Consider the following 80,904-nt stretch of genomic DNA (forward strand, 5'->3'; position numbering starts at 1 on the left):
GTCCCGCGTGGCGTCGGACAGACCCGGCTTCCGGTTGAACGCGAGGGACACCGCCCCCTTGGACACCCCGGCGCGCGCGGCGACGTCCCTGATGGTCACGCGTGGGGCCGGCGGAGTGCTCATCGCGCGGGCTCCACACAGAACAGGGCCCGCCGTACGTCCTCCACACCCGGCACGGCTTCCCAGCCCCGCACCCCGATGACGACCCGCTCACCCGGCAGCAACGTCACCAGCCCCGTGTCCGCCCGAGCCGCCGCCCCCAGCCGGTCTGCCTGGAGCAGCAGGTCCCGTACGAGGGTCCGCGCCGTCACGGTCACCGACTCCGCGCCGACCTCGACCTGGAACTCCGGTCGCGGATAAGGCACTTCGCGGTCCGGCGCGGGAAACCACAGCGTCCGCAGCCCGTCAGCGTCGGCCACCAGGAACTCCTTCGCGCCCACGGGCTCCACCTCCCCCGGCACCCGCACCTCGGCGACCGTACGCGCCGCGGCGCGGACACCGACGGTCACCCCGGCGACGACCTCCCCCTCCACGGTCATCCGCCGCAACCGCAGCCCGTCCGGGACCCACTCCTCGGCCGCCTGGTTCACGGCGGCCAGTGCCAACCCGTCATCGCGCCGTTGCAACGTCAGCAACCGGTCCGCGTACAACCGCCGCAGCTCGTGGTACAGCGGCTTCTCCCGGCCGTCCCCGTCGATCGCCGACCAGGAAGTCACCGGCCAGCAGTCGTTGAGCTGCCACACGACCGTGCCCGCGCACACCGGCCAGAGCGAGCGCCAGTACTCGATCCCGGTGGCGACGGCCCGTGCCTGGTTGATCTGCGTCAGATAGTGCCAGCGGTCGAAGTCCCCCTCGGGCAGGGCGAAATGAGGAGCGAGCCCCCGCTCCAGCTTCCCGTTCCCGTCGTCCGCCTTCTGGTGGTGCAGCATGCCGGGGGAGTCGGGAGCCAACTCGTCCTCGCCCAGAGCCCGCCGCAGCGTCGCGTACGCGGGCGGCGCCTGCCACCCGAACTCGGCGACGAACCGGGGCACGTTCGCCCGGTACTCCGCGTAGTCCTCCCGGTTCCACACCTCCCAGGAGTGATGCGTACCGTGCGCCGGATCGTTCGGATGACGCTCCCAGGACCCCGACCACGGACTGCCCGCCGTGTACGGCCGCGTCGGGTCCAACTCGGCGACGACACGCGGCAGGACACCCAGGTAGTACCCCTCACCCCACGACTCCCCGGCGAGCCGCTGCTCCCAGCCCCAGTCGCGGAACCCCCACAGGTTCTCGTTGTTGCCGTTCCACAGCACCAGCGAGGGATGCGGCATCAGCCGTACGACGTTCTCCCGCGCCTCGGCCTCCACCTCGCCGCGCAGCGGCTGTTCCTCCGGATAGGCCGCGCACGCGAAGGGGAAGTCCTGCCAGACCAGCAGCCCCAGCTCGTCGCAGGCGTCGTAGAAGTCCTCGCTCTCGTAGATCCCGCCGCCCCAGACGCGCACGAGGTCCACCCGGGCGTCGGCGGCCTGCCGCAGCCGTTCCCGGTACCGCTCGCGGGTGATCCGGGACGGGAAGACGTCGTCCGGGATCCAGTTCACCCCCCGCGCGAACAGCCGCTCGCCGTTGACGACGAAGGTGAACCCCGTGCCCTGCCCGTCGGCACTCCGGTCGAGCTCCACCGTTCGGAAACCGATCCGCCGCCGCCACCGGTCGAGCGCGCGGCCCTCACCGTGCAAGGTCAACTCCACCTCGTACAGCGGCTGTTCCCCGTACCCGCGCGGCCACCACAGCGCCGCCTCCGGCACCTCCAGCCGCACCGCCCCGCCGGTGCCCTCGACGGCCGTGACCGCGCTGACACCCCCCACCCGGGCCTCCAGCCGCAGCTCCGCCTCGACCGCGGCCCGTTCCACGTCGACGAGCAGTTCCACCTGCCCGGTCGTGCCGTCGACCGTGACCACCGGCCGTACCCGCGCGATCCGGGCCGTGGACCAGCGCTCCAGCCGGACCGGCCGCCAGATGCCGGCGGTCACGAGCGTCGGCCCCCAGTCCCACCCGAACGAGCAGGCCATCTTCCGGATGAACTGGAACGGCTCGGGATACGCGTTCGGCCGGTCGCCGAGCCGCTCGCGCACCGCCTCGGCCTCGGCGTACGCGGAGGCGAAGCGCACGGAGAGCCGGCCGCTCGTCCCGGTGACGTCGAAGCGGTACGAGCGGTGCATGTTCCGCACGGAGCCGAGGAGCCTCCCGTCCAGCCGGATCTCGGCGGCCGTGTCCAGGCCGTCGAAGACCAGGTCGACCTGGTCGTGGCCGTCCGCGCCGACGCCGGGCAGCTCGGTCTCGTACGTCCACTCCCGGCGCCCCACCCACGCCACCTCGGTCTCGTTCCGCCCGAGAAAGGGATCCGGGATCAGCCCAGCCGCCAGCAGATCGGTGTGCACGCACCCGGGCACCGAGGCGGGAAGCGAACCCCCGCCGCCGTCCGGGTGCCGCAGGATCCAGCCCTCGGTGAGCGGTGTGGCGTCCAGCATGCGCACTCCCTAAACCGGTCCAGTTCCGTTCCTCGCCGGTGTGCGAAATCTTTCGACAGCCTTGGCGAAATAGGGACTTTACCGGTTCAGTGAACGGCTGCCAGAGTGCCGAACCAGCCAACCCACCCGTGCTCGTCCGTCCCGAACGGAGCTGGTGCACATGAACCACCGAAGGACGCTCACCGGAACACTGATCGCGGCGGCCCTCCTGGCCGCCGGCTGCACAGGCGGCGGAGCCGGCTCCGAGGGCGCCGACGCCCACGCCGCCGACGACCCGGCACAGGTGTCCGGAACCATCACGGTTCTCACCCACCGCACCGACATCGTGCAGGACGGCACGATGCAGAAGTACGCCGACGCCTTCAACAAGACCTATCCGAAGGTGAAGGTGAAGTTCGACGCGATCACCGACTACGAGGCCGAAGTCAAGATCCGTATGAACACGGAGAACTACGGCGACGTCCTCATGATCCCGGCCGTCATCAAGAAGAACGACTACCCCAGGTTCTTCGCTTCCCTGGGCACCCAGAAGGAGCTCAGCAAGAAGTACCGCTTCACCGACTTCACCACGGTCGACGGCAAGGTCTACGGCCAGAGCCCGATGGGCGCGGCCCCCGGCTTCCTCTACAACAAGCGGATCTGGGCCGAGGCCGGCGTCACCGACTGGCCCGCCACCCCGGCGGAGTTCCTCACCGCCCTGAAGGCCATCAAGTCCAAGACCGACGCCGTCCCGTACTACACCAACTTCGCGGCCCAGTGGCCGCTGACCCAGTGGACGTACATCAACGGCTCGGTCAGTTGTGACACCCAGGCCACCGCGAAGCTCGCCGAGGGCAACCCGTGGGGCGAGGACGGCGAACTGCGCGTCGGCGACCAGTTGCTGTACGACATCGTGCACCAGGACCTGATCGAGAAGGACCCGACGACCACCAACTGGGAGAACTCCAAGCCCCAGTTGGCGAAGGGCGAGATCGCCACGGCCTGGCTCGGCAGCTGGGCGATCACCCAGTTCCGGCAGGCGGCCGAGAAGGCCGGGGCCGACCCGGACGACATCGGATTCATGCCGTTCCCCGCCAGGGTCGACGGCAAGGCGTGCGCGACCGCCAGCCCCGACTACAACCAGGCGGTCAGCATCCACTCCGAGCACAAGGAGGCGGCCCGCGCCTGGATCGACTGGTTCACCGAGAAGTCGGGCTACGCGCAGGACAACCTCTCGATCTCCACGCTCAAGGACGCCCCGCTGCCCGAGGTGCTGAAGCCGTACGAGGAGCAGGGCGTCGAACTCATCGAACTCGACGACGCCAAGGGCGGGGCGGTCAAGGAGATCGACAACGCCTCGGAGGTCGGCATCTACGGACCCGCGTACCGCCAGGACCTCGTGGACCTCGCCCGGGGCGCCAAGGACGGCGACATCGGCGACTTCCTCGACGACCTGGGCAAGCGGTGGACCGAGGCGCAGAAGACCGTGGGGTCCTGATGCCCCCCACGACCGAGAAGGCGGCGCGGCCCCCGGTGGTCGCGCCCCAGCCTCCCCGGACGCGTGCCCCGCGCCGGGCGCGCCTGAGGGGGAGAGCAACCCCCTGGCTCTTCCTGGCCGCCCCGCTGGCCCTGCTGATCACCTTCACCTACGCGCCGGTCGCCAACATGCTGGCGTACAGCTTCACCGACTGGGACGGCGTGAGCCCCGAGCTGACCTACACCGGTACCGACAACTACGTCGAGATCTTCACCCGCCCCGAGCTGTTCCAGGTCTTCTTCGTCAGCGGCTACTACCTGGCGGCCTCGGCGGTCCAGATCGCCGTCGCCCTCTACTTCGCGACGATCCTCAGCTTCAACCTCCGCTTCCGGAACCTCTTCAAGGGCCTGCTCTTCTTCCCGTACCTGATCAACGGCGTCGCGATCGGCTTCGTCTTCCTGTACTTCTTCCAGGACGGCGGCACGCTCGACTCGGTCCTTGCCCTTTTCGGATTCGAGTCCGACCGGGCCTGGTTGGGCACGTCCACCTCGGCGAACATCTCCCTGGCCGGCGTCTCCGTCTGGCGCTACACGGGCCTGAACTTCGTGCTCTTCCTCGGCGCGATCCAGTCGATCCCCGGGGAGCTGTACGAGGCCGCCGAACTCGACGGCGCGAACCGCTGGCACCAGTTCCGGTACATCATCGCGCCCGGTATCCGCCCGGTCCTGAGCCTGAGCGTGATCCTGTCGATCTCCGGCTCGCTGTCGGTCTTCGAGATCCCGTACATCATGACCGGCGGCGCCACCGGCACCGAGACCTTCGTGATCCAGACGGTGAAGCTCGCCTTCCAGTTCAACAAGACGGGCCTCGCCTCCGCCGCCGCGGTCGTCCTGCTGCTGATCATCCTGGCGGTGACATGGCTGCAACGCCGACTGGTCCCCGACGACAGGGTGGACCTCGTATGACGACGCTGACGACCTCAACCTCGGTGACCCGCAGGCGAGTTGCCCGCACGCTCACCTATCTGTCCCTGGTCGGTGCCTCGGTCGTGGTCCTCCTGCCGCTCGTCGTGGTCCTGCTGACCTCGCTCATGACCGAGGAGGAGATGGCGGACGACAGCGGTGCCCTCACCCTGCCGGACAGCCTGCTGAATTTCGACAACTACGTGACGGCCTTCCGCGACGGTGAGATGCTCGCCGCCTTCGGCAACACGGCCTTCATTCTCTTCTTCGCCATCACCGGTACGGTCCTCATCGGCTCGATGGCGGCCTACGCGATCGACCGCTTCACCTTCCGCTTCCGGAAACTGGTCGTCGCCCTCTTCCTCGTCGCCACCCTCGTTCCCGGCGTCACCACCCAGGTCGCGACCTTCCAGATCGTCGACAGCTTCGGCATGTTCGACACCCTCTGGGCCCCGATCGCCCTCTACATGGGCACCGACATCGTCTCGATCTACATCTTCCTGCAGTTCGTGAGATCGATCCCGGTCTCCCTGGACGAGTCCGCCCGCCTGGACGGCGCCAACGCCTTCACGATCTACCGGAAGATCATCTTCCCGCTCCTGAAACCAGCGATCGCCACGGTCGTCATCGTCAAGGGGATCACCGTCTACAACGACTTCTACATCCCCTTCCTCTACCTGCCCTCCGACGACCGCGGCGTCATCTCCACATCCCTCTTCCGCTTCAAGGGCCCCTTCGGCGCCCACTGGGAGACGATCTCGGCAGGAGCGGTCCTGGTGATCCTGCCGACCCTGATCGCCTTCCTGCTGCTCCAGAGGTTCATCTACAACGGCTTCACGAGAGGAGCGACGAAGTAACCACCGGGAACGGCAGGCCGTTTGGGGGCGCGGGTGACTGACCGATCAACCGCGACGAGCCCGCGAGCAACCGCGACGGACCCGCACCCGCCGAGACACAGCGCCCCTCACGGCGCCTAGGCCTTCTTCACCGTCGCCGCGGCGGACAGCGCCCCCACCAGAACCGGCGTCACCAACTCCACCTGCCACGCCCGCGCCCCGTACCCGGCCAACGCCGCGGAGATCGACTCGGCGTCAGCCGTGACCGGCGGCTCCCAGCACAGGCGCCTAACCGTATCGGGGGTGATCAGGTTCTCCTGCGGCATGGTGAGCTGCTCGGCGAGGGCGCTCACCCCGGCCCGGGCGGCCGACAGCCGAGCCGCGGCGGCCGGGTCCTTGTCGGCCCACGCCTTCGGTGGCGGCGGCCCCGTCACCGGCTGGCCGTGCGCCGGCAGCGCGGAGTCAGGAAGGGCCCTGGCCCGATCCACGGCGGCCTGCCACTGTTCCAGCTGCCGCCGCCCCATCCGATGCCCGAACCCGTTCAGCGCGGCCAGCGCGTGCGCGTTGACCGGCAGGGCCAACGCGGCCTCCACGATCGCCCCGTCGCTCAGCACCTTGCCCGGCGACACGTCCCGCCGCTGAGCGATACGGTCCCGGGCCTCCCACATCTCCCGTACGACCGCCATCTGCCGCCGACGCCGTACCTTGTGCATCCCGGAGGTCCGACGCCAGGGGTCCTTGCGCGGCTCGGCGGGCGGCGCGGACGCGATCGCGTCGAACTCCTGCCGGGCCCACTCCAGCTTCCCCTGCCGGTCCAGCTCTTTCTCCAGGGCGTCCCGCAGGTCCACGAGGAGTTCCACATCGAGCGCGGCGTACCTGAGCCACGGCTCGGGCAGCGGACGGGTGGACCAGTCGACCGCGGAGTGGCCCTTCTCCAGGACGTAGCCGAGGACGCCCTCGACCATCGCGCCGAGGCCGACCCGCGGGAACCCGGCGAGGCGGCCGGCCAGCTCGGTGTCGAAGATCCGGGTCGGGACCATGTCTATCTCGCGCAGACAGGGCAGGTCCTGGGTGGCCGCGTGGAGCACCCATTCCACTCCGGAGAGCGCCTCGCCGAGGCCGGAGAGGTCGGGGCAGGCCACGGGGTCGATGAGCGCGGTGCCCGCGCCCTCGCGGCGCAACTGCACCAGATAGGCCCGCTGGCCGTAGCGGTATCCGGACGCGCGTTCGGCATCTACGGCGACGGGGCCGGAGCCGGCGGCGAACGCGGCGATCACAGCGGCGAGCGCGGACTCGTCGGCGATCACGGGCGGAATGCCGTCCCGTGGCTCCAGCAAGGGGATCGGCGCCCCCGCTTCAGAAGATCCGCCGTCGTCCGGAGGGGCGCCTCCGGTGGTTCGCAGGGTCCTGTCTGCTGCGGTCTCTTGGGCGTCGGTCACCTGTCAAGGGTATCCGTGTATGGACATGGCCCGTCGACGGAACGTTCCGTCGACGGGCCATCCAGGGGCGTAAACCAGTCATGCGTCACACGTGTCAGTGAAATGTTTCCGGCGAACCGGGAGGGGCCGGGCATCGATGAACGATCCCGGCCCCTTCCCGCCTCGGCGCCCCGGCGTCAGTGGATGATCCCGGTGCGCAGGGCCACCGCCACCATTCCGGCGCGGTCGCCGGTGCCGAGCTTGCGCGCGATTCGGGCCAAGTGGCTCTTGACCGTGAGTGCGGACAAACCCATGGAGACGCCGATCGCCTTGTTCGACTGCCCCTCCGCGACCAGGCGCAGCACCTCGACCTCGCGGCCCGACAGCTCCCGGTAGCCGCCCGGGTGGCTCGGGGCACCCGGGGGGCGGCGGTGGTGCATACGGGCGGCGGAGCCGAGGGGGGCGGCACCGGGGCGGCTGGGCAGTCCGATGTTGGTACGGGTGCCGGTGACGACGTATCCCTTCACACCGCCCGCGAGGGCGTTGCGTACGGCGCCGATGTCGTCGGCGGCGGAGAGGGCGAGACCGTTGGGCCACCCCGCCGCGCGGGTCTCGGAGAGGAGGGTCAGGCCGGAACCGTCCGGCAGGTGGACGTCCGCGACGCAGATGTCACGGGGGTTGCCGATGCGGGGACGGGCCTCGGCGATGGACGAGGCCTCGATGACATCGCGGACACCGAGGGCCCACAGGTGGCGGGTCACGGTGGACCGGACCCGGGGATCGGCCACCACCACCATCGCGGTCGGTTTGTTCGGACGGTAGGCGACCAGGCTTGCGGGCTGCTCGAGGAGAACGGACACCAGGCCTCCTGGGTGCGGGACGGGGGGCAGGTTCGCCGGGCTCGTGGGGTCGAAGCCGGGACGAACCGTGATTTCAAGGTCACAGAGGTCTTCGGCATCAAACCTCTGCTCCTTTAGAGAATGATCACGATTTGGTGAGTAACAATCCGTGCAATTCGGACACGTCTTCGATCATTCGAAGACCGAACGGTGTCGCTTCGGGTCGATACGCGGCCGAAAGTGGCCGTATCGACAAAGTGATGGTTTTGACCGGCGTGGCGGCACGCACCAAAAAGGACCGTGCGCTGTCCGGCGCACGGTCCTGTTCGGCCAAGGGTCCCGCGAGGGCGTCAGCGGGACTGCGGCCCCCGCCGCTGCGGCAACGTCACGACGGCCGCGTCACCCGGATCCACCGTCGGAGGCAACCCCGCGATCTGGGCCAGCAGATCGCACCACGAGGCCAGATGCGCGGCGGTGTCGGGGACGTCGCCCAGGACCTCCCGGGGGGTCCACGACGCCCGGATCTCGATCTGTGAGGCGGCCGGCCGCGTCGCCAGACCGCCGAAGTAGTGCGAACTCGCCCGCGTCACCGTGCCGCTCGGTTCGCCGTACGACAGCCCGCGGGACTGCAGCGCGCCGGTCAGCCACGACCAGCAGACCTCCGGCAGCAAAGGGTCCGCCGCCATCTCGGGCTCCAACTCCGCCCGGACCAGGGTCACCAGCCGGAAGGCGCCCTGCCAGGCGTCGTGTCCCGCCGGGTCGTACAGCAGGACGAGCCGGCCGTCGGCCAGATCCTCCTCGCCCTCGACGACCGCGGCCTCCAGGGCGTACGCGTGCGGGGCGAGCCGCTGGGGCGGTTTGGTCGGCTCGATCTCGATCTCCGGCCGCAGCCGTGTGGCCCTCAGCGCTTCCACGGCGGAGCGGAACGGCAGCGGTACCGCCTCCATAGCATCGCGCTCCCCCTCCTTCGTGTCGTCCATCCCGCCAGCGCCGTCCGACAGTCGTCCCTGAGCCGCAGCCATGCCGGAACATTAAGGGGAACGGGGCCTCGGCGCAGGGCAAGACACCCGTGCGCTGGGTCACGGTCGGATCGCGCTCAGCGAACGCGCGACGCGCCCACGGCCAGAAGGAGTGGCCGGAAAAGTGCGGGCCGGGGTTGTCCCCGGCCCGGACCACCGCTGTCAAGCGGGCGTGCGAGACTTTGCCTCGTGAGTGCCAACGCCGGCCCCTCGGGCCACCAGCCGACCGCCCCGTACAACTCCGCCTTCCTCAAGGCATGCAGGCGCGAGCCCGTGCCGCACACACCGGTGTGGTTCATGCGGCAGGCCGGGCGCTCGCTGCCGGAGTACCTGAAGGTGCGCGAGGGCATCGGGATGCTGGAGTCGTGCATGCGGCCCGAGCTGGTCAAGGAGATCACCCTCCAGCCCGTCCGCCGGCACCACGTGGACGCGGCGATCTACTTCAGCGACATCGTCGTCCCCCTCAAGGCCATCGGCATCGACCTCGACATCAAGCCCGGCGTCGGCCCGGTCGTCGAGAAGCCGATCCGCAGCCGCGCCGACCTCGCCCAGCTGCGCGACCTGACCCCCGAGGACGTCTCCTACGTCACCGAGGCGATCGGGCTGCTCACCGCCGAGCTCGGTGAGACCCCGCTCATCGGCTTCGCCGGCGCCCCCTTCACCCTCGCCAGCTACCTGGTCGAGGGCGGCCCGTCCCGCACGTACGAGAACGCCAAGGCGATGATGTACGGCGCCCCCGAGCTGTGGGCCGACCTGCTGGACCGCCTCGCCGACATCACGGCCGCGTTCCTCAAGGTCCAGATCGAGGCGGGCGCCTCCGCCGTCCAGCTCTTCGACTCCTGGGCCGGTGCCCTCTCCCCGGCGGACTACCGCCGTTCGGTGCTGCCCGCCTCCGCGAAGGTCTTCGAAGCCGTCGCCGGGTACGGCGTCCCACGCATCCACTTCGGCGTCGGCACCGGCGAGCTGCTGGGCCTCATGGGCGAGGCCGGCGCGGACGTCGTCGGCGTCGACTGGCGTGTCCCGCTCGACGAGGCAGCCCGCCGCGTCGGCCCCGGCAAGGCGCTCCAGGGCAACCTCGACCCGACCGTCCTGTTCGCCGGCACGGAGGCCGTCGAGACCAAGACACGCGAGGTCCTCGACACGGCCACCGGCCTGGAGGGCCACGTCTTCAACCTCGGCCACGGCGTCATGCCCAGTACTGACCCGGACGCCCTGACCCGCCTCGTGGAGTACGTCCACACCCAGACCGCGCGTTAGCGCGTCAGGGAAGCGGGCGGAACCGCCGACGGCGCCCGGGGCGGCCGGTCGCCGTCGGTCCGCACCGGCGGCCTGGACCGGCGTTGCACAGCCGGTCGCGCGGGTCGATCGCGCAGGCCGACCCGCGCGCCAGGGGAGGGTGGTTAGGGCAGCGTGGTCCACTTCTGGTTGTTCTGGCCGTTGCAGGTCCACAGGATGGCCGGGGTCCCGTTGGCGGTTCCTGCCTGTTCGGCGTCCAGGCACAGCCCGGCGTTGACGTTGCGGATCGACCCGTCGGCCTGCCTGGTCCACTTCTGGTTGTTCTGGCCGTTGCAGGGCCAGATGATGACCGGTGTGCCGTTGGTGGTGCCCTGCCCCAAGGCGTCCAGGCACTTGTCGCCGTAGACGCGGATCTCGCCTCCGGCCCAGGTGGTCCACAGCTGGTTGGCGGCGGTGTGGCAGTCCCAGATCAGCGTTTTCGTCCCGGCCTCGGTGGTGGCGCGGTCCACGTCCAGGCAGCGTCCGGATCCGGTACCGCGCAGGCGGGCGGTGGTGGCGGCCAGCGGGCTGCCGCCGGTCATCTTGAACACGGCGACACCGCGCGCGGGGACGCTCGCGGAGATCTGGCCGGACGTGTTCGACGTGCCGCCGGTCCACAGGTCGGTGAGGGTGAAGGAGCCTCCGGTGAGGCCGACTTGCGCCGCCGTGGCGGTGATGGTCGTGGTGCTCGCTCCCCGGTTGAACAGGCCCACGGCGACCGAGCCGTCGGACAGGGGCTTGGCGAACACCTCGGTGTTGCCGTCGTCGCGCACCCTGCGTCCGCCCGCGCCCAGCGAGTCCTGGTTCACCGCCAGCAGGCGGGGGTTGCGCAGGATGGCGCTCACGTCGGCGGACATGGTGCGGATGTCGTTGCCGGCCATGAGGGGGGCCGAGAGCAGCGACCACAGGGCGAAGTGGGAGCGGGACTCGGTCAACGACAGACCGGGACGGCCGACGACCAGCATGTCGGGGTCGTTCCAGTGGCCCGGGCCCGACTGGGCGGCCAGGGGCGCGGTGACGTCCAGGACGTTACCGACGCCCATCGGGTAGCTGTTGGTGTTGTTGTTCTGCCAGATGTCGAGCAGGTCCTCGGTCGTGCGCCACAGGTCGGCGACCTCACCCCAGTCGTACTTGTCGCCGGTGGGGGCGTGGAAGCTGTTGGGGTTGATGCTGTACACGATCGGCCTGCCGGTGGCGCGCAGGGCGTCGCGCATGATGGTGAACTGTGCGATCTGCTCGCCGAGGGTGCCGCTGCCGGAGCACCAGTCGTACTTGAGGTAGTCCACGCCCCAGGAGGCGAACGTGTTGGCGTCCTGGACCTCGTGGCCCTTGCTGCCGGTGCGGCCCGGGTAGGTGCCCACGCCCTGAGCGCACGTGACCTCGTTGGGCGCCTGGTAGATGCCGAACTTCAGGCCCTTGCTGTGGATGTAGTCCCCGAGCGCCTTCATGCCGCTGGGGAACTTGGTCGGGTTGGCCCGCAGGTTGCCGGCGCTGTCGCGCTGCGGGTCGAACCAGCAGTCGTCGACGACGACGTACTGGTAGCCGGCGTCGCGCATGCCCGAGGACACCATCGTGTCGGCGGCCTGGCGCACCTGGGCCTCGGTGATCCCGCACCCGAAGCTGTTCCAGCTGTTCCAGCCCAGTGGAGGGGTGAGCGCGGGGCTGCCCGGGGCGGCCTCGGCGGTCGTGCCGGCGGAGGCGGTGACGCAGGCGCTGAGCGTCAGTGCGGTGGCCGTGAGGAGCCGCAGCAGCCGCCTGTGTATGGGAACCATGTGGGGGAAGTCCTTCCTGGCCCGCAATGCGGCTTCCGCGTTGCGGGCCTTATACGTATGGTCACGAGCTTGTGATCATGTGCGTGGGTCAGCGCTGCAGGGTGAGGAGGCCTGGCCGGTACGGCCACTTCTCGTAGGGAGTGCCTGCCGGCGTGGTGCCCCTGCCCTGGTAGAGGAACTGCAGGTTGCAGGGGTCGATGGTCTTGGTCTGGTCGGGGTTGTTGCGGACCAGGTCACCGTGGCTGATGTCGTTGGTCCAGGTGGCACCGCTGTTGGCCTTGCCCGCGAAGGGGCTGCTCTCGCTGCCGGCCTGCACGGTCCACGGACCGTTCAGGCTGGAGGCGGTGTACGAGCGGAAGTAGCGCCCGTTCGCGCCCCGCGCCTCGACGATCATGAGGTACTGGTTCTGGCCCTGGACCTTGTAGACCTCCGGCGCCTCGAAGATCTTGTCCGCCGTGTCGCTCAGGACCGTCGTGTACGAGGAGCCGAAGCTGCCCGGGAAGTTCCCGATCGGCATGGTCGACTTGTAGATCTTGCCGTTGTCACCGGCGAAGAACAGGTGGATGTTCTGGTCGTCGGCGATCAGGGTCTGGTCGATCGGGCCGGTGGGGGAGTTGTCGGTGCTGGGAAGGCTGCCGGTGAACAGCGGCTGGGGCGAGGACCAGCCGTTGGGGTTGGTGGGGTCGCTGGACGTGCGGAAGATGAAGGGCCACGGACCCCACTGGTACGCGAGCACCCAGATCTTCTTGGGGGCGAAGTAGAGCAGCGTGGGCGCCACCGCTCGCTCGTTCTGGCTGTTCTGGCCGGCCGACGCCATGTCCGACCAGTTCGTGAAGGGACTGAACATCATCGAGCCCCAGTCCGACCCCGTGTAGTTCGTCCCGTAGACCAGGTGCTTGCCGTTGTACGTCACGGTGGTGAAGTCCTTCAACGCGGCCCACCCGTTCGCCGGCTGCGCCAGCGCACCCGTCGACGTCCACCGGTAGGTCGACGGAAGAGCACACGTGCTGCTCGGCGGTGCGGACAGGCCGGTCCACTTCTGGTTGCTGCCGCCGTTGCACGTCGAGATCTCCACCGCCGTGCCGTTGGCCGTACCGGAGCCCGTGGCGGTCAGGCACAGCCCGGACTGCACGCCGACGACCGTGCCGTCGGCGTTCACCCGCCACTGCTGGTTCGCACCACCGTTACAGGCCCAGATCACCGGCCGGGTCCCGGCCGTGGTGGCCTGGCCCGGAACATCCAGGCACTTGTTGCCGTACACGGTCAACTGGTTGTTGTCCGTCAGCGTCCACTGCTGGTTGGTCCCGCCCCAGCAGTCCCAGAGCTGCAGGTTGGTGCCCTCGGTCTGGCTGGCGCCCGGCACATCGAGACACCGGCCGGAACCGACACCGCGCAAGGCGCCGCTGGTGGCCGCCTGAGCCGGGTTGGCGACGAGCGTCGCCGCCGAAGCGACCAGGGCCGCGAGCGCCACAGACAGATGTCTGCGGTGGAGACCACGTCTGCGCATAGGAGCCTCATTCCTTGAGTAAGGATTTCCCGTCGGCCCCGTCAGAGGCTGTCCGGACTGTCGATGGGGGGCACCTCGACGCCCCTGATGTTCGTGATACCGAACGAGGGTCGAGGTGCCGAGCGCACGGGAAGGTGGAGAGCGAGCGACCAGGATCTACATCCGGAGCGGACCTCAGTTCTTCACGATGCGCCATCGGTTGTCGGCGGTGCCGTCGTCCGAGTCCTGGACGGCGAACGCACCGACAGCGGTGGAGTTGTTCGCGATGGCGAGCAGCTTGCCGCTGTTCTCGTTGCGGATCTTGTAGGTCCCGTCTCCCTGGTCGAGCAGCGTCCATCTGTGGTCGGCGGTGCCGTTGTCCGACCACTGCAGGACGGTCGCGTCGTCTGCCGTGGACATGTTCAAGACGCCGAGCACCTTGCCGCTGTGGGCGTTGCGGAAGCGGACCGCGTTTCCGTCGGTGATCATGTACCAGTCGTGGTCGGCGGTGCCGTTGTCCGACCACTGCAGAGCGCGGCCACCGTCGGCCGTGGACATGTTCTGGATGCCCAGCAGGAGACCGCTGGCCGCGTTGACGAGACGGACGCTGCCGCTGGTGTTCCAGTAGACGGTGTAGTTGTGGCCGTGCGCGTCGTGGAACGGGCCCAGGTTGACGGTGGAGCCGTTGGCGGTGGCGGTGAAGGCGAGGGAACTGCTGCTGGTCCGTGTGATCGAGGACGTGTTCAGTGTCGGCGGCGAACTGAGCGATGAGTTGCCGTAGTTGCCGGACAGGACGACCGGGCCGTAGGTGATCGCGGCGACGTTCGCGTTGTCGTTGGCCGCTCGCATGACGACCCGCATGGGCAGGCGGACGGTGACCGTGTCGCCGGAGGTCCACGAGCGGCTCAGGGTGGCGTAGCTGCCGGGGTTGGTGGCGATGTTCTGCCGCGTGCCGTTGACGCTGATGGTGGCCTCGGAGGTCCAGCTCGGGATGCGTATGCGCATCGCCCAGGTTCCGCTGACGTTGCCGGTGACCTGCAGGGTGGTGGTGTCGCTGACGGGATAGGTCGTGGTCTGGGTGACGGTGATCCCGCGCTCGGACCAGTTGAGCACCGAGGGCACGAACATGTTGACGATCAGGGTGTTGTCACTGCGGTAGTAGAGGGAGTCCATCAGCCTGGTGTGCATTTCCAGGCCCGTGCCCTGGCAGCACCAGAAGGTGCCGTAGTCGGTGCTCCAGGTGCCGCCGCCCCACGCCGGGCCCACACCGCGTCGGCCGCCCGGGTTGAGCGAGGTGAAGTAGGTGACGTGGCCGTGGTCGTCGGCCGGGTTCTGCTGGCCGATCATGTGGTTCAGCCATGCCCGCTCGTAGTAGTCGAACAGCGCGGCCCGGTTCGGGTCCAGCGCGAACAACTCCCGGGTGAGAAGGAGCATGTTGAAGGTGTTGCAGCTCTCGCACGTGTCCTTGTTCAGGAAACCGGCGATGGCGTTCGGAGCGCGGAAGTGCTCCGCCTGGCTGTTGCCGCCGATGGCATAGGTGTGCGCGTTGACGGTGAAGTTCCAGGCGTTGGTGGCGATATCCCGGTAGCGGGTGGTTCCGGTGGCCTTGTACTCCCGGGCGGCACCGATCCACTTGGGTACCTGGGTGTTGGCGTGCAGTCCGTTGAGCCGGTCCTGGTTGGCCGCCAGCGGGTCGAACACCGCGGCGTGGTCGAAGCGCCGGGCTACGGTGAGCCACCGCGCGTCGCCGGTCTGCTGGTAGAGATCGGTCAGCACGGTGTTCATGCCGCCGAACTCGGTCTGCAGCATGGTCTGCATCTGCTGGGCCGTCAGCCGGCCGGTGCGCCAGTCGACCCATCCCGCCAGGGCGAGCAGCACGTCACGCGCTTGCGTGCTGCCGATGTGGCGCCACACGTCCAGCAGGCCGACGAGGGTCTTGTGGATGGTGTAGTACGGCACGTTGCCGTTGCTCAGGGTCCGCTGTTCGAGAGCGGTGAAGTCGGCCTCGGGGTAACCGGAGAGGTACCCGGCGTTGAAACCGGCGGCGCTGTTGTTGGCCTGGCACTTGGCCAGCTCCGCGACCATGTGGGTGGCCTTGTCCCGGCAGACGGTGTCCCCGGTCACGGCGTACAGCTGCGCCCATGCCGTGAGGAAGTGCCCCTGGACGTGGGTGCGGAAGGGGAAGTCCGGCGCGTCCCAGCCGCCGGTGGCGGCCGCGCCGTTGGTGGACAGCCGGTGGTTGGCGCGGAAGTTGTACAGCAACCGGTCGACATCGACGAACCGCAGGTAGTTCCGCGTACGGTTCTGGTTGTCCAGCCACCGGCTCGCGGTGAGCCGGACCTGGCCGAACTCGAAGGGGTGCGCGGAGACCCCGATGTCGGCCCTTGCGGGAGGGACGGCCGCCGCGTGGGCGGGAGAGACTCCGATGAAGGACCCGGTGGCAGAGGCGGCGACGGTGGCCCCGGCTATTTGCAGGAGGCGCCGTCTGCTGACGGAGGAGGCCATCTTGCACCTTTCGGTGTGGAGAGCGATAGCTCGGTCGTTGGTCTGTTGGCTCACACGGCCGAAGGGCCATGACAGCCTGAGGTCCGTGGGGGTTTCGGTCCCATCAGTCCGCTCCACTGATACATGGGATGGATTAACGGGTACGAACGTTGCCCCTGTCTAGTCGTGCGACACGAAATACTCGGCCACTTCCCGATGCGTGTCCGGAAGGCGACCTGGCAGCGCGACAGACATCGGATGTACCGAGGTCGGTGTCGGCGTACGCCGGCGACAGCGTGATCAGCAAGTGGCCGGTGTAGCGGCCGCCGTAGTGGCCGGTGTCGTGGCCCTGGAAGTCGCGGATGCCGCGCCGCCGCGTGTGGGTCCGCGACGGCACGGCAGGGTGGGCCGGACAGGTCAGGCCCAGGGGCGTCAGGCCCAGGGGCTGACCACCGTGAAGGAGCTGTCGGCTCGGAAGGTGTCGGTGTTCTGGTAGGGGTCCAGGCGGAGTGCGTAGTTGTAGTGGCGGAGGTAGCGGCCGGGGTAGTTGTACGACTCCAGGCTGACGGAGCCGGATGCGCTGCCCGGGCGGGCGCAGTACGTGGCGTCCTTGTTGAAGACGGCCGTGCCGTTGCTCGCGTCGAAGCGGGCCCGGAAGTCCCAGTGGCGGAGATAGCGGCCGGCGGAGTCACGGAAGGAGTAGCAGTTGGCGTCCGCGAGGCCGGGCACGACGGTGAAGGTCGCGCTCTGCTTGACGGCGGTGCTGCTGGAGGCGCTCACCGGGTCGATGTAGCCGAGGCTGTCGGAGCGCACCACGGCGGACCGTCCGGGGAAGTTGACCGACTGCAGTGACCTGGTGGTGTTGGTGGGCAGGGTGACACCGCCGGAGACCGTCTCCTTCAGCACGGTGGCGTGGCGGATGAAACCGGTCAGTCCGGGCACCTCGGTGGGTGTGGTCCAGGTGGCGAAGTTGTCGTAGCTGTCGCTGTACCAGTACTTCCCGGCGCGGTAGCCGTCGTAGTAGATGCGCCAGCCGCCGTTGTCGAGCTGGACCAGGGCCGGGCCCTCGACCCAGTCGCCGAAGCCGGCCCAGTTGCCCGTCTTCCGCATCGTGTACGGGCCGGTGAGGCTGGAGGCGGTGGCGTACTCGATGTACTTCGTGGTCTCGTTCTTGGTGAACGCGTGGTACGTGGAGCCGATCTTGACGACGAAGGTGTCGATGTAGTTCGGGCCGATGCCGGAGAGCTGGGTGGGCGCCGACCAGGTGGTCAACGCGGAGTTGGTCGCCGTGATCTTCCAGGCGGTGAAGTGGGTGGCGGTGCTCGCCGACGTCAGCGACATGATGACGTTGACGCTGCCGTCGCTGTCGATGAACCACTCCGGCGCCCAGGTGCGGGTCAACCCGCTGATCGGGATCGTGTAGTTGTACAGGAACGTCCAGTTCACCCGGTCGGTGCTCCGGGCGAAACCGATGGTGTTCCCGGTCCAGTTGGTGGTGTAGGTGATGTAGTAGAAGCCGTCGGTGTGCTTGAAGATGCTGGGATCCCGGATGAGACCGGACGGCGGGGTGTAGGCGGGGCCCTTCCGCACGGTGAATCCGGTGGCGTCCGGCGAGTCGTACACGTACATGTTCGACTCGCTGCTGTTGGTGAACGCGGTCATGGTGTACCGCGTCGTCTGTCCCGCCGGCGGGTGGGCGGCTCCGGCCGGGCCGGCGAAGGCGGTGGTGAGCCCGAGCAGGGCGGCCACCGAGGTGAGGAGGGCGAGGACCGCCCTGAGGGTTCTGTTCAACGCTCGTTCCGTTTCTGCGTGCACTGCCCTGAGGCGTGAGCAATATTGTTCGAAATGTCGCACGACGTGCGGAACTTCGAGCAGAAGATAGGTTTGCGTCAGGGTTCCGTCAATGTTTCCGGCGGGTTCGGTTCCGTTGCCGCTCGCGTTGCCGGACAAACCGGGCCGTGGTGGCGTCGCGCATGTTGACTTCCGTACGGGGTGCCTTTTAGATTCGGGCGACCATTCCGTATATCGATCCACGTTCGAAATACTGGACGTGTTGGTGTGAGAGCGGTCCGTGCCGGCGCCACGGTCACCAAGGTCGCCGACACCGACGGCGGCGACGCGCTTTCTCCTGCCCGACCGGCTCCTGAACCACATCGGGCACCGTCTCGGTCAAGGTGTCCCTGGCGAAGCGCTCATCGACCACGCTGTCGTTCTCCAACTCCCCTGGCCGCACCCGGACGTCGAATCCGTCGACGACCCTTGGCCGCCCGGCGCGGGGCGGGCCCAGATGGCCGGACCCGCGGTCGAGCCGCTGCTCGAGAGACCGCCGACACATGTGATGGCTTCTCGCAGATGACCTCTCATAAAGGACGGAATCGTGGACATCACCAGACGACAGCTCGGCAGGCTCGCCGCGGTCGGCACGGGGGCACTCGTGCTGCCGGGTCTGCTGCCGGCGAGCAGGGCGGCGGCGGACTCGTTTCCGGCCACAGCGTGGGGCGACCAGGGCGACGGCACCTACGTCAACCCGATCGTCCCCGCCGACCTCAGTGACTGGGACTGCATCCGGGTCGGCTCCGACTACTACGGCATCACCAGCACGTTCGGGTACTCGCCCGGCATGGCCGTCCTGCACTCCAAGGACCTGGTCAACTGGCGCACGCTCGGTGGCGCGGTCGACGACGTCACCCGTATCGGACCGGAGCTGAACTGGAACCGGATGAACCGCTACGGCCGTGGCGTGTGGGCGGGGGCCATCCGCCACCACGCGGGGCGGTACTGGGTGTACTTCAACACCCCCGACGAGGGCTTCTTCATGACGTCGGCCCCGTCGCCGACCGGGCCGTGGGAGCCCTTGCACGCGATGTGGCGGACCTCCGGCTGGAACGACGTGTGCCCGTTCTGGGACGACGACGGGCAGGGCTACCTGGTCACCACTCACTACTCGGACAGCTACAAGATCCACCTGTTCAAGCTGTCCGAGGACGGGAAGTCGCTGGTCGGCCCGTCCACGGTCATCCACCAGTCGTCGCGCAGCGAGGCCAGCAAGCTCTACAAGATCGATGGTGTCTACTACCACCTGTTCAGCGAGGTGAAGTCCGAGGGCCGGGTGCTCATGATGAACCGCGGCTCCAGCATCTACGGCCCGTTCGAGACCAGGCAGTTGCTGCACGTCAACACTTCGGCGGACCGCGAGCCCAACCAGGGCGGGCTGGTGCAGAGCCCGAACGGCGCATGGTACTTCGTGACCCATCACGGCCACGGTGACTGGGAGGGACGCGTGCTGTCGCTGCTGCCGGTGACCTGGGTGGACGGCTGGCCGATCCTGGGCAAGGTGGGTGCGGACGGCATCGGCACCATGGTCTGGACGGGCCAGGTGCCCGCGGGTGGCACGCCGGGTCTGCCGGTCGACGCGCTGCCCCCCGTGGTGACCAGCGACCTGTTCACCGACACCCGCCTCAAGCCGCAGTGGGAGTGGTACTACCAGCCGCGCGCGGATCACTGGTCGTTGACCGAACGGCCCGGCTACCTGCGGCTGAAGGCGTTCGCACCGTTGGCGGCCGACAACCTGACCAAGGTGGGGAACACCCTCACCCAGCGGGTGCTGCGCACCGCGGGCGGCGCGACGGTGACGGTCCGCCTGGAGCTGACCGGCCTCGCCGACGGTCAGCACGCGGGCCTGTGCCACTACGCGGCGACCTACGCGGGGTTGGGTGTGCGGCGCTCGGGCACCACCACCACGATCGCGCACAACGCCGGCGGCACCCTGACGTACGGTCCGCAGGTCACGCAGAACGCCGTTTGGCTGCGTACCACCTGGGACGTGAACGGCGTCAGCCGGTTCTCCTACAGCCTCGACGGGAGCACGTTCACCGCGGTCGGCGGCACCTACCAGCTCACGTGGGGCGGATACCGCGGGGACCGGGTCGGCCTCTACACCTACAACCCGAACGGCACCGGCCACGTCGACGTGGACTCGGTGCAGTACAGCATCGCGCCCACCCGGGCCTACACGTGCGTCAGTGTGCGCAGCGGCAAGGTCGCCGACGTCTACCGTGCCTCGAGCGCGGACGGCGCCGCCGTGATCCAGTGGCCCGACAACGGCAAACCGAACCAGCACTGGGCCTTCCAGTCCACCGGGGACGGCTACCACACCATCACCTGCGTCGGCAGCGGCAAGGTCCTCGACGTGGCGGGGTCCTCCACGGCGGACGGGGCGGCGGTCGTACAGGCGACCGCCGACGGCCGCACGAGCCAGCAGTGGCAGCTGCGCCCGCAGACCGGCGGCGAGTTCGTCCTGGTCAACCGCAACAGCGGCAAGGTGCTCGACGTCAAGGGAGGCAGCACGGCCGACGGTGTCGCGCTGATCCAGTACCGCGACGCCGGCAGCTCCAACCAGCGATGGACCTTCCACCGCGTCACCGACTAGCGACCCTGAAGGGCCCCTTGCCCACTCGGGCAAGGGGCCCTTCAGCGGTGTCAGGAGACGGTGAACATCTGGTGGTCGGTGCCGTCGAACGGGCGTTGCTCCAGCTGGTCGCCCTGGGCGCCGCCCGCGGTGAGGTAGAGACCGCTGTGGCGGTTGAGGAGCCGGATACGGCCGTTGCCCGCGTTCTCCGCCAGCCATTCGTCGTTGGTGTTCGCGTTGGCTTCGTACGAGTACTGGACGGCCTTCGCGCCCGCGTCGCGGGAGGCCCACCGGATGACGACGTCCTTGCCGCTCTCCTGGTTGACGATCCGCGTGTATCCGTCGCCGAGGGGCATGAACGCGAAGCGCTGGTTGGTGCCGCCGGTGCTGGTCCAGCGGATGATCGCGGCGTCGTTCGCGAGGCTCTTGCTCTTCACGTCGAGTACGTGGCCGCTGCCGGCGATGGTCACCGTGCGGTTCCCGGTCGGGATGGCCGCGACCTTGGTCAGCTTGACCACATGGCCGCCGTTCGCGACCGCCGGGATGCTCAGCGTGTCACCGGCCTGGATGACCTTGCTGGTGCGGGTCAGGCCGTCGGTGCCGTCGGTGGTGATCTCCGCGTGCCAGGTGCCGGAGCCGAGGAACGTGGTCGGGTAGCTGATGGTGGTGGCGCCGCCGCGCCGGAAAGCCCCGACGAACCAACGGTCGCCGTTGCGGCGCGCGATGACCCCTCCGTTGACCGGGTCGCCCGAGACGTACTTCGTCTCGTCCCACGCGGTCGGCAGCATGCGCATCCACCGCTGTGCCTCGGGCCGGGCCTGGTAGTCCGAGATGCGGCTGCCGGGCAGCATGATCCCGCTGTCCAGGAGTACGCCGAGGGCGAGTTCGGCGGCGTCGCTGTTCGGGTTGCGCTGCTGGAAGCTCATCGGCGAGTAGTCGGCCGGGCCCAGCAGGCCGCGAGTGAACGGGAGCGCCGCCACGTGCCCGACGTCCCGGCCGCCGGGGTACTCCTCGCCGCGGACGGCCTCGTTGGTCAGCACGTGCGGCCAGGTGCGGTGGACGCCGACGGACAGGCGCGAGCCGTGCAGGTCGACCATCAGCTTGTAGCGGGCGGTGTCGGCCAGGGCCGCGTCGTACCACTGCTGACGGGCCCGGGTCTCGGAACCCATGAAGTCCATCTTGACGCCGACGGCACCCCACCCGGTGATCTTGGTGAACTCCGCGTCCCGCTCGGCGGCGGTGTCCAGGTCCTGCCAGTGGTACCAGAGCATGATCCGAACGCCGCGCTCCCGGGCGTAGGCCACGAGCTCGGGAATGATCGCCTGGTTGGCCTTCCACCCGTCGTCCACCAGGAGATAGGGCCAGCCCTGCGAGGAGGCGTAGTCGGCCCACTGCTTGAGCTTGGTCAGGTCGCGCTGGGTGGCCCACATGCCGTCCAGCCACGGCCACGCGGCGATACCCGGCTTGATCCACGAGGTGTCGGCGATCTTCGACGCGGGCGCGACGTCGTCGACCAGCGTGGACTCCACGATCGTCGCCGTGCTGCCGATGGAGGCGGTGCGCCACGCCGTGGTGAACGCGCCGGATCGCGCGATCTGCGCGTCGGCCAGCGCGACGGTGAACCGGCCGGTGCCCTGGGTGTGGGTGAACGAGCCACCCGAGTAGCCACCGTCCACACCGGACTCGGCGAGCAGGACCCGCGCGCCGTTGGTCTGCTGGGCCAACATGCCCATGTCGTAGGAGCCCGTCGGGACGTCGGTGACCGCGGAGGTCACATAACCCCTCTCGTGATCAGGACTGAACACCTGCCGGGAAAGCTGGGCGTCGGTGGGCAGTTCGAACGACGTCGCTTCTCGCAGCACCGTCGCGCCCGACGGCAGTTCGTAGCGCAGCGCCATACCGTCCGCGGACGTGCGGACGTGCACCGTCAGCTGCGCGGAGCCCTTCGCGAACACCAGCCTCGTCTCGGTCGCGGACCGCGTTCGGACGCGGGACTTCCCCGCTTTGACCTCGTAGTTGTCCGAGATGGGCGTGTCCGTGCGTCTGACGAACTCCAGCCCGGTGGTGAAGTCGGTCTGGCTGGTCACCAGCCCGATCGGAGCGGGTATCAGGGCCTGGCGGCAGTTCCAGGTCGCACCGAGCGAGAGGGCGCCGTTCGCGTCCAACGCCACGGTGGCGCGTACGCCGTCACAGCCGGTCTGTGCGACACCGGGCTGGACCGAGGTCCAGCTCCCCGGTGTGGCGGCGGATGCGGGCACCGCGGTGAGCGAGCCCACGCCGGCGAGGACGGCCACTGCCGTACCGGCGACTTGAACCCCGCTTCGTTGGAGGAGTTTCATGCGGCCCTTCCGGGTGGTTGCAGGTGGTCCGCCGTGTATCGCTCGCGGATGGAGTCGGAGGGAGATTGCCTTTTCATCCCACCACTGTCAAGGGGATGGGTGCCCTTGCCCGGAAGTTACCCTGTGGTTAGACCTACGACATGGCTTTTAATGGGATGTCTGGCGGTGCATGCATGTCGGATGTATTGACGCGCACTGTTTGCTCCTCTTAACGTCAGCCGACGCTACGAACGCCGTTCGATATATCAACCAAGTCGGCTGATCTGACATCGAGTTGGCTGCAGTGCTTCCCTCTGGCCGCGCAGGGAAGCAAGGCCGACGGGCGCAACAGCGGGCAGCGGCAAGAGGCCGAGACTCGGTCACCTCTCTCCAGCCGCCCCGTTCTTCCCCTCCCCGGCCCCCCTCCCCCGGCGGCACCTGCACGACGACAGGAGATCCCGTGTCCGCGCTCCGAACCCGGCTGACGGTGATGTTGCTCGCCGTATGCCTCCTTTTCACATGCCAGTCCCTGGCCGCACCCCAGCGGGCGGCCGCCGCCGACCCCGGCTACCTGATGGTGCACTTCACCGGCGATTCCGCGACCGGCCAGATGCTGTACCTCGCGCACAGCACGGACGGCCTGCACTGGAACGACCTCAACGGCGGAGCGCCGATCCTGAACTCCAAGATCGGCACGAAGGGGGTGCGCGACCCCGCACTGGTGCGCTCTCCCGACGGCAGCAAGTACTGGATCATCGCGACCGACCTGTGTATCCGCTGCGGCTCGACGTACACCAACGGCAGCCCCAACTTCGTGGTGTGGGAGTCGACCGACCTGGTGACCTGGTCGAAGCCGTGGCTGCTCGGCGCCGCCGGCCTGATCCCCGGCGGAAAGAACGCGTGGGCGCCGGAGGCGAGCTGGAACCCCGAGACCAACGACTACGTCCTGTACTGGGCGACGAACGCCACAGTCAACGGCGTGTTCAAGCACCGCATCTACTACGCCCGCACCAAGGACTTCCGCACCATCACCACCCCGCAGATCTGGATCGACCCCCCCGGCACCACGCCGATCGTCGACACCCAGATGACCGAGGTGCCCGCCGGTGTCGGCCCCTACCGCTACGTACGGGTCTCCGGAGACGGCCAGAACACGGTCGAGGGCAGCAACTCGATCCTGGGGACATGGACCAACCTCGGCAACCTCTCCAGCATCGGCCTCACCGGCAATGTGGTCGAAGGCCCGGTCTGGATGAAGTTCAGAGACCGCAATGAGTGGGCCCTCTACATCGACTACAACAACCCGCAAGGCGTACGCGAGTACCGGCCGATCCTGACCACCAACCCGTTCAGCGTCAGCTCCTACCGGCTTCAGGATTCGACCAGCTACGACATGGGCGGCACCCCGAAGCGCCACGGCGCGATCACGACCCTCACGGCCGCCGAGGAGAGCCGCGTGCTCGCCCGCTGGCCCAACACCCCGGCCCAGCGGCTCCAGTCGTACAACTTCCAGGACCGCTACGTGCGCCACACCAACTTCGACGTGCGCATCGATTCCGACGTCACCCCCGCCGAGGACGCACAGTTCCGGCTGCGGCCCGGCCTGGCGGGCTCCGGCACCGTCTCCTTCGAGTCGGTCAGCATGCCCGGCTACTTCCTGCGGCACGCCAACTACGACTTCCAGCTCGCCCACAACGACGGCAGCAGCCGGTTCGCGGCGGACGCGACCTTCCGGAAGGTCGCCGGCCTCGCCGACTCCACCTGGTCGTCGTTCCAGTCGTACAACTTCCCCGACCGCTACATCCGCCACTACGCCTACCAGCTGCGGCTCGACACGATCAGCACCGCGACAGGCCGCAGTGACGCCACCTTCCGCGTGACGAGCTGACCCGGCGCCGACGGGGATGCCGGTATACCTCCACGGAGAACGCCGGCATCTCCTGGCATTCGCCGCCCAACGCCCTGTCCTCGGCGATCGAGGTGTAGGGGCGGATGTACTTGGCCGAGCAACGGCGGTACGAGCGCCTGTGGCACCACCTCACTGTGGCGCCAGGAAACCAGCCGGCTCGCTACCGCCCCCGGAGCTGATGAGCAGCCCGCCCCGAGTCCGGTGCCGAAGGCGGCCGAAGCCGCATCGGCACGGAGGCGTCAACGCAATCCGCACCGTCCGCGCAGCCGGGCACCGGGGGTTCGTGTGACGCCGCAGCTCCACTCTTCCAGCCGCCGACCGACTCACCGAACGACATTCGACATGTCGGCCAAGGTGGTCTTTCGGTGCGGTCACTTCCCCGGCTTTCCCTACGCCTTGGAGGCACCAGATGAGCACAACCCCCCTCCCCTCGCGCCGGCTGTTCCTCGGCATGACCGCGGCCGTGCCGCTGTCCATGACCGGCGCGCTGACCCTCGGCAGCCAGTCCGCCGCCGCGGCGACGGCCTCCCCGTTCGTCATGGCCTACTTCACCCAGTCACCGAGAAACCTTGGCACGGACTACGGCCTGCACCTCGCGGTCAGCACCGACGGGCTGCAGTGGATGCCGCTGAATCAGAACAACCCCGTCGTGACCCCGACCGGGGGCGACGGCGGTCTGCGCGACCCCTTCATCCTGCCCAAGCAGGACGGCACCTTCGTCGTCCTGGCGACCAACCTGAAGGGCACCGACTGGAGCAAGAAGACCCCGTACATCCACGTCTGGGACTCCGCGGACCTGCGCTCCTTCGACAACTACCGCCTGCTGAAACTGCACGACATGGCCACCCACACCTGGGCGCCCGAAGCCTTCTGGGACCCCTCCCGCGGCCAGTACGCCCTGCTCTACTCGGCCGTCAACAGCAGCGGACACAACGTGATCATGGTGAACTACACCACGGACTTCCAGACGGTGACGGCACCGCAGGTCTTCTTCGACCCCGGCTACGACATCATCGACGGCACCCTCGCGAAGGACGTGAACGGCGTCAACTACCTGTACTACAAAGGCCGCAACAGCCTCACGGGCGCGAAGTCCACCTCCCTCGCCCCCGGCAGCTTCACCCAGTTCACCTCGGGCCTGGCGCCGCAGGGAGGCATCGAGGGCCCGATCCTCGCCCAGGCTTCCGGCACCTGGTACCTGTGGGGCGACGCCAACGCGCTGTTCTACACCTGGCAGACCAACGACCTCTCCACCGGCACCTGGACCGCCACCGACCGGCGCGTCTACACCCAGCCGCTGAACTCCAAGCACGCCGACATCAAGCCGATCCCCCAGACGGTGTACGACAACATGATCGCCAAGTGGGGAAGGCCTGCCTGGAACCGGCTGAAGTCCTACAACTTCCCGGACAGATACTGGCGACAGGTCGATTCCCTCGGCCGCATCGACCCGTACCCGTTCGACCCCTACACCGACTCGCAATGGAAGCTGGTGCCGGGGCTGGCCGACTCCTCCGGCGTCTCCTTCCAGTCCGTCAACCAACCCACCCGCTATCTGCGGCACGCCTACTACCAGCTGCGGCTGGACGTCAACGACGGCACCACGAAGTTCGCCCAGGACGCCACCTTCCACAGGACCGCCGGGCTCGCCGACCCGTCCTGGTCGTCATTCCGCTCCCACAACTACCCGGACCGCTACATCCGGCACTTCAACTACATGCTGCGCATCGACCCGATCTCCACCGCCGTCGCCAGGGCCGACGCCACGTTCTCCCTCTGGTACTGAGGACATGACGAGGTCCCGTGGCCGGTCGGTCCGGCCACGGGACCTCGTCATGTCCTCAGTGCCCATCCACCCACGGAAGGAGCAGCAACAATAAGACCGGTTTGTGGGCGACCCGTCGGCGCACGTCTTCAGCGGATGGAGGCCCGACCCATGTCGTCGTATGCGGCGCGGGTCGGGCCTCCGTCCTCCCTCGCTCCCCCTTGCGTGCTTCTCGCGAACCTTCAGAGGGAAGACACCGCGGCGAAAGGAGATGCCGACGCCCTCCCAGAGGCGTCGGCATCCTTGTCCGGAGTCGGGTCAGTTCGTCACGCGGAAGGTGGCGTCGCCGCGTGCTGTCGCCGTGGTGATGGGGTCGAGGCGGAGTTGGTAGGCGTAGTGCCGGATGTAGCGGTCGGGGTGGTTGTAGGACTGGAAGGAGGACCAGGTGGAGTCGGCGAGTCCGGCGACCTGCTTGAAGGTGGCGTCCGCGGCGAACTGGGCGGTGCCGTCGTTGCGGACCAGCTGGAAGTCGTAGTTGGCGTGGCGCAGGAAGTAGCCGGGGAAGTTCACCGACTCGAAGGAGACGGTGCCGGTGCCTGCCAGGCCGGGGCGCAGCCGGAACTGGGAGTCCGGGCTGGTACTGACGTTCTGGTCGATGCGCACGTCGTAGTTGGCGTGGCGCACGTACCGGTCCTGGAAGTTGTACGACTGGAGCCGCTTGGCCGGGGTGCTGGACCAGCGGGCGAGGACACGGGACTCCTCGGCGGCGGTGAGGGGCAGGATCGAGCCGTGGCGCTTCTTGTTGACGCCCATGTTGTAGCTGCCGGACGCCGGAATCTGGTAGGTGCCGACGGCGGAGGGGTTGGTCGACGTGACGGGCATGTACCCGCCGCGGGAGGCGTACTGGTCGAGGTACAGGGCCCACTCGTTGCGGTCCCGGAACTTCATCCACATCGGACCCTCGACCTTCGTGCCGGTCGTGCCCGCCGTGCCGGTCAGGCCGATGCCGGAGAGGTTGCCGAGGTTCGTCCACGTCCCGAGGATCGAGTTGCTGCCTTCGATGGTGATCTGGCCGTCACCTGAGGCGCGTACGTAGCGGAAGTTACCGACGCCGGCCGGCACCTCGACGATCTGGGTGTCGATGAGTTCCTGGGCGCCGGGGCGGTCGATGTAGATCTGCGGGGTGGTGATGGTGCGGAAGTCGCTGGTGCGGGCGTAGAAGATGCGGTGCTTCGTCTTGCCGTCGAGGGGCACGTTCGTGGCCCAGTACAGGACGTAGTCGTTGGTCTCGGGGTTCCAGATCGCCTCGGGCGCCCAGGCGTTGCGCCCGTCGGGGATGGCTCCGGCGACGTTGAGCAGCCACGGCTGCGACCAGTTGACCAGGTCCGTCGACTCCCACACCACGATGCTGCGGCTGCCGTTGTTGATGGAGCCGTCCACGGTCGACCCGCAGCCCCAGCACAGGTCGGTCGCGATGATCCAGTACTTGCTGCCGTCGGGGGATCTCACCAGTGCGGGGTCACGTACCCCCTTGGTGCCGATCGTGGAGCGCAGGATCGACGCTCCGTCGTTGAGGTCGTTCCAGTGCAGGCCGTCCGTGCTGTGCGCGAGGTACATCTGCTGACCGGTCGACCCCTCCCCGGTGAAGTGCAGCATCAGGTAGCCCGGGTCGGCGGCGGCCGCCCGGTCCGGTGTGAGCAAGGCTTGGGATGTGAAGAGCAGGCACGCGGCGAGCAATATCGCCGACAGTCGGGCGCGAAGCGCGGACATACACATCTCCTGTCATTCTGCGACGGCCACCACCGGGCGAGGAGCGCCCATATCGGGATGGCGGGAAGATCGGTCTCGGTGTTGGCGGGACAGGACCTGCTACCGCGCGACACGGAGGGGGCCGACTGGATGCGGGCAGTGTGTCTCCCGTGTGCGGTGCGCTTCGCCGTGGTGACGGCGGGAGTGGGCACACGATGCCGGTGCGTCCTTGGTGACAGCTTGTAGGTCAGGACACGGTTGTCGTTCGAGCGGGGCGGTAGCGGTGCGAGGCCGACTGGGAGGTTGTCGATCGGAGTGCGCGTGGGCGCGGCCCGGCGAGAGGTCTGTCGCTTCTCTCTGCGCCTGTGAGGCGGCTCTTCGCCTCTGCCGCTCAGGCGTCCCCTCCCGGTGTCCTTCCCACGTCTGTGCGGTATGCCGAACGGTGTTCGTAGGGTCGGGCAGACGTTAAGTGGGGGAAGCGGAGGGCGTCAATACTTCCGGCAACGTTACCCCTGGAAACCGTGAAAGGGCTGGTCGCGGACGGCGAATGGGGCAGGGAACAGCCTGGCGGGGCAGTCGGGGCAGGCCCCGCCGGTGCCGTTCGGACGGCGCGGCCACCCGGGACCGCTGTTCTGTTCGGCGTGGTGGTCGAGCAGTGTCAGCGGTGGTCGAGCAGTGCCGGAAGCACGGTCGGGCGGGACCCACCTGTCACTCCTGGGCTGTCACGCCCCACGGGAGGGCCTGCCGCGAACGCAGGTGCGCTTTCAGCCACAGCTCGGTGTTGCTGACGTGCAGCAGCGCGGCGGCCTCGCTGAGGGAAGCGTCGCGGACGGACAGTGCCCGGAAGATCGCCTCGTGCTCGGCGAGGGTCCGGCCCGAGGCCTGGGTGTCGACCAGACCGCGCCAGATGCGGGCGCGCAGCGTACGCCCGGAGATGCTCTCCAGGAGCGTGAGCAGGGACTCGTTGCCCGTGGCCGAGATGACGGCGCGGTGGAATGCGGCGTCGTGGACGTTGAGCCGCTCCACGTCGTCACGGGCCTCGCGCATGGCCTCCAGATGCCGCTCGACCTCGGCGAGCTGCTCGTCGGAGATCCGGGTGGCGGCCAGCGCGGTGGCGACCGGTTCCATGAGCCGCCGTACCTCCATGAGATCCAGCAGCGCGGCGGAATCACCCTGCAGCAGTTCCACCGCACCGCCGAGCCCCTCCAGGAGCAGGCTCGGTTGCAGGCTGGTCACGTAGGTGCCGTCGCCTCGCCGGACCTCCAGGACCCGGGCGACGGCCAACGCCTTCACAGCCTCCCGGGCGAGGTTGCGGGAGAGGCCGAGCTGGGCGGCCAGCTCCGGTTCCGGCGGGAGCTTCGAGCCCGGCGGCAGCGCTCCGCTGCGGATCAGCTCCCGGATCTGCGCTATCGCCCTGTCCGTCAGAGACACCGCGCGCTCCTTCCGGGCCCGTTCGCCGTGGGCACGTCCGACCTGATGAGCCCCAGGGCGCGCAGGTCGTCCCAGAGGCCTTCGGGGATGTGCTGCCGGTGGAGTTCCACGTTCCGCCCGACCTGTTCCGCGGTCCGCATACCAAGGGTGACGTTGATGATATCGGGATGGCTGTACGGGAAGGCGACCGCTGCCGCGGGCAACGTCGTACCGTGCGCCGCGCAGACCTCGGCGATCGTCCGAGCGCGGGCCACCAGGGCCGGGGGAGCCTCCTGGTAGTCGTACCTCATGCCCTCGGCGGGCCGGTCGCGGGAGAGCAGTCCCGAGTTGAACACGCCGACGGCCACCACGCTCTTGCCGAGTTCCCGCGCGGCGGGCAGGACGTCGTCCAGCGCCGACTGGTCGAGGAGGGTGTAGCGGCCGGCGAGCATCACCACGTCGGCGGCCGTCTCGCGCAGGAAGCGGGCGAGCATGGCGGACTGGTTCATGCCGGCGCCGATCGCGCCGATCACCCCTTGGTCGCGCAGTTCCGCCAGGGCCGGCATGGCTTCCTCGGCCGCCTGCTTCCAGTGGTCGTCGGGATCGTGCAGGTAGACGACGTCCAGGCGGTCCAGCCCCGTACGTTCCAGCGTGTCCTCGATGGACCGCAGGACCCCGTCCCGGCTGAAGTCCCACTGCCGGCGGAGGTCGTCCCGCACGACGAAGCCCTCGTCGTCGGCGCCCCGCGGATGCTCGTTGGGGACGAGCAGACGGCCGACCTTGGAGGAGACGACGTAGCTGTCGCGCGGCCGGTCACGCAGAGCCGCGCCCAGGCGCCGTTCGGAGAGACCGAGGCCGTAGTGCGGTGCGGTGTCGAAGTACCGGATGCCCGCCTCCCAGGCCGCATCGACCGCGGCCTGCGCGTCGTGCGCCGGGGTGACTCGGTAGAGGTTGCCGATGACGGAGGCCCCGAAGCCGAGTTCGGTGAGCTCGACGTGAGTGCTCCCGATCCTCCGGCACCTCATGCTTCGCTGTGTCAACTGATCTCCCTGAAGAAGCGGGCACGGCGTGACCGCCAGATGCCTGTCACCGTCTGACGGCGGCCGAGCCGCCCGCCATGAGTGCCTCCACCTCGGCGAGCGAGGCCATGGACACGTCGCCGGGGGTGGTCATGGTGAGGGCGCCGTGCGCGGTGCCGTAGGCCAGGGCGCGGCTCAGTCCGGCGGTGTCGAGGTCCGCCACGGGCGCGGCACCCCCCGCCGGTCCGCCCTCGTCACCGTTGTCGGTCAGCAGTCCGTAGATCAGGCCGGCCGCGAAGCCGTCACCCGAGCCGATCCGGTCCAGGACGTGCAAGCCGGACATCTCCGGGCCGCGGACGAACCCGGTACGGGCCGACCAGGCGGCCGAGGACCAGTCGTTGACCCCGGCCGAGGGCACTTCCCGCAGGGCCGTCGCGAGAACCTCGGCCCGCGGCAGGAGCCCGGCCACCTCGACGAGGGCGTCCCGTACCTCGTCGGCCTCGACACGTACCGCTCCCGGGTACGGTCCGGCGAGGCCGAGTGCGCCCACCACGACGTCGGCGTGCCGGGCGAGCCGCAGGTCGACCTCGCGCGCCCGGTCCGCGCCGCCCCGGCCGTCCCAGAGACTGGGGCGGTAGTTGGGGTCGTAGGAGACCGTCACGCCGTGCCGCCGCGCGGCCGCCATGGCCTCGTCCGCGACGTCCACGGTGGTGTCCGACAGACCGGCGAAGATGCCGCCGGTGTGGAACCAGCGCGGACCCGAGGAGAAGACCGCGTCCCAGTCGACGTCCCCCTTGCGCAACCGCGAGACGGCCGTGCCCGCGCGGTCGCTGACGCCCAGCGCGCCCCGGATGCCGAAGCCGCGCTCGACGAAGTTGAGGCCGTTGCGCGCGCTGCGGCCCATGCCGTCCGCGGGCACCCAGCGGATCAGCGAGGTGTCGACGCCCCCCTGGAGGATCAGATCCTCGACCAGCCGCCCCACCGCGTTGTCGGCGAGCGCGGTCACTACGGCCGTGCGCAGGCCGAAGCAGCGCCGCAGTGCGCGTACGACGTTGTACTCACCCCCGCCCTCCCAGACCTGGAAGGTGCGGGCGGTGCGGATCCTGCCCTCGCCCGGGTCGAAGCGGAGCATCACCTCGCCGAGGGCCATCACGTCGGTCACGTCGCGCTCCCGTGCACGGCCTCGGCGGTCAGCCTGCGGATCTCCCCGTACTCGCCGTGCTCCAGATGGGCTGCGGTGGCCATCCAGCTGCCGCCGACGGCGAGGACCGCCGGGGCGGCGAGGTAGGCGGGCAGGCGGTGGGCGTCGATGCCACCCGTCGGCACGAACCGTGCCCCGGGGAAGGGTGCCGCGAGGGCGCGCAGCATCGGGATGCCGCCGAGCGGTTCGGCCGGGAAGAGCTTGACGGTGTCGAGGCCGGCCCGCAGGGCGCGCATCAGCTCGGTGGGGGAGGCGATGCCGGGCACCACGGGCACCCCCCGCTCGTGGCACCTGGCGACGACTGCCTCGTCGAAGCCGGGGGAGACGACGAAACGGGCACCGGCCGCCACCGCACGGTCCACCTGCTCGGGCGTGAGGACCGTACCGGCGCCGACGGCCAGGCCGCCGTGGGCGGCCATCGTCCTGAGGACCTGCTCGGCGTCGGGGGTGCGGAAGGTGACCTCGGCGCATCGGGCGCCGCCCGCCGCGAGCGCGTCGGCCAGCGGGCCGGCGGTCGCGGCGGAGGGCACGGTCAGCACCGGCATCACGCGGGCGCCGTCCAGCACCGAGGCCAGGTCGGTGGCGGTCATCGGCCGAGCCATCCGCCGTCGACGGGCAGGACGGCGCCGTGGACGTAGGCGGAGGCGTCCGAGGCGAGGAACACGGTGGCGCCCGCGAGGTCGTCGGCGCTGCCCCAGCGCGCGGCCGGAATACGGTCCAGGATCGCCTTGCTGCGGACGGGGTCGTCCCGCAGGGCCTGGGTGTTGTCGGTGGCGATGTAGCCGGGTGCGAGGGCGTTGACGTTCACTCCGTGCGGAGCCCACTCGTTGGCCAGGGCCTTGGTGAGGCCTGCGATGCCGTGCTTGGCGGCGGTGTAGCCGGGCACGGTGATCCCGCCCTGGAAGCTCAGCAGCGACGCCGTGAAGATGATCTTCCCTCGGCCGCGCGCCACCATCGCCGCGCCCACCGCCCGGCTGAGGGCGAACTGCGCGGTGAGATTGACCTGGAGGACCAGGTCCCAGTCGGTGTCGGTGTGCTCGGCGGCCGGGGCGCGGCGGATGGTGCCCGCGTTGTTGACGAGGATGTCCACCGGCCGCTCGCGCGCGGCGAGGTCCGCGCCCAGAGCGCGGACGGCGTCGGGGTCGGCGAAGTCGGTGCGGATGGCCTCGAAGGCGCGTCCGGCGGCGATGACGTCCTTCTCCACGTCGCTGCCGGTCTCCTCCAGTGAGGCGCTCACCCCGACGACATCCGCTCCGGCCTCGGCGAGTGCGCGGGCCATGGCCCGGCCGATGCCGCGGCGGGCGCCGGTGACGACGGCGAGCCTGCCGGTCAGGTCGAAGGCGTTCACCGGGTGGCTCCCTGGGCGTCGTCGGTGCAGTCCACGAGGATCTTCATCACGTCGCCGCCGCCCTCCAGGGCCTCGAAGGCCGCGGGCGCCTGCGTGAGCGGTACGACCTTGCTGATCAGACGCTCGGCGGGGATGGTGCCGTCGGCCACCAGGGTGACCGCCTTCTCGAAGTCGGCACGGTCGTACAACCGGGCGCCCACGAGGGTGAGTTCGCGCCAGAAGAAGCGGTGCAGGTTCACCTCGCGCGGCCGGGGGTGGATGGCGACCAGGCACAGCCGGCCGCGCACGCCGAGCACCTCGACGGCGGTGTCCACTCCGCCCTGCGCGCCGGAGACCTCGAAGGCGACGTCCGCGCCGACGTCGCCGGTCCACCGCCGGACCAGCTCGGGCATGTCGTCGGAGGCCGGGTCCCAGGTGGTCAGTCCCAGCTCCTCGGCGAGCAGTCGCCGGTGGGCACTGAGCTCGACCACCCGGACGTCGGCCCCGGCGGCCCGGGCGACCAGGGCGATGAGGATGCCGACGGGGCCGCCGCCGACCACGACGGCCTTCTCACCCTCGGTGACCTGGGCCCGGCCGACGTCGTGCACCGCGACCGCGGTGGGCTCCACGAGGGCAGCCCGGTCCAGGGGGAGGGAGCCGGGCAGCCGCACGAGGGTCGTGGCGGGTACGGTCCAGCGCTGCTGCATCGCGCCGGGGGAGTCGATGCCGATGAAGTCCAGGTGCTGGCAGATGTGCTGGTGGCCTGCCCGGCAGGCCGGGCAGGTGTCGTCCCAGCGCAGCGGCATCACGGTGACCGCGTCACCGGGCGACCAGCCCTCCACTCCCGTACCGACCCGCACGATCCGGCCGGACATCTCGTGCCCGAGGACGGCGGGCGCGGCGACCCGGGCGTCCATGTCGCCGTGGAAGATGTGCAGGTCGGTGCCGCAGATACCGACGTAGGCGGGGGCGATCTCCACCTCGCCGGGGCCGGGGGGCGGGCTCTCGGCGGGCGCGGTGTCCAGGGTGCGGGCGGCGAGGTAGCGGACTGCGAGTGTCATCGTGTTCTCAGGGTCCCTTCAGCGCGGACGCCGATGGTGAGGAGCAGGTTGGCGTAGGTGCGGATGTCGGCGGTGACGATGGCGAGGGCCAGGTCGGGGGAGCGGGCGGCGTCGTAGAACTCGAAGCGGCCGAGGGTCTCGACGGGGACGGGCGCCAGCATCGAGCGGTACTCGGCGATGGCCGGCGGCTCCGGCTCACCCTCGGGCGGCACCATCACGTGCGCCGACTCCACGGGCAGTGCGCGCAGCAGGACGTCGAGCACGGTGGTGACGTCCAGCAGGCCCGGCGCCAGGTTGAGATGGACGGTCCTGGCGCGGTCGCCGGTGGCGGTGCTCGCCGGGTAGTGGCCGTCGGCGAGCAGGACCCGGGCTCCGTGCCCGGCGCCCGCCAGGGCTTCGAGGATGCCCGGGTGCAGGAGTTCGGTCAGCAGCATGGAGTGCCCTCCTTTCTTCGTGCGGGATCGAGGCGGTAGAACGTGGTGGCGGTACCGGCGAGGACCGCCTCGGTCTCGGCGGCGGAGCAGCCGGCCAGGAGCTCCTCCACGGTGGCGGCCCAGCGGTTCCAGCCGCCGGCGAGGACACAGACCGGCCAGTCGGAGCCGAACATCAGCCGGTCGGCGCCGAAAGCGTCCAGCAGGACCTCCCACACCGGCCGGATGTCGTCGACGGTCCACTTCTCGTGGTCGGCCTCGGTCACCAGGCCCGACACCTTGCACCGCACGTGGGGATGCGCGGCCAGCCGCCGCACGCCCCGCGCCCAGTCGTCCAGGTCCTGCCGCGCGATGGGTGGCTTGCCGGCGTGGTCGAGGACCAGGGGGAGGCCGGGGAGGCGTTCGGCCAGACGGATCGCCTGGGGGAACTGGTGGCCGCGGATCAGCACGTCGTATCCGAGGCCGCGTTCACCCACCGCCCGCAGACCCCGTTCCACGGACGGCCGTTGCAGCCATGCCGGATCCTCTTCGCCCTGGACGAGATGCCGTAGGGCCCGCAGGTACGTTCCGCCGGGTCCGGCGCGCAGTGCGTCGAGTACGTCACCGATCGCCGGGGACGTGAGGTCCGCCCAGCCGACGACCGCGCCGATGAGCGGGTCGCTGCCGGCGAGGGCGAGGAACTCACGCGTCTCGTCGACCGACGTCACGCACTGGACCAGCACCGTGCACTCCAGCCGCCGACCCGCGACGGTCGCGGTCGCCGCCGTGCGTAGGTCGGCGGCGCCGAACGTACGCCGGATGGGCTCGTGGCCGGGCTCGTCCAGCCAGGACTGCGGCCGGACGTCCAGGTCCCACACATGGTGGTGGGCGTCGACGAGGCCCTGGGCGTCAGACACGGGCCGTCCAGACGGGGCCGTCGGGGTAGACGTACTCCTTGAGCGACGCGGGGTGCATCTGCGCGCTCAGGCCGGGCAGTCCGGGCGCCACGTAGTGGCCGTCGGCGATGCGGACCGGGTCCACGAAGTGCTCGTGCAGGTGGTCGACGTACTCGATGACGCGGTCCTCGGTCGAGCCGGAGACGGCGACGTAGTCGAACATCGACAGGTGCTGCACCATCTCGCACAGGCCCACACCGCCCGCGTGCGGGCAGACCGGCACGCCGAACTTGGCGGCGAGCAGCAGGATCGCGATGTTCTCGTTGACGCCGCCGACCCGCGCGGAGTCGATCTGCACGATGTCCACCGCTTGGGCCTGGAGGAGCTGCTTGAAGACGACCCGGTTGGCGATGTGCTCGCCGGTGGCGACCTTGATGGGGCTGACGGCCTCGCGGACGGCGGCGTGGCCGAGGATGTCGTCGGGGGAGGTCGGCTCCTCGATCCAGTACGGGTCGTAGGGGGCCAGGGCGCGCATCCAGTCGATCGCCTCCTGGACGTCCCACCGCTGGTTGGCGTCCACCGCGACGCGGATGCCGTCGCCGACGGTCTCGCGGGCCGTACGCATCCGCCGTACGTCGTCCTCCAGGTCCGCCCCGACCTTGAGCTTGATCTGGGTGAAGCCGTCGGCGACGGCCTCGCGCGCCAGGCGGGCCAGCTTCTCGTCGGAGTAGCCGAGCCAGCCGGGCGTGGTGGTGTAGGCGGGGTAGCCCCGCTCCAGCAGGTGTGCGATCCGCTCCTCGCGGCCGGGCTCGGCGCGGCGCAGGATCTGCAGGGCGTCCTCGGGGGTGAGGGCGTCGCTGAGCCAGCGGAAGTCGACCTGCGCGACCAGTTCCTCGGGCGTCATCTCGCCGAGGAAGCGCCAGACGGGCTTCCCGGCCCGCTTGGCGGCGAGGTCCCAGGCCGCGTTGACGACGGCTCCGGTGGCCATGTGGATGGCGCCCTTCTCGGGCCCGAGCCAGCGCAGTTGCGGATCGTGCACGAGGGAGCGGGAGAAGGCGCCGAGGTCGGCGCAGACCTCCTCGACGGACAGGCCGACCACGTGCGGGGCGAGGGCCGCGATGGCGGCGGCCTGGACATCGTTGCCGCGGCCGGTGGTGAAGGCCAGGGCGTGGCCCTCCAGTCCGTCACCGGCGTCGGTGCGCAGGACCACGTAGGCGGCCGAGTAGTCGGGTTCGGGGTTCATGGCGTCCGAGCCGTCGAGGTGTTCGGAGGTGGGGAACCGCACGTCCAGGACGTCCAGGGCGATGATGCGGGCGGATGAGGGCACGGTGGAGGACATGGCGGCAACTCCTGTGAGCGGCAAGGGGGAATCGGCCCCCTCGCGAGAGACGTGAACGCGGCGGAGGTCGGGCGGCCGGCGACGGCCGCCCGGGTCACTCCTGGACCTTGCCGCCGGTGATGCGGGAGATGGCGAGGGCGACCAGGATGATCAGGCCGTTGAGGGCGCCGATCCACTGGGCGGGGACGCCCGCCAGCGTGAGCACGTTCTGGATCATGAAGAGCAGCAGGATGCCGCAGAACGCGCCGAACATGGTCCCCTTGCCGCCGTTGAGGCTGATCCCGCCGATGACGGCGGCGGCGAAGACGGTGAAGATGTAGCCGTTGCCCTGCGCGGACGCCACGGAGGCGAGGCGGCCGGAGAGCATCAGCCCGGCGAGCGCGGCGAGCAGGCTGCCGGTGACGATGACGATCCACAGCACCCGGTCCGTGCGGATGCCCGCCGCCTTCGCCGCGTCGACGTTGCCGCCGATGGCGTACAGGGAACGGCCGAAGCTGGTCCAGCCGAGGACGACGATGGCGACCGCGAACAGGGTGAGGCAGAGCCAGATGGAGGCGGGGATCCCGAACCACTGGGCGGTGCCCAGGTAGAGCATCGACTCCGGCAACTGGAAGAAGGTCTGGCCGCCGGAGATACCGGTGAGGACACCGCGCAGCACGATCAGCATGCCGAGGGTGACGATGAAGCCGTTGAGGCCGAACCGGATGATCAGCAGGGCGTTGATCACCCCGACGAGTGCGCCCACGGCGAGGGTGAGGAGGACGGCCCAGGCGCCGGGGAGCAGTCCGAGCCCGTGGCCCGCGCCGGTCGGTACCACCAGCCACGCCGCGACGCCGGGCGCGAGGCCCATGGTGGACTCCAGCGACAGGTCCATCTTCTTGACGATCAGGACCATCGTCTGGGCGAGGACCAGCAGGGCCATCTCGGACATCGTCTGGAGGACGTTGACCAGGTTGTCGGCCTGGAGGAAGACCGGGTTGACGACCTGTCCGACGATCGCGATGACCACGATGGCCGGGACCAGCGCGAGGTCGCGCATCCTGGCCAGGGGGATCCGGCCGCCGAACAGCGCGGTCCGCCGGGGCCCGGGCTCGGTGGCCTTGGGCGTGGCCGGGTCCGCGAGGACGGTTTCAGGCATGGAGGTCCACTCCTTCCATCGCGGCCACGAGTTCGTGGTCGTGCCAGCCGCGGGCGATCTCTGAGGTCACACGGCCCTGGAACATCACCAGGACCCGGTCGCACATACGCAGGTCGTCGAGTTCGTCGGAGGCGATGAGCACCCCCGTGCCGGTTTCCGCGGTCTCCTCGACCTTGCCGAGGAGGAACTCCTTGGAGCGCACGTCCACGCCCGCGGTCGGATTGATCAGCACCAGCAGCTTCGGGTCGTCGGCCAGGGCCCGTGCCATGACGACCTTCTGCTGGTTGCCGCCGGACAGCGCGGAGACCGGCAGCTCGGGGCCCGGAGTCTTGATCGCCAGGTTCTCGATCAGGCCCTCGGCGAGCCGGTCACGGCGGCCGCGGTTCAGGAACCCGCCCTGGCCCAGCCGCTTGGGCACGGACAGGGTGGCGTTGTCCGCGATCGACATGTCCGGCACGAAGCCCTGGTGGTGCCGGTCCTGGGGGACGAACCCGGCGCCGGCGGCGAGCGCTGCGGGCACACTGCCCGGCCGGGGCCGCCTCCCGGCGATCTCCACCTTGCCCGCCGCTGCCGCCCGGAGCCCGACGACGGTCTCGGCGACCTCGGTACGCCCGCTCCCGGCGGCGCCCGCCAGCCCGACGATCTCCCCGGCGCCCACCTGGAAGGTGACGTCACCGTAAGCACCGTCACTGCCCAGCGCCCGCACGGACAACGCGGGTGTGGCGGCCTGGTCGAGGGTGCTCGACCGCGCCTGCAGCCGGTCGATCGCCGCCTCGCCGGTCATCGCGGCGACCAGCTCGGTGCGGGCAAGCTCCGCGACCGGCGCGGTCACGATGTGCCGGGCGTCCCGGAACACCGTCACCATGTCGCAGATCTCATAGACCTCCTGGAGATGGTGGCTGATGAACAGAAAGGTCACGCCCTGGCGCTGCAGCTCGCGGATGCGGTCGAAGAGCCGGTTGATGGCGGCTCCGTCGAGCTGGGCGGTCGGCTCGTCGAGGATGATGAACCGGGCACCGAAGGACAGCGCCCGGGCGATCTCGACGAACTGCCGCTGCTCGACGCTCAGATCACCGGCCGGAGTCTGCGGATCGACCTCCACCGACCAGGTCGACAGCAGTTCCTGCGCCCGGCGGCGCACACCCTGCCAGCTGATGAGCCGGCTGCGGCCATGGTCGTGCCGGTTCAGGAAGAGATTCTCGGCCACGGTCAGCGTGGGGATGATCGTCGACTTCTGGTAGACGCAGGCCACGCGCCGGCGCCAGGCGTCGCGGTCCGCGAGTCGTGGTGCCGGGCCCCCTCCGAAGGTGACCGTTCCCTCGTCGGGGGCCTGCAGGCCGGTGAGGACCGACACGAGCGTCGACTTGCCGGCTCCGTTGCGGCCGACGAGCGCGTGGGTCTCGCCCGGCCTGATGGTGATCCGGGCGCCATTGAGGGCCACCGTCGGACCGAAACGTTTGACTATGCCCGCCGCCTCGACGACGGGCGGGCCCACCCGGGACCGTCCGTCGTCCGCCGGGGCGGGCGCGGGGCTGACTGCTCGCTCCCCGTCGCTCATCACAACCGCCTTGTGTTCGTTAGCCGTTGGGTGCCTGACAGGGCGGGTCAGCCGAGGTTGTTGCCCCACAGCGACGTGTCGTCGCTCTTCAGGCTGGGCACGCCGCCGTAGGTGCCGCCGTCGGCGGTGACGAGCGGGGCGGAGAGCTGGTCCTCCAGCAGACCCTCGCGAACCTGGACGATGGTGCTGTCGTGGTCCGTCTTGCCGGGCTTGAACGTCTTCCCGTCGATCGCGGCCTTGAGGTAGTACAGGGCGTACTTGGCGTAGAGGTCGGCCGGCTGGGAGACCGTGGCGTCGATCTTGCCCTCGGCGATGGACTTCAGCTCCTCGGGGATGCCGTCGTTGGACACGACGAAGACGTGCTTCTTGTCCTTCGGGTCCACCAGCAGACCCTTCTGCTTGAGGACTTGCAGCGTCCCGGAGAGCGCGAAGCTGGACTGCATGTAGACGCCCTTGATGTCCGGGTGCTGGGTCAGCCGGGTCTGGAGCTTCTGCGCGGCGACCGCGCCGTCCCAGTTGGTGGCCTCGCCGAACACCTTGATGTCCGGGTAGTCCTTCTTCATGCACTCGTTGAACGCCTCGGTGCGGTCCCGGCCGTTGATGGAATCGAGGCCGCCCTGGAGCATCACCACCTTGCCCTTGCCGCCCAGCTTCGTGCCGAGGTACTGGCACGCCTTCTGGCCGTACGCACGGTTGTCCGCGCGCACCACCATGAAGACGTTGCCGGTGTCCGGGCGGGTGTCCACGGTGACGACCGGGATCTTCTTCGCCTCCAGCTGCGCCAGGGTCGGGGCGATGGCGGCGGTGTCCTGCGGGGCCATCGCCAGACCCTTGACACCCTGGCTGATGAACGTCTGCGCGTTGGCGGTGAGCTTGGCGACGTCGTTCTGCGAGTTGGTGGTCTTGAGGGAGAGGCCCAGCTCCTTGGCGTACTCCGGCGTGTACTTGATGTACGAGTTCCAGAAGTCGGTGTCGGAGCGCGGGTAGTCGACCCCGACCAGCGGGGTGCCGCTGGACGATTCCGCGGTGGTGGCGGATCCGCCGCAGGCGCTGAGCAGCGCCAGGGCGGACAGAGCGGCGACGGTGGAGCACAGGGCGTTTCTGAGTCTCATCGGTACTTCCTCGCGCTGGTTCCGAAGCGGGGGATTGTTCGGAGATGCGACTGCTGTGTGTCGCCCCCGGAGAGATGGGATGTTTATAGACGCTGATTGGTGGCGCCGTCTAGGGGGAGAACGGGAAGTATCCAGAACAAAGGGGTTAGATGATCTAGTGGCGCCCGCCGAGCGGCCCTTTCGTGGATCTATCCATCCCATCAATGGTGCGCATCTGTGATGCGCTGACGCTTGCGCTCGTACCGGTGTCCCGTATGTCCGCCCCAGCGGTGCGATGTCGGCGACACAGGGCGCCGCCGCCCTGCCGGGCGGCCGGGCCGGAGGGAGCCGGGGGTGCCGGCCGATGGACGTCCCGTACCGGTCGAACCGGGCAAGCGGCAGCGCTTTGGGTGCCGCGCTCCAGCTCTCCGCCAAACATGGCATGTCTACGGCGGAACGAACAGCCACTTAGGCGGGTAAAACCGTATCTTCTGCTTCCCGCCTGAGTGCTTTCATCCGCTTACCTGTTGACACAGGGCGGTCACGTCACCGAACTTCATGCGTGACATCCGGCGCCTTGGAGCCCAGGGGCGAGTCCGCGCCTGAACGTCTGCAGACCGAACGCCCTCGGCTGCCGCCCGCCCGCCTCACCCTCAAACACCACAGCCACCCCAACCGGGAGTACACCCATGTCAGGAAGACTGTCCCGCCGCGCGCTGCTGGGTGCCGCAGGCGCCGCCGCGGCCGCGACCGCGCTGCCCGTGATACCTCCACTGTCGCCCCTGCTGGCGCAGGCGGCTGCCGCGGACCCCCAGACCAACCTGGAAAACCTGGTGAACATGCGGTTCGGCATGTTCAACCACTTCAGCATGGGCACATTCACCAACGAGGAGTGGGCGGCCCCGAACCAGGACCCCGCCAAGTTCGCACCCCCGACCGTGGACTGTGCCCAGTGGGCGGCCGCCGCCGCGGCGGCGAAGATGAGCTACGGCCTCCTGACGACCAAGCACCATGACGGCTTCGCCCTGTGGCCGAGCGCCTACGGCACCCAGAACGTCGCGAACAGCTCCTACAAGCACGACGTGGTGAAGGCGTATTGCGACGCCTTCCGGGCGGAGGGGCTGAAGGTCGGGTTCTACTACTCGATATGGGACCGCACCTACGGCGTCGAGGCGTGGGAGAGCCGGCACAAGAACGTCGGGCTCGAACCCACCGATGCCATCCAGCCCAGCGACATGACCTTCATCCTCGGCCAGATCACCGAGCTGCTCACCAACTACGGCACCATCGACATGTTCGTCACCGACGGTTGGGCGTGGCAGATGGGCCAGCAGGCCGTCTCCTACCAGCGGGTCCGTGAGCTCGTGAAGTCGCTCCAGCCGAACATCGTCATGATCGACCACGGTGCGCTGTCGGTGCCGTTCCTCGGCGACGCGATCTACTTCGAGGCGCCGATGGGCATCACCGCCCCGGCCGGGAACACCTACGCCGCCACTCAGGGGCAGACGATCAGCAGAGGCTGGTTCTGGCATCCGCACACGCCGATCGAGAACCCGATGAGCAAGGAAACGATCCTGGCCAACCTGGCGGACCTGGAACCGAAGTACACCTCGTTCATCCTCAACTGCCCGCCCAACCGCAACGGCAAGCTGGACACCAACATCGTCAACCGGCTCGCCGAAGTCGGGGCGGCATGGAGCCCCGACACCTCCAGGCCGCGCCTGCCGACGCAGATGCCGCGCGCCGAGTACCCCGTGACGCCCGTCAGCGCCTACGCGACCGGATTCCGCGACCGCGAGGGACCGCTCAACGCCATCGAAGGGCTGAGCGACAGGGATTACGAGTTCTGCTGGTCGACATGGGGACTGCCCTCGGCCCTGCCTCACTCGATCACGATCGATCTGGGCGGGGTGTGGAGCAATGTCTCCACCCTTGAGTACCTGCCCAAGCAGTGGGGCCGCAACAACTCGACCGACGGCGACATCACCTCGTACACCATCTCCACCAGTACCGACGGCACGAACTTCACCCAGGTCGCCTCCGGCACCTGGGCCGGCAACCAGACCCTCAAGGTGGCCGAGTGGCCCGCCCGGAACGTCGGCTTCGTGCGGCTCCAGGCGAAAGCGGCCACCGGCGGCTACGCCAACGTGGGCGGCGTCCACATCGGCGGCCGGACGGCCAAGCCGGCCCTGCTGTCCACCACGCTGCCCGGCGACGGCACCGTCTACCGGCTGGTCGCCCGGCACAGCGGCAAGGCCGCCGACGTGGAGCGCGGGGGCACGGCTAACGGCACCAACGTCCTGCAGTGGCCCTGGCTCAACAAGGCGAACCAGAAGTGGACCTTCGCCAAGACCGGCGACGGCTACTACGAGATCAAGGGTGTGGGCAGCGGCAAGCTCCTGGAGGTCGGGGGTCTCTCCCGCGCCGACGGCGGCAACGTGGTCATCTGGGGGGACGCCAACGCCCCCCAGCAGCACTGGGCTGTCACGCCCACCGGTGACGGCCACTACTTCCTCATCAACCGCTTCAGCGGGCTCTGCCTCGCCGTCGACGAGGGCAGCACCGCCGACGGAGCCAACATCGAGCAGCAGCCGTACGCGTCACTGACGCGGCAGCAGTGGCAGATCATCGCCGGCTGACGACCCCGACGACTACTGGCCGGTGGGGGTGCGGACTTGTCCGCACCCCCATACCAAGCGCCTGGGACATCCGTGCACCGCCCAGTCACTCGCTCGCGCCCCTACCCGCCGCGTCAGACTCCAGCTGGCAGAACAGCGCGCTTCTGTGCTCCGCGCTCGCCGATGAGGGAATTCCTCCGGCATCCCTGTCTCCCCGTGAGCCCGTCCGATCAGGGCCAGGACCAGCCCGGCGAGGAGCGTGCGGCGGGCGCCCAGGGCGTCGGAGGGGCGGCCGCCGAGCGGCATCAGCCCGCCGGAGCCCACTCACCAGCTCGGCCGCGCGCGCCGGCCGAACAGCACACCGCGTGGCTCCGGCGGCGGGGGAGTGCCGGGCCGCAGCGGCCAGGCGATCAGCATGCCCGCCACGAAGCCGACGACATGCGCCAGATATGCCACGGTTCCGGCATCGGAGACACCCTCGCCGGAGGAGTGCACGGCTTGGAGCGCGAACCAGGAGCCGAGCACGATCCAGGCCGGCAGTCGCAGCGGCAGGAAGATCAGGAAGGGGACGAGGACCCAGACCCTGGCCCTCGGATACAGCACCAGGTACGCGCCGAGCACCCCGGCGATCGCCCCGGACGCGCCGATCAGCGGGGCGGGCGAGTCGGCGTTCGCAAGCGCGTAGCCGTACGCGGCCGCGTACCCGCACGCCACGTAGAACAGCGCGAAGCGGACGTGGCCCAGCCGGTCCTCTATGTTGTTGCCGAACAACTATGCCCTGGACATATGTGCAGGTCATAGGCATGATATCCGGGCCCAGGTCAGCAATTCGTCAGCAAGGGGTCGATGGGGCCCCTCCTTGCTGACCGGTGGGTGTGACGGCGGGGACCCGGACCGGTGGTGCCCCTGGTCCTCATCGGAAGGCTCGACTCTTGGCTCGACAGCTCGCTCGCGGCATGGGCTCTTTCTTCAAGACGTGCGACTGCGCCAAGCCCACCCGGTGCCCCCATCCCTACACCATTCGGTTCCGGGATGCATTGGGGAAGCAACGTGAGGAGACCGGCCACACCTCACAGGACGCCGCGATTGAACGGCTGACGGCCCTCTATGCGGAACGAAAGAAGACATCCCCGTCCGTGGCTGAAGCTCGACGTGAGTTGGGGCAGCAGACGATCGAGGAGTACGCCAAGACGTGGTTGCCGCGTCAGCGGAAGATGACGGAATACTCAACCGCTCAGCATGTGAGCAGCTCCTTCAAGGTTCACATCAACCCGGCCCTCGGGTCTCGAAAGCTGAACTCCGTGACTCCGAGCGTGGTGGAGAAATTCCTCGATCACCTGGAGGCCGAGGGTGTGGGTCGGGGGAACCAGGCGAACATATACAGGGCCTTGAAGTCCCTCCTCAGGGATGCCTACGAGAAGGGAGCGATGGCCGACAACCCTGTACAGGGGGTTCAGGATCCGGAGTATGTTCCCAAGGTCGTGGTGATCCCAACGACGGACTACATCGCCAAGGTGCTGGTGAAGGCCGACGCTCTCCTCGCCATGGAGATAACGATGATGGTCGGCTGCGGGCTTCGTAACGGAGAGGCCCGGGCAGTCAACATCAACAACGTCGTCGCGAATGATGTGTATCGGGTGACTGAGCAGATTCACTCGGCTCTGCGCAAACCGGCGAAGCTGAAACATCGCAAGCCGGGGGAGTTCAGGGAAGTGCCGTTGCCGCGCACAGTGCGGGAAGCGATGGAGCGTTTCGTGGAGAAGCACGGTGTGACCGATGAGGGCTACCTCCTAAGCGGGCCTGGCGGGTACTACACCGAACCGATGGAGCGGTATCGCGTGGAGAAGCTGTTCCATGTTCTTCCCCCACCGGAGGGCGTCGGGATGTACAGCTTCCGTCACTTCTTCGCGTCGAATGCCCTGGGGAACGGTATACCGATCACTGATGTCGCTGAATGGATGGGGCACAAGTCCATTGAGGAGACCTACCGCACCTATAGGCATTTGCTGCCGGGCAGCATCACCAAGGCAGCTGCGGTCCTCGACGAGGAGTTGAGGCTGGTCGCTTGATTGTGGCGCCGTGCCAGCGCTGGGTGTCTGGCAGGCGCGCTTTCACGGCATCCTCACAACCTCGGAGCCCGCTGCGGAAACAATCCTGGACCCGCCCGACGTTGTGGATCTCCGAGCCGAGGAGGGGTAGGTGTCGGGCCTGAAGTTGTTCTACACGCACGGCGGCGTCACCGAGGTCGCGCCGCGGCTTGCTGACGTCGAGACCGATGTGCAGAACCTCATCGAGGCGCACATGGAGACGATGCTCGGGGTGCGCTTCTTGGCGAGCGAGTACAGCACGGGACCGGTACACGGTGGGCGGATCGACTCGCTGGGCATCGATGAGAACGGTGCCCCCGTGATCGTGGAGTACAAGCGCGGCACCGATGCGGGCGTCATCAACCAGGGGCTCTACTACCTGTCGTGGCTGATGGACCACCGGGCCGAGTTCGGGCATCTGGTCCGTGACCGGCTCGGGGCCTCGGTCGCGGCCCAGGTGCTGTGGAATGCGCCGAGGCTGATCTGTGTGGCCGGCGACTTCACCCGCTACGACGTGCACGCAGTGCGCGAGCATCGGCGCAGCATCGACCTGGTCCGCTACCGCTTCTTCGGCAACGACCACGTCGGCCTTGAGACGGTCGCATCGGTCACCGGCCAGCCGGCGGGCCTCAGGCAAGGCTGGCGTGGCGGTCCGGGCGAGGCGTCGCGTGCAGGCCGGACGGACGGTGCGATGGCGGAGCTGGCTGCCGCAGTCGACGAGGTGCTGCTCGGTCTGGGAGACGACATCACCAAGGTCGAGAACCGGACCTACCGCGCTTATCAGCGGCTGCGGAACTTCGCGTGTGTGTGCCCACCGCAGCAGACCAAGCTGCTCGTCTACCTCAAGGCCGACCCGAAGGCGGTCGACCTCGTCTCCGGTTTCACCCGGGACGTGGCGGGGATCGGTCACCACGGCACGGGCGATTTGGAGGTGCAACTGCGTACGGACAGGGACCTGGAGCGGGCCCAGGACCTGTTCCGTCTCAGCTACGCCAACGCTTAGCGGCGCGACAGTAGCGGGGCAGTGGTCGTAGGGGTGTATGCAGTTGTGGCTGTTGTCGTCGGCTTTCGTCTTTCGAAGTGGCGGGCAGGGACTGGCGGTGGACCACTAATGATGCGGCGGAGCCCCGGTTTCGCTAACCGGGATTCCGCGGCTATGTTGCCGTCCGCGCCGGCTCCCAAGGGGACAGCTTCGCGGCCCGCCCACGTCGGGCGGGTGCGCCGCACGGTGCGTCGGCGTCTCCCCCCCCCCGGCGGCCGTTCACCGCTTGATGGGCAGAGACGTCCGCGACGGCAAGCTCCTGCGACATCACCGACAGGCCCATGCTCGGGTTGTTCAGACCAGCGCCTCCATGCAACGGGGCATTCCATACCTTTCCGTACTCCCTGGGGCGCCAGCGCGTAGCGGAATCTCTCAGTCACGCCTGAAGGGTCCGCACACTTCCGGACAATCACTGAAAGTCGGGCTTTGGCCAAGTGAGGTCGTAGCCGGACCTCCGTCGAGCCGACATCCAGCGGTTTCCCCGAAGTCACCCCACCTCTGGTCACAGGACTCACGTCAGGGCTGTCCTGTTCCGCCCTGTTGAGGATTACGCATTACCGTATGTGGCAAATACTTTCGATTGCCGTGCTCTGCAGCCGCCCCCACTCTGATGTGTCGAATATGCCGACGACCCCTGCCGTCTTGCCTGGCAGGGGAATCGACCATGGGGGACACGTTGGACATCATGCAGGTCGCCGGCGTTGCAGCCGCCGCTCTCATCGCGGAGATGGCCAGGAGCACTTGGGAATCCGCACGCAATGCCGCGGCCCGGCTCTTCCAGCGGGGTGGTGAGGAGAATGCCGAGCAAGAGCTGCGGCTGATCGACACGGCGCGCCAACGGCTGGTCGACACTGCGGAGGACGAGCGGGGAGCGGTCGAGGAGCGGCTGCGCGGTGAGCTGATGATCCAGCTGGCGGCGTTCCTGCAGAAGCATCCGGACGCAGCCGCGGAGCTGCAGGAGCTGGCGGACCGAGTCCAGCGGGCGGACGGAGGCTCCGGCGCACGCATGAGCGCGTCCCACAACACCAACAGCCAGGTCGTCATCGCGGGCGGCGCCATCAATGCCTCCGGCGGCTTCCACTACAGGACGCCGGAGGCAGGCCGGTGAGTGAGGAGATCGTCCCCGGCCACGTCCCACCCGCACGGTCGGCTCCTCCCTTCACTCCGCCGGCTCCTCCCTCCTCCCCACCGGGTCTTGCTGTCACCCCGACGGCGCCCGGGGCCTGGATGAACGCCAGCGGCAACCAGAACTCGAAGATCATCATGGCGGCGGGCCCGGTCACCATGACGAGCAAGCCGCAGCTGCCCGTGGCCGACATCCCCAAGGCGGAACTCGACGTCGTACGCCTGGCCTGGGTGGACCTGGACTGGCGTGACGAGAGAGTGCGGACGGCGGACAAGGCCATCGACCGGCTCAACGGGGACGGACCTCCGCTGGCGGTCGTCGCCGGACCGGCCGGGTACGGCAAGCGCACCGCCGGGATCAGAGCCCTGCGGGAGGTCTCTAGAACGGCGCAGAACGGCCGTGACACGCCGTTGCAGCTCCGGGAGATCCGGCCTGACTGGGAGAGGCCCGGTTCTCCCGACATCTCGGTACTCCCTGATGATCCGGGCACCGGCTACCTGCTGGACGTGGCCGCGGAGATCGGCTCCTGGCAGAACCCCGGCAATGTCGCCGAGCAGTTGGTGAGTTACGCCGAGGAACTGCGTCATCTCGGCTCGTTCCTTGTCGTGATCGCCGACGAGCACGGTTGGCCCGAAGCCGCATCCGGAACCCTGGCCCGGGTCGTCGCCCGCGCGACGACCCGACCGTCTCCACACCTCGTGGCCAAGAGGCACTTGGAGTATGTGCACGGCAAGCCGGACCGGATCCGGTGGCTCAGCACAGCCTCGGCGGAAGCGGAGCGGGTCGGCGACGCCGCCCATCTGCTGACCGACGACAGCCGTCCGGCCGACGCGGCACGTCTGGCAGCCGCGCTCGCCGCCGTCGACGACTCACCGGGAAGTCTGAAGACCGCGCTCGGCACGTTCCAGCAGTGGCAGTCCGACGTCCAGAACGTCTTCAAGGCCACGGAGGACAACCCGGACGACCGAGCCCTGCTCATCTCGGCTCTGTTCCTCAACAACAAGGATGCGCTGACCATTCAGGACGGGGCCCGGGCTCTGCTGGCCGAGCCTCGGGAGACGAGCGTACGCAAGATCCTGACCGGTCCTGATCTGACCACCCGGCTCGAGCGCATGGGAGCGAAGGTGACCGGCCGGACCGTCACCCTCGGTCACAAGCCCGGATACGCCGGTGCGGTGCTGCTCCGCCTGTGGCAGCAGCGCGCCGACATCCATCCGCCGCTGTTGAGCTGGCTCGACACGATCACCTCGCCCAGGGAGCCCGGCGCCGACCGGCTGGCCGCCATCAGCGACCTTCTGGTCGAACTGGCGGTCGCGGAGAGCGACGTCCGCGTCATCAAGCAGATCCATGCCTGGATCGACCACGGGGACAACAGTGCCGCACACCGCAAACTGATCGCCGACGTCCTCACGGTCGCCGCCGAAGCGGACACCCTGGGCGCGCAGGTCCGGACCCTCCTCCTGGACTCGGCGCAGGACGCGTCGGAGGCGGTCGCGACCGTCGTCGCCCTGGTCTGCCAAGGCGAGTTCGCCGAGCACTACCCGCGACAGGCGCTTGTCCGACTTCGTCACATCCTCGACCGCCCCGAGCCGGACGAGGCCGTGCGGACCGCGCAGGAGGCGCTGCGTGACATCGCCGCCCGCGAGGGCCAGTTGCCTCGGGTATGGAGCACGGTCATCAAGTGGGCGACCCAGAAGAAACACCTGGCCGGGCACCGGGCGTTCCTCTCCCTCTTGGACCCGCGCGTCGACCCGTACGTCCTGCAAGTCATGCTGGCAGCGGCCGAGCAGAAGAAAGACATCAAGGAAGCACTCGTAGAGGGCTGGAGCGTTGCTCTGACTGACACGCGAGTCGATGCCGAATGCCGGGAACTGCTGGCCGCCTGGGCACAGGCACGGCAGGCGCAGCAGGTGCCGCACGAACTGGTGACGGAGATCCTCAACCAGGTGGTGGTGGAGCACCTGTACTCCACGCCGATCTCGGCCCTCATCTTCGGCGAACCCGGCGTCGCCAACGACGAGGCCGTCATCGAACTGCGCAAAGACCTCCGACTGCCCGCGGCGTTGTCGTCCTCCGTACGGCTCCGCCACGCGTATGAGACTGCGGAGTCCTGAACAGTGACCTCCACAGGGTGGTCGCGCCGTCGCACGCGCAGAGCCGTACGCCGCGGTTTGTCCCGCTTTGAAGTCCGTCTACGCAGTGCCTGTCCCGGAATCGGTTTCACCGCCCGGATCACCGCCACGGTCCTCACCAAGCCGCCTTACCCGGGGACCGACGAAGAGATTGTGGGTGGCATCCGTACCGCCCTGAGAGGAGCGGCGGCCGAGATCGCCAAGGAGTGCGATCCGGCCGACCTCGCCACGGCGCGGGACGTGTGCGGACAGCACCTCGCCCGGCCACGCCGCCTGCCGACCGACCCGCCCGTCGAGTTCAAGGGTGAGCTGACGCTTGAGCTGCTGCCGGACGACCGGGCGGCCGTGGCCGCGCTGCTCGCCGCGCAGCGCCGGCAGGCCGTGACTGACGCCCTGCGCCGGCAGAAAACCGAAGCATTGGCCGCGGAACTGACGGATCCGGCCGCCGTTCTGGTGCGGTGGACCGAGCAGGACGGTGTCGACTGGGCCAACCTCTCCGGGGTCGTCGAGGATGTGGGCAAGGTCGCGGAGGTGTTCGCCCGCTACCGTCCGGAGGACGAGCGGACCGTCGAGCACGAGGCTGTGGAAGTGCTGCGCGAGTTCCTCGGCAGCTTCCCGGAGCCCTCCCAGAAACGCATGCTCTATACGCTCCTTGCCGCCGGCATGGACAGCGCGCAGCGACCGCAGCACGCCGCGAAGGCGCAGGCTTTGCTCAACGGGCACACCGTGGTGGATCCGGCGGGCGAGTCATGAGGAGCCGAGCGGGCTGTCCCTCGGTCGAGAGCACGGTGGCGAGGTGAGCACCTCCATGCTGCGATGGCTGCTCTCACCGCGGACGAGTTGGCGTGCGTGGCGGCTGGCGCGGGCCAGCCGGGGCAAGCTCTCCTTCGACACGGCCTGGCGGCGTGCCCGACTCGAGCGGCACCCTGACGAGATGCCCTATCGGCAGCACGGTCACCTCCCGGCAAACGGCGGGGTCGAGGGCCCCACTGCGCGCCGGAGGTGAGGCCCGGGAGACCGTGTTGTGTATTGATCGCAGCCTGGTCGGCCACGGGGCAGGCGCTGGCACTCGCCGGATGCCAAGCCGCCGCTGCACAGGTCCCGGAGCTCGGCCCCGAGCCTTGGTCGGTCGTGCATGGGCTGATCACGCTCCGGGCTATCGGCGGTGCATGGTTTCCAGGGCGGCGGCCAGTACGTGGGGGTCGTGGTGGCCCTTGTAGACCGCGGGCGGCCGCTTGTCGAGGTTGAGGAGTTGGGCCACCGCCGTCCAGGCGGTGCGTACGGAGTACTCGATGGTGAAGGCGACGTCGTCGGGGACCTCGGCGAACTGCCCGATGAAAGCCAGGTTGACCGACCCCTCGGGCACGACCTTGGGGCGGTCGTCGCGGCGGCGGGCCAGGAACTGGCTCGTGATGTACGGCATGAGGCAGGGCACGACGGTGGAGGTGTGCAGGACACGGGCTGCCGTCGGCTCGTCGAAGGGCAGGTGGTGCAGGACCTCTTCGAGGATTTCCCGGCCGGAGCACATCGTCATCGGCTTGGGCGTGTGGTTGCCGGCGCGGCCGGGGAACAGGGCGTAGCCCCACCAGACAGAGACGTCCTCGGGCTGCTCGCGGTAGACGGGTTGGCGGCCCGCGACGATGGTGAGCAGCCAGTTGGAGTCGGTGAACGTCATCAACCCGCCCCGGCCGGTCTCCCGGCCGCTGAACTCCGCGAGCGCGTCGAGGAACGCGGGGTCCTTGGCCGTGACGGTGAACGACTCCCAGCGGGACTCCTTGACGTGCTTGTCGAAGACGTCCGGGTTGCCGAAGTCGTCGCGTCCCCTGGACAGCCGGTGCCAGAGCAGCCAGGCGTCCGAATTCCGGGGAGCAGGTGGCGGAGCGGCGAAGTGGGAGCCGAGGCTGGTGGAGTCGGTCATGGAGCCGTTGGTGACCAGGACCAGGTCGTCGGGGGCCACGTCGATCTGTTCGTCACGGCCGTCCCGGGTCAAGTAGATGCGCTTGACCGTCGTGGACCGGTGCCCCGGCGCGAAGGCGAGGTCGGTGACGTGGCAGCGGGTGTGGACGGTGACGCCCCGTTCGCTCAGCCAGGCGGTCAGGGGGCGCACGATGGAGTCGTACTGGTTGTAGCGGGTGCCGTAGGTGCTCGTCATGGAGGCGAACTGGGGGGCGAGGTGGATGAAGCGCCTGAGGTAGCGGCGGAACTCGATGCCGCTGTGCCAGGGCTGGAAGGCGAACGTGGTGCACCACAGGAACCAGAAGGTGGTGGTGAAGAAGTGCTCGGTGAAGCAGTCGGTGATCCGCTTGCCGTCCAGGTGCCCCTCAGGGGCCGCCAGGCAGCGGACCAGATCCAGGCGGTCGCGCTCTGAGAATCCCATCGAGCAGGTGTCGATGATCTTCCCGTCGCCGTCGATGAGGCGTGCGATGTCGTCCCAGGCGAAGTCCGCGTGTCCGGCCAGGATTTCCTGCGTCACCGACACCGAGGGGTCGTCGAGGGTGGGAATACCGGAGAGCAAGTCGTAGGTGCAGCGGTACTCGGCCTCGAACATCCGCCCGCCGCGCATGGTGTAGCCGGCATCCGCCGTGCCGCCCGCGTCCAGGCTGCCGCCGATGTCCCGCTGCTCCTCGAAGAGGTGGATGTCCGCTCCGTCCAAACCGCCGTCGCGGATCAGGAACGTGGCCGCGGCGAGCGCCGCGATACCGCTGCCCACCAGATACACCTTCGCCATCACACAACTCCTCGTTCTCGCCCCGTCGACCGGGAACCGCACACCCTCACGGTTTCCTACGTCTGCAGGCTCCGTCAGTGGGCCGTTGGTCACTGGTTTGGCTCGCATGGCCCGCGAGGTGGACATCTGCGGTGTCCACGTGCAGGCGCGGGGCAGACAAGGCCCGGTCGGTGGGGAGACCGTCACAGACCGGGCCATAACTCACCGCGGGCTCATACCGGGTGAGAGTCCGCCGCCCTGCCGCTGCCTTCGGCAGGACGTGGGATCGGGCTGCCGCCACGCCATGGCGGTGCCGGTGTGTGGTGGCCGTGATGCCCGGGGCGGGCGGCCTTGTCGGTCTGGCGGCGCAGCCGGTCCTGGAGCTGGTCGACGAGCTCCCGGCCGGTGGCCGCCTCGGCGAGGACCACCACCTCGCGCCTGCCGACATGCAGGGCGGCAGTCGCCGACCAGGGACGGTCCGCGTGGTGGGCGGCCGCTCGCGTGATGCGCACCTCGCCGGTGACGGCGGGAAGCCCCGGCCGACCGACGGCGGCGTCGACCTTCGTGCGGGCGTACGCCAGGGTCGCCTCGTCCACCTCGCCGTCCGAACGCAGCAGTACGGTGGGAACGGTGCTTTGGGCGTCCTTGCTGGTCATGCCAGTTCCTTTCCTGGAAGTGCGGTGGGAGGTCCGACGCCGATCAGGCTGCCGGGTCGGGCAGCCACAGGTCGGGTCCGAAGACCTCGTAGCGGATGCGCCGTGCCGGGACCCCGGCGCGCAGCAGCTGTCCGCGTACGTCGCGCATGAACGGCAGCGGGCCGCACAGGAACACCGTGGCTTCGTCGGGCAGTTCGATGCCGTCGAGGTTCATCAGGCCAGCGCAGGCGTCGGGTTCCTCCACGCCCGGCCGCTCGTACCAGAACACGGCGCGGGCTTCTGGCAGTTGCTCGACGAGCTGGCGGGTCTCGGTGCGCAGGGCGTGGTCGGTGGGGGAGCGGTCGGCGTGCAGGACAAGCACCGGGCGGGCCGAACCGATGTCCGCGAGGTGGGCCAGCATGCCCGTCATGGGGGTGCAGCCGATGCCCGCCGAGACCAGCACGACGGGGGTGGTGGCGTCGGTCGGGTCGTCGAGGACGACGTCGCCGAACGGCGCGGAGAGCGTCAGCTCGTCGCCCACGCGCACGTAGCGGTGCAGCAGGTTGGAGACCTCGCCGTCCGGCGTGTCGCCCGTGGCGGCGACCCGTTTGATGGTGATCCGGCGCAGGTCCCCGCCCGGGTCGGAGGACAGGCTGTACTGGCGCAGCTGGTGGACCCCGTCGGGCATGCGCAGGCGGATGCTGACGTACTGGCCGGCCCGTGCGCGCGGCGCGGGTTCGCCGTCGGCGGGGCGGAGCAGGAAGGACACCACGTCCGGGGTCTCGGTACGGCGTTCGACGACCGTCCACTGCCGCCAGATCCTGCCGGGCTCGAGGCCCGCGTCCTGGTAGAGGCGGGCCTCCTGGGCGATGAGGGCGCCGGCCATCAGCCAGTACACCTCGTCCCAGGCGGCCGCGACCTCGGGGGTGACGGCGTCGCCGAGGACCTCGGCTATCGCGCCGAACAGGTACTTGTGCACGATCGTGTACTGGTCCTCGGTGACCCCGACGGCGACGTGCTTGTGCGCGATACGGCTCAGCAGTGCGTCGGGACGGACGTCCGGCTGCTCGAGCAATGCGGTCGCGAACCCGGCGATCGAGCCGGCCAGGGCGCGACGCTGAGCACCACTGGCCTGGTTGCCGCGGTTGAACATCCCGTCGAGCAGTTCCGGCCGGTCGCGGAACATCGCGCCGTAGAAGCGGGTGGTGATCTCGTCGAGCGCTCCGGCCACGGCGGGCAGGGTGGCGCGGACGACGGCGGCGGATTCTGCGGACAGCATGAAGCCTCCCAGGCAGGTGGGGTGAGGTGGGATAGGCGCCGCAACCCAAGGGGCGACCGTCTTCTGTGTAGCAGGCACCGGACCGCGTTTCGGCGGCGCTGGGCGAAGAGGGGCCGAACGGCCCCATCGATTCAGGCACAGCGGCCCCGCGGGTCTCACCCGGGCCGGGGCCGGATGGTGCAGGGACGACCTCCCGCCGGCCCTGTCCAAGCGCCGCAGTCGGACGCGCCCGACAACGACGGCGTCCGCGGGCACTCCACAAGCAGCTGTATCGCCGAGTGTGGGTCCCGGGGCGGTCTACTGGTCGCGGCACCACTTCCGGTACGCGGCTACGGCCGTCGGCAGAGTGGGGAAGATCCGCTCGGTGCCGACGGTGTTTGTGAGGCCGTACGCCGTCAGGTCGTCCAGCAGGTCCTGCTTGACGCGGGCGAGGGCGAAGACGATGCCGCGGTCGGTGAGTTCGCGGCGGAGTGCGTCGACGGCGTCCAGGGCGGTGATGTCGACCTCGACGTTGGCCTCGGTGTTGAGGACGAACCAGCGGACCGGGCCGGTCTGTTCGTCAACCGCGGTCAGCGCCCGGCGTCGGAAGTCCTCCGCGTTGGCGAAGAACAGCGGGGAGTCGTAGCGGTAGACCAGCAGGCCGGGGATCGTGTGGGCCTCGGGATAGTCGTCGATGTCGTGCATACCGGCAACTCCCGGGACCAGCCCCTGGACGGCGTCGTGCGGGCGGGCCACCCGGGTCAGCAGCTCAGCCACCGACAGACCGACCGCGACCAGCACCCCGTACAGGATGTCGAGGGCCAGGACCCCGGCGAGGCAGCCAAGCGCCAGCAGCAGTTCCCTGCGCCGGAAGGATGCCAGCCGCTGGAAGCCCGCCAGGTCGATCATGCGGAGGGCGGCGTAGACGACGAGGGCGCCCAGGACGGCCTTGGGGGTGCTGGACAGCAGCGGGCTGAGGAAGAGCAACACGGCCAGGACGGCCGCGCCGGCGACGAGTGAGTACGCCTGGCTGCGGGCGCCCGCGGAGGAGGCCAGAGCGGTTCGGCTGGCGCTGCTGCTGACCGGGAAGCCGTGCAGTGCGCCCGCGCCGAGGTTGGCCGCGCCCAGGGCGAGGAACTCCTGATTGGCGTCCAGCGCGTTCCTGTCCGTGTCTGTGCGGCGGTCGGCGAAGGCCCGCGCGGTGAGGATGAAGTCGGTGTAGCCGACGAGTACGACGCCCAGCGCGGGCAGCAGCAGGTGCGGCAGTTCGGTCAGGTCCGGCAGGGCGAGCCCCGGCAGACCGGCCGGGACGTCGCCGATCACCTTGAGGTCGTACCGGTTGTCGAGCCCGAAGGCCGCCACCGCCGCCGTGGCGAGCACCACGGCCAGTAGCGGGCCCGGCACGGCGCGGACGTAGCGGGCGACGGCAAAGAGGAAGGACAGCGCGACGGCGGAGAAGGCGACGGTGGGAACATGGGCGTCGGGGAGGTTCCGGACGAGGGACCACAGCTGAGGGAAGAACGCGGAGCCTGTGGTGTCTACGCCGGTGAGCTTGGGCAGTTGGTCCACCATCATGATCAGTGCCACGCCCGCCAGGTAGCCGATGAGCACCGGCCGGGACAGCAGATCCGCGATGAAGCCGAGCCGGGTCGCCCAGGCCACCACGCACAGCAGGCCGACCGTGATCGCGAGCGTGGCCGCCAGCGTCGCGTACCGGGCCGGGTCTCCGGCGGCGAGCGGGGCGACCACCGTCGCCGTCATCAGCGCGGTCGTCGACTCCGGGCCGACCGAGAGCAGCCGGGAGGAGCCGAGCAGGGTGTACAGGGCGAGCGCGGGCAGGATCGCCCACAGTCCTGCGACCGGTGGCAGGCCGGCCACGCCCGCGTAGGCCATCACCTGGGGAACGAGATACGCGGCGACCGTCACTCCGGCCAGCACGTCGCCCTTCAGCCAGGAGCGCCGGTAGCCGACGAGGGTGCCGAGCCCGGGCGTCAGACGGCGCCAGCCGTGCCATCGCGGTGCACGGTCGCCCGAGCTGCGGGACATGATCCTCCTTCTGCCGAGTGGTCTCAAGAATCCACTGAAGAGACGGACACGCGCGAGGTACCGACCAGACTGGATGGGACTGTCGGCCGGTTGGGGGCCACTGATCGAATCCCGGCTGTTAACGGGGCCTGTGAAGAGGGCCGTTGACCCACACCGTGCCGCCGCCTTGCCGCCGCCCGCAGGGTCCACTTGCCCCGGTCGGGGACCTGCGGCCCCTGTCTCACCGGCCCCCGCGCCACGACGCTGGAATCGAATCCCGGACGAGGAGGCAGAACCGTGATCCGCAGTGTTGTCGTAGGTCTCGATGGCTCGGCCGAGAGCCGTGCCGCCGCGGAGTGGGCGGCCCGTGAGGCGAAGCGGCGTGGTCTTTCGCTCAAGCTGGTCCACGCCTTGGAGGCGGTCCCCGAGCCCATGGCTCTGGCGCAGTTCCTCGGCGTCGAGATGCAGCACCAGTGGAGCGAGCGAAGCGAGATGGGGGTACTCCCGGCCGAAGTCCCCCAGCCTTCGGCCGGGGGTGCCCCCAGGGGGAGGATCCCGCGCGAGGTGGTCGAAGGGCTCAAGCTTCGTCACCCTGGACTGGACGTGTCCGTGGAGCAGGTCCCCGGCAGGCCCGCCGAGGTGCTGACTGAGGCGGCGAAGGACGCCGAGCTACTGGTCCTCGGCTCCCGAGGACTGAGCGGCATCGGCGGTTTCCTTGTCGGGTCCGTGGGCCAGGCCGTCGTGGCGCACGCCGAGCTGCCGGTGGTTCTGGTCCGTGACAGGGAGCAGGCCGTCGGCGGGCCCGTCGTCCTCGGGCTGGACACCGACAGCCCCGACGACACGGTGATCGCCTACGCCTTCGAGGCAGCCGCCCGCCGTGTCACGCCTCTGCGGGTCGTCCACGCTTGGAACCTGCCGCCGTACTTCGCGTACGGCCTGCCCGCCGACCCCGAGCTCAACGCCACGCTGGGCAAGCAGGACGCTGCCACGCTGGCCGAGGTGCTGCACCGCTGGAAGGAGAAGTACCCGGCCGTTGAGGTCATCGAGGAGTCCCGTTCCGGCAGTCCCGCCGTCCACCTGGCCGACGCCTCCCGCGCGGCGTCCCTGGTCGTTGTAGGCCGCCGGATCCGCCGCAGCCCGCTCGGCGCCCACATCGGCCCCGTCACGCACGCCGTGCTGCACCACGCCACCGCCCCCGTTGCCGTCGTCGCACACGACTGACGCTCCCGAGTCCATCGAGGAGGAACCTCATGAACGACGCACACCGCACCACCCTGGAACTGCCCCTGGTGGTGGGCGTGGACGGCTCGGAGCCGAGTCTGCGCGCCGTCGACTGGGCGGCGGACGAGGCCGTCCTGCGCGGGGTGCAGCTGCGGCTGGTGCACGCCTCGCTGTGGCAGTGGTACGAGGGTGCCGCGCTTGCCGAGGACCTCGGCAAGCCGTCCGAGCAGGTGCTCGCCGACGGCATCGTCGACGGCGCCGCCCGGAGGGCGCGCACTCGGCAACCGGACCTGAAGGTGGTCACCGAAGTACTGCCCGAGGAGCCGGAGTACGCGCTGGTGCGGGAGGGACGGCAGGCTTCCGCGCTGGTCCTGGGCAGCCGGGGACGCGGCGGCATCGCCGAGCTGCTGCTCGGTTCCGTCAGCCTGACCGTGGCCGCCTACGCCACCTGCCCGGTGATCGTGCTGCGCGGCCGCCGGGACAAGCGGGCACAGCCTGTGACGCACGGGCGCATCCTGCTCGGTGTCGGCGAGGAGGCGCACGGTCAGGCTGCCGTGCGTTTCGCTTTCGAGGAGGCGGAGCGCCGCGGGGCCGTGCTGGAGGCCGTACGGGCCTGGCGGTGCCCCGCGCACGAGACCACCGACCACCCCCTCCTCGCGGGTGAGCCCGCCCGCCTGCACGAACAGCGGGCCGCCGAGACGCTGGAGGCCGCGCTGAACGAGACGGCCGCCAAGCACCCGTCCGTGGAGGTGCACCGGCGCACCGCCGAGGGCCCCGCCCGCAAGGTGCTGCTCGACGCCTCGGCCACCGCCGACCTGCTGGTCGTCGGGGCCCGGCGGCAGAAGCAGACCTTCGGACTCCAGCTCGGCCGCGTCGCCCACACGGTGCTGCACCACTCCGCCTGTCCGGTCGCCGTCGTGCCGCAGCGGAGCTGACACGACGACCGGCTCACAGGCCCGCCGCGTGGTTGGGGACGTACGTCCGCAGATCGCGCGGCGGCCGTTCGTAGCCGGTTGACGACGGGCGCGGCGGCAGGTCGAGAACAGGCGGCTGCACCTCGTGGTAGGGCACGCTGCTCAGCAGATGCGCGATCATGTTGAGCCGGGCACGCCGCTTGTCGTCGCTCTCGACGACGTACCACGGCGCCTCGGCGATGTCGGTGTGCACGAGCATCTCTTCCTTGGCCCGGGAGTACGCCTCCCAGCGGGTGATGGACTCCAGGTCCATCGGCGAGAGCTTCCAGCGCCTCGTGGGATCTGTGAGCCGCCGCCGGAACCGCTCCTCCTGCACGTCGTCACTCACTGAGAACCAGTACTTGCGCAGCAGGATCCCGTCCTCGACCAGCATCCGTTCGAAGATCGGACACTGGTGATGGCGATTCTTGAAGACGGTTCTGTCAGCGATCTCGTGACGGCAGCGAGCCGCTACTGGAACAGATGCCGGTGCGACTCGCTCCATGCCACCTTGCGCTCAAGATCCTGCAGATAGCCCTCGGTTACCCATGTGGCCTGGGGTTGGTGCCCGTCGTCGGCCAGTCGGCGTACCTGATCGATGTTCTCCCGTTGCCCGTCGATGACGGCATCGACGATGCCCTCGGCGGAGGACAAGCCGTAGGCAGAGCAGAACCGCTCCAAGCGGTGAAGGCGGTCGGGTGGTTGCGGGAAGTGCAGCCAGCGGATGCACTCGGCATCGTCCCGGAACGGGGCGATGTACTGCAGTGCGTAGGCCACATCATGCAGACGCGCCGCCGGGCGGGCAAAGTCCCAGTCGATGATTCCCACAGGCCGGTACCCCTGCCACACCACGTTCCACGGACCGAAGTCGCCATGGCAGATCACGTGATCGGCGGCTGGCACTCCCGGACCGATTGCCCAGGCAGCCCCGTCCGGCGGGCGGAAGTCCGCGGTCGCGTCGTGGTAGTCGCGCAGCAGCCGGGCAAAGGCGGTCAAGCCCTTGTCCTCCACGACCCTGGCCCAGCCCGATGGCCCTGAATCGCCGTCGATATAGGTCAGAACTTCGCGGCCCTCCTCGTCAAACCCCAGGACCCTCGGAGCGCAGCGGAAACCCACCGCTTCGAGATGGCGCAGAAGCGCGTGCACCGTCTCAGTCCAGGGCTGAACGGGCCTGCGGACCGTGTCGCCGATCCGCACGACCTGCCGATGAGCGTGGTCCTGCAACACGTCCTCGTTCGCCACCCGCGAGAGGCTACCCACTCCGCTGAGGAAGGGACACGTGGATTACTCGGCGCGCGCGACGCTTTCAGCTTTGTCGCTGATCTCGGTCAGGGCGGTGTGAGGATGCGGGCTCGCAAGAGCGTGAAGGAGGCGCGGCCGTACATGCTCCTCTTCAGGAGCTTGACTCTGCAGACGTGCCCCTCGACGACGCCGGAACTGTAGGAGAGCGTGAGGCCGGCGGTGACGGCGTCGAAGTCCTGGCGGAGGAAGCTTGCGAAGGACCGGATCGAGGCTTGGTCGCATTGTTCGGCCCGCTGGATCCACTCGCCGAGCAGGTGCCCTCGACGGTGTCGGACCAACGCGGTGAGCGAGCGGGCCAGGTCGCAGGCGTAGGTGATGTCCGGGCAGGCTAGCCGGATCCGATCCAGCTCAGCGGCTTGACGAGGCGACAGCTTCTCGCGAGGGCGCATGATCCACCCGCTGATGGTGCGGGGACTCGGGACGGGCGCTGGGGCGGGGACGGCCGTGCCGTCGCGCATGGTGCGCACGTAGCGCGAGAGCGTCGAGTAGGCGCCCTGGAAGCCGCGCTCGCGGATCTGCTCGTACAGCTCAGTGGCGTTGGTGTTGCCGGCGGCGAACTGGGCCTGAGGATAGGGCTTGAACCGGTCCAGAGGCACGTTCCTGCGGTCACGGGCGGAGGCGAGCAGAACGTCGAGGTCGGTGTCGCGGTAACGGCGGACGGTCTTGCGGTCCAGACCGAGGCGGCGGGCGATCTCGCTGATCGGATAGCCCGTATCGACCATGTGGTTGATCTCCTCGTGGCGCTGCCGGACACGGTCCACGATCAGCGTGGGCGGCAGGAGATCCAAGGTGGGTTGCTGCGGCTGGTTGCGCTGCTGGTGTTCGGCGTATTTGCGTAGGCAGGCGCGGTGCTGGTGGCAGACCTGTTCGACGGCGAGCGAGAGATTGCGCAGCAGGTGCCAGCGGTCGGCCACCTCGGTGGCGTTGGGGGCGGCTTCCCTGATCGCGCGGGTGTAGGCGCTGGCCCGGTCCCGGCACACCACTTCGGCACCGGCATGGTCGCGCAGCCATGCGGCGAGTGTCTCGGAGGTTCGGTCCGGCAGGACGTCGACGGGCCGGTGGGTTTCGGCGTCGACCAGGATGGTGCCGTAGCGGCGGCCGCGACGGAAGGCGAACTCGTCTACACCCAAGACTCGCGGAGCCCTGTCCGGAACGGGCGGAGCGTGCAGCTGCCGCAGCAGTCTCATCCGCCCTGCGGGAACGGAGAGTTTCCGGCACAGCCGTGCTCCAGGCCGTCCGCCCAGCTCGGCCGCGACGGCGCGGAGCCAGCTGCGCAGGCCGGAGCTGGCCCGCTGATAAGGCTCCGTCACACCGTCGACCTGCTCAACGAACGTCCGTCGGCGGCAGGTTGGGGTATCGCAGAAGAACTGGCGCACGGTCAGCCGGACCCGCACCGGCCTGTCGGCCACGGGCCGGTCGTCCATCTGACGGTCATAGCGACTGTGCACCCGACGGGACGAGATACCGCAGTCCGGACATGATCTCGATGAGCATGCGCTGGACACCTGGATCAACGCCCCGTCCGCGCACACTTCCAGACGCTCCACCCTCACGCCCGCAGCCTCGGGAAAGAACACTTCCTCGGGCGATAAGCACACATCCCCCATGAGCATGGCATTCCCGGCTACGCAGCTGCTTGACCTCGGCTTTCACGAGATCGCTGACAGAACCAGATTCAAATAGCCCCATCACTGGCGCAGGAACAGTTGGTGCTCCTCTTTCGTGCAGAAGCCCATCACGTGCTCGACCCCGGCCCGGTTGTACCAGCTGCGGTCGAACAGCACGATCTCGCCGGCGGCGGGCAGGTGCTCGACGTAGCGCTGGAAGTACCACTGGGTGCGCTCGCGCTCGGTCGGCTTCGGCAGGGCCACGATTCGGGCCACACGCGGATTGAGGTGCTCGGCGACCCGTTTGATGGTGCCGCCCTTGCCCGCCGCGTCCCGTCCCTCGAAGACCACGACGAGCCGGGCGCCCTCCGCCCGCACCCACTCCTGCAGCTTCACCAACTCTGTCTGCAGGCGCAGCAGTTCCTTCTCATACGTCCTGCGCGGCGGCGTCGCCGCCTTCTCGTCGGCCATGCCGCCTCCATCGCCTGGGACATACGGGGACCCGGACGGCACGCTACTGCAGCGAGCCCGTGCCTACTGCGGACGTCTCACCGCCGCCGTTCGGGAGGGGATCACAACGGCCAGGCGCTCTCGCCGTGAGCCGACGGTACCGTGGTCGACTCGGAGGAACGGTCGTGCTCGGAGAGGTCGAACTCGATGTCCACGACCCCCTCGACGGCCCTGATCAGCCGTGCGGCCACCGGGACCAGGGACGTGTCCCGGATACGGCCGCCGAGCTTCACGACCCCCTCCCGCACGGCCACCCGTACGGCCGACGTCGGCGCGGGGAAGAGGTACGAGACCACCTCCCGGCGGACCTCCTCGGCGATGTCCTCGTCGTCGCGCAGGAACACCTTCAGCAGGTCGGCGCGGCTGACGATGCCCTGCAGCATGCCCAGCTCATCGACGACCGGAAGCCGCTTCACCCTGGCGCGTGCCATCGCTCGAGCGGCCTGCGCCAGCGTCGCGTCCGCACGCACGGTGAGGGCCGGCGCGGTCATCAGCTCCCCGGCGGTCACGGCGCCGGCTTTGGCGAGGTCCGTCAGGCGCTGGAGCTGGGTGTGCCGGTCGGGGTCCTCGTCGCGGAACTCCTCCTTGGGCAGCAGGTCGGCCTCGGACACGACGCCGACGACACGGCCCTCGCCCTCCAGGACGGGCAGGGCGCTGACCTTCCAGTCGTGCATCATCCGCACGATCTCCTTGAAGGCGGCGCCGCGGCCGATGGCGGCCACGGTGTGGGTCATCACGTCGCTGATGATGTGCGGGGTGCCGTGCATCATCCCTCCCTGGTAGCTGTCGTCGTGCTTCGAGTCGTGGGCGCGGTCACAGGAGGCTGCCGCTGCCGTAGGGGGCGTACAGGTCCAGCAGCCGGGTGCGGGCCGAGCGCAGACGGTGGGCCAGGACACCGCCCACCCAGTGGGCGACGCTCGCGCCGAGCGCGGGGTCGTCCTGGCACATCGAGCGGACCGCGGTGGCGTCGAACTCGTAGGCGCGCACCGGGCTGGTCGCCTCGGCGCCCAGGTGCCAGGCGTGCGGGGCGAACAGCCAGGACCAGCCGATGAGTTCGTTGTGGCGGAGGGTCTCGATGACGGCGGCGCGGCGGCCGGGCACACGCATGTCGAGGTCGACCGAGCCGGTGCGGATGATCCAGAACCGGTCGGCGCTGCCCCCTTCCTCGAAGAGACGGGTGCTCTGGGGAAAGGACACCTCCCGGCCAAAGCGCATCAGCCTCTGCCTGTGTTCGGCCGGGAGTGCCTGCAGCATGCCGGCCGTGGCGGGAGCGTTCATGACGTGCCTCCTGTACGGGCGTACGAACCTGCCACGTCCAGCGTGTTCCCGTGTCTCGTATCGGGCGATGGGCCACCCGGCCCCATGACTGGGCCGCCCGGCACCGAGTCCGGGCCCTTCGGCACCCTGCGCCTGGACGGCACCGGAGGTTCGATGGAGACAAGAGCCAATCCGATGGAAGTGAGAGGAGGTGCATGGTGGGTACGTCACTGACCTCGGAGTTCTGGAGGCTGTTCGCCGTTCTCCTGGTGATCTTCACCGCGGCCACCTTTGTGCTCAGCGCCGCGCTCGACGCGCTGGTGCTGCGGGCGCAGCGGCGCCGCATCCATCGTCGGCCGGCCCTCGTGCGGGCGACGGAGCAGCCCTGCCGACCTGATCGGATCGCGGTCCATCGCTGAGCCGGAGAAGCTCGGCGCTGCCGTATCAGGTCAATGGCAGGACACCGGCCGCCAGCGGCGACCCGAACGTCAGGCACGCACTGTCTGCCACGGAGTCGAAGCGCCGGCGGTGCGTCATCCCTCACCCGCCTGACTTCGACCGGGCGCAGAACGAACCGGCTGCACACCATCAAGGCCGTACTCGTGGCCCCCTGGAGGACCCAAAGCCATGCGCATCGTCATCGCTCTCGGCGGCAACGCCCTGCTGCGCCGGGGTGATCGCCCCGACGCGGCTGTGCAGCAGGCGAACATCGACCGGGTGACCACCGCCGTCGCCGCTCTCGCTCTCGAACACGAGGTCGTCCTCACCCACGGCAACGAGCCGCAGATCGGCCTGCTCGCCATGGAGAGCGCGGCCGACCCGGTGCTGACTGCCCCCTATCCGCTGGACCTCCTGGGTGCCCAGACCGAGGGCCTGATCGGCTCGCTGCTGGTTCGGGCCCTGCACGACGTGCTGCCCGGCCACAAGGTGGTCGCGCTCGTCACCCACACCCTGGTACGGGCCGACGACCCGGCCTTCGCGCGGCCCACAAAGCGCGTCGGTCCCGTGTACCCGCGTGACGTCGCCCGCACCCTCGCGCGAAGGCGCGGCTGGCACATCGTCGAGGACGCCACCGGGTGGCGCCAGGTCGTCGCCTCACCCATGCCCGAGGGAATCGTCGAGACGGAGACCATCCACGACCTGCTCACCTGCGGAGCGCTGGTCATCTGTGCCGGCGGCGGAGGTGTGCCCGTCACCGCCGACAGCGACACCGGCGCGCTGCAGGGAGTGGACGCGGTCGTCGACAAGGACCTCACCGCCGCCCTGCTCGCCGAGGAACTCAAGGCCGACTTCCTGCTCATCCTCACCGACGTTCCGTGCGTCTACACCGGCTACGGCACCCCCGACCGGCAGCCCGTCCTCGACGCCACGCCCGACGACCTGCGCCGCGCAGGCTTTGCCGCCGACTCCATGGGCCCCAAGACGGAGGCCGCCGCCCGGTTCGTCGAACGCACCGGGGGACTGGCCGCCATCGGCGCCCTGGACGCGGCGTACGAGATCGTCCACGGGAGGTCGGGGACCCTGGTGCGCCCCGATCTGGCCCTCGGCTGAGATACCGCCGGAATGCCTTGGCCCGGACGGTCCCCTGGCCTGGGAGCGGCACCCGTGCCATGGCACCGCTTCGAGGGCCCGACCCACTTCAAGACGTCCCGGACGACCCGTGGGGTGAACGGACAACCGGTGGTCGGCCCACCCACCAGCTGGACGCCGCGAATCTCAAGCGCGACGAGCGGGCGCTGCGGGGCATCGGCGACCACTGGCCACGCGCGATGTGGAAGGAGGCACCATCATGCTCAGCAGTGTGTTGGTCGCTTATGGGACAACGAACGGATCGACCGCGCAGATCGCCGAAGCCGTCGCCACGGTCCTGCGTAAGGACGGGCTGACAGCCGACGCGCTGCCGGCCCGGTCGGTGACGAGCGTGGCGTCGTACGAAGCCGTCGTGGTCGGCGGCGCCCTGTACGCGGGGCGCTGGCACAAGGACGCCCGCCGCTTCGTCCGTCGCCATCGGCGAGTCCTGGCCGGGCGGCCGCTGTGGTTCTTCAGCAGCGGCCCGCTCGACGCCTCGGCCGCGGAACGTGACATCCCGCCGGTACCGGGCGTGCACAAGGCCATGGTCCGGCTCGGCGTCAGGGAGCACGTCACCTTCGGGGGCCGCCTGCAAGAGGGAGCGAAGGGGTGGGTCGCCCGGATGATCCTGCGCGACGGAAAGGGCGGGGACTTCCGCGACTTCACCGCGATCGAGGAGTGGGCGGCCCGAATCGCGACGGACCTTCGGGCCGAACTGGGCAGGAGGTGAGGCCGCCTGCCGAGGCACGTCAGGGCAGCGGTGGTCGTAGGAGGACTCGGACCGCCCCCGGCCACGACTGTCACATCTGGGGAGCGTATCCGCCCCGGCGTTCATGCGGTCTGGCCGCGCGTTCACAGCCGAGCGTGAATCAGCCGGTCTTGTGGCCCCATTGAGGGCCGACCAGTTCCCATTCCGTGCCCCACTGGTTGATGCGCCGATGGTCGAGCCGCCACCGTGCGACGGCTCCGGCGCCGAAGGCCATGCCCCCGAACGCGAGCGCGGCCCCGGTGGCCAGGAAGCCGGCTTCGACGGCCGCTTCCGTGGGACTCGGCGGCTCGGCGGTGGTCTCACCGAGGCCGTCCGTCCAGACCACGATCCTGGACCCGGCCTTCAGCCCGGCGTCTACCAAGGTCGTGTCGGTGTGGACGGAGCCATCGGGGTCCGTCCAGCGAATCCGCGCCGCGATCTTGTCGCTCGTGCCCCCGGCCTTGCTGCGGGGGACTTCGGTGAGGAGCACCGCGTGCACGGAGTACCGCTCGGTGCGCTGCTGCGCGAACACCTCATCGGCGGCGTGTGCCGTGACCAGGCCGGCGACGGTACCGCCCACGGCGATGACCGCCCACACGGCCGGCACGAGCCAGGCTTCGATGATGTCGTCGCGCCGTCGCAACGGGTTGTTCCGCCATCGCCACAGCCGCTTCCTTGCACGCCTGCTGCCGCCCATCGGTCCGTACCTCCTCCTCGTCAGCAACGTCACGAAGCGTGACAGCCGGCAACGCGGCGCGGCATGGGCCGGCCAGGCAGCATCAGGGGGTCGGCCGGGGGCCAATCCACCGCCGTGTTGGGGCCGTTCAGCCCTTGTCCCCAGGACGGGGAGGGGCCGCGTCGCGGGTCTGCAGGTCCGCAACGTCGCTCACTCAGGCCGGTGTGGCCCGTCCGGACCCCGACGGCGGGACCATCGGCCCCTCACCGGGGGGTGCGGGCCCGCAGTCAGAGCCTCCAGCCGGGCCGCGATGTGCGGCGCGGTGAAGATGTCGATCTCGCCGCCCAGCTCCACGACGGTTGTGTCACCGACGGTGCGTTCCGTGTGGTGAGGCGCGGACCCGGAGTCGATAGCGGACATGGTCCGAGACCACAGAGAAGGACGAGGCATGGATAGGGCCGATGGACCCTACTTCCCGGTTTCGCTGGATATGCCGAGCTGTCTGGCGGCGCGATTCGGTCGACCGGCCCGGCCCGAGTGGCACCCACACGCCCCGGAGAGACCGGACTCGCAGGCCCATCGATCACGGTGTGACACGGGCCGTTCTCCGGTATGGCCGGGACCGATGGCCCCTCATCCCCGGGCCGCATCCGGTTCAGGATGGAAGGACGCAGATCCCTGTACCAGGCGAAAGACGGGCTGGCTGATGTACCCCAACGACGGTTTCCACGAACTCGGGCGGCAGGAGTGCCTACAGCGGCTGGCCAAGATGCCCGTCGGCCGCATCGTCTACACGCGCCAGGCCCTGCCCGCCGTGCTGCCGGTGAACTTCAGCATGGACGGCGACGGCGCGGTCCTGCTGCGTACTTCCGCAACCTCGGAACTGGTCCGCGCGATCGACGGCGCGGTGGTCGCCTTCGAGGTCGACGACGTCGACGCGGTCCGGCACTCCGGCTGGAGCGTCGTCGTCACCGGCGCGGCCACGGTGGTGACCGACCCCGCCGAGATCGAACGCCTGGCCCGCACCGGTCCGGTCTCCTGGGTGCCCTCACCGCAGGAGGTCTTCGTCCGCATCGAGCCCGAACTGGTCACCGGGCGTGAGCTGGTCGGCGGACGCACCCTGTACGGGGTGGACCTCACCGCCTGAACGCCCCTGTCTCTCCCTCTCGTTTCTTCTCGTCCGGCCGGGTCCGGGACCGGTCGGCCCCACGACCCGTGGGCCGTACGGCGGATCGACGGCCTAGTCGGCCTCTGCCCACAGGGGCCATGGACGACGAGCATCTGCGGTGGAGCTGCCGCGGAATGAACGGTATGTCGGCCGACGGCGAGCTTCCCCACCGTCCTCGGTCCCACGAGGGCTGTATATCCCGCACACGGAACAGAAGGGAACAAGGCAATGGCTCTCCGTCATGTGGCCGTCGGCGTAGACGGCTCGCTGGTCGCCGTACGGGCTTTGGACTGGGCCGCCGAAGAAGCGGTGCGCCGCGGCACCGCGTTGCGCGTCGTCTACGCCGTGGCCGACCGCGACGAGGCGGCGCCCATTCTGGCGTCGGCCGCTGCACGGGTCCACGAGCGTCATCCCGGTCTGCCGCTGGAGACCAGGGCCGTGGAGGACGGCGCCGTGCAGGCGCTGGCGCGGGAGAGCGAGAGCGCGGCACTCACCGTCGTGGGCACCCGTGGGTTCGGCGGTGTCTCCGGCCTGTTGGCCGGCTCGGTGAGCTGGCGCCTGACCGCGCACGTGCACGGTCCGCTGGTGGTCGCCCGCGGGGACCACCCCTGCGACGAGGGGCGCGACGTGCTGCTCGGCCTGGAGAGCGACGCTGACGAGGCAGCGGCCGCCTACGCCTTCCAGGATGCGGCACGGCGCGGAGCCCGGCTGCGTGTCCTGCACTCCGCGACACACCGGCACACCACGCCCGAGCTGCCCTCGCTGGTAGCCGCGACGAGCCCCGGCCAGGACCGCCAGGCCCGGACCGACCGGGCGGAGGAAGCCGTGCCGCGGTTCAGCATCGGCCGACTGCGGGAGGAGTACCCCACGGTCGAGGTCGACAGCCGCACGGTCCGCACCGGCCCGGCTCACGCCCTGCTGGCCGATACCCGCGAGGCCGGTGTCGTGGTCATCGGCACGCGCCGGCGCGCGGGCCGGCTCGGTCCACCGCTCGGCCCGGTCGCGCATGTCCTGTTGCACCACTCCCACTGCCCCGTGGTGCTCGTGCCGGCAAGCTGATGACGGGCACCGCGGTCAGCGGATGGCCCGGTCGGCCCCTGTCGGGTAACCGGCGGCTGGGGGAGTGTGGGAAGGCACGGACCCGCATGCACATCCGACCGACCCCGATCCGGAAGGGACCCATGATGTCCGTCGACACGCAGCAGGCGTCCGCCCCGCTCACGGACGCCGAGCTGAGGACGCTGGACGCCCACTGGCGCGCCGCGAACTACCTGTCCGTCGGCCAGATCTACCTCATGGCCAATCCCCTGCTGACCGAACCGCTGCGCCCGGAACACGTCAAGCCGCGCCTCCTGGGCCACTGGGGAACCTCCCCGGGCCTGAACCTGGTCCACACCCACCTCAACCGCGTCATCAAGGCACGTGGCCTTGACGCCCTGTGCATCTGGGGCCCCGGCCACGGCGGGCCCGCCGTCCTCGCCAACTCCTGGCTGGAAGGCTCGTACACCGAGACCTACCCGGACATCACCCGGGACGCCGATGGCATGGCCCGGCTGTTCAAGCAGTTCTCCTTCCCCGGCGGTGTGCCCAGCCACGTAGCCCCGGAGACCCCGGGCTCCATCCACGAGGGCGGTGAACTCGGCTACGCCCTCTCGCACGCCTACGGCGCCGCCTTGGACAACCCCGGCCTGGTCGTCACCTCCGTGATCGGCGACGGCGAGGCGGAGACCGGTCCGCTGGCCGCGTCCTGGCACTCCAACAAGTTCCTCGACCCGGTCCACGACGGCGCTGTCCTGCCGGTCCTGCACCTCAACGGCTACAAGATCGCCAATCCGACGGTGCTCGCCCGGCTCCCCGAGCCCGAGCTCGACGAACTCCTCCGGGGCTACGGCCACGACCCGCTCCATGTCACGGGCGACGACCCGGCGGCCGTCCACCGGGCGATGGCCGAGGCCATGGACACCGCGCTGGACCGCATCGCCGCTTTCCAGCGCGCCGCACGCGAGGACGGCGTGACCGAACGCCCCCGCTGGCCGGTGATCGTCCTGCGCACTCCCAAGGGCTGGACCGGCCCGGCCCAGGTCGACGGTCTGCCGGTGGAAGGCACGTGGCGCGCCCATCAAGTCCCCTTGGCCGCCGTCCGCGACAACGCCGACCACCTGCGGCAGCTGGAGGACTGGCTGCGCTCCTACCGCCCCGAAGAACTGTTCGACGAGCACGGCCGCCCACGCCCCGATGTCCTGGCCTGCGTCCCGGACGGCGCCCGAAGGCTCGGCGCCACCCCCCACGCCAACGGCGGACTCCTGCTGCGCGAACTGCCCCTGCCCCCGCTGGAGCGGTACGCCGTCCCCGTCGACAAGCCCGGCGCCACCCTGCACGAACCCACCCGCGTCCTCGGCGACCTGCTGCAGGACGTCATGCGGGCCACCACCGACCGGCGTGACTTCCGCCTCGTCGGCCCGGACGAGACCGCCTCCAACCGCCTCCAGGCCGTGTACGCGGCCAGCGGCAAGGCGTGGCAGGCAGACACCCTCGATGTCGACGAACACCTCGACCGGCACGGCCGGGTGATGGAGATCCTGTCCGAACACACCTGCCAGGGCTGGCTCGAGGGCTATCTGCTAACCGGCCGGCACGGGTTGTTCTCCTGCTACGAGGCGTTCGTGCACATCGTCGACTCGATGGTCAACCAGCACATCAAGTGGCTGCGCACCACCCGCCGTCTGCCCTGGCGCGCACCCATCGCCTCCCTCAACTACCTGCTGACCTCGCACGTGTGGCGCCAGGACCACAACGGCTTCTCCCACCAGGACCCCGGCTTTGTCGACCACATCCTCAACAAGAGTCCGGAGGCGGTACGGGTCTACCTGCCGCCGGACGCCAACTCCCTGCTGTCGGTGGCGGATCACGCGCTGCGCAGCCGGGACTACGTCAATGTGATCGTGGCCGGCAAGCAGCCCTGCTTCGACTGGCTGACGATGGAGCAGGCCAAGGTCCACTGCGCGCGCGGCGCCGGGATCTGGGACTGGGCGGGCACGGAGAACGGCGGCGAGCCCGACGCCGTCCTGGCCTGCGCCGGTGACGTGCCCACCCAGGAGGTCCTGGCCGCCGCCCAGCTGCTGCGCCGGCACCTGCCCGAGCTGGCCGTCCGGGTGGTGAACGTCGTCGACATCGCCCGGCTGCTGCCTGCGGAGGAACACCCGCACGGCATGGGCGACTTCGAGTACGACGGCCTGTTCACCCCCGACAAGCCGGTCATCTTCGCCTACCACGGCTACCCGTGGCTGATCCACCGCCTCGCCTACCGCCGCACCGGACACAAGAACCTGCATGTGCGCGGCTACAAGGAGATCGGCACCACGACCACGCCCTTCGACATGGTCGTCCGCAACGACATGGATCGCTACCGCCTCGTCATGGACGTCATCGACCGCGTCCCCGGCCTCGCCGTGCGCGCCGCAGCGGTGCGGCAGCGGATGGAGGACGCCCGCCTGCGCCACCACGACTGGATCCGCGTCCACGGCACCGACCTGCCGGAGATCGCCGACTGGTCCTGGGACGGCTGACCGACGCCAACGTGGCCAGGATCGAGGGCCGTTCGGCCCGCTGTCCGGGGCCCTGCAGCCCCTCCGCCGGGCGCCGACGACGCGGGACATTGAAGGTGCAACGAGAGTCGTCCACCACATTCTGCGCGTCGCACCCCTCGAAAGGGATGAGCATCATGGCAGTGCACGGCCACCCCCACCGGCATCTGGGATTCCGTTTCCCGTCCCTGGGCAAGGCTGGGGCGGCTCCCGCCTCCGCCGAGGAGACGACCGCCGCCGCGACGGCGACCCGTGCGTACATGTTCGCCGGGGTCCGTCTCCTGACCGGGTTCGTCTTCCTATGGGCGTTCCTCGACAAGACCTTCGGCCTCGGCTATGCCACCCCGTCCGGCAAGGGCTGGATCGACGGCGGCTCGCCCACCAAGGGCTTCCTCAGCGGCGTCGCGGTCGGACCGATGGAGTCCACCTTCCACGACTGGGCGGGCGCCACCTGGGCCGACTGGCTGTTCATGCTCGGCCTGGGCGGCATCGGCCTCGCCCTGATCGCGGGCATCGGCCTGCGGCTCGCCGCGGTCGCCGGCACCGCGATGATGGCGCTGATGTGGATCGCCGAATGGCCGCCGGCCAAGCACCTGTCCGACGGCTCGGCGAGCATGTCGACCAACCCGTTCGCCGACTACCACCTCGTCTACGCCGTCGTCCTGATCGCCCTGGCGGCCGCGGGCGCCGGCGCCACCTGGGGGCTGGGCAAGGCGTGGGCGCGGCTGCCCTTCGTCAGCCGCAACCGCTGGCTCCTCTGAGGACCGCGCGCTCATCACACCGGGGCACCTCCGCTCGTCGGCGGAGGTGCCCCGGTCGCATGTGCGTCGGCGACCGGGCGATGCCGGGCTCGGCCTGACAGGGACCTATGGCCCGGCACGCGAGGGACGGGTGGCGCGCCCCAGGTGCGCCGAGAGGCCCTCCCCGCAGGCATCGCCGACGACGAGCATCAAAGGAGAAGAAGTTCTACAAGCAGAGTGAGGGAGAGACCGGCGATGACGGCAACGGTGACAGCTGGAGCACGGGCGGCGACCGAGGCATGGCGAGGCTTCGCCGGTACGCACTGGCGGGACCAGGCTGACGTGCGCGACTTCATCCAGGCCAACTACACGCCCTACGAGGGCGATTCGACGTTTCTGGCCGGGCCGACCGAGCGCACGCTCGCCGTCTGGGGCAAGGTCGCTCGGCTGTTCCCCGAGGAGCGGCGCCGGGGCATCCTCGACGTCGACACGGGCCTGCCGTCCACCATCACCTCGCACCGGCCGGGCTTCATCGACCGCGACCGCGAGCTGATCGTCGGCCTGCAGACCGACGCCCCGCTGAGGCGGGCGATCATGCCCAACGGCGGGCTGCGGATGGTCGAGAACGGGCTGAAGGCGTACGGCTACAAGGCCGACCCCTTCGTCACGCGTGTCTTCGGCACGTACCGCAAGACCCACAACGACGGCGTGTTCGACGCCTACACCCCCGAGATGCGCGCCGCTCGCAAGGCCGGCGTCATCACCGGCCTGCCCGACGCCTACGGCCGCGGCCGGATCATCGGCGACTACCGGAGGGTGGCCCTCTACGGCACGGACCGGCTCGCCGCGGCCAAGCGCGCCGAACGCGCCGTCCTGGACGCGCGGCCCTCCAGCCCGGACGTCATCCGCGACCGCGAGGAACTGGCCGAGCAGATCCGGGCGTTGGGCGAGCTGGCGCAGATGGCGGCCTCGTACGGCTGCGACGTCACCCGTCCCGCAGCCACCGCGCACGAGGCGGTGCAGTGGTTGTACCTCGGCTTCCTGGCGGCGGTGAAGGAGCAGAACGGCGCCGCGATGTCGCTCGGCCGCACCTCCACCTTCCTGGACGTCTACATCCAGCGCGACCTGGACGAGGGCGTCCTCGACGAGACCCGTGCCCAGGAGCTGATCGACGACTTTGTGATCAAGCTGCGGATCGTACGGTTCCTGCGCACCCCCGAGTACGACGCGCTGTTCTCCGGCGACCCGACCTGGGTGACGGAGTCCATCGGCGGCATCGGCACCGACGGCCGCCCGCTGGTCACCCGCACCTCCTTCCGCTTCCTCCAGACGCTCTACAACCTCGGCCCGGCGCCCGAGCCCAACCTGACGGTGCTGTGGTCACCGCGGCTGCCCGAGGGCTTCAAGCGGTTCTGCGCCCAGGTCTCGATCGACACCAGCGCGATCCAGTACGAGTCGGACGACCTGATGCGTCCGCGCACCGGCGACGACACGGCGATCGCCTGCTGCGTCTCGGCGATGGCCGTGGGGAAGCAGATGCAGTTCTTCGGGGCGCGCGTCAATCTCGCCAAGGCGCTGCTGTACGCGGTCAACGGCGGCCGGGACGAGATGAGCGGAGAGCAGATCGCCCCGAAGGCGCCCGCGCTGACCGGCGAGTACCTGGACTACGAGGAGTTGTCGGCGGCGTACGACCGCATGCTGGACTGGCTGGCGGCCACCTACGTCAACGCGCTCAACGTCATCCACTACATGCACGACAAGTACGCCTACGAGCGCATCGAGATGGCCCTGCACGACTACCCCGTGCACCGCTTCATGGCGTGCGGAATCGCCGGCCTCTCCGTGGCGGCGGACAGCCTCTCAGCCGTCAAGCACGCGCGCGTGAAGGTCATCCGGGACGAGACCGGGCTGGCCGTCGACTACGAGGTCGAGGGCGAGTACCCGGCGTACGGCAACAACGACGACCGCGCGGACGCCCTCGCCGCCGACCTGGTCGAGTCGTTCATGGCCAAGGTCCGTCGCCACCCCACGTACCGCAATGCCGAGCACACGCAGTCGGTGCTGACCATCACCTCCAACGTGGTGTACGGCAAGCACACCGGCAACACCCCCGACGGCCGCCGCTCGGGTGCCCCGTTCGCGCCCGGGGCCAACCCGATGAACGGCCGTGACCGGCACGGTGTGGCCGCCTCGGCCCTGTCGGTGGCCAAGCTGCCGTACGAGCAGGCCCGGGACGGCATCTCGCTCACGACGACGATCACCCCCGAGGGCCTGGGCCACGACCCGGCCGAGCGCGCCGCGCACCTGGCCGGCATTCTCGACGCGTACATGGCCTCGGGCGGTTTCCACATGAACGTCAACGTCCTGGACCGGGCGACGCTGGAGGACGCCATGGAACACCCGGAGAAGTACCCGGAGCTGACGGTCCGGGTCTCCGGGTACGCGGTCAACTTCGTCCGCCTGACCCGCGAGCAGCAGCTCGACGTGATCAGCCGCACCTTCCACGGAGAGCTGTGAACACCACCGTCGAGCCGATGACGGGCCGAATCCACTCCTGGGACCTGTCCACGGGAGTGGACGGTCCCGGGACCCGGTTCGTGCTCTTCCTCAGCGGCTGCCCACTGCGCTGCCTGTACTGCGCCAACCCCGACACCTGGCACATGCGCGACGGCAAGCAGACCACAGTCGACGAGGTGATGGCCGAGATCGAGAAGTACCGGCCGTTCATCACCACCGCCGGCGGGGGAGTGACACTCACCGGCGGCGAGGCGCTGCTGCAGCCCGCCTTCACGGCCGAAATCTTCCACCGCTGCAAGGAACTCGGCGTGCACACCGCCCTCGACACCTCCGGCTTCCTCGGCGCCCGCGCCACCGACGAGCTGCTCGCCGATACAGACCTGGTCCTGCTGGACATCAAGTCCTTCGACGTCCGTACCTACCGGAAGCTGACTGGCGGCGACCTGGCACCGACGCTCACCTTCGCAACTCGCCTGGACCGGCTCGGCGTCCCGGTGTGGATCCGCTACGTCCTGGTCCCCGGCTGGACCGACGACCCGGCGGCCGTCGACGGGCTCGGCGCGTTCCTCTCCGGGCTGGGCAACGTCGACCGGGTGGACGTCCTGCCGTTCCACAAGCTCGGCGCCCACAAGTACGACGCGCTGGGCATCCCCTTCCCCCTGCGCGACACACCCGCGCCGGACGCGGACCTGACGGAGCGTGTGCGCGAGCAGTTCCGGGAGCACGGCCTGCGGGCGCTCTGAACGAGGACCCCATACGGCGTGAGCGCGGATGTGGTGCCGTTGGTGGTGTCGGCGCGCAGCGAGGGTTCGCTGTCGGGGCAGGCCGGTCGGCTCGCGGCGTTCATCGAAGGCGCCGATGGTGTGTCGCTGGCGGGCGTGGCCGAGGTCTGTCGGCGTGAGGACCTGGCGGAGCTGGTCGCCGGCGACACCCCGCTCGGACCGGAGCAGGCCGCCGCCCGGCTCCGGGTGCGTCGTGCGGACTTCGACTGGATGGTGCGGCTCGGATGGATCCTCGCCTCAGTCGATCGAGGTCCGCTTCGGTACGAGCCGAGCAGGGGCCGTCGATGTCGCGCTCTACACCACGGCGTCCGTCGACGCGGTGGTCGCCGCGCACCCCGAGGTCGACTGGGAGCAGCTGCGCACGGTGGAGAAAGGCCGGCGGTCCCCGCTCGCCGCTCTGCAGCCCGCCCTGGCCTGACCGGTTCCGCCCGACCGATGGCACCTCTTCCCTTCGGCTGCTGCGTGGGGAAGAGGTGTCGTCGTCTCTGGGCGGCTTGCGCACTGGGGCTGACCTGCCGGAATGAACGGTGTCCGGTTTGAGCGGCTCCCACCTCCGGTCCCACCTTCGGTCCCCCGCTGGAGGCAGCCGTCCAGCCACCGCTCACAGGCAGCGAGTTTGAGATCCGAGGGGTCGGTGAGACTCGGCCCTGGCGGCTGGGCGGTGGCCCGGGAGCCAGGGACGGCGGAACACGAAAGGACACAGATGCGTAGCAGGTGGATGCGGCGAGCAGCGGTGGCGGCCAGTGGCACAGTGGTAGCCGGCGCACTGCCCCTTGTAGTCGCAAGTCCGGCGCAGGCGTGGTCGTGGGACTGTCAGGAGTATCTGCGGGATAAGGGATACAACGTGCCCGTCGGCGGCGAAGCCGCGGACGCGTGCTCCATCGCGGAGGACGGTGAAGGGTCGTCGAACTCCCTCTCCATCTGCCTCAGTCGGCTGGAGAGCCTCGATGTCGCGTGGAAGCACGCGAAGACCGCGTGTGTGGAGGGCGCCGCGAGGTAGGCCGCCCCGGCCTGACCGGTTCTGGCCCGACCGATGACACCTCTTGGCGCTGTCACGTTGTTGGGTGGGTGTCTGATGGTGCTTCGTGGCGTGGTGGAGCCCGGTTCCGGGCTGTGCTCAGGCCGTGGTGGAGGGGTAGGCAGCGCCGGTTGCGAAGCGGACGGTCATCTCGGCTCGGTAGTGGTGTGCGGACAGCCGGTGGCGTCGAGGTCGGAAGTGAGGTGAGATGCCGCTGAACGCGGACAGGAACCGCTGGGCTGCGCCGGTGCCGCGGAAGCCTTTCATCGCCCGTTCGCGCTGCCTTGTTGGCTGGTGGCTGTTCTCCGCCCGGTTGTTCAGCCCCTTGTGGGAGCGGTGCTCGACGGAGGGCATGACCTCTCGGTGGGCCGCGCCGTAGGAGCGGAGCTTGTCGGTGACGATCACCCGCGGCACCGTGCGGGTCTTCTTCATCAGCCTGCGCAAGAAGCGCCTGGCCGCGGCCTTGTCCCGGCGGCTCTGTACCAGGATGTCCAGGACGTTGCCGTCCTGGTCGACCGCCCGCCACAGATACTTCTGTTCCCCATTGATCTTGATGAAGACCTCGTCCAAGTGCCATTTGTCACCAGGCCGGGGCCGGCGGCGGCGCAGCGAATCGGCGTACCGCTGCCCGAACTTGGCGCACCAGCGGCGCACCGTCTCGTAGGAGAGGACGATCCCGCGCTCGAGCATCAGTTCCTCGACCTCGCGGAACGACAGGGGGAAGCGGTGATACAGCCACACGCAGTGGGAGATGACCTCGACCGGGTATCGGTGCCCCTTGTACGACGGAGCCACGGCCCCCACGGAACAGCCCCCTCCAACACGATCAACCAGAAGATCATGCCACCCGCTCAGCCAACGTGACAGCGCCGGTACACCCTCAACCTCGAGAAGCCGCTGCGGCACCCGGCGGAAGCCGGCCTCATCGTCCGCAACCTCGTTGAACTCGCTGCCGGCAGCGCGGCTCAGCCGCCGAAGACGGCTTCCGCCTCGGTGACGGTGTCATAGACCCGCAGGAGCTGATCCACCCCGGTCATCTGCAGGATCCGCCGCAACGACTCGGGCACACACGCCAGCACCAGCACAGCCCCGCTCGCATCCGCCTGCCTCCACCCTCCGATCAGCACGTTCAGCCCGGCCGAGTCGCAGAACGAGACGCCGGACAGGTCCAGCACGATGAAGCGGGAACCCCCCGAGAGCAGTTCCTTGAACTGCGCGCGAAACACCGGGTCGGTCACGTAATCCATCGCGCCGCTGACCCTCGCCACCAGGCAGCGGCCGGAGACGATCGTCTCGACCGAGAGGTCAACCACGACACTCTCCCAACCGTCTCGCCAAGAGACATGCGCCGGAATCTCGACAGGAGCCTACCGACCCCCTGACCCGCCCGGGACGTCCTGCTCAGCCCTTCACCCCATGGAGGCCCCTCCGTGGTTCTTGCTCCTGATCTCGACGGATTCGTCGACGGCGCTGCACTGGGCGTTCGTGCTGCCTTCGTCCAGGGTCAGGGCGTTGGTGTTGCCGCAGGCGTTGTTCTGCCGGCCCTCCTGGGCGATGTTCTGCTGCATCAGCTCGGCGGCGCTGTTGCCGCCGGTGGCTCTCGCGCCGCCGCCGCGGGTGACGGTTTTCTTGCTCACCGAGCCGTCACGCGTCGTGCAGTGTGCTCTCGCCTGCCCGGAGATGGAACCGACGTTGGTGTTGCCGCAGGCGTTGTTCTGGCGGCCCTCCTGGGCGATGTTCTGTTGCGTCGAGGACAGTTGGCTGTTGCCGCCGGTGGCTTTCGCGCCGCCGCCGCGGGTGACGGTTTTCTTGCTCACCGAGCTGTCATGCGCCGCGCAGCCGGCGTCGGCGGCGCCGGGGATCCCAGCGTTGTTCATGTTGCCGCAGGCATTGTTCTGGCGGCCCTGCTGGGCAGTGTTCTGCTGGGACGCGCCCAGGGTGCTGGTGGCGCCAGTGGCTTTCGCGCCGCCGCCGCGGGTGACGGTTTTCTTGCTCACCGAGCTGTCGTGCGCCGCGCAGCCGGCGTCGGTAGTGCTGGTGAGGGTGGCGTTGTCGAGGTTGCCGCAGGCGTTGTTCTGCCGGCCTTGCTGGGCGGTGTTCTGCTGGTACAGGCTTCCCTCGCCGCCGGTTGCCTGCGCGGCGCCCGCGTGGGTGACGGTTGTCTTGCTGACGGAGTGGTCGCGTGCTGTGCAGTCCGTGTCCGTGGCGCCGTCGTACAGGCCGCTTTCGATCGTGTTGCCGCAGGCGTTGTTCTGTCGGCCGCGCTCGGCGGTGTTCTGCTGCAGGGGCACGCCGTCGCCTGCGGTGGCCTGGGCGCCGTCGCTGGTGGTCAGGGCGTCGCTGCTGTGCGAGCGCGCGAACGTCGTGCAGTGCGTGGTGAGCTGGCCGCTGCCATCGAGGATCCCGGAGCCGGTCAGCCGCTGGGAGTCGCCGCAGGCGTTGTTCTGGCGGCCGTCCAGGGCGGTGTTCTGGTCCAGGAGGCCGGCTGCTCCGGAGCCACCGCTGGCCTTGGCACCACCGTCCGGCAGGGGCGCACTCATGCTCGTACCCGTGGACACCAGCCCGGCGAGCACCATGGCCGCGAGTGCGGACCTCCCGGTCAGGCGCCGTACTGCAACCATCATCGTGCAATCCCCTTGGCTGAACGCTCACAGGCGGGTACTCATCGCTTCCTGTGTCTGCGAACGCATGGTGTGCCTGCGGGGACACGTGGACGATCACAGCTTCGCCCGATTGCCCGGCATCTTCCGGCACCGAGTGGGCCGCCCGAGTGGCGGGCCGTCCAGGTCCGTGACCCCGCGGCTTGCAGCCGGTTGAGCAGAACCGTGGTCTGGTGACCTGGCTTCCCCGGACGGCGGAGGGAAACGATGAGGCTGATCGGCAAGGCGGCGCTGCTGGCCGTGGCCGCAAGTACTGTGCTGGGCGCGAATGGTGCGGCGGCGCACGCCAACGGCGGGCCGTTCACCACCAGCCAGGACGGCGAGCAGAACCTGGACTGTGGCAACAGCCGAGAGCTGGTCACCGTCAATGTCGCGCGGACCGTCAGGCGTGAGCAGACCTGCACGGATCCCGGCAGCCGTGACGCTGACGCCTCAGCGGTCGGCGGCGTGGTTGCCGGTCCGCAGTTCACCACCGCGCAGTCCGGCAAGCAGAACCTGAACTGCGGAAACTCCGCCGACGTTGTGACCGTCAACGCGCTCAGCACGGTGGAGGAGGAGACCACCTGCCAGGTGGTGGACAGCTCGCAGGACCTCCGTGGCCGAGCCGGCGGCCGTCATGCCCGTGTGGCGGAGAAACCAGGGCCTGGCGGCGCGTCTGCAGTTGGCGGTACGGCCCTTGGGCCGCAGTTCACCACGGCACAGAGCGGCAAGCAGAACCTGAACTGCGGCAACTCCGCCGACGTGTTCACCTTCAATGCCCTGAGCACGGTCAGCAGGAGCACCACCTGTGAGGCTGTGGACCGCTCCAGCGGGCACGCTCTCCCCGGCGCTCACGGCCAGGGCCAGGCCACGGCAGTCAACGGCATTGCAGCAGGACCGCAGTCCACCACGGCACAGAACGGCAAGCACAACCTCCACTGCGGCTCCAACAGCGACCTTATTGGTCTCAGTGTTCCCGAACCCCACGCCCCCGGAGCGGTCGGGCTCGGCAAGAGCGCCGACTGCCGTGCGGTCGACCGCTCAACGACCTGGCACTGAACCAGGACGGCGGCATGAGCCGGGGCAGTGCATCCGACGAAAGGTGAACAGGGCTTGCCGCGCTGATGCCGTCGCGAGCGATGACCAATCAGTGCATGGGCCCGGTGTCCCATCCGCTGCCGTGCCGCGGCATGAGCCGCCTGCTGCGCTGCCAGGCCGCGTGCGCCTCGAGGGGGCTTTGTCCGAGGGAGCCGTCGGCGTATCGGGGCTCCAGGAGGCCTTCGGCCACGCTGCTCTGGCGCAACGCTCGTCGGGGTGGGTGTGGCGCCCGATCAGATGCCGGGGGCCGGGAGCCGGGTATAAGTGAGGGCGTTGCTGGTGCCGCCGGGGGTGGTCACGGTGACTGCTGCGGTACCGGCCGCATGAGCCGGGGACACGGCGGTGATCTGGGTCGGGGAGACCACGGTGAACGGCACGGGGGTGGCGTCGAAGCGGACGTCGGTCGTGGCGGCGAGGTTGGTGCCGGCCAGGGTGATGACCGTACCGGCGTGCGTCGGTCCTTGGTCGGGGGCCAGGGAGAGCAGCGTGGGCGGTGCGAGGTAGACATAGGTGACGGGGTTGCTGATGCCACCGGGGGCAGTCACGGTCACGGCTGCGGCGCCGGCCGCATGCGGTGGCGTTATCGCGGTGATCTGCGTGGCCGAGTTGACGGTGAACGACGCCGCGGCCACCTGGTCGAAGCGCACCGCCGTCGCACCGAGCAGGTCAGCGCCGGTCAGGGTCACCGTCGTGCCGCCCGCGGTGGTCCCGGAAGCAGGGGCCACAGCGGCCAGCGAGGGGGATCCGGCGTAGAAGAAGTATGCCTGGGGGTCATCGGGACTGCTGGTGCCGCCAGGGGTGGTCACGGTCACGGCCGCGGCACCGGCCGCATGCGGTGGCGTTATCGCGGTGATCTGCGTGGCCGAGTTGACGGTGAACGACGCTGCGGCCACCTGGTCGAAGCGCACCGCCGTCGCACCGGAGAGATTCGAGCCCGTCAGCGTCACCGTAGTGCCTCCGGAGACCGGCCCTTGGTTCGGCGAGACGCCGGTGACCGCGGGCGCCGCGAGATAGGTGTAGACGAGGGAATTGCTGGTGCCGCCGGGGGTGGTCACGGTCACGGCCGCGGCGCCAGCGGCATGAGCCGGGGCGACGGCGGTGATCTGCGTAGCGGAGTTGACGGTGAACGACGTCGCGGCCACCTGGTCGAAGCGCACCGCCGTCGCACCGGAGAGATTCGAGCCCGTCAGCGTCACCGTAGTGCCTCCGGAGACCGGCCCTTGGTTCGG

Annotated in this window: 63 protein-coding genes and 3 pseudogenes (1 of these 66 cut by a window edge); 27 read left to right on the forward strand and 39 right to left on the reverse strand. The window is 69.5% G+C overall.

The genetic code is table 11. The annotated features are described in order from the left end of the window. Nucleotides 1–123, reverse strand: partial view of a substrate-binding domain-containing protein gene (locus ACFY9I_RS22685; RefSeq protein WP_391004344.1) — the 5' portion only. The gene continues 909 nt to the left of window position 1, outside the view; 123 of the gene's 1,032 nt are visible here — the first part of the coding sequence; the start codon lies at nucleotides 121–123; the stop codon falls past the left edge of the window. Next, nucleotides 120–2,510, reverse strand: a complete 2,391-nt coding sequence (locus ACFY9I_RS22690) for a glycoside hydrolase family 2 protein (RefSeq protein WP_391004346.1) — start codon at nucleotides 2,508–2,510, stop codon at nucleotides 120–122. Before ACFY9I_RS22690 ends, ACFY9I_RS22685 begins: the two co-directional genes overlap by 4 nt. Before the next feature lie 160 nt (nucleotides 2,511–2,670). On the opposite strand from ACFY9I_RS22690, the gene ACFY9I_RS22695 reads away from it, so the two are divergent. Genes ACFY9I_RS22695 through ACFY9I_RS22705 form a run of 3 tightly spaced genes read left to right on the forward strand, consistent with a single transcriptional unit; the run spans nucleotide 2,671 to nucleotide 5,785 of the window. Further along, on the forward strand, nucleotides 2,671–3,987 hold the full coding sequence (locus tag ACFY9I_RS22695) for an extracellular solute-binding protein (RefSeq protein ID WP_391004348.1): 1,317 nt from the start codon (nucleotides 2,671–2,673) through the stop codon (nucleotides 3,985–3,987). Beyond that, the gene (locus ACFY9I_RS22700; protein ID WP_391004350.1) at nucleotides 3,987–4,931 is read left to right on the forward strand and encodes an ABC transporter permease subunit; all 945 of its coding nucleotides are present in this window, start codon (nucleotides 3,987–3,989) and stop codon (nucleotides 4,929–4,931) included. The genes ACFY9I_RS22695 and ACFY9I_RS22700 overlap by 1 nt, the downstream gene beginning before the upstream one ends. Nucleotides 4,932–4,954: 23 nt before the next feature. Further along, on the forward strand, nucleotides 4,955–5,785 hold the full coding sequence (locus tag ACFY9I_RS22705; RefSeq protein WP_391004760.1) for an ABC transporter permease subunit: 831 nt from the start codon (nucleotides 4,955–4,957) through the stop codon (nucleotides 5,783–5,785). Nucleotides 5,786–5,901: 116 nt separating this feature from the next. Here ACFY9I_RS22705 and ACFY9I_RS22710 read toward each other — a convergent pair whose 3' ends face one another. From ACFY9I_RS22710 to ACFY9I_RS22720, 3 genes are all read right to left on the reverse strand, one after another. Continuing rightward, nucleotides 5,902–7,203, reverse strand: coding sequence for an HRDC domain-containing protein (locus ACFY9I_RS22710; RefSeq protein WP_391004352.1), 1,302 nt, complete (start codon nucleotides 7,201–7,203; stop codon nucleotides 5,902–5,904). Between the two features lie 176 nt (nucleotides 7,204–7,379). Then, a complete protein-coding gene (locus ACFY9I_RS22715; protein WP_391004354.1) occupies nucleotides 7,380–8,042 on the reverse strand; it encodes a LuxR C-terminal-related transcriptional regulator in 663 nt (220 codons plus the stop codon). A 329-nt stretch (nucleotides 8,043–8,371) separates the two neighbouring features. Beyond that, nucleotides 8,372–9,001 carry a DUF3000 family protein gene (locus ACFY9I_RS22720; RefSeq protein WP_391004762.1) on the reverse strand — a complete coding sequence of 210 codons (630 nt, stop codon included), beginning with the start codon at nucleotides 8,999–9,001 and terminating at the stop codon, nucleotides 8,372–8,374. A 228-nt stretch (nucleotides 9,002–9,229) separates the two neighbouring features. Between ACFY9I_RS22720 and hemE the strand changes: the two genes are divergently transcribed. Next, nucleotides 9,230–10,297: a uroporphyrinogen decarboxylase gene (hemE, locus tag ACFY9I_RS22725; protein ID WP_391004356.1), complete on the forward strand. Its 1,068-nt coding sequence runs from the start codon at nucleotides 9,230–9,232 to the stop codon at nucleotides 10,295–10,297. Between the two features lie 143 nt (nucleotides 10,298–10,440). Here the strand turns inward: hemE and ACFY9I_RS22730 are convergent, their stop codons facing one another. The 4 genes from ACFY9I_RS22730 to ACFY9I_RS22745 all read right to left on the reverse strand — a co-directional run bounded on the left by ACFY9I_RS22730 (nucleotide 10,441) and on the right by ACFY9I_RS22745 (nucleotide 17,848). Beyond that, nucleotides 10,441–12,087, reverse strand: coding sequence for a ricin-type beta-trefoil lectin domain protein (locus ACFY9I_RS22730; RefSeq protein ID WP_391004358.1), 1,647 nt, complete (start codon nucleotides 12,085–12,087; stop codon nucleotides 10,441–10,443). 88 nt (nucleotides 12,088–12,175) lie between these two features. Continuing rightward, on the reverse strand, nucleotides 12,176–13,594 hold the full coding sequence (locus ACFY9I_RS22735; RefSeq protein WP_391004360.1) for a non-reducing end alpha-L-arabinofuranosidase family hydrolase: 1,419 nt from the start codon (nucleotides 13,592–13,594) through the stop codon (nucleotides 12,176–12,178). A gap of 174 nt (nucleotides 13,595–13,768) precedes the next feature. After that, nucleotides 13,769–16,078 (reverse strand): beta-L-arabinofuranosidase domain-containing protein, encoded by a 2,310-nt coding sequence (locus tag ACFY9I_RS22740; RefSeq protein WP_391004367.1) that lies wholly within the window; start codon nucleotides 16,076–16,078, stop codon nucleotides 13,769–13,771. Nucleotides 16,079–16,489: 411 nt separating this feature from the next. Beyond that, on the reverse strand, nucleotides 16,490–17,848 hold the full coding sequence (locus ACFY9I_RS22745; protein ID WP_391004369.1) for an AbfB domain-containing protein: 1,359 nt from the start codon (nucleotides 17,846–17,848) through the stop codon (nucleotides 16,490–16,492). A 586-nt stretch (nucleotides 17,849–18,434) separates the two neighbouring features. Between ACFY9I_RS22745 and ACFY9I_RS22750 the strand changes: the two genes are divergently transcribed. After that, the gene (locus tag ACFY9I_RS22750) at nucleotides 18,435–20,486 is read left to right on the forward strand and encodes a family 43 glycosylhydrolase (RefSeq protein ID WP_391004371.1); all 2,052 of its coding nucleotides are present in this window, start codon (nucleotides 18,435–18,437) and stop codon (nucleotides 20,484–20,486) included. A gap of 50 nt (nucleotides 20,487–20,536) precedes the next feature. On the opposite strand, the gene ACFY9I_RS22755 is transcribed toward ACFY9I_RS22750, so the two are convergent. Continuing rightward, nucleotides 20,537–22,804, reverse strand: coding sequence for a glycoside hydrolase family 97 catalytic domain-containing protein (locus tag ACFY9I_RS22755; RefSeq protein WP_391004373.1), 2,268 nt, complete (start codon nucleotides 22,802–22,804; stop codon nucleotides 20,537–20,539). Nucleotides 22,805–23,243: 439 nt separating this feature from the next. On the opposite strand from ACFY9I_RS22755, the gene ACFY9I_RS22760 reads away from it, so the two are divergent. Together ACFY9I_RS22760 and ACFY9I_RS22765 are read left to right on the forward strand one after the other, a co-directional pair. After that, nucleotides 23,244–24,671, forward strand: coding sequence for an AbfB domain-containing protein (locus tag ACFY9I_RS22760; RefSeq protein ID WP_391004375.1), 1,428 nt, complete (start codon nucleotides 23,244–23,246; stop codon nucleotides 24,669–24,671). A gap of 430 nt (nucleotides 24,672–25,101) precedes the next feature. Further along, complete coding sequence (locus ACFY9I_RS22765; protein WP_391004377.1) at nucleotides 25,102–26,478, forward strand: AbfB domain-containing protein; 1,377 nt, start codon at nucleotides 25,102–25,104, stop codon at nucleotides 26,476–26,478. A 297-nt stretch (nucleotides 26,479–26,775) separates the two neighbouring features. Here ACFY9I_RS22765 and ACFY9I_RS22770 read toward each other — a convergent pair whose 3' ends face one another. The 13 genes from ACFY9I_RS22770 to ACFY9I_RS22830 form a co-directional block, all read right to left on the reverse strand. Then, nucleotides 26,776–28,227: an AbfB domain-containing protein gene (locus ACFY9I_RS22770; RefSeq protein ID WP_391004379.1), complete on the reverse strand. Its 1,452-nt coding sequence runs from the start codon at nucleotides 28,225–28,227 to the stop codon at nucleotides 26,776–26,778. A gap of 687 nt (nucleotides 28,228–28,914) precedes the next feature. Continuing rightward, nucleotides 28,915–29,637, reverse strand: a complete 723-nt coding sequence (locus tag ACFY9I_RS22775; protein ID WP_391004381.1) for an FCD domain-containing protein — start codon at nucleotides 29,635–29,637, stop codon at nucleotides 28,915–28,917. Continuing rightward, nucleotides 29,628–30,641, reverse strand: a complete 1,014-nt coding sequence (locus ACFY9I_RS22780; RefSeq protein ID WP_391004383.1) for an aldo/keto reductase — start codon at nucleotides 30,639–30,641, stop codon at nucleotides 29,628–29,630. The genes ACFY9I_RS22775 and ACFY9I_RS22780 overlap by 10 nt, the downstream gene beginning before the upstream one ends. A gap of 61 nt (nucleotides 30,642–30,702) precedes the next feature. Continuing rightward, nucleotides 30,703–31,797, reverse strand: a complete 1,095-nt coding sequence (locus tag ACFY9I_RS22785) for a PfkB family carbohydrate kinase (protein WP_391004385.1) — start codon at nucleotides 31,795–31,797, stop codon at nucleotides 30,703–30,705. Continuing rightward, nucleotides 31,794–32,426 (reverse strand): bifunctional 4-hydroxy-2-oxoglutarate aldolase/2-dehydro-3-deoxy-phosphogluconate aldolase, encoded by a 633-nt coding sequence (locus tag ACFY9I_RS22790; RefSeq protein ID WP_391004387.1) that lies wholly within the window; start codon nucleotides 32,424–32,426, stop codon nucleotides 31,794–31,796. The genes ACFY9I_RS22785 and ACFY9I_RS22790 overlap by 4 nt, the downstream gene beginning before the upstream one ends. Beyond that, complete coding sequence (locus ACFY9I_RS22795) at nucleotides 32,423–33,184, reverse strand: SDR family oxidoreductase (RefSeq protein WP_391004389.1); 762 nt, start codon at nucleotides 33,182–33,184, stop codon at nucleotides 32,423–32,425. The genes ACFY9I_RS22790 and ACFY9I_RS22795 overlap by 4 nt, the downstream gene beginning before the upstream one ends. Beyond that, nucleotides 33,181–34,224: an alcohol dehydrogenase catalytic domain-containing protein gene (locus ACFY9I_RS22800; RefSeq protein WP_391004391.1), complete on the reverse strand. Its 1,044-nt coding sequence runs from the start codon at nucleotides 34,222–34,224 to the stop codon at nucleotides 33,181–33,183. The genes ACFY9I_RS22795 and ACFY9I_RS22800 overlap by 4 nt, the downstream gene beginning before the upstream one ends. Continuing rightward, the gene (locus ACFY9I_RS22805) at nucleotides 34,221–34,658 is read right to left on the reverse strand and encodes an RbsD/FucU domain-containing protein (protein WP_391004393.1); all 438 of its coding nucleotides are present in this window, start codon (nucleotides 34,656–34,658) and stop codon (nucleotides 34,221–34,223) included. The genes ACFY9I_RS22800 and ACFY9I_RS22805 overlap by 4 nt, the downstream gene beginning before the upstream one ends. Beyond that, the gene (locus ACFY9I_RS22810; protein ID WP_391004395.1) at nucleotides 34,649–35,551 is read right to left on the reverse strand and encodes an amidohydrolase family protein; all 903 of its coding nucleotides are present in this window, start codon (nucleotides 35,549–35,551) and stop codon (nucleotides 34,649–34,651) included. Before ACFY9I_RS22810 ends, ACFY9I_RS22805 begins: the two co-directional genes overlap by 10 nt. Beyond that, nucleotides 35,544–36,869, reverse strand: coding sequence for an enolase C-terminal domain-like protein (locus ACFY9I_RS22815; protein ID WP_391004397.1), 1,326 nt, complete (start codon nucleotides 36,867–36,869; stop codon nucleotides 35,544–35,546). The genes ACFY9I_RS22810 and ACFY9I_RS22815 overlap by 8 nt, the downstream gene beginning before the upstream one ends. Nucleotides 36,870–36,963: 94 nt before the next feature. Continuing rightward, the gene (locus ACFY9I_RS22820) at nucleotides 36,964–38,007 is read right to left on the reverse strand and encodes an ABC transporter permease (RefSeq protein ID WP_391004398.1); all 1,044 of its coding nucleotides are present in this window, start codon (nucleotides 38,005–38,007) and stop codon (nucleotides 36,964–36,966) included. Further along, nucleotides 38,000–39,565: an ATP-binding cassette domain-containing protein gene (locus tag ACFY9I_RS22825; protein ID WP_391004400.1), complete on the reverse strand. Its 1,566-nt coding sequence runs from the start codon at nucleotides 39,563–39,565 to the stop codon at nucleotides 38,000–38,002. The genes ACFY9I_RS22820 and ACFY9I_RS22825 overlap by 8 nt, the downstream gene beginning before the upstream one ends. 47 nt (nucleotides 39,566–39,612) lie before the next feature. Beyond that, nucleotides 39,613–40,677 carry a substrate-binding domain-containing protein gene (locus ACFY9I_RS22830; protein WP_391004402.1) on the reverse strand — a complete coding sequence of 355 codons (1,065 nt, stop codon included), beginning with the start codon at nucleotides 40,675–40,677 and terminating at the stop codon, nucleotides 39,613–39,615. Nucleotides 40,678–41,345: 668 nt separating this feature from the next. Here ACFY9I_RS22830 and ACFY9I_RS22835 point away from each other — a divergent pair. Continuing rightward, entirely contained in the window at nucleotides 41,346–43,295 is a 1,950-nt protein-coding gene (locus tag ACFY9I_RS22835) for an alpha-L-fucosidase (protein ID WP_391004404.1), read from the forward strand. A 303-nt stretch (nucleotides 43,296–43,598) separates the two neighbouring features. Here the strand turns inward: ACFY9I_RS22835 and ACFY9I_RS22840 are convergent. After that, nucleotides 43,599–44,045, reverse strand: a pseudogene (locus ACFY9I_RS22840) (rhomboid family intramembrane serine protease); the annotation flags it as partial. A gap of 185 nt (nucleotides 44,046–44,230) precedes the next feature. Between ACFY9I_RS22840 and ACFY9I_RS22845 the strand changes: the two are divergent. The 5 genes from ACFY9I_RS22845 (at nucleotide 44,231) to ACFY9I_RS22865 (ending at nucleotide 50,414) form a co-directional block, all read left to right on the forward strand. Beyond that, nucleotides 44,231–45,343 (forward strand): tyrosine-type recombinase/integrase, encoded by a 1,113-nt coding sequence (locus ACFY9I_RS22845; protein WP_391004406.1) that lies wholly within the window; start codon nucleotides 44,231–44,233, stop codon nucleotides 45,341–45,343. A 130-nt stretch (nucleotides 45,344–45,473) separates the two neighbouring features. Next, entirely contained in the window at nucleotides 45,474–46,364 is an 891-nt protein-coding gene (locus tag ACFY9I_RS22850; protein WP_391004408.1) for a DUF5655 domain-containing protein, read from the forward strand. A gap of 703 nt (nucleotides 46,365–47,067) precedes the next feature. Next, nucleotides 47,068–47,511 carry a hypothetical protein gene (locus ACFY9I_RS22855; RefSeq protein WP_391004410.1) on the forward strand — a complete coding sequence of 148 codons (444 nt, stop codon included), beginning with the start codon at nucleotides 47,068–47,070 and terminating at the stop codon, nucleotides 47,509–47,511. A 119-nt stretch (nucleotides 47,512–47,630) separates the two neighbouring features. Continuing rightward, nucleotides 47,631–49,643, forward strand: coding sequence for a hypothetical protein (locus ACFY9I_RS22860; protein WP_391004412.1), 2,013 nt, complete (start codon nucleotides 47,631–47,633; stop codon nucleotides 49,641–49,643). 171 nt (nucleotides 49,644–49,814) lie between these two features. Continuing rightward, entirely contained in the window at nucleotides 49,815–50,414 is a 600-nt protein-coding gene (locus ACFY9I_RS22865; protein ID WP_391004414.1) for a hypothetical protein, read from the forward strand. Nucleotides 50,415–50,817: 403 nt separating this feature from the next. Here the strand turns inward: ACFY9I_RS22865 and ACFY9I_RS22870 are convergent, their stop codons facing one another. The 4 genes from ACFY9I_RS22870 to ACFY9I_RS22885 all read right to left on the reverse strand — a co-directional run bounded on the left by ACFY9I_RS22870 (nucleotide 50,818) and on the right by ACFY9I_RS22885 (nucleotide 56,307). Next, complete coding sequence (locus tag ACFY9I_RS22870; protein WP_391004416.1) at nucleotides 50,818–52,389, reverse strand: oleate hydratase; 1,572 nt, start codon at nucleotides 52,387–52,389, stop codon at nucleotides 50,818–50,820. A 212-nt stretch (nucleotides 52,390–52,601) separates the two neighbouring features. Further along, a complete protein-coding gene (locus tag ACFY9I_RS22875; RefSeq protein WP_391004418.1) occupies nucleotides 52,602–53,024 on the reverse strand; it encodes a hypothetical protein in 423 nt (140 codons plus the stop codon). A gap of 43 nt (nucleotides 53,025–53,067) precedes the next feature. Further along, nucleotides 53,068–54,282, reverse strand: a complete 1,215-nt coding sequence (locus ACFY9I_RS22880) for a globin domain-containing protein (RefSeq protein ID WP_391004420.1) — start codon at nucleotides 54,280–54,282, stop codon at nucleotides 53,068–53,070. Between the two features lie 297 nt (nucleotides 54,283–54,579). Then, complete coding sequence (locus ACFY9I_RS22885) at nucleotides 54,580–56,307, reverse strand: sulfate permease (protein ID WP_391004422.1); 1,728 nt, start codon at nucleotides 56,305–56,307, stop codon at nucleotides 54,580–54,582. Nucleotides 56,308–56,583: 276 nt separating this feature from the next. Here ACFY9I_RS22885 and ACFY9I_RS22890 point away from each other — a divergent pair, with 276 nt between their 5' ends. Together ACFY9I_RS22890 and ACFY9I_RS22895 are read left to right on the forward strand one after the other, a co-directional pair. Continuing rightward, the gene (locus tag ACFY9I_RS22890) at nucleotides 56,584–57,507 is read left to right on the forward strand and encodes a universal stress protein (RefSeq protein WP_391004424.1); all 924 of its coding nucleotides are present in this window, start codon (nucleotides 56,584–56,586) and stop codon (nucleotides 57,505–57,507) included. A gap of 29 nt (nucleotides 57,508–57,536) precedes the next feature. After that, on the forward strand, nucleotides 57,537–58,442 hold the full coding sequence (locus tag ACFY9I_RS22895) for a universal stress protein (RefSeq protein WP_391004426.1): 906 nt from the start codon (nucleotides 57,537–57,539) through the stop codon (nucleotides 58,440–58,442). Between the two features lie 13 nt (nucleotides 58,443–58,455). On the opposite strand, the gene ACFY9I_RS22900 is transcribed toward ACFY9I_RS22895, so the two are convergent. The 6 genes and pseudogenes from ACFY9I_RS22900 to ACFY9I_RS22925 all read right to left on the reverse strand — a co-directional run bounded on the left by ACFY9I_RS22900 (nucleotide 58,456) and on the right by ACFY9I_RS22925 (nucleotide 63,157). After that, nucleotides 58,456–58,965: a hypothetical protein gene (locus ACFY9I_RS22900; RefSeq protein WP_391004428.1), complete on the reverse strand. Its 510-nt coding sequence runs from the start codon at nucleotides 58,963–58,965 to the stop codon at nucleotides 58,456–58,458. Further along, on the reverse strand, nucleotides 58,932–59,702 hold the full coding sequence (locus ACFY9I_RS22905; protein ID WP_391004430.1) for a phosphotransferase: 771 nt from the start codon (nucleotides 59,700–59,702) through the stop codon (nucleotides 58,932–58,934). The genes ACFY9I_RS22900 and ACFY9I_RS22905 overlap by 34 nt, the downstream gene beginning before the upstream one ends. Before the next feature lie 86 nt (nucleotides 59,703–59,788). Beyond that, on the reverse strand, nucleotides 59,789–61,375 hold the full coding sequence (locus tag ACFY9I_RS22910; protein ID WP_391004432.1) for an ISL3 family transposase: 1,587 nt from the start codon (nucleotides 61,373–61,375) through the stop codon (nucleotides 59,789–59,791). A 78-nt stretch (nucleotides 61,376–61,453) separates the two neighbouring features. Beyond that, nucleotides 61,454–61,840, reverse strand: a pseudogene (locus ACFY9I_RS22915) (polyphosphate kinase 2); the annotation flags it as partial. Between the two features lie 101 nt (nucleotides 61,841–61,941). Further along, nucleotides 61,942–62,646 (reverse strand): CBS domain-containing protein, encoded by a 705-nt coding sequence (locus ACFY9I_RS22920; RefSeq protein WP_391004764.1) that lies wholly within the window; start codon nucleotides 62,644–62,646, stop codon nucleotides 61,942–61,944. A gap of 46 nt (nucleotides 62,647–62,692) precedes the next feature. Beyond that, on the reverse strand, nucleotides 62,693–63,157 hold the full coding sequence (locus ACFY9I_RS22925) for a cyclic nucleotide-binding domain-containing protein (RefSeq protein WP_391004434.1): 465 nt from the start codon (nucleotides 63,155–63,157) through the stop codon (nucleotides 62,693–62,695). A gap of 194 nt (nucleotides 63,158–63,351) precedes the next feature. On the opposite strand from ACFY9I_RS22925, the gene ACFY9I_RS22930 reads away from it, so the two are divergent. The 3 genes from ACFY9I_RS22930 (at nucleotide 63,352) to ACFY9I_RS22940 (ending at nucleotide 65,435) form a co-directional block, all read left to right on the forward strand. Next, nucleotides 63,352–63,555 (forward strand): hypothetical protein, encoded by a 204-nt coding sequence (locus ACFY9I_RS22930; protein ID WP_391004436.1) that lies wholly within the window; start codon nucleotides 63,352–63,354, stop codon nucleotides 63,553–63,555. A 208-nt stretch (nucleotides 63,556–63,763) separates the two neighbouring features. Beyond that, nucleotides 63,764–64,687: a carbamate kinase gene (locus tag ACFY9I_RS22935; RefSeq protein WP_391004438.1), complete on the forward strand. Its 924-nt coding sequence runs from the start codon at nucleotides 63,764–63,766 to the stop codon at nucleotides 64,685–64,687. A 238-nt stretch (nucleotides 64,688–64,925) separates the two neighbouring features. Further along, on the forward strand, nucleotides 64,926–65,435 hold the full coding sequence (locus tag ACFY9I_RS22940) for a flavodoxin domain-containing protein (protein ID WP_391004440.1): 510 nt from the start codon (nucleotides 64,926–64,928) through the stop codon (nucleotides 65,433–65,435). Between the two features lie 139 nt (nucleotides 65,436–65,574). Here ACFY9I_RS22940 and ACFY9I_RS22945 read toward each other — a convergent pair whose 3' ends face one another. Further along, nucleotides 65,575–66,150 (reverse strand): hypothetical protein, encoded by a 576-nt coding sequence (locus ACFY9I_RS22945; RefSeq protein WP_391004442.1) that lies wholly within the window; start codon nucleotides 66,148–66,150, stop codon nucleotides 65,575–65,577. Between the two features lie 685 nt (nucleotides 66,151–66,835). Between ACFY9I_RS22945 and ACFY9I_RS22950 the strand changes: the two genes are divergently transcribed. From ACFY9I_RS22950 to ACFY9I_RS22985, 8 genes and pseudogenes are all read left to right on the forward strand, one after another. After that, complete coding sequence (locus ACFY9I_RS22950) at nucleotides 66,836–67,276, forward strand: pyridoxamine 5'-phosphate oxidase family protein (RefSeq protein WP_391004444.1); 441 nt, start codon at nucleotides 66,836–66,838, stop codon at nucleotides 67,274–67,276. Between the two features lie 249 nt (nucleotides 67,277–67,525). Continuing rightward, nucleotides 67,526–68,356 carry a universal stress protein gene (locus ACFY9I_RS22955; RefSeq protein ID WP_391004446.1) on the forward strand — a complete coding sequence of 277 codons (831 nt, stop codon included), beginning with the start codon at nucleotides 67,526–67,528 and terminating at the stop codon, nucleotides 68,354–68,356. Nucleotides 68,357–68,481: 125 nt separating this feature from the next. Continuing rightward, nucleotides 68,482–70,863, forward strand: a complete 2,382-nt coding sequence (locus ACFY9I_RS22960; RefSeq protein WP_391004766.1) for a phosphoketolase — start codon at nucleotides 68,482–68,484, stop codon at nucleotides 70,861–70,863. 155 nt (nucleotides 70,864–71,018) lie between these two features. After that, nucleotides 71,019–71,642 (forward strand): hypothetical protein, encoded by a 624-nt coding sequence (locus ACFY9I_RS22965; protein WP_391004448.1) that lies wholly within the window; start codon nucleotides 71,019–71,021, stop codon nucleotides 71,640–71,642. Between the two features lie 234 nt (nucleotides 71,643–71,876). After that, nucleotides 71,877–74,138 carry a formate C-acetyltransferase gene (gene pflB / locus ACFY9I_RS22970; protein WP_391004450.1) on the forward strand — a complete coding sequence of 754 codons (2,262 nt, stop codon included), beginning with the start codon at nucleotides 71,877–71,879 and terminating at the stop codon, nucleotides 74,136–74,138. A gap of 17 nt (nucleotides 74,139–74,155) precedes the next feature. Further along, on the forward strand, nucleotides 74,156–74,881 hold the full coding sequence (pflA, locus tag ACFY9I_RS22975; protein ID WP_391004452.1) for a pyruvate formate-lyase-activating protein: 726 nt from the start codon (nucleotides 74,156–74,158) through the stop codon (nucleotides 74,879–74,881). A 135-nt stretch (nucleotides 74,882–75,016) separates the two neighbouring features. Then, nucleotides 75,017–75,338, forward strand: a pseudogene (locus tag ACFY9I_RS22980) (hypothetical protein); the annotation flags it as partial. Nucleotides 75,339–75,764: 426 nt separating this feature from the next. After that, nucleotides 75,765–75,920 carry a hypothetical protein gene (locus tag ACFY9I_RS22985; RefSeq protein ID WP_391004454.1) on the forward strand — a complete coding sequence of 52 codons (156 nt, stop codon included), beginning with the start codon at nucleotides 75,765–75,767 and terminating at the stop codon, nucleotides 75,918–75,920. A 117-nt stretch (nucleotides 75,921–76,037) separates the two neighbouring features. Here the strand turns inward: ACFY9I_RS22985 and ACFY9I_RS22990 are convergent, their stop codons facing one another. The 3 genes from ACFY9I_RS22990 to ACFY9I_RS23000 all read right to left on the reverse strand — a co-directional run bounded on the left by ACFY9I_RS22990 (nucleotide 76,038) and on the right by ACFY9I_RS23000 (nucleotide 78,562). After that, on the reverse strand, nucleotides 76,038–76,742 hold the full coding sequence (locus tag ACFY9I_RS22990; RefSeq protein WP_391004456.1) for an IS6 family transposase: 705 nt from the start codon (nucleotides 76,740–76,742) through the stop codon (nucleotides 76,038–76,040). Nucleotides 76,743–76,903: 161 nt separating this feature from the next. After that, nucleotides 76,904–77,251: an anti-sigma factor antagonist gene (locus ACFY9I_RS22995; RefSeq protein ID WP_391004457.1), complete on the reverse strand. Its 348-nt coding sequence runs from the start codon at nucleotides 77,249–77,251 to the stop codon at nucleotides 76,904–76,906. Nucleotides 77,252–77,347: 96 nt separating this feature from the next. After that, nucleotides 77,348–78,562, reverse strand: coding sequence for a hypothetical protein (locus ACFY9I_RS23000; protein ID WP_391004459.1), 1,215 nt, complete (start codon nucleotides 78,560–78,562; stop codon nucleotides 77,348–77,350). A gap of 243 nt (nucleotides 78,563–78,805) precedes the next feature. Here ACFY9I_RS23000 and ACFY9I_RS23005 point away from each other — a divergent pair, with 243 nt between their 5' ends. Further along, nucleotides 78,806–79,636 carry a hypothetical protein gene (locus tag ACFY9I_RS23005; RefSeq protein WP_391004460.1) on the forward strand — a complete coding sequence of 277 codons (831 nt, stop codon included), beginning with the start codon at nucleotides 78,806–78,808 and terminating at the stop codon, nucleotides 79,634–79,636. A gap of 272 nt (nucleotides 79,637–79,908) precedes the next feature. Here ACFY9I_RS23005 and ACFY9I_RS23010 read toward each other — a convergent pair. Beyond that, nucleotides 79,909–80,904: IPT/TIG domain-containing protein (locus tag ACFY9I_RS23010; RefSeq protein ID WP_391004462.1), on the reverse strand; the 996-nt coding region annotated here is incomplete at its 5' end.

Origin of the sequence: Streptomyces sp. NPDC012510 (assembly GCF_042955065.1) — a bacterium.
GTDB lineage: Bacteria > Actinomycetota > Actinomycetes > Streptomycetales > Streptomycetaceae > Streptomyces.

What these genes read in the sequence shown, in the direction of transcription:
- ACFY9I_RS22690 (WP_391004346.1), bottom strand. Translation starts at nt 2,510, where the DNA reads ATGCTGGACGCCACACCGCTCACCGAGGGCTGGATCCTGCGGCACCCG.
- ACFY9I_RS22695 (WP_391004348.1), top strand. Translation starts at nt 2,671, where the DNA reads ATGAACCACCGAAGGACGCTCACCGGAACACTGATCGCGGCGGCCCTC.
- ACFY9I_RS22700 (WP_391004350.1), top strand. Translation starts at nt 3,987, where the DNA reads ATGCCCCCCACGACCGAGAAGGCGGCGCGGCCCCCGGTGGTCGCGCCC.
- ACFY9I_RS22720 (WP_391004762.1), bottom strand. Translation starts at nt 9,001, where the DNA reads ATGGACGACACGAAGGAGGGGGAGCGCGATGCTATGGAGGCGGTACCG.
- ACFY9I_RS22730 (WP_391004358.1), bottom strand. Translation starts at nt 12,087, where the DNA reads ATGGTTCCCATACACAGGCGGCTGCTGCGGCTCCTCACGGCCACCGCA.
- ACFY9I_RS22735 (WP_391004360.1), bottom strand. Translation starts at nt 13,594, where the DNA reads ATGCGCAGACGTGGTCTCCACCGCAGACATCTGTCTGTGGCGCTCGCG.
- ACFY9I_RS22740 (WP_391004367.1), bottom strand. Translation starts at nt 16,078, where the DNA reads ATGGCCTCCTCCGTCAGCAGACGGCGCCTCCTGCAAATAGCCGGGGCC.
- ACFY9I_RS22755 (WP_391004373.1), bottom strand. Translation starts at nt 22,804, where the DNA reads ATGAAACTCCTCCAACGAAGCGGGGTTCAAGTCGCCGGTACGGCAGTG.
- ACFY9I_RS22765 (WP_391004377.1), top strand. Translation starts at nt 25,102, where the DNA reads ATGAGCACAACCCCCCTCCCCTCGCGCCGGCTGTTCCTCGGCATGACC.
- ACFY9I_RS22770 (WP_391004379.1), bottom strand. Translation starts at nt 28,227, where the DNA reads ATGTCCGCGCTTCGCGCCCGACTGTCGGCGATATTGCTCGCCGCGTGC.
- ACFY9I_RS22780 (WP_391004383.1), bottom strand. Translation starts at nt 30,641, where the DNA reads ATGAGGTGCCGGAGGATCGGGAGCACTCACGTCGAGCTCACCGAACTC.
- ACFY9I_RS22790 (WP_391004387.1), bottom strand. Translation starts at nt 32,426, where the DNA reads ATGACCGCCACCGACCTGGCCTCGGTGCTGGACGGCGCCCGCGTGATG.
- ACFY9I_RS22800 (WP_391004391.1), bottom strand. Translation starts at nt 34,224, where the DNA reads ATGACACTCGCAGTCCGCTACCTCGCCGCCCGCACCCTGGACACCGCG.
- ACFY9I_RS22805 (WP_391004393.1), bottom strand. Translation starts at nt 34,658, where the DNA reads ATGCTGCTGACCGAACTCCTGCACCCGGGCATCCTCGAAGCCCTGGCG.
- ACFY9I_RS22815 (WP_391004397.1), bottom strand. Translation starts at nt 36,869, where the DNA reads ATGTCCTCCACCGTGCCCTCATCCGCCCGCATCATCGCCCTGGACGTC.
- ACFY9I_RS22820 (WP_391004398.1), bottom strand. Translation starts at nt 38,007, where the DNA reads ATGCCTGAAACCGTCCTCGCGGACCCGGCCACGCCCAAGGCCACCGAG.
- ACFY9I_RS22825 (WP_391004400.1), bottom strand. Translation starts at nt 39,565, where the DNA reads ATGAGCGACGGGGAGCGAGCAGTCAGCCCCGCGCCCGCCCCGGCGGAC.
- ACFY9I_RS22830 (WP_391004402.1), bottom strand. Translation starts at nt 40,677, where the DNA reads ATGAGACTCAGAAACGCCCTGTGCTCCACCGTCGCCGCTCTGTCCGCC.
- ACFY9I_RS22835 (WP_391004404.1), top strand. Translation starts at nt 41,346, where the DNA reads ATGTCAGGAAGACTGTCCCGCCGCGCGCTGCTGGGTGCCGCAGGCGCC.
- ACFY9I_RS22845 (WP_391004406.1), top strand. Translation starts at nt 44,231, where the DNA reads ATGGGCTCTTTCTTCAAGACGTGCGACTGCGCCAAGCCCACCCGGTGC.
- ACFY9I_RS22855 (WP_391004410.1), top strand. Translation starts at nt 47,068, where the DNA reads ATGGGGGACACGTTGGACATCATGCAGGTCGCCGGCGTTGCAGCCGCC.
- ACFY9I_RS22860 (WP_391004412.1), top strand. Translation starts at nt 47,631, where the DNA reads ATGAACGCCAGCGGCAACCAGAACTCGAAGATCATCATGGCGGCGGGC.
- ACFY9I_RS22870 (WP_391004416.1), bottom strand. Translation starts at nt 52,389, where the DNA reads ATGGCGAAGGTGTATCTGGTGGGCAGCGGTATCGCGGCGCTCGCCGCG.
- ACFY9I_RS22875 (WP_391004418.1), bottom strand. Translation starts at nt 53,024, where the DNA reads ATGACCAGCAAGGACGCCCAAAGCACCGTTCCCACCGTACTGCTGCGT.
- ACFY9I_RS22880 (WP_391004420.1), bottom strand. Translation starts at nt 54,282, where the DNA reads ATGCTGTCCGCAGAATCCGCCGCCGTCGTCCGCGCCACCCTGCCCGCC.
- ACFY9I_RS22885 (WP_391004422.1), bottom strand. Translation starts at nt 56,307, where the DNA reads ATGTCCCGCAGCTCGGGCGACCGTGCACCGCGATGGCACGGCTGGCGC.
- ACFY9I_RS22895 (WP_391004426.1), top strand. Translation starts at nt 57,537, where the DNA reads ATGAACGACGCACACCGCACCACCCTGGAACTGCCCCTGGTGGTGGGC.
- ACFY9I_RS22900 (WP_391004428.1), bottom strand. Translation starts at nt 58,965, where the DNA reads ATGGAGCGAGTCGCACCGGCATCTGTTCCAGTAGCGGCTCGCTGCCGT.
- ACFY9I_RS22910 (WP_391004432.1), bottom strand. Translation starts at nt 61,375, where the DNA reads ATGCTCATGGGGGATGTGTGCTTATCGCCCGAGGAAGTGTTCTTTCCC.
- ACFY9I_RS22920 (WP_391004764.1), bottom strand. Translation starts at nt 62,646, where the DNA reads ATGCACGGCACCCCGCACATCATCAGCGACGTGATGACCCACACCGTG.
- ACFY9I_RS22925 (WP_391004434.1), bottom strand. Translation starts at nt 63,157, where the DNA reads ATGAACGCTCCCGCCACGGCCGGCATGCTGCAGGCACTCCCGGCCGAA.
- ACFY9I_RS22930 (WP_391004436.1), top strand. Translation starts at nt 63,352, where the DNA reads ATGGTGGGTACGTCACTGACCTCGGAGTTCTGGAGGCTGTTCGCCGTT.
- ACFY9I_RS22935 (WP_391004438.1), top strand. Translation starts at nt 63,764, where the DNA reads ATGCGCATCGTCATCGCTCTCGGCGGCAACGCCCTGCTGCGCCGGGGT.
- ACFY9I_RS22940 (WP_391004440.1), top strand. Translation starts at nt 64,926, where the DNA reads ATGCTCAGCAGTGTGTTGGTCGCTTATGGGACAACGAACGGATCGACC.
- ACFY9I_RS22945 (WP_391004442.1), bottom strand. Translation starts at nt 66,150, where the DNA reads ATGGGCGGCAGCAGGCGTGCAAGGAAGCGGCTGTGGCGATGGCGGAAC.
- ACFY9I_RS22950 (WP_391004444.1), top strand. Translation starts at nt 66,836, where the DNA reads ATGTACCCCAACGACGGTTTCCACGAACTCGGGCGGCAGGAGTGCCTA.
- ACFY9I_RS22955 (WP_391004446.1), top strand. Translation starts at nt 67,526, where the DNA reads ATGGCTCTCCGTCATGTGGCCGTCGGCGTAGACGGCTCGCTGGTCGCC.
- ACFY9I_RS22960 (WP_391004766.1), top strand. Translation starts at nt 68,482, where the DNA reads ATGTCCGTCGACACGCAGCAGGCGTCCGCCCCGCTCACGGACGCCGAG.
- ACFY9I_RS22965 (WP_391004448.1), top strand. Translation starts at nt 71,019, where the DNA reads ATGGCAGTGCACGGCCACCCCCACCGGCATCTGGGATTCCGTTTCCCG.
- pflB (WP_391004450.1), top strand. Translation starts at nt 71,877, where the DNA reads ATGACGGCAACGGTGACAGCTGGAGCACGGGCGGCGACCGAGGCATGG.
- pflA (WP_391004452.1), top strand. Translation starts at nt 74,156, where the DNA reads ATGACGGGCCGAATCCACTCCTGGGACCTGTCCACGGGAGTGGACGGT.
- ACFY9I_RS23000 (WP_391004459.1), bottom strand. Translation starts at nt 78,562, where the DNA reads ATGATGGTTGCAGTACGGCGCCTGACCGGGAGGTCCGCACTCGCGGCC.
- ACFY9I_RS23005 (WP_391004460.1), top strand. Translation starts at nt 78,806, where the DNA reads ATGAGGCTGATCGGCAAGGCGGCGCTGCTGGCCGTGGCCGCAAGTACT.